Origin of the sequence: Kitasatospora sp. NPDC096128, from assembly GCF_040303105.1 — a bacterium.
Taxonomy (GTDB): domain Bacteria; phylum Actinomycetota; class Actinomycetes; order Streptomycetales; family Streptomycetaceae; genus Kitasatospora.
The window spans coordinates 1-114,723 of record NZ_JBEOSP010000004.1 but is presented as its reverse complement, the minus strand read 5'-3'; the positions used below and the strand labels follow the sequence as shown (position 1 = coordinate 114,723).

The window sequence follows — 114,723 nt, the reverse complement described above, 5'->3', positions numbered from 1 at the left end:
GTGTTTGGTTTTGTTTTCCCGGAGCTCAGGGCGGGGTGGTTGCGGTGGCACGGCAGGAACGGGCGCTCCGGACGCGTCGGCTGATCCTCGAGGCCGCGGCGTCGGTCTTCGACGAGTTCGGCTACGAGGGCGCGACCATCGGGGAGGTGGTCTCCCGGGCCGGTGTGACGCGAGGTGCGGTTTATTTCCATTTCGCCTCGAAGCGGGATCTCGCGCAAGGCGTCGTGGAGGAGCAGTTCGTTCAGGACGGAGTGCCGGAACGGAGCTGCAAACTCCAGGAGTTCGTGGACACCGGGATGGTGGTCGCGCATCTGATGCCGCGTGACCCGCTGCTCAGCGCGGGTGCCCGGCTCTCGCTCGGCCAGGACGTGTTCGACGATCTCGGTGGTGGTGCGATCCCCGGCTGGATCAGCCGGATGGAGGCGCTGCTGGTCGCCGCCGGCGAGCGCGGCGAACTGCTGCCGCACGTCGTCCCGGCCGACACCGCGTGGCTGATCACCGCTGCCTGGACGGGAGTTCAGATCCAGTCGCAGAAGCTCTCCGGCCGGAGTGACCTGGAACTGCGGGTGTCCGGGCTCTATCAGCACCTGATGCCGAGTATCGCGGTGCCCGGGGTGCTCGGTTCGCTGCAGATGGGGCCGGACCGCGGTGGCCAGGTGGTCGCGGAAGTCACGGCGGCCCGGGCGGCGGAGGGCGGCGGGGTCGAGTCCGAGGCCGGGGCGGTTGCGGACGGGGTCGGCGTGGGCTGACCGGCCCGGCCTCGCGGCTCGGGGCCGGCCGGAAACGGCCCTGGCCGGGTCGAGTCGGCCGAGTCGGGTCGGCTGCTCGCCGGGCCGGAGCAGGTGCGGAACCGAAGCCGGAGCAGGTGCGGTCGCGGGCGAATTGATGGCGGCGCGGGATCCACGGGGTCCGACGCCGCCTTCGCTTTGCGCAGGGGCGGACACGAAGGGTGCTGTGGCATCGACGCATGGTGATGGCGGCAGGTCGCGGGGTGCACGCGGATGCCCGGGTTCCAGAAACAAACAGCGCGTTCGGTTTTGTATTGACAAACCGCACGTCCTGTTTTTCACTGGAGACAGTTGACCCTGGGGTGTCGACCCGGGTGCCGGCCGCGGCGGAAGTGCCGTGGCGTTCCGTGTGATTGGGGTGGTCATCGTGGAAATTCGGGTGCTCGGGGCGTTGGACGTCCGGGTGTGCGGGGTGTCGGTAGTGCCGACGGCGCCCAAGCCCCGCCAGGTGCTCGGGCTGTTGGCGCTGCGCGCGGACCAGGTGGTCCCGGCGGGTGTCCTCGCCGAGGAGCTGTGGTCCGGCCGCCCGCCGCGCAGCGCGCGCACCACGGTGCAGACGTACGTGCTGCAGCTGCGCGACCTGATCGACCGGGCGCTGGCCCGGGCCGGGGCGACGGCCGGGGTCTCCTGCGCCAAGGACGTCCTGGTGACCTCGCCCGGCGGCTACATGCTGAACAGCGGCAACGGGATGACGGACGTGCGGGAGTTCGAGCGGCTGGCCGGGACGGGCTACCGGGCGATGGACGCGGACGACCACCCGTTGGCCGCCCGGATGCTCGGTGAGGCGCTGGCGCTGTGGCGCGGTCCGGCCTTCGCGGACGTCCCGGTGGGCGGTCAACTCGCCGTGGAGGCGAAGCGGTTGGAGGAGACCCGGCTCTGTGCGCTGGACCAGCGGATCGAGGCGGACCTGCGGCTGGGCCGGCACCGGGTGCTGCTGGCCGAACTGACGGTGCTGGTCGACCGCTACCGCACCCATGAGAGCCTGCACGGCCAGTACATGGTCGCCCTGCACCGCTCCGGCCGCCGGGGCGAGGCCCTGGAGGCCTACCAGCGCCTGCGCAACACCCTGGTACGGGAGTTGGGCATGGAGCCGTCCGCCGGACTGCGCCGCCTCCAGCGCTCCATCCTGCTGGCCGGCCCGGAGCGGGCGGAGCGCGAGCCCGCCGCGGCGGCGCCGCAGCCGGGTACCGCACCGGTCGCGGCACCGGCTACGGCACCGGCCGGGGCGGGCCGGTTCACCAGGGTCGGCTGAGCCGGGTCGGCGGAGGAGGAACGGCTGCGGCGCAGGGGGCGGCGTCCTTCGGGGGCGCTGCCGGGAATCGGTCGGAACGGGCTGGTCGCTGTGAGGGGTTGTGGGACGGGTGGTCCAGGAAAGGTCGGAACGGACACGCGGACGGCTGGTGGAGGCGGGGGCGGCACTGTTCGACCGCTGCGGGTACGCCGGAGCCACGCTCGGGGAGATCGCCCGGGCCGCCGGGGTGACGAAGGGGGCGCTCTACTTCCACTTCGCCTCCAAGGAGGAGCTGGCCAGAGCGGTGTTCGCGCAGGCCGAGGGATCGCTGCGGGCCGCCTGCGGGGCGCTGTGCTCCGCCTCCTCGCCGCTCCAGGCCCTGATCGACGCCGGGTACTGGCTGGTGGACGCGCTGGGCTCGGACGCGGTCATCCGGGCGGCCTTCCGCCTCGGGCGCGACGGCGATGGCGGTGACGGCGGTGACGGCGGCGAATCGCCGGGGGAGCTCCGCTCCGCACCGCCGTCCGGCGGCTTCCCGGGCCTGCGGGGCTTCCACGGCGTCTGGGCCGGTGAGGTCCGGGACCTGCTGTCCGGTGCCCGCCGGGCGGGCGAACTGCGCGACCGCTCGGGCGGGCTCGGACCGGAGACCCTGGTGGTGACGGCGGCCTGCGGGCTGGAGGTGGTCTTCGCCGACGGCTGCCCGGGGGAGGAGCGGGCCCGCCGGGTGGGCGCCCTGTGGGACTGGCTGCTGCCCTGCCTCGTCCCGCCGGGCAGCTCGGACGGGTACCGCACCAGGCCGATGGCGCCGCAACCGGCCTGACGCCGGTCGGGCGTCCCGCCCGGCGTTTTCGCGTGACCGCAGCGGACAGCCGCTCCTGCGGGTGGCCACCGCGGGTCCGGCCTCGGGTAGCCGATGGGCTCCGGGAGGTCCGGACGGGCCTCCCCACCCCTCGGAGCGACCACCACGGGGCCCGCGCGGTCGGGCGCCCGGTCACGGTCCGGAGGACTCCGGCGCGGTCGGCGCCTGCCTCCGTCGGCCGTCGGTGGGCTGCCGGCCGGCGGCGGGTCGGTGCACCAGGGTGGCGAGGAGTTCGGCGACGGTGGGGCCGGCGTCGGCGGGGTGCCGCAGCTGTTTGGCGGCGGTGACGCTGTAGTGGTTGGTGCGGCCTCGGCGTTCGTGGCTGAGGTACCCGGTCCGTTCGAGGTCGGTGATGATGCGCTGGACGGCGCGTTCGGTGAGCAGGCAGCAGGTGGCGATGTCGCGCACCCGGATGCCGGGGTCGCGGGCGATCTGGACGAGGACGCGGGCGTGGTTGGTCAGGAAGGTCCACTGCCGCTCGGTCGCTCTCCCACTGGCCATACGTCCACACCTCCACCATAGGACCCCTATTTCACCAATGCCGAAGCATGACAAGGAGGTCGTGCATCGGTGGACGTGTCCGGCCAGGGGGCGAGCGCGTCGGTGTGGCGGCCGGTCGGGGGCCGGTCGCCACGGTGGGTGACGTTGGCCGTCCCGGTGGTCGTTCCGGAGCCGGGACGTACCGGGCGGTTGCCCGGTGCCGACCGCGGCAAACCGCGCGGGTCCGTGCGGATTCCACCCGCGGTGGCCCGCAGACGGCCCGCGTTCGGTCCCGCCCTGCCGGGGGACACGCCCGGTTCGGGGGGAGCCGAGGACGAGGAGCCCTGAGGTGCGGGCCACGCCGGGCCGCAAGGACTGCGGGAGCTGGGGGAGCGGATGCCGGCCGTGCGCGAGACCGCGCCGCGCCGGCCGACCGGCGGCGGAGTGCTGCACCGCATCGCCGACGCCCTGGAGGGCTGAACCGTGCGCCCCGACGAAGACCTGCTGGAGCAGCTCACCGCCGACCACCGGGTTCACCCGCCTGCTCACCGACCGCCTCACCGCACCCTGGAGGACCGTTCGCTGAGCCGCTGGGGTCGGACCGTCGTTCGGGTGGAGCGGCGGACGGGCGGTCCGGCCCCAGCGGTCGTAGCGTCGCCGGTATGGCAAGCGACGACACGACGGTGGTGGGAGTGCGCTCGGCGGAGGAGGTGTTCGCCGCGCTGGAGGACGTGGGCGGGCGTCGCAGGCCGTGGAGCGGGTACGAGCACGGACTGCTGGGCGCCTACCGGTGGGCCGTCGGAGCCCAGGTCGGAGCCCCCGTGACCGGCGCGGCGGCGGTGGGAGCGCTGGGCCCGTGCCGGGCCCAGCTGCTGGCGGAGTGCCAGGCCGCCGCCGTCCGCCTCCGCGAGGACGCCGCCCGCGGGAGTGACGCGGAGCGCTCCCTGGGCGCCTACTCCGCCCTCGCCTGGCTCTGCGGCCACCACGACGACCGGCCCGACCGCCCGGAGGCCGGCCCCGGCCGGCCGTGACCCCGGCGCCCGCTCGAAGGAACCGCTCCGCGACGGTCCCCCGGAGGGCGGAGGCGGGCCGCGGTCGCGCGCCGTCTCGTGAGCGGGGGCGCAGCACCGGAGCAGCGCCAGGACAGCACCTGTCGCCGACTGGCTGAGGCCTCAGCGGTCGACGCCGCCCATCACCGGGTCGATGCTCGCCACCGCGACGATGACGTCCGCGATCTGGCCGCCTTCGCACATCGCGGCCACCGCCTGGAGGTTGGTGAACGACGGGTCCCGGAAGTGCACCCGGTACGGGCGCGTCCCGCCGTCGGAGACGACGTGGGCGCCCAGCTCGCCCCGGGCGGACTCGATTGCCGCGTAGGCCTGGCCGACCGGGACCGGGAAGCCCTCGGTGACCAGCTTGAAGTGGTGGATCAGGGCTTCCATGGACTCGCCCATGATCTTGCGGACGTGGTCGAGCGAGTTGCCCAACCCGTCGGGACCGAGCGAGAGTTGGGCGGGCCAGGCGATCTTCTTGTCGGCCACCATGACCGGGCCCGGGCGCAGCCGGTCCAGGCACTGCTCGACGATCCGCAGCGACTGCTTCATCTCCTCCAGCCGGATCAGGAAGCGGCCGTAGGAGTCGGCGGTGTCCGCGGTCGCGACCTCGAAGTCGTAGTCCTGGTAGCCGCAGTACGGGTCGGTCTTGCGCAGGTCGTGCGGCAGGCCGGCGGCGCGCAGGATCGGACCGGTGGCGCCGAGGGCCAGGCAGCCGGCCAGGTCGAGGCGGCCGACGTCGACCAGGCGGGCCTTGAAGGCCGGGTTGCGGGTCGCCAGCTTGTCGTACTCCGGCAGCCGCTCGCGCAGCAGCCGGACGCTCTCGCGGACCTGGTCGACCGCGCCCGGGGGCAGGTCCTGGGCCAGGCCGCCCGGGCGCACGTACGCGTGGTTCATCCGCAGGCCCGTCACCAGCTCGAGGACGTCGAGGACGACTTCGCGGTCCCGGAAGCCGTAGACCATCAGGGTGGTGGAGCCGATCTCCATGCCGCCGGCGGCCAGCGCCACCAGGTGTGAGGCGATCCGGTTGAGTTCCATCATCATCACCCGGATGACGCCGGCCCGGTCCGGGACGTCGTCGGTGATGCCGAGCAGCTTCTCGACCGCCAGGCAGTAGGCGGTCTCGTTGAACAGCGGGGCCAGGTAGTCCATGCGGGTCACGAAGGTGGTGCCCTGGACCCAGTTGCGGAACTCCATGTTCTTCTCGATGCCGGTGTGGAGGTAGCCGATGCCGCAGCGGGCCTCCTTGACCGTCTCGCCGTCGGTCTCCAGGATCAGCCGCAGCACGCCGTGGGTGGACGGGTGCTGGGGGCCCATGTTGACGATGATCCGCTCGTCGTCCGCCCGTTTCCGTCCCTGAGCGGCATCGGCGACCTCGTCCCAGTCACCGCCGGTGACGGTGTAGACCCGACCCTCGGTGGTGTCCCGTGCTCCTGCCGACTCGCGCTCGGTGTCGCTCATCAGTCGTCTGACCTCCGCCCGGGCCGCCGGTCGTGCCCGTCCTTCGATCCTGCCCCCGCGGCAGCGGAGGGGGCGACCGCGGGCTCGGGGAACGGCGCCCGGTTCAGGCGGTGCGCCGGGCCTCCGTCACCCCCCCTGGCCAGGCGCACCCGCACCAGCGCGGCCGCCGGCCGGGGCAGGTCCGCCGCCGGCCTGGGCCTCGCGGCAGAAGACGTCGGCGGCCACCGGTCCGATCCGGGGGAAGGCACAGCAGGCGGTCAGGCGGGGCGCAGTTCGAGCGTGCAGCACTTCGGTCCGCCGCCGCCCTTGAGGAGTTCGGGCATCCGGACCGGTACGGGGACGTACCCTTCGGCGTGGAGGCGGGCGGCCAGTCCGCGGGCGGCGGCGGGCAGGACGACGTGGCGGCCGTCGCTGACGGCGTTGAGCCCGAACGCCACCGCGTCCGCCTCGGAGGCGAGGACCGCCCGCGGGTAGAGCGCGTGCAGCAGGCGCCTGCTGATGGGGGCGAACGCGGGCGGGTAGTACATGATCCGGTCGTCGTCGAGGACGGCGAGCGCGGTGTCGAGGTGGTAGAACCGCGGGTCGACCAGGGTCAGGGTGACCACCGGGCGGCCCAGGAGGCGGCGGGCCTCGCGGTGCGCCGCCCGGCTCGTGCGGAAGCCCGTGGCGGCCAGGATCCGCGGCCCCGCGAGCAGGAAGTCGCCCTCGCCCTCGTTGACCGGCCCCGCCGTGTGCACCGGCCGGTAGCCCGAAGCCGTGAACCAACGCCGGTGAGCCTCCGCCTCCGCCGCGCGCTGGTGGTGTCGGAAGCGGGCGACCAGGACCCGGCCGTCGACCACGGTGGCGCCGTTCGCGGTGAACACCATGTCCGGCAACCCCGGTACGGGGGAGAGGAGTTCGACGCGGTGCCCGAGGTCGAGCAGCACGGCGCGCAGCCCGTTCCACTGTCGGAGCGCCGTGCCCGGGTCGACCGGCCGGGCCGGGTCCATCCACGGGTTGATGGCGTACTCCACGGCGAAGTGGCGGGGCGGGCAGAGCAGGTAGCGGCGGCGCCTGGCCGCCCGAGCGGATCCGGATGTCTCCATGGGCCGCGCGTGCCCGGAGCGGTGGGCGGGAAACGGTCGGGAGCCGTCGGGATCCGTGCGGCGTGGGCGAGGGCCGGCCGGGTCGACGGCGTCGGCCTCCACGTGCTCCCGGGCGAACAGCTGGTCCGGCACGGGGGCGTGGAGCAACTGATCGCCGGCGAGCCGGAATCGGCGCCGGACATCGCCTTCGGGCCGGCGGCCGCGCAGGTCGTCGAGGGCCGGTTCGCCGACCGGCTGCGGGCGGGCCGATTCGGGTCCGGATATTCCGGGCACCCGCCCAACCGTCCGAACCACGACGACCTCACCGCGACGACTTCGGAAGAGGAGCGAACCATGACCACGCGTGACGACCACGGGACCCAGCCGGACGAATCGGCCCAGGAACGTTCTGCCGAGGAGCGTTCGATCACCGCCCCCACCCCGGCCGACGTCCGGGAGAAGGCGGCGGGGCCGGTCGGGGGCCGGCAGCGGTCCGCCGAGGAGCGTTCGATCACCGCCCCCACCCCGGCCGACGTCCGGCGCAAGGGCGAGGGACCGCAACCTGGCATGGATAATCGGACAAATCGGAAAAAACAGTCCGAATCGTGAATTCGATGTCGTGTGTCGGGGTACAAGCCCCGTGGCGGCGGCCGCAGCCGATTCCGGTGGCCGCGCCGGCACCCACCGGGTGCCACCGGGACCTTCGCTTGAAGAAGCCGGGCACAGGTCCTGGGGGCAGAAGTCCACAGCGCGCGAGCGGCCCGCGTTCGCGGAGCTGGGCGTTCACCCCGATGCCCAGGAGAAGCAAGTGTCCACCCTTCCGGAGACCGTTCACCACGCCGTGCGGGCGACCGCCGGCCTCCCGTCCGATCCGACCCCGTCCGAGCTGCCGCCCCGGTTCACCGAGGCCGAGCTGCGCGCCATGGGCAAGACCGAAGCGCGCGAACTGAGCGACGCGCTGTTCGAGCGGCTGATCGGCCTGGCCCGCGAGAGCTACGCGTACAGCTACGTCCGTGGCACGATCATCGAGCTGAACATGCCGCTGGTGCGCTTCATCGCGGCCCGCTTCCGCCACCGCGCGGAGGACATGGAGGACATCCTCCAGGTCGGCACGATCGGCCTGATCAAGGCCGTCGACGGCTACGACCCGCATCGCGGCGTCGTGTTCGTCACCTACGCCATCCCCACCATCGCCGGCGAGATCAAGCGATTCTTCCGCGACACCTCCTGGCCCGTACGGGTACCGCGCAGCATGCAGGAGCTCTACCTGGGAGTCGCCCGCGGCTCCGACCGGCTGGAACAGGAACTCGGCCGCCTGCCCAGCCCCGCGGAGATCGCCGAGTACCTCGACCTCACCCCGGAACAGGCCACCGAAGGACTCGTGGCCGGCCGGGTCTACCGCTCCGACTCCCTGGACGCACTGCGCGAACAGGACACCGACGAAGGCGGCAGCGCGATCCTGGACCGTCTCGGCGACTGCGACCCCGGCATCGAACTCGCCGACTTCCGCACCGCCGTACGACCCCTGCTGGCCCACCTCCCCGAACGCGAACAGACCGTACTCAAACTGCGCTTCTGGGACGGCCTGACCCAGTCCGAGATCGCCGCCCGGATCGGCGTCTCCCAGATGCACGTCTCCCGACTGCTCAGCACCACCCTGCACAGGCTGCGCGAGCGCCTGGAGGACCACGACGCACCCGGCTGGTCGGACACGCCGCCGGACGGTCCGGGCCACCCGGAGCCGCCGGACGGCGCCCAACACGGGTCCGCCGTCCGAGCGGCGGACCCGGCGTGACCGAGCTCCGGAGCGGGGTGCGGACCGGGCGCAGGTGGGTAGGCGCGACGGCGACGGGAGGTACCACGTGCCGACGTGCGACGAGAAGACGCTGGGCCGGGTCCTGGCGCGGGCGCTGGTCCGCTCCCGGGCGGACGGACCGGGCGACCTGCCCGGCTTGGTGGAGGAGGCGGTCCGCGGCCTGGGCGGCACCGGAGCACGCCTGTTCCTGGCCGACGTCCAGCAGCGGCACCTCGTTCCGCTGCCAGAACCGTCGGGCGCGGATCCGGGCGAGCCCCTCGACATCGAGTCCACCCTCGCGGGGCGCGCCTACCGACTCCGGCGCACCCAGTTCTCCGCCGGTCCCTCGTCCGTCGCCTGGTTCCCCCTGGTCGACGGGATCGAGCGGATCGGCGTCCTGCGGGTGTCGCTCCCGCGGCCGGTACCGGACGCGGTCATCCGCTGGGAGGCCCTGGCGACGGTCGTGGCCCTGCTGGTGGTCTCCAAGGGCGCGTTCAGCGACGTGATCGTCCGTACGACGCGAGACCGCCCGATGAGCCTCCAGGCCGAACTCCTCTGGGCCTTCCTGCCGCCGCGTACCATCGGCACCCGCGACGTCACCTCCAGCGCGGTCGTCGAACCCGCCTACGAGGTCGGCGGGGACGCCTTCGACCACTCGGTCGCGGGTGGGCGGCTCCACCTGTCCGTGTTCGACGCGATGGGGCACGACCTCGCCTCCGGCGGCGCCAGCTCGGTGGCCCTGGCCGCGTGCCGCAGCACCCGCCGGGCCGGCGGCGACCTCGCGGCGATCGCGCAGACCATCGACCGCACCCTCTGCCGCTGGATTCCCGACCGGCTGCTGACCGCCGTCGTCGCCGACCTGGACGCGGCCACCGGCGAACTCGCCTGGATCAACTGCGGCCACCCGACACCGCTGCTCATCCGCGGTCGGCACGTGGTCGCCGAAGCCCTGCAGCGGCGCGCCGAACTCCCGCTCGGACTCGGCTTCCACGAGCACGGACAGCAACCCGTCCACCACCTCAGGCTCCAGCCCGGCGACCGGCTGCTGGTCTACACCGACGGCGTGACCGACGCCCGCTCGGCCACCGGCGAGACCTTCGGCGAGGAGCGTCTGACCGACACCCTCGTCCGGCACATGGCGGGCGGCGAACCCGCCCCCGAGGCCCTCCGCCAGCTGATCCACGCGCTGCTCGCCCACCAGGACCACCGCCTGCGCGACGACGCCACGATCGCTCTCGTCGAGTGGCACCCCGACGGCCGGGGCGAGTGAGGCCCTTCCGGCTCACCCGGAGGGCTCGCCGCGCTGCGGGCCGGGACTAGAGGATGTCACCGGACGGCACCGCACCGAGCAGGTCCTGGTCGGAGTGCGCACCAGGCTCGCCGAGCAGCAACGCCGGGCCGCCGCCGTCGGCATGTCCGAGCTGCGGTACGCGCTGCGCGGACTCTGCTGCACGGGCGACGGCCCCGCTGCGGCGCTCGCCCGCCTCGACGCGCTGATCTGCGAGCGGGGCGGCCGCCGGATCGCCAGGGTGCTGTGCGCCCTGCTCGACCCGGCCGCCCGCAGTCTCACCTGGAGCGCAGCCGGGCACGCGCCCCCCCCGCCCTGCTCCGGGGCAGGGCCGCCGAACCGGCCGACGGGCCCACCGGCACCGTCCTCGGCACGCTGCCCGAGAGCCGCTACCGCGACACCGTCCAGCCACGGGACCCCGGCGACACCGTCCTGCTCTGGACGGACGGCCTGCTGAACCGCCGCGACGCCGACACCGGCCGCCCCGATCGCCTGCTGCGCGCCGCCGAGGAGTACGCCGCCCCCGATTCCGTCGGCCCCGACCTCGGCGCCCCCGGCTCTGGCGCCTTCGACCTCGCCGGGCTGCCCGACCACCTCGCCGACCGGCTCGGCGGTCCCAACCCCGGGGACGACAGCTGTCTCCTCGCCGTCCGTCTGCGGCCCGGGCCGGAGTTCGTGCGTTAGTCCGCGCCCGGACGGGGAACCCGGACGGGCGGACCGGGGGACGGGCGCGCGAGGAGGCAGGACACCATGGACGGACGGCAACGGCGGACGGCGGCAGCGGACGGGCGGGCGCGGCGGCGCGGTCCGCTGGCGCGCAGGGTCGCGTTCGGGCTGCGCAGCCGGGCCCTGGAGGCCACCCGGGGCGCCCGGACCAGGACGGTCGTGGCGCTCGGGCTGCTGTCCGTGGGCCTGCTCGCGGCCGGCCTGCGGACCACGACCGCGCCGCTCGCCCTGGCGGTCACCGGCTGCTGGGCCCTCGTGCTCGCCCTCGCCGCCGCGGTGCTCCGCGCATGCGCGGGGGAAGCGGTCGCCGAACGGCCCGGCCCCGGCCGTCAGCGCCGGGCCGGCAGCGCCCGGTAGCTGCTCCGGTGGCACATCGCCGGCCACTGGCGCTCGGCCGCTCGGCGGCACGCGGTGCCCGGGCTTCGGCGTGGCGCTTCGGCGCGGCGAGGTCGGCCCGGGAGGCCGGTCGGGCGAGCGGTGCGGCCGGTCGGCCGGTGTGCCCGGCAAGGCCCCGTCAGCGGGTCAGCCGGCCCCCGGCAGCCGCACCTCCAGATGCCCGGACAGCACCCGGGTCTCGAACACCGGCTGCGGCGCGGTGGCCGGGCCGGCCGCGACCTGGCCGTCCCGGAGACGGAACTCGCTGCCGTGCCACGGACAGCGCAGGCAGCCGTCGGTCATCGTGCCCTCCGCGAGCGGGCCGGAGAGGTGGGAGCAGCGCTCCGCGAGCACGTGGCAGCGCTCGCCCTCCCGGACCACGACCACTGGCACCCCGCCCGCCGTCCTGCGCACGGGTTCGTCCGGGGGGAAGTCGTCGACCGGCCCGAGACCTACCCAGTCCGCGGGCGCGAGCCGGGGTACGGCGGCGGTCCGGTCGGGACCGGCGGCCTGGGCGTAGGCCAGGTGACCGCCGAGCGTGCCGCCGACCGTGACGACGCAGAGGCCCGCCAGCCCGAGCAGCCGGCCCCGGGCGCGGTGGCCCCGGCAGCGGGCCAGCAGCGAGCCCCCGTACAGCAGCACACCGACGGTGTTGGCGAGACCGTGCACCAGGCCGGTACGACGGCGCGGCGGGTCGAGCCGGGCCCAGTCCACCCAGCCGGCCAGCGCGGCCGGGGCGGCGCCGAGCAGCCCGACGGTCACCATGGCGTCGGCCGGGCGCCGGGCACCCGGGAGGAGGTCCAGCAGCGCGGCGGACGTCCAGCAGCCGATCGGCACCTGGACCAGCACCGGGTGCAGCGGGTGCCCGAGCCACACGCCGTGCAGGACGTCGCGGTACGGGCCGAGCGGGAGGGCTTCCACGGCGTCGGCGAGCGGGCCGGCCGGGCGGTCGAGGACCTCCCAGTGCGACGGCGCGTCGAGCGCCCGCCGGAGCCGGCGGGACCACCGGTCCGCGCGCAGGGAGGACGGGTTCAGCAGGGCCGAGCGATTCACGGCGGTCAAGGGGTTCAGGGGACTCAGGGGAGCGTTCATACCGGGCGGCTTGCCGGGGCGGGACGGGCGAAACCCGCGGCCGGGCACAACGCCAGGGCGCGCGAACGGCGGGCGCGGTACGGCGACCCGGGTGAGGAGTGACGGCGCGGCGGGGAGCGGGAGCGACGTGGTGGAGCCCCGGGCGGTGGACCCGGGGCTCCGGTCGTGGGCGGGTCGCTCGCACGGCGTGACGGCGTCGGCGGCGGGCGGCTCCCGTTCCGGGTCCTGTCCTGCCCGGACGGCGGGTTCCGGCGGTCCGCCGCCGGTGCCTCGGCTCCCGCAGCGGTCCGCCGGGGGTACGGACGGACGACATCGGGCGGGAACGGCCGCGCTCGGTCGGGCTCCGTCCGTTCGTGCCCGTGCCGGCCGTGCATCGCCACGGCCCACGACCTTCGTCTCACGCTCACCAGTGCCTCCCGGTCTGCGGGGCGGACGCCGACGTCCACCGCTTTCGCGCGGCTACCCGCAGCCGGTCGGCTGAATCCCGGATGGGGGCCCGGATACCGGGTACCCGCAGCGGTCCGGGGGCCCGGGCGAGGACGGCCCGGGCCCGGGAAGACCCCCAGGAGGCAGCCGTGAACCACCACACCAAGGTCCTTGCGATCGTGACCAACCACGGCGTCGAACAGGACGAACTCCTCGTCCCGGTACGGCATCTGCGCGACGACGGCGTCCACGTCGACATCGCCGCCCCGAGCCGGGACGACATCCGCACTCTCGTCGGGGACGAGCAGCCCGGCGAGACGGTGGAACCGACCCACACCCTCGACGAGGTGGACGCGGCCGACTACGACCTGCTCCTCGTCCCGGGCGGCACCCTCAACGCCGACGCCCTCCGGACGCACCGGAAGGCCGTCGACCTCGTCCTCGCCTTCACCACCTCCGGCCGCCCCGTCGCCGCGATCTGCCACGGTCCGTGGCTGCTGGTCGAATCCGGAGTGGTGTACGGCAAGGAACTCACCTCCTACCCGTCGCTGCGCACCGACCTCGCCAACGCCGGCGCGAACTGGACGGACGCCGCGCTCGTCACGGACGACGAGAACGGCTGGCGCCTCATCACCTCCCGGACGCCGGCCGACCTCGACCAGTTCCTGCGGGGGATCGACGCGGCGCTCAAGGTGCGGGCCGCGACCGCAGACCGGGGCTGAGGCTCCCGGCCGGCGCGGGGCGGGTCTGCGGGCCCTGGAGAGGGTCAGGATGCAGGGCCTACCGGCCACGGCGATCCGCGCCGTGGCGTGGCCGAATGCCACGCCCGAATCCTGTGACTTTCCGTGACCGTTTGTGAGCGTCGCGAGGCCCGGTGCACCCGCCCTCCGGGAACTGGCTGACCCCGAGGACTCCCCGATGATCCGGCTTGTACGCTCGTAAGGAACAGCTCGGATTCTTTGAAGGGGGAGCCCGGTGCGCGCCCGTCGCTGGACAACTGTGGCCGCTGGAGTCGTCACGCTGAGCAGCCCGGCGGTGGCGTACGCCCGCGGCGGAGGCGGTAGCCACGGGTTCGGTGGCGGTGGCGGCGGGGGCAGCCACGGTGGCGGCGGTGGCAGCCATGGCAGCGGCTTCCACGGGACCGGCGGAGGCTTCGGCTTCGGCTTCGGGGCCGGTGGCGGTGGCTTCGTCTCCCTCCTGGTGATCGTGGCCGTCCTGCTGTTGATCATGTGGATCGTGTACCGGCGCCGGAAGTCGGCGCAGGCGGTCGGTCTGAACACGGTGTCGGACCGTACGGCGCACCGCTCGGACGCCCAGGCGCGCGAGCGCGCCGCCCAGGTGGGGGCCCGCGTCGACGCCATCGCCGACACGGACGCGACGTTCGACCGCACCGCGCTCGAGCGCCGGGCCGTCTGGCTGTACGTGACGGCCCAGAACGCCTGGACCCGGCACGACCACACCACGCTGCGGCAGGTCCTGACCCCGGTGCTCTACGGCAAGTGGGCCGACCAGCTGCGTGACTACGCCTCGCGCGGTGAGGTGAACGTCGTGGAGATCGTCTCCGGCCCGACGGTCGAGCTGGTCGACGTTGCGAACCGCGCGGGCGAGGAGAACGACACCGTCACCTTCCGGATCACCGCGACGCTCAGGGACTACGTACGCCGCGGCGACGGCCCGGACGCCGTGCGCAAGGACGACTCGACGCGCCCGGTCGAGTACTGGACGCTGCGCAAGAGCCCGGCCGGCGAGTGGATCGTGTCCTCGGTGGAGCAGGCGGCCGAGGGCGCGCACCACCTGACCAACGCCATCGAGACGGACGGGTGGGACCAGAAGGACGTTGCCCGCGAGGCGGTGCTCGAGGTGGCCGGCAGGACCGCGGTCAAGGGTGCGGGCGACATCCTGTCGCTCACCAACATCTCCTGGAGCACGGACGCCGACACCGCCGCCGGCGACCTGAGCGTGCTCGACGGGCGGTTCGACCGGGCGGTGCTCGAGGTGGCCGTGGAGCGGTTCCTCGAGGAGTGGGTCATGAACGACGGCAGCCTGGACTTCACGCCCGTCCGCACGGCGGACCGGACCGTCATGCGCGATGCCGTCGTCAGGTCGGTCACCGTCCGCTCGCTGGTGTCCCGCGAGCCGATCGTCTTCCGCGTCGCGGTCGACGCGGAGGGCGTCTACTACGAGGTCGACCGCCGCACCGAGCAGGTGCTCCGCGGCGACGCCCGCGCGCGCCGGCCGATCACCCTCGCCGTCGACCTCCGGCTGGACGACACCTCGACCAAGGCGTGGACCGTGATCGCCGCCGAGGTGCGGTAGGCGCAGCCGGCGGCTGTTCTTATCTTTCGCTTAGAACGTTCTCCCATCGTGTCGTTCATGATGATGCAACGTGCCGCAGTCGGATCCGTCGTCCTCGTCGCCGTCGCCCTGACGGCCACCGTCGGGGCGGCCGAGGCCCCCGGCCGGGCCGCCGCCCCGGTGTCGCCCGGCGGGGTGACGCCCGGCGGGGTGACGCCCGGCGGGGCGTCGCACGACGGGGCGTCGCACGACGGGGTGACGGACAACCTGTACATGTCGCTCGGCGCGTTCGAGGACGCCACGTCCGGCGCGGATCCGAAGGTCAAGGCCATGATCGACCGTGCGGACATCGGCGGCGTACAGCTGGTCGTGCCCTGGAAGGCCGTAGAAGGGAGCAAGGGGGAGTACCGGTGGTCGCGCCTGGACGACGCCCTGAGGTACCTCCAGGAACGGCACAAGCAGCTGTTCGTCCAGGTCCAGGACCGGTTCTTCGACGTGGCCTTGACGGACGCCAACGTCCCCCAGTACGTGAAGGACGAGGGCGGGGTCGCCCCGACGGTCGACGAGAACCCGGACAACCCCACCACCCACGGGGCCATGGTCGCGCAGTGGGACGACAGGGTGCGTGCGGACTTCCAGGCCATGCTGAGGGCGATGGCGGAGCGGTTCGACGGCAGGCTCGCCGCGGTGAACCTGCCGGAGACCGCGGTCGAGGTGGACACCGGGAACGACCGGACCGGGTACACCTCGAAGTCCTACGTCGACGCCGAGCTCGACAACATGCGCTTCGGCCGGAAGGTCTTCACCAGGACCCAGTTCGTCCAGTACATCAACTTCCTGCCGGACGACGACGACCACCGGCGCATGAAGGAGATGTTCGACCTCGCCAGGGACGAGCGGATCGGCGTCGGAGGACCGGACACCCTGCCGGACCGGAAGTACCAGATGGCGAACTCCTACAAGTTCCTCCACGACTACAAGGGCGCCCTGCCCCTCGTCGCGATGGCCGTCCAGGAACCCGACGTCAACGCGCTGGACCCCAGGACCGGCAAGCCGTACACCCGCGAGCGGTTCACCGGCTTCGCCCGCGACTACCTCGGTGCGCGCCAGCTGTTCTGGACCACCGAGGCGGGCTGGCTCCGGACGCCCCCGGCCTGACGGCCGACGGAACCGACGGAGCCGACGGAGCCGACGGCCGGTTTGACGGGCGCGGGCCCGATCGTGGTCGGAGCGGGTGCGGTAGGGTGACGGACGCTGAATACGACGCATACGACTGCGAGCCAGGGAGGTGAGACCCATTACCGGAATGTCCGAGCGGGTGCTCCCGGAGCGCGGCCGTGCGGGCGCACCGCGCGCGTAGCGCGGGCGCACCGACGCGGGGTCGGCCCCAGCGGGAGCCCTGACGGAGTCCTCCGTTCTCCTCCCGTCCTGCCCAAGGGGTTTCCTTTGTCGGTCTTCGCCTCCACCGCCCTCCGTTCCTCGGTCGTCTCCCGACTGCGCGCCGCCGGTTGCGTGTTCGCCGAGGACGAGGCCCGGATCCTGCTCGGCTCCGCCGTCACCGCCGCCGGACTGGCCGCCATGGTCCGGGCCCGCGCCCAGGGCCGACCGCTCGAACACGTCGTCGGCTGGGCCGAGTTCGCCGGTCTGCGGATCGCCGTCGACCCCGGCGTGTTCGTCCCGCGCCGACGCAGCGAGTTCCTGGTCGCCGAGGCCGCCCGACTCGCCGGCCCCGGCGCCGTGGTGGTCGACCTGTGCTGCGGCAGCGGTGCCCTCGGCGCCGCCGTCGCGGCCGGCGTCGGCCACCCGGTCGAGCTGTACGCCGCCGACCTCGACCCGGCCGCCGTCCGCTGTGCCCGCCGCAACCTGGCCGGGACGGGCGCGCGGGTCTTCGAGGGCGATCTGTTCGCCCCCCTGCCCGACGCGCTGCGCGGGCGGGTGGAGGTGCTGATCGCCAACGTCCCGTACGTACCGACCGCGGACATCGGGCTGCTGCCGCCCGAGGCCCGGCTGCACGAGGCCCGGCCCGCGCTGGACGGCGGGGCGGACGGGCTGGACGTGCTGCGCCGAGTGGCCGCGGCGGCGCCGGAGTGGCTGGCGGCGGGCGGGGCACTGCTGTTCGAGACCAGCGAGCGGCAGGCGGTCGGCGCGCTGGCGGTCGCCCGGGCGGCGGGCCTGGCGGCGGTGGTGAGCCGGGCGGAGGAACTGGACGCCACGGTGGTCACGGCGACCCGCCGCTGAGTCCGGAACCGGCCGTCCGGCCACCGTACCCCCGTGACGGTGGCCGGACGGCCGGTCAGATCCTGGCGCCGTACACGTGGTCGACCGGGATGGTGAGCAGCACCCGGCGGTCGGCGACCATGGCCGCGCGGTACTCCGCCCAGTCGGGGTGCTCGCCGGCGGCCCGTCGGTAGTAGTCGACCAGGGCGTCGACCTCGGGCCCGTTCGGGTCGGTGCCCGGGCCGGTGAGGGTGGCGGTGCCCTCGGCGGTGGCCCAGGAGCGTCCCTCCGGCCCGGTCACCTCCAGGCTGACCCGCGGGTCCCGGCGCAGGTTCGCGGTCTTGGCCAGCCCCTCCCGGGTGGAGATCAGGATGACGTTCGCCTCGCGGTCGTAGAAGGGCAGCACGGGGGAGAGCTGGGGCCGCCCGTCGGCCTTGATGGTGGCGAGGATGCCGAGGCGGCTCTCGGCGAGGAGCGCGTACGGGTCGTGTGCGGTGGCGGTCATGGGAGCAATCATCGGGCCTCACACCGGTGTGAAGGTCAAGGCCCGCCAGGCGTGTTGCGCCATTGACGCCCGGGGAGACCCAACGGCTGCGCCAGGACGTGATGGTGTGGTGGGAGCGGCTGTGCGGGACGGCCGACGGCTTCCGCGACCACCCCGACCACGACCCCCGGTGGCGGGCGCCGGAGTTCCTGAACCTCGCCCACGCGGAGCTGATGGCGAGCCCGACGGACCTCTCGCGGGGCGGCTACGGGGACGGGGCGCATCCGTGAGCGGGCGGCGGCCGGGGTGGAGAATGTTCAGGCGCCGACCGACGTACGGACGGCGGCGGCGGCGAGCGCGGCGGCCGTCCGCCGGACATCCGCCTCCGTGGTGCGCCAGTTGCTGAACGCCGCGCGCAGGGCGGGCAGTCCGGCGTAGCGGGTCGGGGTGAGGAAGGCCTCCTGGGAGAGCTCGGCGGCGAGGGCGGCGAGGCGCTCCGGGGTGGGGTCGTCGGCGAGGGTGAAGCAGACCACGTTGAGGCGGACCGGGGCGAGCAGCCGCAGGCCGTCGATCGCCCCGATCGCCTCGCCGAGCGCCTGGGCACCGGCGATGCAGCGCTCCACGATCTCGCGGTGGCCGGCCCGGCCGTAGGCGCGCAGGGTGAACCAGGCGGCCAGCGCGCGCAGGCGGTGCGAGTTCTCCGGGGTCAGGTGCACCAGGTCGGGGTGCTCGCCGATCGGCCCGAGGTAGGCGGCGGCGTTCTGGAAGACCCGGGCCTGGAGGTCGCGGCGGCGGGTGAACTGCACGGCGCTGTCGTAGGGCACGTTGAGCCACTTGTGCAGGTCCACGCAGACCGAGTCGGCGAGGTCCAGCCCGGCCGCCAGTTCCGCGTGGCGCGGGGAGAGCGCGGCGAAGGCGCCGAAGGCGGCGTCCACGTGCAGCCAGAACCCGTAGCGGTCGCGGAGCGCGGCGATCGCCCGCAGGTCGTCGAAGTCGACGGTGTTCACGGTGCCCGCGTTGGCGACCACGATGCACGGGCCGTCGGCCTCGGCGAGCGCCCGCTCCAGCGCGGCCACGTCCACGGCCTCCCGGTCGGGCAGGGTGGGGACGGCGGTCAGCGCCGTACGGCCGAGACCCAGGACCGACAGCGCCTTGGCCACGCTGGAGTGCGCGCTGCCCGACAGCACCCGCACCCGGCCCAGCGCGGCGACCCCGTCCTCGGCCACGTCCACCCCGAGGCGCTCGCCCAGCCACTCCCGGGCGATCGCCAGGCCCACGGTGTTGGACTGGGTGGCGCCGCTGACGAAGGTGCCGCTGTGCGCGGGGGAGAGCCCGAACAGCTCGCGCAGCCAGCCGACCGTCTCCCGCTCCAGGTGCTGGCCGGCCGGGTCGAGCGAGGAGTTGGAGTTCTGGTCGGCGACGGCGGTCAGCCAGTCGCCCACCAGCGCGGCCGGGGTCGCCCCGCCCGTCACGAACCCGAAGTAGCGCGGCCCGGCACTGGCCGACAACCTCGGCTCCCAGCGCTCGCCGAACTCCGCCAGGGCCGCCCGCAGCCCGCCGCCGTCCTCGCACAGTGGCTCCGACGGCGTCGGCCGGTCGGCCTGCCGGGGGATCACCGGCCGGTCGTCGAGCCCGGCGAGGAAGCCGGCCGCCCGTTGCCGGGCCTCCTCCAACAGGGCGGGCAACTGGTCCAGGTCGGCGGCGAGTTCGCGGTGCATGGGGGTTCTCCGTTGATCGATGGTCAGGCCGACGCTAGTGGGGGACGGAGAGGGTGTCGCGGGCCAATCCGGGGCCGGTGGCCTGGGCGCTCGGTCCGAGCGCCCGCGAAATCGGGGGCTCGGGTGGTGGTCGGCGGGCTAGTGTGCCGGTATGAATCTCAGCGGCTTCCCCTTCACCGCCACCGACTGGAGCCAGGTCCGCGAGGAGCGCAAGCCGGGCGAGAGCGGTGAAGTGACCAGTCGGGTCCAGCAGTTCGGCGCCGTGCGGGTCCGTCGGGTGGACTACAGCCCCGGGTACGTCGCGGACCACTGGTGCCGCAAGGGGCACGTGCTGTACGTCCTGGAGGGCGAGCTCGTCACCACGCTCGACGACGGCCGCGTCGTGGTCACCGGAGCGGGCGGCAGCTACCAGGTGGCCGACGACGCCGAGGCGCACCGCTCCAGCGCACCGAACGGCGCCCGTCTGCTGATCATTGACTGACTGACTGACTGACTGACTGACTGACTGACGCGAAAGCGATCGCGGACACGGACACGGCGCCCCGAGTTCCACATGCTCAAGTGAGCTTCGGCGGTGGCGAGTTGCCGGTCAGGGGCGGGGCGCGGTGGCGATCAGGTCGGCGACGGCGGCCCGGAGGGCGTCGTCCTCGGTGAAGGCGCGCCAGCCGGCGGAGGCGGTGATGCGTTCGTCCCGGAAGGGCACCTGGGCGAGGACGGTGGCGGCGGGGTGGACGGCCGGTCCGCCGATCCGGGTCAGGTGACGGACGGCGGCCGGCATCGCCGGGTGGTAGCGGCCCTGGAGGAGGGGATGGCAGAGGGCGAGCAGCGCCGGGACGGCGGTGGCGGTGTCGCCGGTCGCGGCCCACAGCGCGTGGGCGGCCTCGACGGCTGTCCACGGGTCCCGGTCGGCCGTCAGCTCGCGGAGGCGGTCCGCGTACGGGGCGGCGTGCGGGCCGAGGTCGGCGAGACGGCGCAGCGCCGGGTGCCGGAACCGGCCCTCGGTGGCGGCCGGGCCGATCACGGCGAGGGCGGGGCCCGGCTCGCCGCCGACCCGGTAGGCCGCCCAGGCGGCCAGGTCGGCGAGCCGGCCGCCGGTGGCTTCGGCAGTGGCGGCTGCGGCGACCTCGGTCACGGCGCGGGAGCGCAAGGCGTCATGGGCCGCCCCGCCCGCCGGGCCGATGCTGCCCAGGGCCGTCGCGGCGTGCATCCAGGTGGACTCGCCGTCGAGCAGGGCCAGCAGCTCCGGCAGCGCGGCGCCGGCGAGCGGCCCCCAGGCGGAGAGCACCTCGCAGAGGGAGGGGACCAGCTGTGGGTGGTCGGCGTCGCGCAGTCGGACGCGGATCGCGGGAACGAGTCGCTCCGCGTGGTCCTGGAGCGGGATCAGCACCTCGTGGAGCGCGGGCAGTTCGGGCCAGTGCGTGCTGCCCAGCCGGGAGCGGTACCCGGACGAGCAGGAGAAGCCGAGCGGGGGGCCGGTGAACCGACCGGTCAGCCGGTCGACGAGGGCGGCGACGCAGCGCTGGTCGCCCATCCGGGCCAGTGCCCAGACGGCCGCGTTGGCGACGGTCCCGCCGTTGCCGAACGCGCCGCCGTCATCGAGGAGTCCGGCCGCCGCGTCGCCGTGGGCGGCCGCATCCGGACCGAGACAGGCCAGCAACTCGGTGGCGCGGAAGCGGACTTCGGGGTCCGGGTCGGTCAGACGGGTGGCGATCCCCGGCAGTAGGTGGGGGGTGTGCGAGCGCCGATGGGAGAGCAGCCAGCCGGCCAGGGAGAGCGCGCCCGCGCGCTGCTCCGCGTCGGGGTGGTCGGCGAGCAGGCCGACCACGTACGGGGTGGCGGAGTCCCGGTAGAGGTCCGCCGTCCAGCTCTGCATCCCGAGGGCCCCGCAGCCCGCCGTGCCGGTCTCCCGCCAGAGCTCGACCCCCGGGTCGCGCAGTGCCGCCAGGACGGCGTCGAGGTGGCGGGGTGCGAGCGCGGGGTCGGTGGGGGCCAGGGCGTGGACGGCGGCCAGGCGGAGCTGGGGTTCGCGGTCCGCCAGCAGGCGGTGCAGCAGAGCGAGGGCCTCGGTGCCCCGGTCGCCGGTGGGCGGGCGGCGGGCGGCGTACCCGAGGGCGAGGGTGAGGTCCAGGCGGGTGGCCGGGTCCTGTTCGGCGTCCCACTGCGCCAGCAGGGCGGGCAGGGTGAGCTCGCCCGGGCTCGCGCACTTGCCGACGGCGTCGATCGTTGCGCGCCGGATCCGGGGCTCCGGGTCGGAGAGCAGCCGCAGGAGGTCGGGCAGCGTGCGCTCCCAGGACGGTCCCCAGGCCGGGTCGACCCGCTCCGGTGCGACGAGAGCGGCGGTGTCGGCCAGATAGGCCAGCAGCTCCAGGAGTTCGAGGCGGACCGGGTTCTCCGGCCGGGCGGCCAGGTCCACCAGGAACGGGAGCGTGGCGGGGGCGGCGGAGCAGATCCAGCCGCCCTGGTGGAAGACGGCGGCGTCGAGCTTCCCCGCGGCCTCGACGGCGTCCTTCCGGTCCGGCCCGGCGCAGCGGCGCAGCAGGCCGGGCACGTCCTGCGCGGAGCCGTAGTTGTGGCGGAGCCCCGCCCAGTCGATCGTGTCCAGTCCCTCCCACATGCGGCAGGACTCTACCGTCGGGGCAGTTCGGCCCGCCGGACCGCCCGGGAGGTCAGGGCGTAGAGCCCGCCGAGGCAGGAGAACGCGCCGCAGCCGAGGAACACCGGGGCCGCGCCCCAGACGCCGATGGCGGCACCGACCAGGGGGTAGCTGAGCGGGGCGAGGCCGACCATGGTGAGCATCACGACGGAGGTGACCCGGCCCAGGTAGGCGGGGTCGGCGGTGGTCTGGACGAGGGCGCCGTCCAGGGTGCCGAAGACGCCCGCGGCCAGGCCGACCAGCGCGGCGAGCACCGCGGCCGAGGAGAGGGCGGGGACCAGGCCCAGGGTGGCCGCTCCGACGCTGCCCAGCAGCAGGGTGACCGACATGGTCAGACCGGCCCGGGGCAGCCGGCCGACGACGGCGAGCAGGGCGGCCCCGGCGGTGGCGCCCGCGCCGAAGCAGGCGACGATCAGGCCGTAGCCGGACGGGCCCCAGCCGCGCTCGGCGTTGAGCAGCACCATGCCGACGTTGAGGGTGCCGGTCAGGCCGAGCTCGCAGACGGCGCCGGCCAGGACGAGCGGGCCGAGCAGCCGGTGGCGGCGGATGTAGCGCAGGCCGTCGACCAAGTCCGCGCGGGCGGTGGTGCGTTCGGCGGGGGTGGTGCGGGTGGTGTGCTCCGGGGGTGGAGCGAGGGGGCGGATCCGGACCGACAGCAGCAGCGGCAGCGAGACGGCGAACAGCACGCCCGCGACGGTGAAGGCCGCGGCCGGGCCGCCGAGACCCATGGCCACGCCGCCGAGCGGCGGCCCGGCGATCTGGCCCAGGCGCATCGCGAGGGAGCGCAGGCCGGTGACGCGGGCCAGCTGGTCGGGGCCGGTGATCCGGGGCGGAAGGGCGCCGACGGCGGGGACGAACAGGGCGTCCACGGCGCCGAAGACGAGGGCCACCGCGACCAGCAGCCAGAGGGCGGGCGTGGTCAGGGCGATGGCGGCGGCGACGGAGAGGATCAGCAGACAGCGCACTGCGTCGCTGGCGAGGATCGTCCGGCGGGGATCGAGCCGGTCCGCGACCACCCCGCCGCCGAGCATCAGCACCGCCCGGGGCAGCGCCCCGGCGGCCATCACCAGGCCGACCTCGGCCGGGCCGGCGGCTCGCTGGGCGGACCAGCCGAGGGCGAGGAAGTAGACGCTGTCGCCGACCAGCGACGCGGTGTAGGCGGTGAGCCAGCGCAGCACGTTGGGGTCGCGGTGGGCGGCGGTCCCGGTGGCAGTGGCAGTGGCGGCGGCGGCGGTGGTGGCGGGGGCGGGGGCGGACGGGGGCGTGTCCAGCGTGGCCATGGCGGGGCTCCGAGGGGTCGGGTGGGGGTGGGGTGGAGCCGGTGGGCGTGTCACGGACGGAACGGGAAGCCGTACACGTGAACGGCCACGTGCTCGCGCCCCTCGGCCGCGCCGGCCGCGCGGGCCGCCTTGCCACGCTCCCGCCAGCGGCGGCCGAGTTCCTGCAACTCATCGCTCAGCTCGGCGAGTTCGGCGGGCGTGAGGTCGAGCAGCCACTCGGTGCTGAACGCGGCGTCCGTCCACTCCGAGCCCCAGGCGGAGGTCTGGTCCAGGTAGGTGCGGTACTGCGCGACCCGGGTGTCGACCAGGCTGCGGGTGACGGTGCCGACGACGGCCGCGCCCTCCGGCGTGCCGGCGAGGTCCGACTCGCGGAACCCCCAGCCCTCCTCCGAGGAGACCTGCCACCAGCGTTCCCGCCCGTCGGTGCTCTGCGTGGCCGCCTCGGTGACGAAGCCGTGCTCGGCAAGCTTGCGCAGGTGGTAACTGACCAGCGACGGCGCCTGGTCGACCTGCTCCGCGAGCTGCGAGGCGGTGGCGGTGCCGGCGGCGTAGAGAAGGCGGTAGAGCTGCATGCGCAGCGGGTTGGTGAACGCTTTGAGACGGGAGAGGTCAGTGATCCGCTCCGGCTGGGGCTGGGGCTGGGGCTGGGGCTGGGGCGGTTCGGGAGCCTGGGGCATGACTCCACCGTAAGTCCGAAAGAAAAGTTGCGCAATGAAAACTGCGAAAGGAAAGTTTCCGGCCTTCGTCCGCCGCGATTGCGCCGGACCTGGGAGCCGGGATCGGAGAAGACGCTGTGTGAGTGCGCGCGGATGAACTCCCCCCGGGGCATCGGCCGCGTGGTCGATGGCGGGCCGGTGCCGTCAACCGTGGCAATATTCGCGGCCGAAGTTCCAGGGTCCCGTCCGGGGAGGGGACGGACCCGGTGTCAGCGGGGGAGGGTGGGGACGGCGCCGCACTCGGCGAGGTCGACGTGGACGCCGGGCAGGCCGCGGGACCAGGCGGTGGCGATGGGGGTGAGCCGGGCGCGGGGGAGCGGGTCGGGGCCGAGGCCGATGGGGAAGTGAGTGCGGCCGTCGCGGCTCCGGTAGGGCTGGGGCCAGGCGTGGAGGCGGGTGGCGCCGGCTTCCCCGAGGGCCGTGAGGAGGCTGCGCAGGCGCCCGCGGGCGGGGCCGACGGACTCCCGGTCGGCGGTGACCACGGCCCAGGCGGCGTGGCGGCGGTGCAGCGGGGGAGGGGTGAGCAGGGCGGGCCAGGGGTCTGTGCCGGCGGTGGTGAGCTCCCAGGCGCGGTAGAGCTCCTCGGTGAGCAGGTCGCGGGTGTCCGGGCCGACCTGGGCGGTGCAGCTGCGGACCGGGGCGGAGGGGGTGAGGACGGTCAGCGGGGCGGCCGTTTCGGTGCTGAACTCCCCGGTGAGGGAGACGGGTTGACGCCAGTCCCAGGAGGCCCAGGTCTCGGTGAAGCGCTGGAACAGGTCGTCCCCGTCGGGGGTGTCCTGCAGTGGTTCCGGCGCGTCGAGGACGGTTCGGGCGGCGAGCACCGACCAGGCCAGCGACGGCAGTTGGCCGAAGGGCGCGCCGTCCAGGCCGCGGGCCCGGGCCCAGGACTTGACCTGCCGGGCCAGCCGGACGAAGCGCGGGTGCCGTTCGCCGAGCGCGGAGAGGATCGCCTCGGCGTCGGTGACGGCGCTCAGCGCGACGGCCGCCGCCTCGCCCGACTCGGCTCGGCGGGCGACCGCTTGGGCGGGGTCGAGCGCGCCGGTGAACACCACGACGAGGTCGACGGTCAACCCGTCCGCCTCCAGCCGCAGTCCCGGCACCCGGGCGCCGCGCACCTCACGAACCTGGCGGGCTTGCGGCAGGGCGGCCGCGACCCGGGCCAGCACCCCGGGCAGGTCGGCCGGACCGGGCAGCGCCGCCATCAAGTCCAGGTCGCCGCCGTCCAGCTGGCAGCCCAGCCGTCGGGAGCCGACCAGGTGGACGACTCCCTCGGGCAGCGCCGCGGCCAGCCGGCGGGCCAACGCGTCCGCTCGGGAGGTGCGTTCAGGTGACTCGGGCTGGAGCCGGACCGTCGGCTCCTCCGGCAGCACCCGTACCTCGCCCGTTCCCAAGGTGACCACCGCGCGCGGGCGCATCGGCTCCTCGCCCCGCCGGGAGAGCACCACCAGCTCGCCCACCCGGGCGTCCGTCCCGCGCAGCCGGGCGGCGCAGTCGGCGGCCACCCGCTGGGGGTCGTCGCTGCGCCCCAGGCTCAGGTGCGGGGTGTAGCCCTCGGCGCGGCCCCGGCAACGGGGGAACCGGCGTTCCAGGGCGTGCCGCAGCGCCGCCCAGGGTTCGGCCGTGGCGGCAGCCGGGTCCAGCCAGACCGTGGCGTCCTCGCGCCGGCCGAAGGTGTGCACGCCCTCCAGCCGGGCGCTGAACGGGGCGACCCCGGCGGCGGCCGTGCCGAGCAGCGGCAGGGCGCGGTCGAACTCGGACTCCGGTACGAAGCCGAACAGTAGGTTGACGTGCGGGGGCCAGCGGTGCAGCTGCGGGTCGTGGGCGGCGCGCAGCTGCTGGATCGGCGGCCACAGCTCCTCGGGCGGCAGCCAGGCGACGGCGGTCCGGGCGGTGGGTGCGGCGTCGAGGGCCTCGGGTGCGGGGGAGCTGCCGAGGGCGAGGTCGACGGCCACGCCGTAGTGGTCGGAGGGGTGGAGGCCGTCGGCGCTCGGGCGGTCGCCGAGCAGGGTGGCGGCGGTGGCGCGGGCCCGGTCGGAGCGGTACAGGACGCGGTCGATCCGGCCCGGGCGGCCGGTGAGCGAGGAGACGGCGGCGAGCGGGTTGGCGGTCGGGTCGAAGGTGGGGGTGTCGTCGGCCGGGCCGTGCACCTCGGTCCAGGCGTCCCGCAGGCCGAGTGCGGCGGCGGGCCCGGCCGGGCCGGTGCGGGCGTCGTTGAAGTCGCCGAGCAGCAGCAGTTCGCCCTCGAGGCCGGCCAGGCCCTCGGCGAGCCGGGCGAGTTCGGCCTGGCGGCGGGCGGGGCCGTCGGTCGAGTGGTCGCTGCTGAGGTGGACGTCGGCGACGGTCAGCGGGGCGTCGGTGGTCCGCACGGTGACGGCGGTGACGGCCTTGTGCGGGCCCAGGGTGTGCCGCCCCGCCTCCAGCACCGGGAGGCGGCTGAGCAGCAGCAGTCCGTACTCGGGCACGTCGCGGCCGGACGGGTCGGTGCCGAGGACGTAGCGTTCGCGGACCCAGGGCTCGGCCAGCAGCTGGACGACCAAGGCGGGCTCGACCTCCTGGAGCGCGATGACGTCGGCGTCGGCGGCCGCCAGCTCGGCGAGCAGCAGCGGCCGACGGCGGGCGGTGGCGATCCGGTCGGCGTCGTAGCGGTCCCACAGGGTGTTCCAGGTGACCACGCGCAGGGTGTCCGCGGTGGTTGTGGCGGCTCGGGTGGCCGTGGTGGCCGTGGTGGCCGTGGTGGCCGTGGTGTCGGGCCCGGCGCCGGCCCGGTGGTGGGGCTGCCAGCCGCCGTCCGGCCGCCAGGCGTACGGGGTGGCGGCGGTGAAGAAGGGCGCGGGCAGGTGGCGCGGTTCGGCGCGGTGCCCGGCCTCGGTGGTGTCCAGGACGTCCACGCCGGTGCCGCGGTCCCACACCACGACGCCGTCGGCCTCGACCCAGTACACCCGGTGCCAGGGGATCTCGCCGGAGGCGGTGAAGGCCTCCAGCGGGATGCGCTCGGTGCGGTCGTCGCGCTGGCGCACGCCCAGGACGAACCGGGCCGGGTCGAAGCGGGCGTCCCAGCGGATGCGCTGGCAGACCTGTTCGATGGGGCGCATCAGTCCTCCTCGGAGTCGAGCGAGCCCGCCGTGTCCTCCACGGTGCCACCCGGGCCGACGTACCAGGTGCGGTGTGCCTGTCCGGGGTAGGGCGGGCTGTAGCGGTGCAGTTGGGCGGTGAGCACCTCGGGCGGTACCGGGTGCGGGCGGACGGCGTTGCGGCGCAGCAGCTCCTGTTCGCCGACCAGCAGCACCACCTGGGTGAGCAGGGCGTCGCGGCGCCGGGCGGTGCCGTGGACGTGGGAGCGCTGCTCGCGGTTGAGCGAGGTGGCGTCCCAGACGACGGTGGCGGACGGCTCGGCCAGGGCGCCGTCCAATCGGGCCAGGGCGGTGCGCAGCACATCGGGGTTGTTGCGCTGGTCGGCGCGCGAGCCGCGGGCGGCGCGCAGGTCGTCCAGGCTGATCCGGGCGGAGACGCCGGGCAGGGCGGCGGCGAAGGTGCTCTTGCCGCTGCCGGACGGGCCGCTCAGGTGGACCAGGCGGGGGAAGCGGCCGTCGCGCCAGCGCCAGGTGGCGGCGACCGCCTCCTCGACGGTGCTGATCCGGCCGAGCGCGTACGCTTCGCGGGCCTGGGCCCAGCAGCGGTCGGCTGCGTCGGGGCCGTCGGGGCCGTCGGCGGCGAGGTCGGCCAGGGCCTCGCGCAGGCCGGTGCGCAGCCAGGCCAGCGGGTCGGCGCCGAGCAGTCCGGCCTCCTCGGCGTGCAGGGCGGACCAGGCGACCTGCTCGCGCTCGGCCGGGCCGGCCGCGGCGGCCGCGGCCACCGCGTGCAGCACGCCTAGATCGGCGGCGCTCGCGAGCCGGACCAGTCCGGTGCGGCGCTCGGCGTCCGGGTACGGCTGCTGCAGGCCGGCGTGGAGGCCGACCAGGTCGGCGACCCGGCGGGCCAGGGGCAGGCCGAGGCGGTCGGCGAGCCGGGGGGCGAGCGACTCGCGGCGGGCGGTGCGCAGTGCGGTGGCGAGCACGCCGGCCAGGCGGGCGTCGCCGGTGCGGCCGAGTTCGTCGAGCCGGGCGGAGACGTCGGCCAACTCCTCGGCCCGGCGGTCGGGTTCGGGGTGGCGGTCGGGGCCGGGGTGGCCGCCGAGTTCGGGCAGGCCGCCGAGTTCGGGCAGGCCGCCGAGTTCGGGCAGGCCCAAGGAAGCGGCCAGCAGCGGGAGTTCCGGCACGCGGCCGGAACGCACGTCCCAGAGCGCGGCGGCTGGCCCGAGGCCGTTCTCCACCACCGCGGCGTGCATCCAGTGGGTGTCGGTCCGTACGTGCTGCGGGCGGACCCACTTGGCGACCCGCTCGCCGAACTCGCCCCGGGGGAAGCCCCGGACGGTCCGGACGACGTAGCCCTCCTGCCGCTCGAGGTCCAGGCGTAGGGCGCGCAGAGTCCGTTCGTCGTAGCGGCCGCGCCAGAGCACCCGGGGGGTCGGCACGCCGAGGCGGCGCAGGAAGCGCACGGTGGCGTCCCAGTCCAGGCAGTGGTCCAGGTGGGTCCAGACCGAGAAGCCGTAGAACCAGCTGTCCAGCTCGGTGTACGGGATGGAGTGCCGGGCGAACAGGTTCTCGCCGCAGATCCGCCAGCCGTCCGGGATGCGGGCGCCGACCCGGTTCTGCAGGCCCTTGACCCAGGCCCGGGAGGGGTGGTGGGCGGAGTCCAACGAGCGGGCGTGCAGGCCGTCGGGGTAGAGCGTGGTGTTCTCGCCGTCCATCTTCTCGGTGACGACGACCTCCGTGCCGGCGAGGCAGGAGACGTCCCCGGCCCGTACGTCGTCCGCCGCGGCCCCCGGTGACCAGGGGAGATGCGGCGTCCGAGGGTAGTGCACTCGCATGTCCGGCTCCCTGAACGACCTTGATCCGGCGCACACTGTAGGAGCCGGTGAGAGGCGGGGGCCACCGATTAACGAGGCTGGTGGGAGTTCACGTGGGGCTCAGTCGATGCGGTGCTCGCGCCAGAAGGGCGCGAGGTCGACGGTGGTCGCGGCCTGGGCGGCGGCCTTGAACTCGGCGGTGGTGGAGACGCCGAACCAGTGGGCGCGGGCATAGTCGTGCAGGAGGGCGGCCATCGTGTCCGCGCCGATCAGGCGGCGCAGTTCGTGCAGGGCGCAGGAGCCGTGGCCGTAGATGACCGGCTCGTAGCGGTCGGGGTGGGCGTCCCAGTAGCTCATCGAATTGGTGAGGCGCTCGCCTGGGGCGAGGAAGGGTGTGGCGGCGGTGCAGTCCTCCTTGGTCCGGCCCATTTCGACGTCCATGGCGTACTCGGCGAAGGACTCGTCCAGCCAGGGCGCGCGGTACTGGTCGTCGCCGACGATGCCGTACCACCACTGGTGCGCCAGCTCGTGGATGACGGCGGAGGGGCGGATCCGGTCGAGGACGAAGGCCGGGTACTCCATGCCGCCGAAGTCGAAGGCGTCGTCGAGGACGGTGGCGACGTCCCCGTACGGGTAGGGGCCGTAGCGGGCGGAGTGGTCGTCGATGGTGCGCACGGAGAGGTCCAGCATCGCCTGGGCGTCCTCGGCGGTGACGCCGGTGACCGAGTAGACGGCGATCCGGACGCCGCCGGCCGACCGCCCGTCGATGCGGTGGAACGGCCCGGCGGCCCAGGCGAATTCGCGGACGTGCCGGGCGCCGACCCGGGTGATCGTGCGGCCCGGCCCGCCGGGGGTGTCGACGGCGGTGCCGGTGGCGGGCACCAGCACCTCGGTGGGGTGGTCGAGGGTGACGGCGAAGTCGGAGGCGAGGCCGAAGAAGGACTCGCCGAGCTCGCTGTACGGGTCCAGGTGCCAGCCCGTCCCGTCGCGGACGGCTAGGACGGGCAGGGCGTTGCCGATGAAGCTGAACGCGCCGTCGCGGCCGAAGCGGTCGATGCCGTCCGGGACGTCCACGGCGAGGTCGAACTCGACCGTGTCGGAGGCGCCTTGGGCGAGCGGGCGGGCCAGCGGGACGCGCAGGGCGGTGCAGTCGACCTCGGCGGTCCCGTTCAGGCCGGTCACCCGGACGGACGGGGTCGCGCAACCGCCGCGGAAGTTGTCCCAGAGTCGCAGGTACACCTCGTGCAGCGGCTCGGGCGAGGCGTTGCTGAAGGTGATCCGCTCGTGGCCGCGCCAGTGCGCACCGGTGGCGTCGCTGCTCAGCTCGACGGCGTAGACCGGGGTGCCGGGGGTGCGCGTCGGGTCGGCGGGGGCGCGGCCGGGTGGGGCGGCGGCCACCGACAGGAGCACGGCGAGGACGGCGAACAGGGGGAGGAGACGTCGCACGCCGTGGATCCTGTCGGTGGAGGGGGTCGGAGAGGCGGGGTGCAGGGGCGGGGTGCCGTGAGAACGGCCCCGACCACCCCGGGGACACGAGCAGCTCCGCCGTCGGGGTGACCGCGCAGACCTCCCACCGGTGGCACGGGGAGCGAGGGCTCGGGAGCGGCGCGGGGACACGTCAGCGGAGGGGCCGGGCGGCTCCCGGGGTTTCGACCAGGAGCTGGAGCAGGGCGTCGGCGACCTGGGCGGCACCCGCCGTGCCGACCGCGTTCGTCAACGCCGTCCAGTCGGGGACGTGACGGTCGGGGACACGACGGTCGGGGGCGTGACGGTCGGGGACATGACCGCCGGGGGTGTGGCCGTCGGGGGCGGGCAGGCCGGCCCCGGGCCCGCCGGCCAGCCCGTCGGCCAGCTGTTTGAGCTTCTCGACCAGGCTCTCCCGTACGGCCGTCGCCGTCCGGTGGCGGCCGAGGTCGGCGGCGCGGGAAATGCCGCCGTAGATCAGGTCGAGCGCCTTGCCCTCACTGTGGACGCGCAGTGCCAGCGCCTCCTCCTCGTCGAACACCTCGCGGGGCCAGCGGAGACGGACGTCGGCGCCGAGCGCCTGGCTGTGGAAACGGCCGCTGAAGATCTGGCCGAGGTTCTGCGGCGGCAGGCAGAGCGTGGGGGTGCCGAGTCGCCCGGCCTCCAGGAGGGTGGTCAGCCCGGGAGAGGTGAGTAGCACGTCGCATTCGGCGAGGCGACGCAGGAACTCCTTGTGGGGGAGGGCGCCGACGGCGGTGACGGGCGGGTGGGTGCAGGAGTCCATCAGGTGGGCGGCCAGCCAGGCGGGCAGGTTGCCCGCGATGTGCACCTCGGTGACCCCGCTCGCGGTGAGCGCCTCCAGCGCGGCGGGCAGGACGAGTTGCGGATAGCTCGCCCAGTCCGTGAGGTGGGGCGCGCGCAGTCCGCCGAGGTTGAGCAGCGCGCGCCGGGGGTGGGGTGTGGGCGTGCGGCTGCGGACGACGCCGCCGTCGTCGATCACGGCGTCCACCCAGCGGAGCCGGCGCGCGCCGGCCAGCACCCGGGCGCCCTCCGACGGCAGCTCCACGCACCGCTGGGCGCAGTACACCTCGGCGTCCAGCGGGAGGTCGGGCCGGTCGCCGTCCGTCCGGAGGAACGGCAGGCTGTCCACGAACACCACCGGCACCCCGCAGGCCCGCAGCGCGTTCGCCAGCGCGCCGTTCAGCACCACCAGAGCCGCCCGCACGCGCTGTGCGTGGACGATCCGGCTCAGCTCCCGGTTCGACTGCTCCTCCGGGAGGTCGAACCAGCGCTCCACCGGCTGCTCGGCGAGCACCGGTCTACCCAGCCCGGAGGCCAGTCCGATGAATCTCAGCCGTTCGCCGCCGCGGGCCCGGAGCGCGGACAGGACCGCGCTCAACTTCCCCGAGCTGCCCCAGCCGAACTCCACCCCGGCCACGGCCACCGTGCTGCTCTCCGCGTTCGCCTTCATCGCTGCCAACTCCCCCGCCCGTACCGGATTTTCCTGTCGCTCCGCATTCGTACCAGCCGGGCGAGACCGAGTCGGTTCGACTACCTACGGAAAAGCGAAACCTAACCACCCCGCCAGGTGAAGTTCCCGTTCGGTGCATTGACGAAGGAGGGCCGAGCGGTGCAGTCGGCAACCCGCCGCTCCCCCCGGGGGGGGGGAGGGAGTCGGCTACCGCCTGGGGGCCGCGTCCTCGATGGCTGCGAGCAGGCGGGTGTGGACGGCGGTGGCGGCTGCGCGGGTGGCCGGGTCAGGGTCCTTCAGCTGCGGGGTGATCAGCTCGGCGGCCGCGGCGAGGACCGGCACGGGCACGGTCGCCTCGCGCAGGTGGAGGAGTTGGGAAGCGGCCCGCTCGCCGGGCGTGGCCTGGGTGCGGGCGTCGGGGATGAGGGCGGTGAGGCCCCGGGGAATCGGCTGAGTGCTGGTCACCGTCCCATTCTTCCGCGCCCCGCCCGGCCGTGGTGACCGGGAGCGCGCGGGCCCGTCGCCGCGGGCCCCGGGCGTGGGGACCGGGAGAAGGTTTGGCGGGGTGCCCGGGAAATCTTGTATGGTTCTTCGCGAATCATCCAGAGGGGTGGAGGGACCGGCCCTACGAAGCCCCGGCAACTCCCCGTTCGACCCGGCGTCCGAAGTACGCGCCGTGCCGTCCGGGGTCAGTGCCAACTCCGGCCTGTCGCCAACGTGGCGCGGGGAAGATGAGGAGACACGGTGCTCTCTGTGCTGTCCTTCGCCCGGGCGCTTCCCGCCCCGGCCCTTTCGCGTACCCGTCTCGTGCTCGGCGCAGGCAATCTGCTGTTCCCGCAGGCCTGTCCCCGCTGACCACCCCGCTCCCATCCCCACCGGAGCGCCCGTGAGCCGAACCCACCCGTCGCTCACGGGATCTGAGACTGGAGTACCCGTCCATGGAGAACACGAGCGGCGTCGGCGTGCTCGACAAGATCACCTCGATCCTCGGCACCCTGGAGGCCGGTCCGGCCACCTTGGCCGGGCTGGTCGACGCCACCGGCCTGGCCCGGCCGACCGCCCACCGGATCGCCGTCGCACTGGAGCACCACCGGCTGCTCGGTCGGGACTTGCAGGGCCGGTTCGTCCTCGGCCCGCGGCTCGCCGAGCTCTCCTCCGCCGCCGGTGAGGACCGCCTGCTGGCCGCCGCCGGTACGGTCCTGACCCACCTGCGCGACGTCACCGGCGAGACCGCCCAGCTGTACCGGCGGCAGGGCGAGGTCCGGATCTGCGTCGCGGCCGCCGAGCGCCTGTTCGGCCTGCGGGACACCGTTCCGGTCGGCCTGGCCCTGCCGATGAAGGTCGGCTCGGCCGCCCAGGTCCTGCTGGCCTGGGAGGAGCCCGAGCGGCTTCACCGCGGCCTCCAGGGCGCCCGGTTCACCGCCACCGCGCTCAGCGCTGTGCGGCGCCGGGGCTGGGCCCAGTCGATCGGCGAACGCGAGCCCGGCGTCGCCTCCGTCTCCGCGCCCGTCCGCGGCCCGTCCGGGCGGGTGGTGGCGGCGGTCGCGGTCTCGGGGCCGATCGAACGGCTCACCCGGCACCCCGGTGCCCGCCTCTCGCAGGCCGTCATCGAGGCGGCCGGCCACCTCACCGACGCGCTGCGCAGGCCTTGACCGACGAACTGCGCACTCAAGAACGCCGCGCGGGCCCTGATCGAGCCGCTGACCAGGGCCCGGGCGGCCACCGGCAGCACCGTGCCGGTGGCCGGACCGGCTCAGCGCCGCAGGTGCTGGACGGCGCGCGGGCCGACCGCGGGCGCCCCGGTGCGCGCCGCCTGGTCGGTCGGTCCGTCCGCGGCCGGGCTGCGCAGGGTGTCGGGCCGGAAGCGGCCGCTGTAGACGTCGGTGGAGTTCAGCGGGTCGGCGCCGGCGGTCACCAGCACCGGGCGGATCCGGTGGCCGTCGGTGATCAGGGCCTCGTAGTCACCGAGGAAGTGTCCTCCGGCGAAGGGCGCCTTGAGCCAGTCGAAGACCGGCGAGATCTGCCGCTCGACCGGGCTGCTCTCGCCGCCGCGCGGGAAGCTGAGCAGCCAGGCGGCGGTGGGCAGCGTGGTGGTGTCGCCCGGGGTGAGGTAGCGCAGGTCGTAGTAGCTGACGGCGACGGTGCCGTCGGCCGTCACGGTGATGGACGGGGTGAAGGCCGGCGCGCCCGGGGCCTGGTTGATCCGGGTGGGGCCGCTCCAGGTCCGGCCGCCGTCCTCGGAGTGCACCAGCTGGATCGCGTCGTACCGGCCGCCGGTGGACTCCGAGCCCTCGTAGGCGAGGTAGAGCTCGCCGGTCTGCGGGTCGACGGCCACGCTGGGCAGGCCGGCGCCGGCCCGGAGGGACTTGGTGGCGTCGGCGGGCGCGTTCGGGTGGACCTCGGGCACCGAGGTGTCGGCGGCGACCCGGACCGGCTGGCTCCAGGTGCGGCCCTGGTCGGTGGAACTGACCATGCCGAAGTGCACATCGCTGACCGTGGTGGCGGTCGCGTCGGTGAAGGTGATCCAGTCGAAGAAGTCGTACAGCGTGTCGGTGCGGGGGTCGACCACGATCTGGTTGCCGATGGTCTGGGTGTTCGGCGTCGTGCCGGTGATCACGAAGGGCTTCGCCGGGGACCAGGTGCGACCGTGGTCGCGGGTGACGGAGAGGTAGCCAGGCCCGTCGAAGGCCGGCGCCGGGCCGGCGGCCTGGTCCACCCGGTCCCAGACCTGGTAGGCCGTGCCCGGGTGCACCGGGTCGGCGGTGACGGCGTTCTTGTCGTCGGTGATCGCCGGATCGTTGTCACCGATCAGCTCGGTGACGTGCTGCCAGCTGCGCCCGCCGTCGGTCGAGGTGGCGGCGGCCACCGCGCTGCGGGGCGTGGTGGCGTCGAAGACCAGGGCACTGGCGTATGCGGTGCCGTCGGGGCCGAAGCTCACCCAGCCGTCGGAGGCCCGCTGGTAGGCCAGTCCGCCCGGGGCGCAGTGGGTGAACGGCAGGGTGCTCTGGGTGAAGTGCACGCCGTCCGTGGTGTAGCTGGCGCTCAGGCCGCGGGCGCCGCCGTTGGACCAGCGGTCCTGCTGGTAGATGGTGATGGTGTTCGCCGGATCGAGCGGGTTGGCGGCGGCGTACGGTTCGTCCTCCGCGGACGGGTAGTTGGTGCCGTCACCGTCCGCGGAGAGGTCGCAGGCGGCGTACGGGTCGCCGGGCGAGATCACGGCGAGCGGGGCAGCGGGCGTGGCCGCGCCGGTCGGGTTCGCGCCGGTCGGGTTCGCGGCGCTGGTGGTACCGGGCGTGGCCGCGCCGGCCGGGGTGCCGCCCGCGGCGGCGAGGAGGAGCGCCGCGGTCGCGGTGGCGAGCGACGCTCTGGTGCGGAACTGCATGGAGACCCCCATGGTCGTCAGCGGGAGGTGACTGGTGTCCTGGGTGGTGCTGCGCTGTCCCGGTGCCGAACGGGAGTTGACGTTCGGTCGGCCGCGCGAGTCTAGCCAGCCCCAGGGGGCGCGCCAACCATCCGCGCGCGCTCCTTACCCAGTCCGTACCATCTGTCGCCCTACTGGCGCTGACCTGCGGTTCTACTCCCATGTCCCGGTCGTCCTCCGGGCGATCGACCGTCCGGGCGCCCATCGCCCGGATATTCGGTTTGCCCTGTCGTACCCCCGTTCTAGGGTGCTCCCGACACGACCTGAGAGAGAGTCCGTTGAGCCAAACCTTTCGCGTCGACCTGCGCGGGATCGTCGACCTCCTGAGCCACCACCTCTACACCAGCCCGCAGGTGTACGTCCGCGAGCTGCTGCAGAACGCCGTGGACGCGATCACGGCCCGGCACCCGGGCGACGCCGCCGAGGCGTCGCGGGAGGCCCGGATCGCGATCGCCTCCAGCGACACCACCGGCGACGGCTCACTGACCATCAGCGACAACGGCATCGGCCTCGCCGAGGCGCAGGTGCACGAGTTGCTGGCGACGATCGGGCGCAGCTCGAAGCGCGACGAGCTGGGCTTTGCCCGGCACGAGTTCATGGGCCAGTTCGGCATCGGCCTGCTGTCCTGCTTCATGGTCTCCGACGCCATCGAGGTCACCACCCGCCGGGCCGGCGAGCCCACGGTGCGGTGGCACGGATTCTCGGACGGCGCCTACTCCGTCGAACTCGCGCCCGCCGACGGGCAGCGCGAGGAGACCGGCACCACGGTCACCCTGCGCCCCCGCCCCGGCTGCGAGCAGCTGCTCACCCGCCGGGCCGTGACCGAACTGGTCACCCACTACGGCGCCCGGCTGCCACACCCGGTCACGGTCGACGGCACCCCGGTCACCGGCGGCCCCGCACCCTGGGACCGCCCCGAGGGTGAGGGCGAACCGGCCCGCCGCGCCCGCCTGCAGGCGTACTGCGAGGAGGTCTTCGGCTTCACGCCCTTCGACGTGATCGACGTGGCCACCGCCGAGGCGGGCCTGCGCGGCGTGGCCTTCGTCCTGCCGATGCCGGCCAACCCTGCCGTCCCGGCCGCGCACCGGGTGTACCTCAAGCAGATGCTGCTCGCCGAGGGCGCCGAACGCCTGCTGCCGGAGTGGGCCTTCTTCGTGCGCTGCGTCGTCGACACCTCGGAGCTGCGGCCCACCGCCAGCCGCGAGGCGCTCTACGAGGACTCCCTGCTGGACGCGACCCGGGATGCCCTCGGCGACCGACTGCGCGGCTGGCTGGTGAGGTTGAGCCGTCGGGAGCCCGCCCGGCTGCGCTCCTTCCTGCGCGTCCACCACCTGGGCGTCAAGGCGCTCGCCCTGCACGATGACGACATGCTGCGCCTGGTCGCCGAGTTCTGGCCGATGGAGACCAACGTCGGCCCGCTGACCCTCGCCGAGTTCACCGACCGCTACGGCCTGCTGCGCTTCACCCCGCTGCTGGACGAGTTCCGGCAGCTGGCGCCGGTGGCCGCCGCGCAGGGCCTGGCGGTCGTCAACGCCGGCTACGTGTACGACGCCGAACTGGTCGACCGGCTCGCGACGGTGGACCGGGCCCTGGAGGTCGAGCAACTGCGCGCCGCCGACCTCACCACCCACCTCCAGCGCCTGGACACGGCCGAGGAACAGGCGATCGCCCCGTTCCTGGCCGTGGCCGACCGGGTGCTCGACCGGCTCGGCTGCGACCTGCTGGTCCGCTCCTTCGAGCCGTCCGGACTGCCCTCGCTCTACCTCCTGGACGAGGACACCGCCTTCCAACTGGACGTCCAGGGCGCCCGGGAGCAGGTGGACGAGACCTGGGCGGCGATCCTCGGCAGCTTCCAGGCCGACACCCCGCCCCGGCCCCGGCTGGTGCTCAACCACCGCAACCCGCTTGCCCGCCAGGTCCTTGCGCTGGCCGATCCGGAGCTCCAGACCATGTGCCTGGAGGGCCTGTACGCCCAGGCGCTGCTGCTCGGCCACCACCCGCTGCGCCCGGCCGACACCGCCGCCCTCAACCAGTCCTTCCTCGGCCTGATCGGCCGGGCCGTCGCCGGAGGTGTGCGATGAGCCGGACCGAGCAGGAGCTCCGGCAGCTCTACGCCAGCACGCGCGGGATGCCCACGGGCGCGGCGAAGTTCGCCGTCCTGGAGGAGGTGATCCGCCACGCCGACGCGCTCGGGCTGGTCGAGTTCGCCTTCGACGTGCGGATGTCGGCGACCTCGGTGTTCCAGCACAGCTGGGCACCGGAGAAGGCGTTCCTCACCTTCTCCTGGTGCCTGGCGGCCTACGACCGGGAGCCGCACCGCTTCGGATCCGGACACGAGCACACCCTGCTGTGGCAGTTCAAGTGGATGGCCTACAGCGTCTACCAGTACCCGGAGATCCCGCTGCAGCGGGGGACGGACCTGCTGGAGGATATGGAGCGGCGCTACCGCCGGGGCGGTCACAGCATGCACGCGGTCCTCCAGAACCGCGGCGAGGCGGCGCAGTTCACCGGCGAGGTCGAGCGGGCCCAGGCCTACTACGAGGAGATGGCGCTCACCCGCAGGGACGCCCTCTCCGACTGCGCGGGCTGCGTGCCCAGCAGCCAGGTGCAGACCCTGGTGGCGCTCGGCCGGGACGAGGAGGCGATCCGGATCGGAGAGTCGGCGGTCCGCTCCGGCTGCACCGAACAGCCGCAGCTGATCTACTCCGAGCTGCTGCTGCCGTTCGTCCGCTCCGGCCTGGGAGAGCGGGCCGTCGAGGCGCACCGCGCCGCCTACCGGAGGATCCGCGACAACCCGCACCACCTGGGGGAGTTGGCGCTGAACCTGCTGTTCTGCGTGCACAGCGGAAACCTGGTGCGCGGACTCGACCTGATCGAGCGCCACCTCTCCTGGCTCGACCGGCCGCGCACGCCGCTGACGGAGATGGAGTTCGCGGCGGCGGCCGTGGCCGTCCTGTCCCGGAGCCAGGAGCAGAACGGCGGCGACGGCGGGGCGGTGCTTCGCTTCCCCACCGTCGAGGGCAAGCGACGACCGGACACCCCCGCCGCCGAGCTCGCGGTGGAACTGCGCGAGCGCGCCCTGGGCATCGCGGAACGCTTCGACGCCCGCAACGGCAATACCTACCAGAGCACCCGAATACGCGACTGGATGGACACCGGCGCGATCGGCGAGCCCCTGCCGCTGTCGGTCTTCGAGCGTGCCGCGAACTCCCGCGGCGGGGAGCGACTCCAGCGGCTGCTCGACCAGGTCGCGGACCGGACCGCGGCCGGTGACCTGGTCGCGGCGGCTCGCACCAGGGCGGCCGCCGCCGAGCTGATGCTCGCCGACGAGCAGTACGCCGAGGCCGCGGAGGCCGCCGAGGAGGCCATCCGCGAGCTCGACCGGCTCGGGCTGACGGCGGACGCGGCGGCCTGCCGCTGGGTGCTGGCGCGCGCCTACCGGATGGACGGGCCGGGCGGCTCCGGCGTCCGGGCGCTGCGCGAACTCCTGGACTCGGATCCGTGGGGGCGGGAGCCGCAGGACGGTGGCCCGGGGGTGTCGCCGGAAGCGCCGCAACGGCTGCAACCGCTGCCGCTGCTGCCGGCACGTCCGGAGCTCGAAGCCGCCCTCGGCCAGTGGCTGGGCTACGGCCCCGAGGCGGCCGGCTGGAGCCTCGCCGCCGCGCGCGGCTTCGCGGCCGCGGGGCGGGAGGAGGAGGCGCTCGCGGCGCTCGGGGAGGCGCTGGCCAGGCACCCGGACGCCGATGCCGAGCCCACGGACGGTGTGCTCGCCGACCTGCTGGGGGAGACCGGTGCGGTGCTCGGCCGCCTCTTCGGCGAGGCCGGTGCGCCCGGTCGGGTCGGCGAGCGCGGCCCGACCGGCCCGACCGGTCTGACAGGCCTGGCCGGCCCGGCCGATCGCGCCGTCTCGCCCACCGTCGTCGTCCTGATCGCCTACGCGGAGCACCTGCAGGCGATCGGCCGGCTGGAGGAGGCCGCCGAGCGGCTGCGGACGGCCTGCGCCCTGCTCGACGCGCACCCGGACACCGAAGCGGCCGGGCGCCGCAGCACGGTGCTCACCGACCTCGGCGAGGTGCTGCTGCGACTCGGTGACGTGGCGGCAGCCGAGGAGTTCGCCCGTGCCGCCCTCGCGCTGCTGGAGCCGGACGACGCCTGGGAGGAGATCGTGCTCCTCGGCAAGGTCCTGCGGGCCCGGGGCGCCGACGAGGAGCTGGCGAAGTTGCTCACCGAACACGGCCTGGAACTGGAGGACCTCGACGACTGAGCCGACCTGCCGCTACCCGGCCCTGAGGGTCTACCGGCCGCCCTCCCACAGGGCGCGCTCGACGGTCCGCAGGGCGGTGGCCGACTGCTCCCAGCCGTGCCACCAGAAGAGCCCGCCGTCCTGGCCGGCCGCGGCGATCGCGCGGGTCAGTTCGGCCCACCGGTCCTCGTGCTCGCGCCGGGAGGGGAAGCGGTCGAAGGGGCGGGCGTAACGGTGGGCGGGGGCGGGCCGTGGTCCATGCGCGCGGCGTGGTCCTCAGACCGTGCCGGCGGCGGCGTTGCCGGTCGCCTCACCGGTCCCGGCCCCAGCGATCCGGGGCGCCATCGCGTCCACGAGGAGCGGAGGGTCGAGCTGGACGTACGTCTGGACGACCTGCGGCGCGGTCTCCGCCGGGGCCGTGACGTACTCGAACTCGAAGTCCATCTGGGTGGACTGTGGCGGCAGCGGATCCATCTGGGTCACCTGCGGCATGGGTTCCGCCGGGATCGAGAGCGCACCAGGGTCCGCGGGGTCCACGGCGGTGTCGCCCGCCAGAGCGAGGTCGAAGTCCACGTCGATGTCCACGCCGTGGACGGGCAGGCTGCTTGCGGTGAGCGTGATCACGGCGGTCACTCGTCCCCTCGGAGCCACGGTGGCAGGCGAGTTCATGCTACTGATCGGCCGTCCGGTCGAACAGAGCCCGGGCGCCCGGACGCACGAGCAGAATCATTCAGCCGATCGGCCCAGTACCCCACGGTCAGGCAACCGGCCCAGCCCCGCGCGCTCGCCGACCCGGACTGGTGAGCTGCGCGGGGAGCCCGCCGCCGCCCGGCCTCCCCGACCACCCGAAGGAGACCCCGGTGCCGGACCCGACGACCTCGTACGCCGACCTGCGCGCCCTGGTGATCAACTGCACCCTCAAGCGCTTGGCCGGCCCGATCTGGCTGGGTGACAACTTCTCCGTGATGAAGAAGGTCATCGGGCGGCTCTACTCCTGCTCCTCGATCCTCAACTCCGAAGGCTAGTAAGCCCACTACGGCCGGGTCGGCGGTTGTCTGATCACCGGCAACGAGGATGGCGCCAAGCACTGCGCGATGAACGTCCTCTGCAGCCTCCAGCACCTCGGCTACACCGTCCCCCCGCAGGCGGACGCGGGTTGGGTCGGCGAGGCCGGCCCGGGCCCCTCCTGCCTGGACCCGGGCTCGGGCGGCCCGCAGAACGACTTCACCAACCGCAACACCACCTTCATGACCTGGAACCAGCTCCACCTGGCCCGCATGCTCAAGGACGCCGGCGGCATCCCGGCCCTCGGCAACCAGCGCTCCGAGTGGGACGCGGGCTGCCGCTTCGACTTCGAGAACCCCGAACACCGCTGAATTGCGGGGCTCCGGGGCTGGTGGTCGGTTGACGCGTCGTCGTCCTTCAGGACCCGTTCGGCCTGCGGACAGGTGATCGAGCCCGGGAAGGGCCGCTCCAGGCCCCGGGAACTCGCGAAGACGGTAGCCGACAGCAGTGCGCTCTGCGGTGGCATGTCGGCGCTCGCCTGACCGGGTGCGTCGGCCGTGCTGTCGAGGGCCCAGAGCTGGACGGTGGTCGCGGCACCCCGGGGGCCGGGCGTGGTCCGGATGGTCGCGCGGGACCAGCCGTCCGGTGCGTAGACCAGCGCCGACACCGAGCCGGCGAGCGCGAGGGGCGGCACCTCTGCGACCACCGGACCGGACGGGGCGTTCCACTTCTCATCTATGAGCCGGTCCCGTCCGGGGGGAATTTCCTCGCTCACTGGTCGGCGTCCTCATCCGGTGTCGTGTTGTTGTACTGATTCCCGCTGCCGGTGTGCGTCGGACCGGACGAGCCATACGGGGCCCCTCGCCGTCGTGGCAACTACAGCGCCGCTCCTCCGGGGGGCCTATTCTTCCGTGAATTCTCACCAGGCTTTTCGGTAGCAGAAGTTGATGGCGGGTTCACGGCGGGTGAGCTCGACAAATGCCGAAGGCTTTCCGGCCGTCCACGTCGACAGGGCCGCGTTGGTCAGGCTGCCGAGCCCGCTGCGCCGAGGACGTCCTCGCCCTGTGCCGCCGGCCTCGATGGCCCCCCGGTCTCCGGCCCGCCCGTCGGATGGTCCGTCAGGGCGGCTTCCCGCGCGCATCAGGGTGAACGTCGTCCGGGGCCGGACGCGCCGGAGCTACTTATCGGATTATCGGCAGCCATACTGCGCCCGTGCGATCACTGTGAGTAGCACTTCATCTGCAGAGTGTCATCGGCTCACGGCTCCCCGCACACCTCACCGCCGCCGCCGGCGCGCCGCGTGATATCGGACCGCTCGACCGAAGGGAATCGTCATGAGGCGCTGTTCACCCACCAGCGGGCGCGAACGAAGACGCCGCGGACTCGCCGCAGTCCGCGGCCGCCTCACCGGCGCGGCGCTCACCCTTCTCCTCGCGTTCGCCACGGCCTCCGGATCCTTCTCCGCACCCGCCCTGGCAGACGCCCCCAACCGGGCCGGACACCCGTCCGTCACCCCGGCCGTCGACAGCCACGGCGGCCGCACGGGCCGTCAGCAGCCCGTGACCCTGGAGAAGACCGGCACCGACCTCACCACCGGCAGCACGACCCACGCCGCCCAGGGCGACACCATCCGCTGGGTGGTCTCCGCGACCAACCCGGACGGCGCACCGGTCAGCACCACCGTCACCGACGCGATCCAGGGCGGCCCCGGCAGCACTCCGCAGACGCAGTCCTACGTGCCCGGCTCGCTCCAGGCACCCCCCGGCTTCACCAAGGAGTGGTCCACCGACGGCGGCGCGACCTTCTCCGGCACCGACGGGGGTACCGCCACCAACGTCGTCCAGGCCACCAACCCGAAGTTCGCCTCACCGGCGACCGGCCAGGTGGTCCAGATCCCGCCCCCGTTCACCCCGATCAACACGGCCACCGGTGGCGACGGCTTCACCCCCATCCAGTACACCGCCACCATCAACGGCGTCTCCACGCCCGAGATCTGGAACATCTACCACCACGGCTTCTCCAACACGGCCAGCGTGGTCTGCACCGACCTGCTCACCAACGGCCCCTGCCCGACCCCGAGCGGCGCACCCGCCACCTGGCCCCAGGCGCTGAACTCCTCGGCGGCCGACACCACCACCGGCGACGTCGGCAGCACCCGCACCCCGACCTACGTACAGTCCGGCTCCCGGCTGTACTACGCCGCGATCAGCCGGGTCACCCAGGCACTGATCGGCGTCGGCTGCATCGACCTCCAGAACCAGTCCAGCTGCGGAGTCACCCCCCTCCAGAGCGGCAGCGGCCTGGTCATCGGCGGCCTGGTCGAGGCACCGAACCACCTGGTCTACGCGGTCTCCGGCACCGGTGAGATCCTCTGCTACGACCCCTCGAACAACTCCTCCTGCGGCACCTTCAACATCGGCCTGCCCGCCAACGAGGGCCAGATCGCCTTCAGCGGCGACTACGCCGGCATCATGCGGGTCATCAACGGCAAGGTCTACGTCACCGACAACCAACTCGCCCCGCTGCCCACGGTGATGTCCTGCTTCGACCCGTCGACCAACGCCGCGTGCGCCGGCTGGACCACCCCCAAGACCCTCGTCACCCCGGTCGGCACCTCCCCCGCCCGCGGCGACAACGTCTTCGAGATGTACGACACGGCAGGCACCGTCACCGGCGTCTGCACGGTGGTCGGCGGCGTCGACCAGTCGGTCAACCCGCCCGTCGGCACCGTCGTCTGCTTCTCCCCGGCGGGCAGCCCCATCGCCGCACCCCCCGGCCTCCAGACCCTGCTCAGCACCAACGTGGCCCCCGGCGAGGCCAACTTCCAGGTGCCGCTGACCATCACCGCCCCCAACGGGCACCTGGAGACCGAGTTCCCGTTCTGGATCTACCAGAGCAACAGCCCGACCTCCAACAGCTCCGAGTTCTGCTACGACTGGACGACCCAGGGCCCCTGCGGCCAGTACGGCACCAACGGCGTCGTCAACGGCCCCTCCAACGTCAACAACGGAGACACCAGGCCGTACGGCTTCGCCTACGACGGCCAGTGCAAGTACAGCCTCGGCGACACCGGTTACCTGTTCTCGATCGACCCGATCACCGGCGCCTCACCCTGCCTCAAGACCAAAGCCCAGGGCACCATCAACCCCGCCGCGTACTACTGCGACGGGGCCACCGGGCACGTGAAGTCCTACGGCACGGTCAGCCTGCTCGGCCTCGACCCGTCGACCGTCAACTTCGCCCAGTCCTCGGTCACCGTGCTGGCCTCCGACGGCACCACCATCGGCACCTTCCCGTTCAACGCCGGCACCGGAACGGCGGACATCTCATCCGTCCCGACCGGTGACTCGCCGATCCAGGTCGTCGCCAACCTCACCCTGATCGACGGATCGTCCTTCACCCCCGGCAACCACCCGCAGATGCAGGTGAGCTTCGTCGGCGACGCACCGCAGATCTGCTTCGAGACCAAGGTGTCGACCGACTGCTCCGTCACCTCCGTCACCAACCGGGCAACCGCCGTCACCAACGGCCAAGCGCCCGTGGCATCCAACCCCGTCACCTTCCAGGTGACGCCGGGCGCGGACTGCACGCCGATGCTGGAGATCCTCAAGGAGGTCTGCACCTCGGCCAACCCTGGTGACTGCGGGGCCGGCGGTGCCGGTCCGTGGGCGAAGACCACCACGGTGGCACCGGGCGGTACCGCCTACTGGCGTATTACCGTCACGAACAGCGGGCTCGTCCCGATCGCTGGGATTACGTTGGCGGATTCGGTGACTCCGTCGTGTGTGACGGCTGCGGGGACGTTCGATCTGGCTGTTGGTGCGTCGAGGCAGGTGTTCTGCAACCTGCCGGGTGTGGCGCAGTCGACGACGAATACGGTCACGGCTTCGTTCCCGGGTCCTGATGGGAAGCCGATCACGACGCCTCCGTCTGAGGCGAGTGTGGATGTTCCGTCGCTCGCGGTGCTGAAGGAGGTTTGCACGTCCGCGACTGCGGCGGACTGTGGTGAGGGCGGCGTTGGTCCGTGGGCGAAGAGCACCACGGTTGCTCCGGGTGGGACGGCGTACTGGCGGATCACTGTCACGAACAACGGGCCCGTCCCGATCGCCGGGATTACGTTGGCGGATTCGGTGACTCCGTCGTGTGTGACGGCTGCGGGGACGTTCGATCTGGCTGTTGGTGCGTCGAGGCAGGTGTTCTGCAACCTGCCCGGGGTGACGCAGTCGACGACGAATACGGTCACGGCTTCGTTCCCGGGTCCTGATGGGAAGCCGATCACGACGCCTCCGTCTGAGGCGAGTGTTGATGTTCCGTCGCTCGCGGTGCTGAAGGAGGTTTGCACGTCCGCGACTGCGGCGGACTGTGGTGAGGGCGGCGTTGGTCCGTGGGTGAAGAGCACCACGGTTGCTCCGGGTGGGACGGCGTACTGGCGGATCACTGTCACGAACAATGGGCCGGTGAATGTCACCGGCGTGACGTTGGCGGATTCGGTGACTCCGTCGTGCGTCACCGCTGCGGGGACGTTCGATCTGGCTGCTGGCGCGTCGAGGCAGGTGTTCTGCAACCTGCCGGGTGTGGCGCAGTCGACGACGAATACGGTCACGGCTTCGTTCCCGGGTCCTGATGGGAAGCCGATCACGACGCCTCCGTCTGAGGCGAGTGTGGATGTTCCGTCGCTCGCGGTGCTGAAGGAGGTTTGTACGTCCGCGACTGCGGCGGACTGTGGTGAGGGCGGTGCTGGTCCGTGGGCGAAGAGCACCACGGTTGCTCCGGGTGGGACGGCGTACTGGCGGATCACCGTGACCAACAATGGGCCGGTGAATGTCACCGGCGTGACGTTGGCGGATTCGGTGACTCCGTCGTGTGTGACGGCTGCGGGGACGTTCGATCTGGCTGCTGGCGCGTCGAGGCAGGTGTTCTGCAACCTGCCCGGGGTGACGCAGTCGACGACGAATACCGTCACGGCCTCCTTCCCCGGCCCTGACGGGAAGGCGATCACCACTCCTCCGTCCGACGCGCGCGTGGAGGTGAGCGGTACCAACGTCCCGTCGCTGAACGTCGACAAGGAGGTCTGCCAGTCCGAGAAGGCTGGTGACTGCGGCCAGGGCGGGTCCGGGCCGTGGGGCAAGGAGGTGACGCTGCACAAGGGTGGTGCGGCCGAGGAGCCGTGTGCTCCGGACAAGTGCCAGGCGTTCTGGCAGATCACGGTGACGAACACCGGAACGGTGGACCTGACCGGGATCACGTTGACCGACCGTCAGGAGGTGGCCTGCGAGGTGGCGGCCGGGACGTTCGATCTGGCGGCGGGGCAGTCGAGGAAGTTCTACTGCTCCAGCCTGATCAGCGAGGACACGGTCAATACGGTCACCGCCTCCTTCGTGCCGCCGAACTCCCCGGCCGGGACCGAGCCGGTGACCACGGCGCCGTCGTCCGCGCTCGCCCGGTGCACGCCGCCGTGTGAGAAGGACAAGTGCCACGAGCACGGGCACGAGCACGGGCACGGGCATGGTGACGGCCACGGCCACGGCCACGGCCAAGGAGGTGCTGGGCCGCTGCCGGAGACCGGTGCAGCGGTGCTGCCCTACGCCGCCACCGGTGCGGCGCTGGCCGGCCTCGGTGTGCTGCTCACCGTCCTGGTCAGGGCGCGTCGGCGCCGGGCGGGTGGTGTGAGCGAGTGACCGTGATCCGGTCGGACCGGCCCTGACGGGCCGAGGGCGGTGGCCCGGGAGGAACCTCTTCCCGGGCCACTGCCCTTTGCCGGGCGCCGGATCGGTTCGCCGAGGGGAGAAGTGGGTTCAGCGGTGGGACGGTTGGGCCTTCCCTCGGTGGGCGTAGTCGTGGGAGACGTGCTCGATCGTTCCCCGGTGAAGAGCCCCGTCCCGATGGAGGATCCATGTCGAAGCTGCGCACCACGCTCGTGGCCGCTGTCCTCGGTGCCGCCGTCCTGGCGCCCGCCGTACCGGCGCAGGCGGCCGGCGGCACCCCCGAGGCGCAGGTGAACACCTTCTTCCGGGAGTACCGTCGGGCCGTCCTCGACACCAAGGACAAGTCGCCCGCCGAGGTCCGCGCCGAGTACCTCACGGCGGGGCTGAACCGGCAGCTGGACGAGTGGGCCCGGGTGCACGACGCGGACCCGGTGTTCCGGGCGCAGAACGTACCGCTGGACTGGTCCACCCGGTACGAGGGCAGCGGCGGCGGCCACGCGACGATCGTCCTGACCGAGCGCTGGGGCGCCGGCGTGGCGCAGGACGTCTGGTACTCCGTCCGCCTCGGCACCCTGGTCATCAGCGACCTGGCGGACCCGCCCGGCAGGTGACGGCCCGTCCCGGTGCCTATCCTCGGGGACATGGCCGTTCAGCGCATGGACAACGTCGGCATCGTCGTCGAGGACCTCGATGCCGCCATCGCCTTCTTCACCGAGCTCGGCATGGAGCTGGAAGGCCGGATGCCGATCGAGGAGCGCTGGGCGGGGACGGCTGTCGGGCTCGACGACATGCGGAGCGAGATCGCGATGATGCGGGTCCCGGACGGCCCGGGCCGGATCGAACTGGCGAAGTACCACGCCCCGAGGGCGGTCACCCCCGAGTCGGCGGTCGCCCCGGCGAACACCGTGGGCCTGCACCGCGTCATGTTCGCCGTCGACGACATCGAGGACACCCTCGCCCGCCTCCGCCCGTACGGCGCCGAACTCGTCGGCGAGGTGGCGCGCTACGAGGACAGCTACCTGCTCTGCTATCTCCGGGGGCCGAGCGGGATCATCGTCGGGCTGGCCGAGCAGCTGGGCTGAGGAGACGGGAGTCCGCTCACCTCAGGGCCCGGGCGGCGTGTTCGACGTACTCGTGCAGTCCGTAGGCCAGGGCCACGCCGAGCAGGGCAGCGGTCGCGACGGCGGTGAGCAGGGCGAGGGCGGCGCCCGCCCGGCGGCCGGTCGGGCGGGCCGGTTCGGGGCCGAGCAGGGCCCGGACGCGCTGGGGTACGGGACCGGAGTTCACGGACAGCAGCGGGCCCGGGGCGGGGCGGGCGGACGACGATCCGGCCAGGGCCGCCCGGGCGATGGCGGTGGCGGCGGTGCGCCGGTCGGCGACCGCGTGGGCGGCCCGCTCGTCGGCCCAGCGCTCCAGGTGGTAGTCGAGGTCGGCGCGCAGCCGGCCCAGCGCCGGGTGCACGGCGGCGGCGAGGTCGGCGGTGGTCGCGAGCAGGTGGTGGCGCCCGCGCAGGTGGGCGCGCTCGTGGGCGAGGAGCACCGCGCGCTCCGTCGGCTCCAGCGCGCCGAGCATGGCGGCCGAGACGACGACCCGGCCGGGGCGCCCCCGGTGGGCGGGAAGCGCGAAGGCCTCCGGCTCCCGGACCGCGACCACGAGCAGGTCGCCCTCGCCCGTCGCGTCGCCGACGAGGTCCCAGGTGCGGGCGAGGAGCGCGCGGTGCTTCCGCCGACGCAGCGTCAGCCGTACGGCTTGGACGAGCAGCAGCGTCCCGGCGGCGCAGGACACCGGCGCGACGGCGGGCCACCGGGCGAGGACGCGCGACAGCGGCACCTGCTCCAGGCCCGCCAGGAACGGGACGTGGAAGAGACCGGCGAGGGCCGCGACGGTGCTGCCCGCCAGCAGGACGGCCGCGCCGGCGAGGGTGAACGAGGCCTCGCGCGGCGGGAGCAGCGCGGCCAGCCGGTGGGCTGCGGGCGCCGCGGCCCAGGGGAGCAGCAGGGCGAGGGCGACGAGTACCAGGGCCAGGCTCATGCGTCGCCCCCGCTCCCGGTCCCGGTCCTGCCGGAGGGAGCCGCCGTCACGGCCCCGGTCCGGGGGCCGAGGAGGAGGTGGCGCAGGACGTCTTCGTCGGCCTCGGAGAGGGAGGAGACGAACCGTTTGAGCACCAGGTCGCGCTCGGGTTCTTTCTCCAGCTCCCGGCGCATCCGCCCGGCGGCCAGTCCGGCGGCGTCCTCCACGGGGGCGTAGGCGAAGCTGCGCCCGGGGCGGGTGCGCACCAGGGTGCCCTTCTCGTGCAGGCGGGTGAGGATCGTCGCCACGGTGGTGCGGGCCAGCCCCTGGTCCAGGGTCTGCTTGACCTGCTGGGCGGTCAGCGGCTCGCCGGCCGCCCACAGCACCGCCAGCACGTCCGCGACCAGCTCCCCGTGCGGGCGTCTGGTATTGCGGCCGCCACCCAGCATCTCCACTCCCGTCCTCGCAGGCTCCCGGCGGGCACACCGGAACGGGCCGCGCGCGGCTGAGGTTAGGCGTGCCTCAGCTAACCTTACGGGCCGGTGGTCCGGCGCCGTCGGGCGGGATCGGAGGACGGGACCGGAGGGAGCGGTACCCGGGTACCGCGCCCTCGGCGCAGGTTCCGTCCCGGGTGCCACGACCAGCCGCTGCGCCGCCGCTAGCGTGGAGATCAGGACGGCTGGTCGGCTTCCGGGCCGACGCTCCCGCCGAGGCCCGGAGCGGAACCACCGGCGCCCCGTGGCCGTCCGTGCTCGGGACCGGAACCATCGTCGACGGCATTCGGAGGGCGACATGAACACCGCGACCTGCCCGACCACGCCCCGCCACGGGCCCGCCCGACTGCTCGGCCCCGCTGCCCCGCCCGCCGAGTGGGCGACGCGTGGCACGTGGCCGAGCCCGACGCCGCCGCCGACGGTCCGACCCGCCTCTGGCTCGGCGACGCCGGCCACCTGGATCCTGGGGACGCGTGCGCACTCCTGCCCGTGGGCGGCGGGAGCGCCGGTGCCGTGGTCGCCGCCTCCCCGCCTCCCGCGCCGGTGAACTCCGGCTGCCCGCCTCAGGGAGTGCCGGGGCGGGTCTCGGTCCGGTCGGCCGTCAGGCGCCGTCCGGGGAGGAACCACTCGCCGTCGACCCTGGCGAAGCGGTCCAGGCAGCGGGTGGACGCGATCATGATCGTGCGCTCGGTGGCCGCGCCGTAGGAGAGGTGGTGGGCCGGGCAGCAGCTCTCGCCGCCCGGGAGGTGTTCAGGTTGTCGAAGAGCGGGGCGAGGGCTTCGCGGCCGTGCAGCTCCTGGGTGGGCTCGGGCGCGGTGGCGTCCATGAACACCGGGAAGCGGCTGTCCTCGGTGGACAGTGCCGGCCGGCTCTCACCTGACAGCACCGGTGGCAGGGCCGCTCAACCGCTGCCGGCCCTCCCACCGGATCAGGGCGAGCAGCACCAGGGCTGCCACCCCGAGCGCGGTGGCGCCACTGCTCAGGGCCGCCGCGGGGGTGACCAGTGCGGCTGCGGCGAGCGCGGCCGTGAGTCGGGCCGGGGGCCAGCTGCCCGCGAGGGTGCGGTGGAACCAGGCGAGGCCGAACAGGTAGAGGGAGATGCCGAGCGGCAGTAGCAGGGCGGTGAGGTGGTGGGAGGGGTGGTGGAACGCGTCGATGGCCTTCTCCATCCCGACCGCCGCGACCACGATCCCGAGGATGACCACGTAGTAGGCGTAGCCGAAGGAGTAGACGGCGACGCGCGGTCGGCGTCGGGCCGGGACCCGGTCCAACCGGGCCTCGCTCTCGCGCTCCTCGCGGCCGAAGTAGAGCCACCACATCTCGGCGCTCAGCACCAGCGCCAGCAGGGCACCCACGACGGAGGTGGTCACGCTGTCGCCGCGCGAGGTGGCGGCGCCGACCTCGGTGATCGACTCGCCGAGCACGATGAGGACGGCGAGGCCGTGCCGCTCCACGAAGTGCCCGGCCCCGACCGCGAACTCGCCGCCTCCGCTGACCAGGGGCGTCAACGCCTCCATCGCGGCGGCCAGTGCCCAGAGCCACGGCCGCGGGTGTGGCGGCACCGCCCCCGCGGCCAGCACCACCAGGGCGCTGGCCAGGTTCAGCGGTCCGATGCGCAGGATGCCGCGGTGCCCTGACGTACCGATGAATCCGAGCAGGTGGACCATCACGACCAGGAGGTACCCGGCGCCGAGGACCAGGGCCCAGGGGCCCGTCCCGGTCGCCTTCGGGACGCTCATCGACATCAGGAAGAACCCCGCCGCGCCGGTCAGCACGAGCAGCCGGGGGCCGGTGCGGTCGAGGTCGAGCGCGTTGGTCAGCCAGGCGTAGCCGGAGTACATCCACCAGATGATCACCAGCAGCACGGCCACCCGCCCCAGGTTCGGCAGCGTCGGTGCGGCGGTGAGGATCGAGGCGACCTGGGTGATCGTGAAGACGAAGACCAGGTCGAAGAAGAGTTCCAGCGGGCGGACGGACTCCGCGGCGCCCGCGCCCGGCGCGGCTGTCTCGTCGGCTACGGTCACGGACGCGATTGTCGCAGCACGCCGCCGACGCGAGCGCGGCCGACGCCGTGCCGTGTGTCGACGTCGCTGCCGCACGTCGAGGTGGTCGGCGGTGCGCGGAGCAGTGCGGTGGTGACCCGGTCGGCGGGGAGGGCGCTACCGGCCGGGGGCGGTTCGCGGCGGGGTGTCCAGCACCCGGAAGGAGATGCCCGCCGTGACCAGTCGGTCGATCAGCGGTCGGCCCATCGCCACGGCCGTGGTCAACTGGCCCGCCAGCGGCGGCAGGTCGTCGTAGGCCAGGCAGAGCGCCGACTCGGCGAGCATCTTCGCGGTCTCCTGGTAGCCGGGATCGCCGCCGGACACCTCGGTGAGGAGGGCCCGGCCGTCCTGGGCCCGGGCGGCGAAGCGGACGGCGAACCAGGAGCGGGCCCGCTGCTCCGGGCCCGGGCCGTCGCCGGGTTTGCGCAGTCTCCCCAAGGCGCGGCGCAGCAGTGGCAGTTGGGCGGCGAGGGCGAGCGCGGCCACGGTGGCGACTCCGCCGAGGGCGACCGGCAGCCGGCGCACCGCCGCGTAGTGGGCGTAGCCGAAGTCCGGGCCGTACGCGTCCAGGGCGGCCGCCGAACGGGAGACCACCTGCGGGTCGATCGTGGGCATCGGCACGGCCCAGGCGCGGGCCGCCCGGGAGTGGTGCGGGCGGCCGAGGGGGGTGCGGACCAGCCGTCCCTTCGGCCGGGGCTCGACCGCGCGGCGCGCCCGGGCGGCCCGGGCCATGGCCCGCGGCCGGGAGAAGGCCGTCAGGGCCGAGGCGAAGGTGCCGCCGGAGACGGTGCCGCCGGCGCGGACGAAGCCTTCGACCGAGACCCGGGCCACCGGGCCGCCGCGGCGCACCAGCTCCTCGACGGTGAACAGCACACCGAGGTCGTGCGGCACCGAGTCGAAGCCGCAGGCGTGCACCAGTCGCGCGCCGGTGGCCGACGCCCGCTCGTGGTACCGGAGGTACATCCGGTCGACGAACTCCGGCTCGCCGGTGAGGTCCACGTAGTCGGTGCCGGTGTCCGCGCAGGCCGACACCAGCGGCTCGCCGTGCCGCAGGTACGGGCCGACGGTGGACACCACCACCCGGGCCGAGGCGGCCACCTCGCGCAGCGCCCGGTGGTCTGCGGCGTCGGCCACCAGCAGCGGGAGGTCGGCGCAGCGCGGGTCGATCCGCGCCAGTCCGGCCCGGACGGCGGCGAGCCGGTGCTCGTCCCGCCCGGCGAGTGCCCAGCGGCAGCCCTCGGGCGCGGCCCGGGCCAGGTACTCGGCGGTGAGCCCGCCGGTGAACCCGGTGGCACCGAACAGGACGAGGTCGTACGGGCGGGGCTCGGCCATCAACAGTCCCTACTCGCGGGTAATCGGCGACTGCGCCACGCTAGGAGTCCGACGTGGCAGTGTCAACGGCGCCGGGCAGGACGCTCCGGGTCAGAGCACGTCCGCCAGGAACTGCCGCAGCCGCGGGCTCCCGGGTGCGGCGAAGACCGCCCCGGGCGGGCCGGACTCGACGACCACCCCGCCGTCCATGAAGGCGACGGTGTCGGAGACCGAGCGGGCGAAGCCCATCTCGTGGGTGACGACCACCATGGTCATGCCCTCGCGGCCGAGGTCGGCCATCAACGACAGCACGCCCTTGACGAGCTCGGGGTCCAGTGCGGAGGTCGCCTCGTCGAAGAGCATCACCCGGGGCTCCATGGCCAGGGCGCGGGCGATCGCCACGCGCTGCTGCTGTCCGCCGGACAGCCGCGCGGGGCGTACGTCGGCCTTGTGCCGCAGCCCGACGAGGTCGAGCTGCCGGAGGGCGGTCTCGGCCGCGTCCTCCTGGGAGAGGCCGCGGAGCTTGCGGAGGGGGAGGGTGAGGTTGCGCAGGACGCTCAGGTGCGGGAAGAGGTTGAACTGCTGGAACACCATGCCGACCTGACGGCGCAGCAGGTCCGGATCGCGGCGCAGGACGCTCTCGCCGTCCAGCAGGATGTCGCCGCGGTCGGGCTCCAGCAGCCGGTTGATGGTGCGCAGCAGCGTGGACTTGCCGGATCCGGAGGGCCCGATCACGGAGAGGGTGTGTCCCTCGGGGACGTCGAGGTCCACGCCGCGCAGGATCGGGGTGCCGCCCAGGGAGAGGTGGAGGTCACGGGTCGCCAGGCTGACCGGGGAGAACGGCGTGCCGACGCGAAGGGCGGTCGCGGGGGTGGCGGTGGTGGGGCGGTGGTCAGGCACGTGCCGCTCCTTCGGGTACGGGGGTGGGTCCGGGGACGGGCGGCGCCTCGGGGGTGGAGGTGTCGGGGGTGTCGGCGGTCGGTTCGCCGCCCTCGCCCCCGTTCCGGGTGGCGCGCCCGTGACGGAGCCGCCGGTCGATCACGTTGACCAGATGCGTCAACGGCACGGTGAGGAGGAGGTAGAAGAGACCGGCGAGCACCAGCGCGGACTCGTTGCCGGTGGTGGCGGCGGAGTCCTGGCCGATCCGGAACAGGTCGCGCTGTTCGGCCGTCAGTCCGAGGAAGTAGATCAGGCTGGAGTCCTTGATCAGCGCGATGAGTTGGTTCACCCAGGCCGGCAGCACCCGCCGGACACCGAGCGGAACGATGATCAGCCGCATCGCCGCCGCGTACGAGAAGCCGAGTGCCCGCGCCGCCTCGAACTGGCCCGCCTCCACGCTCTGGATCCCGGAGCGGAAGATCTCGCCGAAGTAGGCGGCGGCGATCAGGGACAGCGCGAGGACCCCCAGCGGGTAGGGGTCGGGCCCCCAGATCTCCATCCCCTGCGGGGCCAGCCCCACCCCGATCAGCAGGATGGTGACCGCGGCCGGGAGGCCGCGGAACACATCGGTGTAGACGCGGGCCGGCCAGCGCAGCCAGCGTGTCCGGGCGATGCCGGCCACGGCCAGGAGCAGTCCCAGCACGGTGCCGATGACCGCCGAAGTGACCGCGAGGATCAGCGTGTTGGGCACGCCGGTGGTGAGCAGGTCGGAGATCGCGGAGCGCATCGATCCCCAGTCGAAGAACGTCTCCGCCAGCGTGCCCAGCTGGTCCACGTCGGCCTCCTTGTCGTCCGGTTCGGTGGTGGGGTGGTGGGGTGGTCGGTCAGGGAGTCGCGGACGTGCCGGCCGGTGCCGTCGGGGTCGCGGCCGCCGTGGTCGGGGCGGCGGCCAGGGCGGTGGTGGTCGGGGCCGCCGCCTGCACGGGCGGGTAGGAGACCGACCCGCTGCCGGGCTTGAAGCCGTCCGGCACCGGGCGGCCCAGGTAGTACTGCTCCTGGAGGCGGGTCCAGGTGCCGTCCGCGATGACCTCGTCAAGTGCCTTGTCCAGCGCGGCCCGCAGCTCGGGGCGGTCCTTGGCGACGGCGAAGGCGGTCGGCGAGGAGCTGAGCTGCTTCTGGGCGAGGACGACCTTGCCGCCGCTGTCCTGGGCGCTCTTCTCGCCGATCTCCGCGGGCGAGATCCAGGCCTCCGCCGTCCCGGCCTTGAGCTGGTTCAGCGCGCCGTTGTAGTCGGGCACGCGCACCGGGTTGAGGTTGTTCTTGGTGGCGTAGTCGTCCTGGACGGTCCCCTGGACGACCACGACGCGCTTGCCGGCGAGCTGGTCGAAGCCGGTGACCGACGAACCGGCGGGGACGTCCAAGCCGAAGTAGCCGAAGTCGTAGCCGTTGGTGAAGGCCACCGTCTTCTTGCGGGCCTCGGTCACGGTGATGGACGAACTGCCCACGTCGAACTTGCGGTTGGCGACCTGCGACAGCAGGGAGGAGAAGTCCGTCGCGGCGAACTCGACCTTGAGGCCGGCCTTGGCGGCGACGGCGGTGAACAGGTCGTTGTCGAAGCCGGTGAACTTGCCGTCCTTGAGGTACACGTTCGGCGGCGCGTCCGAGAGGGTGCCGACGCGTATCGTCCCCGGAACGGACAACTGGTACGGATTGTCGGCGGACTTCGTCGCCGAGGAGGTGCCGCCGCAGGCACTGAGCGAGGCCAGGGAGGCGAGAACGGCGAGGGTGGTGGCGAGAACCCGGCGCGGGCCCATGGAGGCTCCAGACATGGTGATGGTGAAGGGACGCGCGGCCGGCCGGCCGGTCCGGGACACACGGGGACCGGGATCGGGGCACGGCGGCGCACGGCCGTAGGGAACGGTACGGCCGCGGAAGAGGGCAAGCGGAAAGGGCGGAAAGAAAGAGGCAGCGCCCGGCGTCAGAGCCGGAAAAGGGCGTGCGTCAGCAGCTGGGGCGACAGCTCATCGCCGTCACACGGCGCAGGTCGATGTGCCTGCGCGAAACGAGGTATCCAGCCATGCGGGCACTATGCGTGGTGATCGTCGGCGGAGTCAAATCGTCCGCATGACCCCGGCGGCCGGGGCGCGGGCGGCGGCCTCACAGCTCGCGGATCACGCGCCTGGTCAGTGCGTACCCGAACGCACCCGTCAGGCAGAGCCCGGTCGTCGCGAACACCGCCCGACTCCCGAAGGCGTCCACCGCCGCTCCGGCCGCGATCACCGAGACCGGGAAGACCCCCAGCGCGCAGAAGGTGATGGCCGCCATGACCCGGGCCAGCAGCGCGGGCGGGGTGCTCCTCTGCACACCGGTGACGACCAGGACGTTGGTCACCGTGCTGGCACCGCCGGCCAGGCAGAGCAGCAGCACGGCGCCGACGAGGCCGGTGAACGGCACCAGACCGATCGCCGCGCCCATCACCAGGCCGGAGAGCATCGCCGTGCGCCCGCGCGAGCGCAGGTCGGTGAGGCCGGCCGCGAACAGGCCGCCGACCAGCGCACCGCCGGTGAAGGCGGCCAGCAGCACGCCCAGGCCGACGGCGCCGGCGGCGAAGCCGTGGGTGGCCAGGGTCGGCAGGGCGACCCGGGTGGCGCCGCCCACCGTCAGGTTCGCGATCACCGTCACCGTCAGCACCGCGCGCAGCAGCGGCGAATCCCGCAGCAGGGCACGGAAGTTCCGCGGCACGGAGGCGCGTTCGGAGATCGGGCCGGGTGGGGCGACCGGGCTGCCGCGACCGATCAGCAGCAGCGTCATCGCCGACACGGCGAAGGTCGCCGCATCCAGGCCCAGTGCGACGGCCGGGTTCAGCCAGGCGACCAGCGGGCCGGCCAGTGCCGGACCGAGCAGACCGGCGCCGAAGGTGACCGTGCTGTTCAGCGCGTTGCCCGCGTGCAGGTCCTCGGCGGGCAGCAGGGTCGGGGTGATCGCCCAGGCGGCGGGGAGGAACACCCCGGCTCCGAGGCCGACCAGCAGCGCGAGGGCGCCGATCAGTCGGAAGTCCGCCGTCCCGCTCGCGGCGACCGCGCACAGCCCGGCGGTGGCGAGCAGCCGGCCGAGGTCGGCGGACAGCATCACCCGCCGGGCGCCGAACCGGTCGGCGAGCATGCCGCCGAGCGGGGTGGCGGCCAGGCGTCCCGCGCCGTAGGCGGCGACCACCAGGCTCAACTGGCGGGCGCCTCCGGCGAGGGAGTAGACCAGCAGGGGCAGGGCGACCACCTGGAACGCGTTGCCGAACTCCGAGGTGGCCTGCCCGATCACCAGCAGCCGGAAGCCGCGGGCGCGCAGGGGCGCGACGCCGAATCGGGGGCGGAATCGCAACAGCCTTGCTGTGCGGGCTGTTGCAGCGCTGTCCGTTCCCGCGCTGCCCGTTCCCGCTCCGTCTGTCCCCGTCCCGTCTGTTCCCGCGCTGTCTGTCCCCGTTCCGTCTGTTCCCGCGCGGCTAGCCATCGAGCGAGACCGGCAGCGACTCCAGGCCGCGCAGCATGATCGTGTTGCGCCAGGGCAGGGTCTCCTCGGCGGCGGCCAGCTCGATCCGGGGGAAGCGCTCCAGCAGGCCGGTCAGCGCGACCTCGCTCTCCAGCTTGCCGAGGAAGGAGCCGAGGCACCGGTGCAGGCCCTGTCCGAAGGCCAGGTGGCCCGGATCGCCGCGGTCCAGGATCAGCCGGTCGGGGTCGGTGAAGCGGGCCGGGTCGCGGTTGGCCGCGCCGAGCGAGAGCAGCACCAGCTCGTCCGCCGGGATCTCCACGTCGTCGACCATCACGTCGGCGTTGGTGAAGCGCAGCGTGGCCATGCTCACCGGGGACTCGTAGCGCAGGAACTCGTCGATCGCGACCGGCATCGCCGCCGGGTTGGCACGCAACCAGGCGAACTGGTCGGGGTGGTGGAGCAGCGCCAGGACGGCGGTGCCGAGCAGGTTGACGGTGGTCTCGTGACCGCCGATCAGCAGCAGGAAGACCATCGAGAACACCTCCTGCTCGGTGAGTTCGCCGGCGTCACGGGCCTGAACCAGGTCGGTCAGGATGTCCGTGCTCGGTGCCGCCCGCCGGGCCGCCATCAACTCCCGCAGGTAGTCGTTCAGTTCGGCGGTAGCCTGATGGAACGTCAGATCACCGCCCTGGGTGAGGATCGCCGTCGACCAGGCGCGGAAGGACTGCATGTCCTCCGGAGGGAAGCCCAACAGCTCGCAGATGATCATGATCGGCAGCGGGAAGGCGAAGTCCGTGACCAGGTCGGCGGACCCCCGCCCGCGCAGCCCGTCCAGCAGGCCGCCGGCGATGCGCTCGACCAGCGGTCGCATCAGCTCGACCCGACGGCGGGTGAAAACGCCCTGGATCAGACGGCGCAACCGGGTGTGGTCCGGCGGGTCGCTGTTGAGCATGTGGACGACCTCCGAGCCCAGCGTCAGGCCGGCGCCCCGCCCGCTTGCGATGGCCTGGCTTCGGCGGACGTCCTGCCCGAAGCGCGGGTCCATCAGCGCGGCCCGGACGTCCTGGTAGCGCGTCACCAGATAGACCGGCAGGCCCTCGCCGAATTCCACGGCGGAGACCGCGCCGGCCTCCCGGATCCGGGCCAGCGTGGGGTAGGGGTCGCGGATGAAGGCGGACATCCGCGCGGCGGAGTCGTCGACCGCGGTGCTCATGGAACTCTCCTCGGGCTCGAAACTCTCGCGGCTGCACAGCTGCACAGCTGCACAGCTGCACAGCTGTACGGCTAGACCGTCAGCGACGGGAAGGGCCAGCGGCGCACCCGCATGGGCAGGAACCAGACTCGGCCGGCCTGCTCGGCGATCAGTCCGGCCTCGGCGAAGTCCCGGTGGACGGCGTCCGGCAACAGGCCGACCTCGACGCCCTCGGCCAGTGCCTCCACCTGGGCCAGGTGGTCCGGCTCGTCGATGGTGAACAGCTCCAGGCTCCCGAACCGGCGGTCGCGCACCTCGACGAAGCCGGGGCCGCGTCGGAAGACGCACTTGCTCGGGAAGTACGCGGCACGCCAGTCGTCGGCGACGTCCTGCGGGGCGCCGGTCAACTGCTCGGGCGGGTAGAGGTGGTGGAACCGGCGCCGCGCCGCGCAGCCGTCCGTGCAGACCGCCTCCCAGAGCACGGCCAGGCCCTGTCCGGTGGCCTCGCGCAGCAGCATCAGCGCCCGCGCGGAGGCGGCCGGCGCGTCCGCGCAGAGCCGCACCGGCCGGGTCAGCCGCAGGCAGCGCACCCCGGCCCCGTGCAGCTCGGTGACCTCCGCCCGTGCCGGGCCGGACAGGGTGCGGCGGCCGAGCGCGAAGCCCGGCAAGTCCCGTACCGCGGGGTCGTAGTCGAGCCAGAGCTCGGCCTCCGGGGCGGCCGCGCGCCAGGCGGCGGCACCGCCGTGGCCGTCGGTCCGTTCGGCCGGTCGGGACGGCATCGGGTCAGCCGGTCGTGACCGCATCGAGCACCTCCTCGGCGCGCGGGCTGACGGCGGTGGGGCCGTGCCGGTGCCGCATCCGCATCAGCACCTGGTTGTCGGACTCGACGGCGACCTGGAGGAAGCTGTCCCCGTCGTGGAACAGCAGGCCCAGCGCGGTGAAGCGCTCCAGCACCGGCTCGACCGCCGCCGCGCCGCCGGGGGTCTTGGCGGCCAGCGCGGCGGCCGAGCGGGGCTGGGCCAGCAGCCGGAAGACGGCGAGCTCCACCGGATCGGCCAGCTCGACCGCCCGCCAGTCGTACCCGGGGCGGGTGTTGACCAGCGTGATCCGTCCGCCGGCGTCCCGGTAGCTGAGCCGGCTGTCGGGGAACCGCTCGAGCCAGGTGTCCACCGCCGCGCTCAGCCGCTCCGCGAGGCCGCCGTCGATCCCGCGCGGCGGCGCGGTGAACACGTAGGCCAGCTCGGCGAGTTCGCTCTCCGGCAGGCGGTAGGTCGCGCGGTACTGGAAGGCCGGCCGGGTGATCGCGAAGCCCAGCTCGGGGCGGTCGAAGTACGGGCTGAACCGCTCGATCGCGATCCGTCCCGCTCCGGTCGGCGGGTCCAGGTGGTGCAGCACGGGCAGTTGGCGGATCACCGACTCGTAGTCGGCCGGCTGCTCGCCGGGGAAGCCGTAGAGGTAGTTCCAGGTCACCGAGACCCCGGCGCTCTGCGCGTCCCGGAGCGCACGGACGTTCTGGCAGCCCGTCACTCCCTTGTCCATGATCCGCAGGACCCGGCTGCTCAGGCTCTCGATGCCCGGCTGCACCTGGGCCGCGCCCGAGTCGCCGAGCAGCTGGAACTGGTGGCGGCGCAGGTTGGCCTTGATCTCGAAGTGCAGCCGCAGGTCGACCGGGAGTTCGGCGAGCGACTTCAGGACGGTGTCGAAGTAGCCCATGTCCAGGATGTTGTCGACCACGTAGACGTCGAGCAACTGGTGGCGCTCGACGAGCGCGAGCAGCTCGGCGAGGAAGTCCGCCGGCGGCTTGGAGCGGAACTCCATCGAGGACCCGTTGAGCCCGCAGAAGGTGCAGTGGTGCTTTTCGCCCCACCAGCAGCCCCGGGAGCCTTCCAGGACCAGCTTGGGATCGACCCAGCCGGCCGCGACGGAGGCGTCGAGCCGCTCGAAGAAGCCGTCGTAGCGGGGCCTCAGGATCGCGGCGGGCGGCAGCGGACGCCTCGCCATCGCGTTGGCCGTCGAGGTGCCGGAGTCGTCACGCCAGCACAGTCCGGGGATCGCCGAGAGGTCGCCGCCCGCCAGGAGCGCCGGGAAGGCGGCCTCGGCCTCCCCGCGCACCACGTAGTCCAGGAAGGAGAAGTTGCGGTGCAGTGCGGCGCCTTGCGGGCCGTCGCAGTTCGCGCCGCCGAACACCGTGCGGACCTGCGGGCACCGCTGCTTGAGCAGTCTGGCGGCGGCGAGGCTGGCGGTGTTCTGCTGGAAGGTGGTGGTGAAGCCGACCAAGTCCGGTGGATCGGCGGCGAGTTCCTCGACCAGCCGGGCGATGAAGGCGGGGGCGATGGTGCGGACGGCCCGGGTCAGCGCGATCTCCCGCTCGCTCGCGCCGTTCGCGGTGAGGTACTCGAAGTAGCCTGCGAAGTCGGCGTCGTCGGCACTGCCGTGATCGCCGTCGCCGTCGTCGCCGTCGCCGTCGTCGCCGTACAGGGCTCCGGCGAACGCCCAGTCGCCCGCGCCCTGGAAGTAGGACTTCTCGGCGAAGTACTGGTAGTCGTCCGCGCCGAAGTCCGCGTTCCCGGCCGCCCAGTCCACGAAGTCCAGGTTGGCGTACCGCACTTCGACCCGGTGGCCGGCCCGTGCGGCGGCCGTGTGCAGGATCCCGAGCGCCAGCGACGGTACGTCGATCGCGCCCCACGGCATGTGGAGGAGGACGATACGCATGGTGGCCACTTCTGTCGGTCGTTGATGGTCACTGGCGGTCGGTGGGGTGTCGCCCCGGGGCACCGCGGGCGCCCCGGGGCGACGGTGGGTCACTTGCCCTTGGGCTCCGGCTTCGGCTTCGCCTGCCCCTTCAGGGCGGGCGCGACCGCTGCGGCCTTGGTGATGTCGAGTGTGAAGTTCTGGACCACCACGGCGCCCCGGTCACGCTCCGGGGTGCTGATCGGGTCGTTCTGAATGCTGCGTCGCTTCATGGCTGTTCACCTCCTTCCATCGGATCGGCGGGAACCCCGGGGCGATCGCCCCGGGGCGACCGGGGGAGCGGTGCCGGCCAGGCGTGCCCGGCGAAGCGGACCATCGCGGCCAGCACCGATCGGTGGTCGGCGGTCCGGCGGCTGTAGTGTCCGCCGTCCACCCAGAGCAGCTCGTGCGGCAGCGCCAGCCGGCGCAGGTCCGCGGCGTACCGGGCGACCTGGTCGGGTGGGCAGCGCTCGTCGGTCCGCGAGGCGACCAGCAGGACGGGCGAGCGGACCTGGTGCACGTACGATCGCGGGTCGGCCGCGCGGTAGCGCTCGGGGACCTCGTCCGGGGTTCCGCCGAAGAGCTGCCGGTCGACCTCGCGCAGTGCGGGGGTGGTGGTGCGGTAGGCGGCGGGGTAGTCCGCGATCGGCTGGGCGGCCATGCCGAGCGACCACAGCTCCGGCTGCGCGCCCATCGCCAGCAGGGTCAGGTAGCCGCCCCACGAGAATCCGCAGAGCCCGGTGCGCTCCGCGAGCGCCGTACCGTCGGCGACCAGCTCCGCGCGGACGGCGGCCAGGTCCTCGATCTGGGCCAGCCCGACCCGGTGGCCGTACTCGTGCTGCCAGCCGGCGCCGTAGCCGGTGGAGCCGCGGTAGTTGGTGCGCACCACCGCGTAGCCGTGGCGCACCAGGGCGTTCACCCGCGGGTCGAAGGAGTCCCGGTCGTGGGTGGCGGGGCCGCCGTGGACCAGGAAGAGGGTCGGCCACGGGCCGTCGCCGGCCGGGGTGCTGACGAAGCTGTGGATCCGCCCGTACGGCCGGGCGGTCCAGCGCCGACTGCGGGAGGTGTCGCCCCGGTCCGGTTCGGGGTCGTCCGCCTCGGCCGTGCCGGGGCGCAGGAGCAGTGGGCGGGGCGGTGTCGACTCCCGGCTCCAGACGCAGTGCAGGGTGCCGTCCGGGGCGCAGGACAGGTCGTGGATCGTGCCGCCGGGCGTAGGGATTTCCCGGGTGGGCGGGGCTTGTTCCGCCGATCCCTGTTCCGGCGTCCCCTGTTCCGGCGTCCCCTGTTCCCGCGGACCCTGTTCCGTCGGGGGGTCGAGGTCGGCGAGGAGGAGCCGGCTCCGCCCGGCCCGCTCGTGCTGGATCAGCACCTCGCGCGGCCCCCGGTACCAGCCGGTCGAGATCTCCGAGCCGAACGACAGCCGGGGGTGTCTTCGCAGGCCCGTGTCCGGCCGCCAGGTCGCGACCGTGTACCGCTCGTCCTCCTCGACCACCAGGAGCAGTTCCGGTTCGAGCAGCGCGAGCGGATTGAACTCGATCGGCCAGAGCCGGAGCCGCCGGCCGCCGGCGAGCTGAACCGCACCGTCCGCCCGGGCGTCCGTCGGCCACAGGACCACCGCGTCGTCCCCGTCGGGGCGCCCGCCGAGGGCGAGCAGCCGACCGTCCGGCGACAGGTCGGCCAGGCTCAGGTAGCCCGGCGCCGAACCGACCAGCCGCGCCCCGCCCGCGGGCGGGCCGACGTAGCAGTGCGAGGCGTCGTCGACGCCGACGGCCACCGCGGCGAGCGCGCCGGTCCGGTCGAAGGCGACGCCGTAGGCCCGCCCGCGCGGCACGCCGCGCAGCGCCGTGCCGCCCGTGCCGCCCTCGAAGGGCTCCCGCCACCACCGGCCCTGCCCGGCGCCGTCGGCGTCGAACCACCAGATGGCGTCGCCGTCCGGCTCGATCTCGCTCAGGTGAACGCCCTCCGGCAGGTCGGTGACCACCCGGCGCCGACCCGTCCCGAGGTCCCAGGCCACCGCCTGCCAGCGCTCCTCGACGAGTCGCGTCTCGACCGCGCGGTCGCCCGCCAGCGCGGCGAAGCCGGGGGACTGGAACGACTGCGTCATGGGCCCGGCCCTTTCGGCTCGATGGTGGGAACAGACCGTGCTGAGCATCCCGGGCCGGTCGGTCGGAGTGAAGGTCCGGTGAATCCACGTGAAGAAAAGGTCACTTGTGGAGGATCGCGGCCACTCTAGGAGGGCGTCGCGGCCGCGAACAGACCTTTCGCACAGATGGCCGAAAGACAGCTGAGATGAATGCCGACGGCCGTCCGCGCGCGGCGGCGAGCGGCTGCGGGTGGCGGCGAGCGGCTGCGGTTGGCGGCGAGCGGCTGCGGTTGGCGGTGCGCTCGCCCAGGGCCTGTCCGGGGCCGACGCCGGTGGACGCCGGGTGGACGTGGGCCGACGGCACTGCTGGACGCGCGTTGATCGCTCGTCTACCGGGGGGTCCTACGGTCGGGGCGTTCGGCAAGTTCCGTACCGCTCAGAAGGATTCCCATGATCGACCCGGCCGCACCGTCGCGCGGTGACACCCCCTGGATCGGCGACGATCCGCGCTTCACCGAGTTGCGCGCCAGCTACCGCAGGTTCGTGTTCCCGGTGACGGCGGCGTTCCTGCTCTGGTTCCTGACGTACGTCCTCTGCTCGGCCTACGCCCGCGGCTTCATGGCGACCAAGGTCGTCGGGAACATCAACGTGGCGCTGGTCTTCGGACTGCTGCAGTTCGTCTCGACCTTCGGCATCGCCCTGGCCTACGGCCGGTTCGCCGCCCGACGGCTGGACCCGCTGGCCGGGGCACTGCGCGAAGAGGCGGCCGCCCGGTCGGGCGGCGAGCAGGAGCTGACGGGGAGCCAGGCATGAGACAGCACCTTTCGGCCGCCGCGGCGGCGAAGTCGGCCTCGCACCAGGGCCTGACCATCGGCCTGTTCGTCGCTCTGGTGGCGGTGACCCTGGTCATCACCCTCTGGGCGCGCCGCAGCACCCGGGGCACCGGCGGCTTCTACACCGGCGGCGGCCAGTTCTCCGCGCTGCAGAACGGGATCGCGATCTCGGGCGACTACCTGTCCGCGGCGTCCTTCCTGGGCATCGCGGGGATCATCGCGCTCTCCGGCTACGACGGCTTCCTGTACTCCATCGGCTTCCTGGTCGCCTGGCTGGTCGCGCTGCTGATGGTGGCCGAACTGCTGCGCAACACCGGGCGGTTCACCATGGCCGACGTGCTGGCGGCGCGGCTGCGCAGCGGGCCGATGCGGACCGCCGCCGGGGTGTCGACCATCGTGGTGTCGATCTTCTACCTGATCGCGCAGATGGTCGGCGCGGCGACGATCGTCGGGCAGCTGCTCGACGTCAAGGGCGCCGCCGCGCAGATCTGGACCATCCTCGGGGTCGGCGCCCTGATGATCGTCTACGTCGTGGTCGGCGGGATGAAGGGCACCACCTGGGTGCAGATCGTCAAGGCGGTGCTGCTGATCGCCGGCGCGGCCGTGATGACCGTGTGGGTGCTGGCGAAGTACGGCTTCGACCTCAGCCACCTGCTCGGGGACGCCGCCTCGGCGTCGAAGAAGGGTGACGCCTTCCTCCAGCCCGGCCTCAAGTACGGGGCGACGGACGGCTGGTCGAAGCTCGACCTGGTCAGTCTGGGCGTCGCCCTGGTGCTGGGCACCGCGGCGCTGCCGCACGTGCTGGTGCGCTTCTACACCGTCCCCACCGGCCGGGACGCGCGGAAGTCGGTGAACTGGGCGATCGGCATCATCGGGGTCTTCTACCTGATGACCCTGGTGCTCGGCTTCGGCGCGGCCGCGCTGGTCGGCACGGCGACGATCAAGGCGAAGGACCCGTCCGGCAACACCGCCGCCACCCTGCTGGCCGAGCACCTGGGCGGGGGTGCGGGCACTACCGGGGGCTCCCTGATGCTCGCCTTCATCGCGGCGGTGGCGTTCGCCACCATCCTGGCGGTCGTCGCCGGGCTCACCCTGACCTCCTCGTCCTCGTTCGCCCATGACCTGTACGCCAGCGTCATCCGCAAGGGCCGGGCCACCGAGCGGCAGGAGCTGGTCACGGCGAAGATCGCGGCGGTGGTCATCGGCGCGGTCGCGGTCGCCCTGTCGATCTTCGCCCGGGACCTCAACGTGGCGTTCCTGGTGGCCCTGGCCTTCGCCATCGCGGCCTCGGCCAACCTGCCGGCGATCCTGCTGACCCTGTTCTGGAAGCGCTTCACCACCTTCGGCGCCAAGTGCGGCATCTACGCGGGCCTGGTCGCCTCGATCGGCCTGGTGCTGCTCTCGCCGATCTGCTGGGGCGGCGCGAGCAGCACCGTCCCCGCCGTGAAGCTGACGGCCGCCCAGGCGAAGGACTGCGGGGTGGACGCGGCCAGCAAGCAGGTCGGCAACGCCACGGCGCTGATCTCCTGCACCGCCACCGCGCCCGTCCCGCTGCAGAACCCGGGCGTGCTCTCGATCCCGATCGGGTTCGCGGCCGCCGTCCTCGGCTCGCTGGCCGGCGGCCGCCGGCGTCGCGACGAGGAGGCGGAGCGGCGCGGCTTCGAGGAGCTGGAAGTCCGCGCGCTCACCGGGGTGGGGAGGTAGACATGGCGACCGGCTCCAACCTCGACGAGTTCCTCGCCGACCTTGCGCGCTACGCCGCCGCCGACGTCCTGACCGCCCAACTCACCGCGGACACCCTGCGCAAGTACCTGCGCGCCGGGCTGATCGTCCCCGGCGACCTGTGCGCCGGTGACACCGAGGGCTACGCGCAGCGGCTGCTGTACGCCGGGCGCACCCACTCCGTGGTGGCCCTGACCTGGCTGCCCGGGCAGTTCACCCCGATCCACGACCACATCGCCTGGTGCGTGTCGGGGGTGGTGGAGGGCGTCGAGGTGGACGAGTCGTACCGGCTGTGGCGGCTCCCCAAGTCCGGCCGCAAGGTGCTGGCACCGGTCGCCCGGACGACCTGTTCGGCCGGCCGGGTGCAGCTCCTGGTCCCGCCCGACGAGGACATCCACCGGGTGTCGAACGGCGGCACCGGACGCGCGGTCTCCCTGCACGTCTACGGCGCGGACATCTCGCTGAACGCGGGCACCTCGATCAACCGGATCTTCGGACAGGAGGTCGTGGACCGCCCGCCGGACGGCGCCCGCCCGGTGAGCCGGCGGAGCCCGGAGGCCCTGGCCCCCTGACCGACACCCGACCCCTTGCCTCCGACGCCTGACCTGCGACGCGCGCCGACGATCCGTCGGCGCGCGTCGCAGTCCGTCCGTCCGTCCGTTCGTCCGTCCGTCCGTCCGTGGTGCATCATGTCCTCGATCACAGGGGGTGTGATGGCGCTGTTCCCGCCGAAGTGTCCGGTCGGGCCGCAGGAACGGGTCTGGATCGAGGAGTCGATGGCCTGGCTGGCGGCCGAGTTCGGCCTCGGTGTGCTGGAGCGCGCCCCGGTCCTGCCGACCGCCGAGTTCTTCCCGGAGCCCTACCGGGGCGACGAGGAGTCCATCCGGGCCGTGATCGCCCGGCTCTGCGGCTACCTGGAGGTGGCGCCCGACCGCCTGACCGTCGAGATCGAGCCGGACGACGGCGAACAGGCCATGGTCGACGGCCTCCGCCTCAACCACAGCTCCCGCTCCGCCGCCGGGCACTACCGGCGGGAGAACGGGCGCCCGGTGATCGCCGTCACCCGGCGCCAGGCCGCCCGCCCGGTCGCCCTGGTCGCCACCGCCGCCCATGAACTCGGCCACGTCCGGCTCCTCGACGAGCAGCGGATCCCCCGGGACCGGCGCGACCACGAACCGCTCACCGACCTGCTGACGGTGCATTTCGGCCTCGGCGTCTTCACCGCCAACTCCGCCTTCAACTTCAGCCGGAACGACCGGGGTTGGTCGTACTCCCGGCTCGGCTACCTGACCGAGCGGATGCTCGGCTACGCGCTGGCCTGCTACGCCCACCGGCGCGGCGAGGCCAAGCCCGGGTGGGCCCGTCACCTCACCACCAACCCGCGGGCCCATCTCAAGCAGGGTCTGCGCTACCTGGGGCAGCACCCGCCGATCGCATGACCGGGGGAGGGGCGGGATCCAGCCGGATCCTGGCGCCTGTCCGGGAGTTGGGCCGACAGGGCGTGCCGGAACACGTCGCGCGGGCCCCAGCGGGCCGGATCGGCGGCCGTGGTGAGCAGGGTGCGGCGGTTCGGCCGCGTGGCCGGTCGCTCGGCGTGACTTATCGTCAGCCCCCTTGCTGTGACAGCTGGTTGGCCCCCCTCAGCATGCCCGAACCCGGAGGGCCGCGCCCGGGGTTTCGGTCGGAAGTCCGGAAGTGTCGGTGGCCGAGACCTACGGCTTCCTCGCAGCCGCTCGGCCGGGGATACTGGGCGGAGGCGGTCCCTCCGGGGGCCCGGAGGACGGGCGTTCCCGCAGCTCAGGCCACGGGTCCCGGCCCCTGGGCGGCCCCCGGGAGGGCACCGTCCGGTGGGCCCGGTTTCAAATCTCGAGCACGTGTTTCACACATCCCCCTCATCGGGCCCCTCCGATGCTCTACATTGATTTTCGCGCCGCACCGTCGGCGCGAGGGGCGACACATGACGATCTACCGATCCATCCTTGCGCACTGCCGGTAATCGCGATTTCCGGCGGTAGGAGTGGGGTGTCCGAAATCTCGGCACCCGTGCTGAAGTTCTGGGTGTGGAGAGCAACCGTCGACGTTTTTCCGCGCACTTCGGGAATCCGGCCGGACGTCAGGGTCCGTCGGTGCCCGGTGGGATGTTCACGCAGTACGGGAATGGCCGGTTCGCCATTTCCTGGGGGTGCTGCCGTGTGCGGGTAGGAACAGTGCGGCGCGGGAGGCATGACCTCCCGAGGGGAGGAATCAGGTGCGGGAGGCAGCCGCCTTCCGGGGGGAGGAACCGTGTGGAGCGAGCACGTCGAACCCACTGACGACCTGGCAGGGGCGGGGGCTGTTGAGCAGAAGAAGGAGGAGGGAGAATTAGTCGGCCCGTTTCCGTCGGCGCGGGTGCGCCGCCCGATGGGCGGGAAATTCAGCCGGTCCGAGATCGACTGGGAGCAGCAGTACCGCCGTACGGTGATGGTCAGCGATACCGTGGCCACCGCCTTCGTGGTGGCGGCCATCGGGGGATTCTTCGGGGTCCGGGACGCGGCCAACTGGCACGAGAAATGGGGAATTCTCGCCTTCGGCACCGAACTGCTGGTGCTCGGCGCGCTGGCGACGACCCGGGCCTGGGCACCGGCGGTTCTCGGCCAGGGGGCGGAGGAATTCCGCCGACTCGGCCGTTCGCTGTTCACGGCGGCCGTGGTCCTGGCGCTCGGCGGGATCGCCCTCTCCTCGCACAACATCAGGCTCTGGATCTTCGTCGCGATTCCGGCGATCACGATGGTCACCATGACCGAGCGCTACCTGCTGCGGCTGTGGCTGCACAAGCAGCGCAACCAGGGGCGGTGCCTGCGCCCGGTGCTCGCCGCCGGGAGCCCGGCCACCGTGCGCGACCTGATCGCCCGGACCCGCAAGTTCCCGCACCTGGGCTGGCGGGTGGAGGCGGTGTGCACGCCGTACGCGCTGGGGCCGAACGGTGACCGGCTGGACGGCGTGCCGGTGGTCGGTCGGCTGACGGACGTCGCCAACCACGTGCGCCGGGACGGCTACCGCGTGGTCGCGATCACGCCGGACCCGCACTGGTCGCCGGACCGCCTGCAACGGCTGGCCTGGAACCTCGAGGGCGGCGACGCCGAGATGGTCGTGGCGCCGGTGCTGATGGAGGTGGCCGGACCGCGGCTGCACGTCGACGCGGTGCTCGGGATCCCGATGCTGCGGGTCAGCATGCCGGCTTTCACCGGCGCTCCCCGGGCGGTCAAGGCGGTCGTCGACCGGCTGGGCGCGGCGCTGTTGCTGGTGCTGTTCTCGCCGCTGATGCTGTGCGTCGGGCTGCTCGTCGCGCTGGACAGCCGCGGCGGGGTGTTCTACCGGCAGCACAGGGTCGGCAAGGACGGCCGCGGGTTCACCCTGGTCAAGTTCCGCACCATGGTGGCCGGGGCGGACCGGGCCAAGGCCGGGCTGGCCGACCGCAACGAGGGCGCCGGCCTGCTGTTCAAGCTCCGCCGGGACCCCCGGGTGACCAGGGTCGGCGGAGTGCTGCGGCGGTACTCGCTGGACGAGCTGCCGCAACTGCTCAACGTGCTGGCCGGCTCGATGTCGCTGGTCGGTCCGCGGCCGCCGCTGCCGGAGGAGTCCGCCGCCTATGGCCCGGACATCCGCCGGCGACTGCTCGTCAAGCCCGGGCTCACCGGCCTGTGGCAGATCAGCGGGCGCAGCGACCTGCCGTGGGAGGAGGCGGTCCGGCTGGACCTCCGGTACGTGGAGGACTGGTCGCTCGCGCTGGACGCGGTGATCCTCTGGAAGACGCTGCGTGCGGTGCTCCAGGGGCAGGGGGCGTACTGATGGCCATTGCTGGGGGGCGTCGTCCCATCGACGCGCGGACGGGCGGCCGCAAGGGCCGGCCCGAGGGGAGGAACGGGTCATGAGGGTCAGCGTCCTGGGGCTCGGCTACGTGGGCTGCGTGTCGGCCGCGTGCCTGGCCAGCCTCGGTCACGAGGTCATCGGCGTGGACGTCAACCAGGTGAAGGTCGACCTGGTCAACGAGGGCAAGGCCCCGGTGGTCGAGGAGCGGATCGGCGAGCTGATCGCCGAGGTGGTGTCGTCCGGAGCGCTGCGCGCCACGGCTGACGTCCGCGCGGCGGTCCTGGGCAGCGACGTGTCGCTGGTCTGCGTGGGCACGCCCTCGGAGCCCAACGGCAGCCTGTGCACCACCTATCTGGAGCGGGTCACCGAGCAGATCGGTGCGGCGGCGGCCGAGAAGGGCGGGCGGCACACCGTCGTGTTCCGCAGCACCATGCTCCCGGGCACCTGCCTCGACCTGCTGGTGCCGATCCTGGAGAAGCACCTCGGCGGCACCGCCGGGGTGGACGTCGGGGTCGCGGTCAACCCGGAGTTCCTGCGCGAGGGCACCAGCGTGCGGGACTTCTTCGACCCGCCCAAGACGGTGATCGGCGAGCTCGACGCGGCGAGCGGCGACGTGGTCGCGGCGCTGTACGGGGGCCTGCCGGGCGAGGTGTTCCGGGTGCCCGTCCCGGTGGCCGAGGCGATCAAGTACGCGGACAACGCCTTCCACGGCCTCAAGATCGGCTTCGCGAATGAGCTGGGCGCGGTCTGCCAGGCCCTCGGCGTGGACTCGCACCAGGTGATCGACGTGTTCCTGGCCGACCGCAAGCTCAACATCAGCCCCGCCTACCTGCGGCCCGGCTTCGCCTTCGGCGGCTCCTGCCTGCCCAAGGACCTGCGCAGCCTGGTCCACGCGGCCCGCCGGGCCGACGTCTCGGTGCCGATCCTCTCCCACGTGCTGCCGTCCAACGCCGACCACCTCCAGCGCGCGGTCGAGCTGGTCGAGCGCACCGGCAAGCGCCGGGTGGGCCTGTTCGGCCTGTCCTTCAAGCCCGGCACCGACGACCTCCGGGAGAGCCCGCTCGTCGAGCTCGCCGAGCGGCTCTTCGGCAAGGGCTACGACCTGCGGATCTACGACCCCAACGTGCACCTGTCCCGGTTGCTCGGCGCGAACCGGGAGTACATCGAGACCAGGCTGCCGCACCTCGCGCAGCTGCTGGTGCCGTCCGTCGACGAGGTCCTGGAGCACGCCGAGGTGTGCGTGGTCGGGACGAAGGACGAGGCCGTGCTCTCGGCCCTGCCGCACGGCGACGGAGCGGTGATCGTCGACCTCGTCCGCCTTCCCGACGCCGAGGCGCGCCGGACCGAGCGGGGGTACGCGGGCCTTGCCTGGTGACGCATCGTTCGAGGACGCGGTCAGCGCGGACGGCCGGGGCCGTCGCGCGCTGATCCTGGTGGAGAACCTGTCGGTGCCGTTCGACCGGCGGGTCTGGCAGGAGTGCACCACGCTGCGGGACGCGGGCTGGACGGTGGACGTCATCTGCCCGCAGGGGACCAAGCGGGACACCGAGCCCGAGGCGGTGATCGACGGGGTGCGGATCCACCGCTACCCCCTGCGGGCGGCCACCGGCGGGCCGGCCGGCTACCTCCAGGAGTACGGGACCGCGCTCTGGCACACCGCCCGGCTGGCCCGCAAGGTCGGCCCGGTCGACGTCGTGCACGCCTGCAACCCGCCCGACCTGCTGTTCCTGCCCGCCCTGTGGCTGAAACGGCGCGGCGCGCGGTTCGTCTTCGACCAGCACGACCTGGTGCCCGAGCTGTACCTGTCCCGCTTCGACCGCGGCGAGGACCTGCTCTACCGCGGCGTCTGCGCGCTGGAACGGATGACCTACCGGGCCGCGGACGTGGTGCTGTCCACCAACGAGAGCTACCGGGACGTCGCGCTGCGCCGCGGCGGCAAGCGGCCGGAGTCGGTCTTCGTGGTGCGCAGCGCGCCCGACACCGACCGGTTCCAACCGGTGCCGCCCGAGCCGGAGTTGAAGCGCGGCAAGCCCCATCTGCTCTGCTACCTCGGGGTGATGGGCCCGCAGGACGGCGTCGACTACGCCCTGCGGGCGCTGGCGAAGCTGCGCGACGAGCAGGGGCGGGACGACTGGCACGCCGTGTTCGTCGGCGGCGGCGACACCTTCGACGCGATGGTGGAGCTGTCCCGGCAGCTCGGCCTCTCCGAGCAGGTGGAGTTCACCGGGCGGGTGCCGGACGCCGACCTGGTGCGCTACCTGTCCAGCGCGGACGTCTGCCTCTCCCCGGACCCGCGCAACCCGCTCAACGACGTGTCGACCATGAACAAGGTCCTCGAGTACATGGTGATGGGCAAGCCGATCGTCTCCTTCGACCTGCGGGAGGCACGGGTCTCCGCCGGTGACGCGGCGCTCTACGCGCCCGCCGACGACGAGTCCGAGTTCGCCCGGCTGGTCGCGCTGCTGATGGACGACCCGGAGAAGCGGGCCCTGATGGGCAAGCTCGGCCAGGAGCGGATCAACGGGCCGCTCGCCTGGCGCAACTCCCAGCGCTCGCTGCTCGCCGCCTACGCGGCGGCCTGCGGGGACGGCGCTCGCGCGTCCGGGGGTGCCCGGCGCAGGGCGGGGAGAAGGCAGCGCCGTTGAACGAGGACACGATTCGCCTGGTCACGATCGGCCGGATCCTCCGCCGGCGGTGGCGGCTGCTCGCCGTCCTCGCCGCGGTGGGTGCGCTCGTCGGCTACGGCAGCTCCCTGCTGTTCCCGCCGAGTTACACCACCTCGGCATCGGTGCTGCTGCCGGGGGTGTGGCAGGAGCGCGAACTGATGACCCAGGCGGAGATCGCGACCAGTTCGGTGGTGGTCGACCGCACGGCCGCCGCGCTCAACTGGAGCGGGGTGAACGGCGTCAAGCTGCAGGACCGGGTCGGCGCGAGCGCCGCGGACGGGAACATCATCAAGCTCTCGGGCACCGCCGAGACCCCGGAGCGCGCCCAGCAGCTCGCCGACCAGCTGGCCAAGCAGTTCGTCGCCTTCGCCGGGCGGATGGCGGGCGACGGCTCCGACCCCGGGTCGGCGCAGCCCGACCAGCTGCGCCAACTGGTGATCCAGACCAGCCAGCGGATCACCGACCTGGCCAACGCGGTCGGGCCGGGGCAGACGGTGGAGAACGTGCAGCTCCGCACCGAGCTGGAGAAGCTGCGCACCGCGCTGCAGGAAGCCGTCAAGAAGCTGGACCAGGTCGACCCGGCCGCCAACAAGGCCAACATGGTCGTCATGGGCGCGGCGGCCCGTCCGACCGGCCAGGCGCCGCCGACCAGGACCCAGCTCGTCGCCGCCGGGGCGCTGGTGTTCCTCCTGCTCGGCGTCATCGGCCACCTCACGGCGGCGCGGATGAGCCGTCGGCTGCGCACCGAACCGGAGATCGCCGCGGCGCTGGGCTCGGAGCTGCTCGGCACCGTCGACGTCCCCGGCGGGCGGTCCCGGAGCCGCCCGACGGCCCGTGGCCCGCGGGGCTGGATCCGCCGACTGCTGGGCACCGACGTCCGGTGGGACCTGCCGACCCCGCACGCCTCCGGCGACGAGGCCGGCCGGCAGCTCCGCTACCGCCGGGTGTGCTCCCGGATCCGGGAGCAACTGCCGGCCCCCCGCGGGCTGTTGGTGGTCGTCCCGGAGGGCGACGAAGCGGCCCGCCGGGCCGCGGACCAGCTCGCCGTCGAGGCGGGCAGTGATCCGCGGCTGCGGGTGGTGGGGGTGCCGGTGTCCCGGCCGCTGCTGCCGGACCGGGACGCGGAGTCCGGCGCGCTGGTCGTGCTCAGCGCGGGCAGCTGGACGGCGGGGGAGCTGGCCGACCTGGCGGGGGCGTGCGCGGACGCCGAGCACGAGCTCCTGGGCGTCGTGGTGGCGGGCCTGGTCCAGGACCGTCCGAAGCGCTCCGGCGGGCGCCGTCCGGGCGCCGCCGAGCCGGCGCTCGCGGGCGCCGTCGCCTCCGGGGCCGCAACCGGTGAGGGTGACGAGGCGAGGAGAGATCCGGGGTGACGACGAGTACCACGGGGGAGTCGTCGACGGCCGCTCCACTGCTGGACCTCCACGCGCTGGTGGTCGCGGTGCGCAGGCGCCGCCGCCTCTGGTGCACCCTGGCGCTGCTCGGCCTGCTGGCCGGCGCGGCGCTGGCGGTCCTGCGGCCGGCACCGCCCAGCGCGACGGCCAAGGTGCTGGTCGCCCACGCGGCGGACCAGCCCAACGACCCCGGCACGCTGATCCGCACCGACGCCGCCCTGCTCCAGACCACCGGGATCGCCGCCAAGGCCCTGCAGGCCCTCGGGTCCGCGGAGAAACCGGAGGACTTCATGAAGGAGTACGCCGGGGCCGGCCTGACCAACAACCTCCTGGAGATCACCGTGACCGGCCACAGCGACGCCGAGGCCCAGGCCCGCGCCAAGGCGCTGGCCGAGGCCTTCGTCGCGGACCACGTGAAGCGGCTCCAGGACGCCGCCGACGCCGAGTCCAAGGCCCTGCTCGACCAGCGCGACCGGATGCGGCAGGAGCTCGACCAGGTCAACCAGCAGATCGGCAACGCCACGCCGCAGAGCGTGGCGAAGGGCGCGGCGAACCTGGTGTCGCTCTACGCCACCCGGGACGAACTCACCGCGCGCATCAACGACTTCAGCCAGCGTGCCGCCGAGGCCAAGGTCGGCGCGCCCCGGCTGGTGACCGGCACCCAGATCGTCGACGCCCCGCACGCGGTGAAGCAGTCCCTGGCCAAGACCGCCGCCACCGACGCCGGGATCGGGCTCGTCCTCGGGCTGTTCCTCGGGATCGCCGTGGCCGCGGTCGGCGCGGTGGTGGCGGACCGCCCGGTGCTGCGCCGGGAGATCGCGGCCGGCCTCGGCGCCTCCGTCATCGCGGAGCTGAACCGGGTGCCCCGGCGCTCGCTCGGCCGTTGGCAGCTCCGCCGGACCAAAGCGGCCCGGGCGAGGGTCACCGCGACCCTGGCCCGTACCGTGCGCGGCTCCGCGGAAGCGGTGTCGCTGCTCGAACTGGGCTGCGCGCACAGCACCGGCGCGATCGCCCTGGACCTCGCCCGGGTCCTGGCCGAGGAGGGCGGGCCGGCGGTCGTGGTCGACGGGCTGCCCGGACCGCAGCTCGCCGAGCGCGGCGCCGAGCCGGGGAAGCCGACCGTGGTCCGCGGCGAGCACGCCGAGGCCGTGACCCCGCCGCAGGAGCGCCGGATCGGCGTCGGCTCGGTGGCACCCGGCACGGCCTGGACCGACCTGCGCCACCTCGGCACCCGGACGGTGCTGGTCGTCCGGGCCGGGGCCGGCAGCGCCGCCTGGCTGCACACCGTGGCCCGGCAACTCGCCGAGCAGCGCATCCCGGTGCTCGGCGTGGTGCTGATCGACCCCGATCCGCGCGACCGGACCGACGGCACCCGCTGGGACGGGCCGCCCGCCGCGCCCCCCGACCGCGATGAACGACCCGCCCGGCTGATCCGGCTGGGCCGACGACGGACCGAACGACTTCCGATCTGGACCGCACCGGTCCCGGACATCGACCAGGAGGCGAGGTAGGACATGTGCGGCATCGCGGGAACGTACCGGTGGCCGGAGGGGAAGGCCGTCACCGACCTGCTCACCGACACCCTCGCCCACCGGGGCCCGGACGGGGCCGGCCGGTACAGCCACCCCCTCGGCGACGGCGAGGTGCACCTGGGGCACCGCCGGCTGGCCATCGTCGACCTGTCGGAGACCGGCGCCCAGCCGATGGCCAAGGACGGCCTGGTCCTGACCTACAACGGGGAGCTGTACAACGCCCCCGAGCTGCGCGCCGAACTGGCCGCCGCCGGGGTGCGCTTCCGCGGCACCTCCGACAGCGAGGTGCTGCTGGAGGCCTGGCGGCGCTGGGGCACCGACTGCCTGCCCCGGCTGCGCGGCATGTTCGCGTTCGGGGTCTTCGACGAGCGGACCGGCGAGCTGGTGCTCGCCCGCGACCAGCTCGGCATCAAGCCGCTGTTCCTGATCCGGCGCGGCGAGGGCCTGGTGTTCGCCTCCGAGCTCAAGGCGCTGGCCGCCGCCACCGGCGGGTCGCTGGAGGTGGACCACGCGGCGATGGTCGCCTCGCTGCTGTACTACTGGGTGCCGGACTCCCGGTGCGCGTACCGCGAGGCCGAGAAGCTGCCGCCGGGCAGCTGGCTGCGCTGCCGGCCCGACGGCCGGGTGGAGCGCGGCCGGTACTGGCACCTGCGGGAGGTCGCCGCCGAGGGCCGGGAGCGGGCCCGGGCCGGCGAGCTGCCGGACCTCGCCGCCATCGTCGAGGAGTCGACGCGGCGTCACCTGCTCTCCGACGTCCCGGTGGCGACCTTCCTCTCCGGCGGCCTGGACTCCAGCTACCTGACCGCGCTGGCGGCCCGCGACCACCCCGGGATCTCCGCCTACACCATCGGCTTCCGCGCCGAGGACGCCAAGTTCGAGGCGATGCCGGACGACCTGCGCTACGCCCGGCAGGTCGCCGAGCGGTTCGGCGTCGACCTGCACGAGATCGAGATCGCCCCGGACGTGCTGGACCTGCTGCCGCGGATGACGTACCACCTGGACGAGCCGATCGGCGACCCGGCCGCGATCAACACCTTCCTGATCTGCTCGGCCGCCCGGGAGGCCGGGGTCAAGGTGATGCTCTCCGGGATGGGCGCCGACGAGCTGTTCGCCGGCTACCGCAAGCACCTGGCCAACCAGCTGGCACTGCGCTACCAGCGCGTCCCGCGGCCGCTGCGCCGCGGCCTGTCCGCCGCGGTGGACCGGCTGCCGGTGGCCACCGCCAACCGGGGGCTGCGCTCGGTCCGGTTCGCCAAGCGCTTCCTCTCCTTCGCCGACCTGCCGGAGGAGACGGCGTTCCGGCGCAGCTACACGATGTACGACCGGGCGGAACTGCTCGACCTGGTCGACCCGGACCTCGCCGGGACGGTCCAGGACGTACTGGACGAGCACGCGGACGTCTACCAGGACAACGACCTCGACGACTTCGTCAACCGGATGTGCCTGGGCGACGCCCGGATGTTCCTGCCGGGCCTCAACCTCGCCTACACGGACCGCTCCAGCATGGCCGCGTCGACTGAGGTGCGGGTGCCCTACGTGGACGTCGAGGTGGTCAAGGCCGCGTTCACGGTGCCCGGCGACCGCAAGATCGTCGGACGCCAGGGCAAGGCCGTGCTCAAGGAGGCGGCCACCTCGGTCCTGCCCCGGGAGATCGTGTACCGGCCCAAGGGCCTGTTCAGCGCGCCGCTGCGGGCCTGGATGAGCCGGGACCTGGCCCCGCTGGTGCGCGAGGTGATCAATGACGGCGAGCTGGTGCGCTCCGGGTTCCTGCGCCGCGACGCGCTGGCCCGGCTGGCCGCCGAGGACGCCGCCGGACAGCAGGACTTCTCCAAGCACCTGTGGCACGTGCTGACCCTGGAGTACTGGTACCGCGGCGCGATCTCCGGCACCGCCGCCCACTGAACTGCTCGGCGCTCACTGAACGGCTAAGAAGCTCAGAAGCAAGGGGACTTCCGGTGAAACAGGTTGTGCAGAACTACAAGAGCGGCGAACTGTCGGTGCTCGACGTGCCGGTGCCGGGGTGCAAGCCGGGCGGGGTGCTGGTGCGCAGCGCCTTCTCGCTGATCTCCACCGGGACCGAGATGATGAAGGTGTCCGAGGCCGGGATGTCGATGGTGGGCAAGGCCCGCTCGCGTCCGGACCAGGTGGCCAAGGTGATGCAGAGCGTGGCCACCAACGGGCTGCCCGCCACCTACCGCAAGGTGATGGGCAAGCTGGACTCGTACACTCCGCTGGGCTACTCGCTGTGCGGGGTGGTCGAGCAGGTCGGTGCCGGGGTCGACGACGTCAAGGTCGGCGACCTGGTGGCCTGCGCCGGCAACGAGCACGCCCTGCACGCCGAGTTGAACTGGGTGCCGAAGAACCTCTACACCCCGGTGCCGGAGGGCCTCGCGCCGCAGCACGCGGCCTTCGGCACCGTCGGGTCGATCGCCCTCCAGGGCGTGCGCCAGGGCGAGCCGCAGCTCGGCGAGGTGGCGCTGGTGATCGGGCTCGGGCTGATCGGCCAGCTGGTGGTGCAGCTGCTGACCGCCGCGGGCGTCCGGGTGGTCGGGGCCGACCCCGACCCGGTGCGCTGCGAACTGGCCGAACAGCTGGGCGCGGTGGCCTGCGGCGACCCCGGGTCCGCGGTGGTGGAGACCGCCGTCGCCGAGCTGACCGACGGCCACGGCGTGGACCAGGTGTACCTGGCGGCCGGCGGCGGCAGCAACCAACCCGTCGAGCTGGCCGCGCAGTTGAGCCGGGACCGCGGCCGGGTGGTGGACATCGGCAAGTGCCGTCTGGACCTGCCCTGGAACGCCTACTACGAGAAGGAGCTGGACGTCCGGTTCTCCCGCTCGTACGGCCCCGGGCGCTACGACCCGGAGTACGAGCTGGCGGGCCGGGACTACCCCATCGGCTACGTGCGCTGGACCGAGCGCCGCAACCTGGCCTGCTTCCTCGACCTCGCCGCCCGCGGCCGGGTCGACGTGGCGCCGCTGATCTCCCACATCGCCGACTTCGACGACGCCGTGGAGACCTACCGGCGCCTGAAGGAGGGCGAGTTGAAGGCCGTGGCGGTGCTGTTCCGGTACGCCGGGGCCGAGCCGGAGCGGACGGCGCAGGCCCCGACGCTGACGGTGCCCGCCGTGCCGTCCGGTGCCAAGGCCGCCTCCCGGGCCACCGGCCCGGTCCGGCCCGCCGGGACGCCGGTGCGGCTGGCGTTCGTCGGCGCCGGGAACTACGCCTCGTCGATGCTGCTGCCGCACCTGGCCCAGCGCGAGGGCGTCGCCCTGTCCACGGTCGTCACCACCACGGCGCTGTCCGCGGCCAACGCCCAGCGCAAGTTCGGCTTCGAACGGGCGACCACCGACCTGGACGCCGTGCTCGGCGACGACTCCGTCGACGCGGTGTTCGTGGTCACCCGGCACAGCTCGCACGCCGAACTCACCAAGCGGGCCCTGCTGGCCGGCAAGGCGGTGTTCGTGGAGAAGCCGCTGGCCCTCACCGAGGACGAACTGGCGGGCGTGCTCGCGGCGGTGGAGGAGTCCGGCAACGACCGCCTCCAGGTGGGCTTCAACCGCCGGTTCGCGCCGCTGCTGCGGGAGGCCAAGGGCCGCTTCGGCACCCGGAGCGGCCCGGCCAGCCTGCGCTACCTGGTCAACGCGGGCCGGCTGCAGCACGGCAGCTGGTACCTCCAACAGGGCACCGAGGGCTCGCGGTTCGCCGGTGAGGGCGGGCACTTCATCGACACCGCGAGCTGGCTGCTGGGCGCCGACCCGGTCTCGGTGTACGCCGTCGCCCCGGCCGGCAACGAGGACCTGCAGATCGTGCTGCGCTACCCGGACGGCTCCACCGCCACCCTCAGCTACGTCACCACGGGTGCGTCGAGCTTCCCCAAGGAGACGCTGGACCTGGTCGCGGACGGCAAGGTGCTCAAGCTCGACGACTTCGTCCGCGCCTCGGTGTACGGGGGCAAGCGGTGGGTCAGCTCCCGGCTGCCCAAGGCCCGGGACAAGGGCCAGTCCGTCGAACTGGCCTCCTTCATCAAGGCGGTGCGGACCGGCGGTCCGATGCCGGTGCCGCTGGAGTCGCTGGTCGCCACCACGGCGGCCACCCTCGCCGTGCAGGCCGCCCTGGTCGGCGGCGCGCCGGTCACCCTGGCGAGGTCGCTGTGACCATGAGTCCGGGCTGGTACCTGCGACGGCTGTCCCGGATGGGACCGCAGGAGGTCGGCGGACGGGCGGCCGACGCGCTGCGCCGTCGGCGGTGGCGCTCGGCGCCGCCGCCCGGCCCGGTGGTGACCGGCGCCCGGTTCACCGCCGTGCTGCCCGCCGGGGCGCTCGCCGCCGTCCCGGCGGACGCCGCGAAGCGCCTGGTCGCCGAGGCCGACCGGCTGATGGACGGCCACGCCGAGTTCTTCGGGGTGGAGCGCCACGACCTGGCCGCCCCGGACTGGTGGCTCGACCCGAAGACCGGCCGCCGGGCCCCGGACGGCTACGCCTTCGACGTGCCGTACCGGAACGAGGACGCGGTCGGGGACATCAAGCAGATCTGGGAGCCCTCCCGGCACCAGTACCTGACCGTGCTCGCCGCCGCGTACGCGCTCACCGGCGACGAGCGGTACGCCGAGCGGGTGGCCGAGCACCTGCGGTCCTGGTGGGAGGCCAACCCCCCGCTGCGCGGCGTGCACTGGATCAGCGGCATCGAGCTGGGCATCCGGCTGCTGTCCTGGGTGTGGATCCGCCGGCTGCTCGACGGCTGGCCGGGCGCGGCCGGGCTGTTCGAGGGCAACCCGGTGGCGCTGGAGCAGATCCGGCACCACCAGCGCTGGCTGGCCGCCTTCCCCAGCCGGGGCTCCTCGGCGAACAACCACGTGATCGCCGAGACCGCCGGGCAGTTCGCCGCGGCCTGCGCGTTCGACTGGTTCCCCGCCTCGGAGCGCTGGCGCGCCGACGCGCTGCGCTCGCTGGAGCGGCAGCTGCGCGCCAACACCTTCCTGTCCGGCCTCAACCGCGAGCTGGCCACCGAGTACCACGGGTTGGTCCTGGAACTCGGCCTGGCCGCGCTGGCCGAGGCGGACGCCGCGGCCGTGCCCGTCCCCGGGACCGTCCGGCTGGTCCTGCTGCGGATGACCGACGCGCTCGCGGCCGTGGTGGACGAGCGGCTGCGCCCGCCCCGCCAGGGCGACGCGGACGACGGTCACGGCCTGGTCCTGGACGGCGCGGGCACCGACCGCTGGGGCTCGCTGCTGGCCACCGGGGACGCCGTGTTCGGCCGGCTCGCCTGGTGGCCGGCGGTGGCCGGCACCGATGTGCGCACCCCGCTGCTGGCCGCGCTGCTCCGCCCGTACGCCAAGGACGGCACGGTGACCCGCCCGGCGGCCCGGCCGGTGCACTTCCCGGACGCGGGCATGACCGTGCTGCGCGGACCGGGGCAGGACGGACGGGGGGAGATCTGGTGCCGCTGCGACGGCGGCCCGCACGGGTTCCTGTCCATCGCCGCGCACGGCCACGCCGACGCGCTGTCCGTGGAGGTCCGGTACGAGGGGGTCGACGTGCTCGCCGACCCGGGGACGTACTGCTACCACGGGCAGCCCGAGTGGCGGCGGTACTTCCGCTCGACCCTGGGCCACAACACCCTGGAGCTGGACGGCGGCGACCAGTCCCTCTCCGGCGGCCCGTTCCTGTGGACCAGGCACGCCCGCACCCGCGTCCTGGTCGCGGACACCTCCGACCCGGCGGTGGCCCGCTGGTGCGCCGAACACGACGGCTACCAGGATGCGGTGCACCGCCGCCGGGTGGAACTGGCCTCCGCGAGCCGGGAGTTGCGGATCGTCGACCAGGTGCGCGGCCCGCACCGGGCCGTCCGGCTGGCCTTCCACCTCGGCCCGGCGGTCACCGCCGAGCTGACCGGCCACCGGGCCGTGCTGACCTGGACCAGGGACGGCGAGGACCGCTCCGCGGTGCTCGACCTGCCCGGGGAGCTGAACTGGCGGGCGCACCGCGGCGAGACCGGGCCGCCGCTGGGCTGGTACTCGGCCGGCTTCGGCCGCAAGGAACCCGCCACCACGCTGATCGGCAGCGGCTCCGCCGACGGCGGGCGGGAGTTCACCACCGTCCTCGGGTTCCGGGGCTAGTCCGTGCTCGACAGGTTCAGGGGAGGAGGAGAGGGGCCGGTGGGGATCACGAGGTGGCGCCGGGCGGCGTCGGCGGCATCGGCGGCATCGGCACTGGTGCTGGCCCTGCTGGCGGCGGCCGGCTGCACGAGCACGTCGGACGCCCCGCCGCAGCCGACCGCCGGGCCCTCCGGGGCCGTGACGGCGGCCCAGGTGTGCGCCAACCCCGAGGCCGGGCCGGCCACCGCGCCGGCCGGCGCGGTGACGGTCGACCCCGCGGTGGTCGGCGACCTGACGGCGAAGACCAGGAGCAGCCCCCCGAACACCACGTTCTGGCTCGCGCCGGGGACGCACAGCCTCGAGGCGGACCGCTTCGCCCAGGTCGTCCCCAAGGAGGGCGACAGCTACCTCGGCGCGCCGGGCGCGGTGCTCGACGGCCACCGGACCAACCAGTACGCGTTCGGCGGCGGCGCCGGCGACGTCACCATCCGCTACCTGACCGTGCAGGGCTTCGTCGCGCCGCAGAACGAGGGCGTGGTCAACCACGACTCGGCCGACGGCTGGGTGATCGAGCACGCGACGATCCAGCACAACTCCGGCGCGGGGCTGATGGCCGGCGCCCACCAGAAGGTCCGCGGCAGCTGCCTGCGCGCCAACGGGCAGTACGGCATGAACGCCTACAAGTCCGGCGCCCCGCTCGGCGACCTGCTGGTCGAGGGCAACGAGATCACCGGCAACGACACCGACCAGTGGGAGAAGCAGCAGCCGGGCTGCGGCTGCACCGGGGGCGTCAAGTTCTGGGCCGTCAACGGCGCCGACGTGCGCGGCAACTGGGTGCACGACAACCGCGGCACCGGGCTCTGGGCCGACACCAACAACAACGACTTCCGCATCGAGGACAACCTGCTGGAGGCCAACGACGGTGCCGCGCTGATCTACGAGACCAGCTACAACGCGGTCATCCGGAACAACACGATCCGGCGCAACGACTGGGTCGAGGGCCGCCGTTCCGCCGACCGCGGCGACAGCTTCCCGTTCGCCACCGTCTACCTGTCCGAGTCCGGCGGCGAGCCCCGGATTAAGGCCCGCACCGACAAGATCGAGATCGACCGGAACGTCCTGGAGGACAACTGGTCCGGCATCACCCTGTGGGAGAACGCCGACCGGTTCTGCAACAGCCCGGCCAACACCTCCTCCGGCGACTGCACCCTGCTGGTGAAGGACGCCGGGCGCTGCGCCCAGCCGACCATCGCCAGCGCACCGCTCTACGCCGACTGCCGGTGGAAGACCCAGCGGGTGGACATCCACGACAACCGCTTCACCCTGGACCCCTCCGTGGTCGGCTGCACCGACAAGTGCGGCCGGATGGCCGTGCTGGCCAACTACGGCACCTACCCGGACTGGTCGCCGTACAAGGGCGAGCCGGTGGCCGACGCGGTCACCGGCAAGCAGCAGAACCGCTGGCACGACAACACCTACGTGGGGCCGTGGAGCTTCGTCGCCCACGACCCGAGCCGCAGCCTCGACTTCGAGCAGTGGCAGGGCACGCCGTACCAGCAGGACCAGGGCAGCACCCTCAAGCCCCGGAACGGGGGGTGAGATGGGACGGGAACCCGCTCAGGAGGCGCGGCCGGCCGGCCCGCCGAAGACCGTCGAGCTGATCTGGGGGCTGCTGATCCTCAACACGCTCGGCTCCGCCGGCGCGCAGACGATCATCCCGCTGCCGCGCTCGCTGATCCAGATGGCCACCATGGGCGCGCTGGTCTCCGCGTTCGCGCTGGCGCTGCTGCTCAATCTGCGGCTGCGGCTGCGGGCCAGCGCCTTCCTGTTCCTGCTCACCGTGCTGCTGGTGCTGAGCGTGATCTCCAGCGCCAACCTGCAGTCCGGCTACGGCGCGCTGTTCCGCTGCTTCCGGCTGACGCTGTTCGTCGGCACCCTGTGGCTGCTCAGCCGCTGGTGGGACGGCAGCGGGACGTTCGTCCGGTTCCACATCCGGATGTACTTCGTCGTGCTGGTCTCGGTGGCCGCCGGGCTGGTCGCCTCACCGGGCGCGGCTTTCCCCGACGTCTACGGCGGGCGGCTGGTCGGCGCGCTGTGGCCGCTCACCCCGCCGCAGATCGGGCAGTACGCGGCGGTGATCATCGGGCTCACCGTGCTGCTCCTGCTGGACCGCCGGACCACCCGGGCGAGCGCGGCGGCGATCATCGTGCCCTCGCTGGTGCTGCTCGCGCTGACCCACACCCGGACGGCCACCCTCGGCCTGATCATCGGACTGGTGCTGGCGATCGGCTCGCTCGTCATGACCAGCGCCGCCGCCCGCCGGTTCTTCAGCTGGGCGGTGCTGTTCGCCGCCGTGGTCGGGGTGGGCCTGAGCTCGCTGCTCCAGGCCTGGTTCCTGCGCGGGCAGAGCCAGGAGAACTTCTCCAACCTGACCGGCCGGGCCAAGGTCTGGGACGCCCTGCTGGCCGCACCCCGGACGACCATCGAACAGGTCTTCGGGATGGGCCTGGGCGACAAGTCCTTCGGCGGGCTGCCGATCGACAACAGCTGGCTGGCCGTCTACAACGAACAGGGCCTGGCCGGGGTCGCCGTGGTGGCGCTGGTCTTCGTCGCGCTGGGCGGCGTGGCACTGCTGCGGCCGCCCTCGCCCGCCCGGGCCGCCGCGATCTTCCTGATCAGCTACTGCGCGATCGCCTCGTACACCGAGGCCGGGCTCGGCGACGCCTCGCCGTACCTGCTGCACCTGACCGTGGCCGCCTCACTGCTGGCGGCGCCGGCCCGGCCCGCCGCGCTCGCGGCGCCCGTGGTCCTCCCGACACCCGCGGTCCTCCCGACACCCGCTGCCCGCCCGACACCTGCCGCGCTGCGGCGGCGCACCGCGCCCCGCGCCCGGCGAACGGAGCTCACCTGACATGCACGTCCTCGTGGTGCACAACCGCTACGCCTCGGCGCAGCCGAGCGGGGAGAACAAGGTCGTCGACCAGGAGGCGGGCCTGCTGCGGGAGGCCGGCCACCGGGTCGAGCTGTTCGAGCGTCGCAGCGACGACATCGCCCGCCGCTCGCTGCCGGGCAAGGTCGCGGTGCCGCTGCTGGTGCCGTGGAACCCGGCGGTGCGCAGCGAGTTGGCCGCCCGGCTGCGGGCCGAGCGGCCGGACGTGGTGCACGTCCACAACGTCTTCCCGCTGCTGTCGCCCGCGGTGCTGGCCGCCTGCGCCGACGCCGGGGTGCCCGCCGTCGCCACGCTGCACAACTACACCCAGATCTGCCCGCCGGGCACCCTGCAGCGGGACGGCCGGCCGTGCACCGAGTGCGTCGGCGGCTCACCGCTGCCGGCCGTCCGGCACGGCTGCTACCGCGGCTCCCGGCTGGCGACGGTACCGCTGGCGGTCAGTCTGGCGGTCAACCGGCGGCGCTGGTGGTCCGGGGTGGAACGGTTCTTCTGCATCTCGGCGGCGCAGCGCGACGTCCTGGTGCGGGCCGGCCTGCCGGCCGAACGGCTCGCGGTGAAGCACAACTTCGTGCCCGAGCCGGGGGCCGTCCGGACGGGCGAGGGGGAGCACCTGCTCTTCCTCGGCCGGCTCGCGGAGGCGAAGGGCGTGCGGCTGCTGATGGCCGCCTGGGACCGGCTCGCCGCCGAGGGCGGGGTCGGCGTGCCGCTGGTGATCGCGGGCGCCGGGCCGCTGGAGGCGGAGGTGCGGGCCTGGGCGGCGGGCCGTACGGACGTGCGCCCCGTCGGCCTGTACGACCAGGAGCAGTGCCGGGAGGCCATCGCCCGGGCGGTCGCCGTGGTGGCCCCCTCGACCTGGTTGGAGGCCTTCGGCCTGGTGGTCGTGGAGGCGATGGCGGCCGGGGTGCCGGCCGTCGCGGCCGGGCACGGCGCCTTCGTCGAACTCGTCGAGGACGGGGTGACCGGGCTGCTGCACCGGCCGGGCGAGGCGGACTCGCTGGCCGACCGCCTGCGCCGGATCACCGCCGACCCGGCGGTCAACCGGGAGCTGGGCCTGGCCGCCCGGCGCCGGTACGAGCAGGGGTTCAGCCCGGCCGTCGGGCTGGACCGCCTGGTGGAGGGGTACCGGGCCGCGATCGCGGCCCGGTCCGGCGGCGCGGTCGGCGCGCCGCCGATGGGGAACGGAAACGCTGGCCCGCGACGGGACACCCGCGCGGGCAGGAATGGGAGCAGTCAATGACACGATGCCGACTGTGCGGCTCGACGGCGATGGGGAGCGTCGTCGACCTGGGGGCCACCCCGCCGTGCGAGAGCTTCCTCGCCGCCGACCAGTTGGACCGGCCGGAGCCGGCGTACCCGCTGCACCTGCGGGTCTGCACCGACTGCTGGCTGGCGCAGATCCCGCCGCTGATCACGCCCGAGGAGACCTTCACCCAGTACGCGTACTTCTCCTCCTACTCGACCTCCTGGGTGGAGCACGCCCGGGGCTTCGTCGACGGCGCCCTCCAGCGGCTGGAGTTGGGCGCCGACGCCTTCGTGGTCGAGGTCGCGAGCAACGACGGCTACCTGCTGCGGCACGTGGTGGACCGGGGGATCCGCTGCCTGGGCGTCGAACCGTCGGTGAACGTCGGCGCCGCGGCGCGCGAGGCCGGGGTGCCCACGCTCACCGCGTTCCTGGACCCGGAGACCGGCGCCGCCGTCCGCGCCGAGCACGGCCCGGCGGACCTGGTGGTGGCCAACAACGTGTACGCCCACATCCCCGACGTGGTCGGCTTCACCCGGGGACTGCGCGCCCTGGTCGCCGACGACGGCTGGGTCTCCATCGAGGTGCAGCACCTGCTGACCCTGATCGAGGAGAACCAGTACGACACCATCTACCACGAGCACTTCCAGTACTACACGGTCGCCTCCGCGATCCGGGCCCTGGCCAGCGGCGGACTCACCCTGGTCGACGTTGAGCTGCTGCCCACCCACGGCGGCTCCATCCGGCTGTGGGCCCGCCCGGACGCGGCGGCCGGCGAGCCGACCGAGCGGGTGACCGAGGTGCTGGCCCGGGAGAAGGCCGCCGGACTCCAGGAGCTGTCCGGCTACACCGAGTTCTCCGCCCGGGTCGCCAAGGTCCGCCGGGACCTGCTGAAGTTCCTGATCGAGGCGGCCGAACGCGGTGAGACCGTGGTCGGCTACGGCGCCCCCGGCAAGGGCAACACCCTGCTCAACCACTGCGGCATCCGGCCCGACCTGCTCCCGTACACCGTCGACCGCAACCCGTACAAGCACGGCCGGTTCACCCCGGGCACCCGCATCCCGATCCTGGCGCCCGAGCAGATCGCCGCCGACCGGCCGGACTACGTCCTGGTCCTCCCCTGGAACCTGCGGACCGAACTGGTCGAGCAGCTGTCCTTCGTGCACGAGTGGGGCGGCCGCCTGGTCTTCCCCATCCCGGAACTCAGCATCGTCGAGGTGAAGGCATGAAGGTCGTCCTGTTCTGCGGCGGTTACGGGCTGCGGATGCGCAGCGGAGCGTCCGACGACGTGCCCAAGCCGATGGCGATGGTCGGGCCCCGGCCGCTGATCTGGCACGTCATGCGCTACTACGCGTACTTCGGGCACACCGAGTTCATCCTGTGCCTCGGGTACGGGGCGCACCACATCAAGGACTTCTTCCTCAACTACCAGGAGACGACGTCCAACGACTTCGTGCTGCGGGGCGGCAGGACCGAGTTGTTGTCCACCGACATCGCCTCCTGGACGATCACCTTCGCGCAGACCGGCATCGAGTCGCCGATCGGCGAGCGGCTGCGCCGGGTGCGCCACCACCTGGACGGCGACGAGATGTTCCTCGCCAACTACGCCGACGTGCTCACCGACGCCCCGCTGCCGGAGATGATCGACCGCTTCGCCGCGCGGGACGCCGGCGCGTCGATGATGGTGGTGCCGCCGCAGTCCTCCTTCCACTGCGTGGACCTGGCCGAGGACGGACTGGTCGGGGGGATCACCGCGGTGAGCGACATGCCGCTGTGGGAGAACGGCGGCTACTTCGTGCTCCGCCAGGAGATCTTCGACCACATCCCGGAGAACGGCGACCTGGTCGCCGACGGCTGCACCGAACTCGCCAAGCGCGGCCGCCTGGTGGCCCACCAGCACCGCGGCTTCTGGAAGCCGACCGACACCGTGAAGGAGCGGGCCGCGCTGGACGCCGCCTACGCCCACGGCGACCGCCCCTGGGCCGTCTGGGAGCGGGACGCCGCGAGGGTGGGGACCGCGTGATCCGCCTCGGGGCCGGTCCGCTGGACCGGATCGCCGCCGTCGGCGCGCACTGCGACGACATCGCGATCGGCGCCGGCGGCACCCTGCTGACGCTGTGCCGGGCGCGTCCCGGGCTGCGGGTGGACGCGCTGGTGCTCTCCGGCGGCGGCAGCGAGCGGGAGCAGGAGGAGCGCGCCGCGCTGGCCGCCTTCTGTCCCGGCGCCGACCTGCGGCTGACCGTGCTCAAGCTGCCGGACGGGCGGCTGCCCGCGCACTGGGAGGAGGCCAAGGCCGCCGTCGAGGAACTGCGCGGGCGCACCGAGCCGGACCTGCTGCTCGCCCCGCGCACCGCGGACGCCCACCAGGACCACCGCGGCCTGGCCCGGCTGGTCACCACCGCGTTCCGCGACCACCTGGTGCTCGGCTACGAGATCGTCAAGTGGGACGCCGACCTCGGCCGCCCGACGGCCTACCAGCCGCTGACCGCGGAGACCGCCGAACAGAAGGTGCGGCTGCTGCAGGAGCACTACCCCTCGCAGCGGCACCGCCCCTGGTACGACCGGGAGGCCTTCCTCGGGCTCGCGCGGATCCGCGGCATCGAATGCCACGCCCGCTACGCCGAGGCCTTCGACACCGCCAAGGTCACCCTCGACCTCGGCACGCCCGACCTTGCCACGCCCGATCCCGGCACGCCCGATCGCGGCGCGCTCGACCTGGAGGGATGAACCTTGCGCGTACTGCTGACCGGACACCAGGGCTACCTGGGCACCGTGATGGCCCCCGTCCTCGCCGCCGCCGGACACGAGGTGGTCGGCCTGGACGCCGGCCTGTTCGCGGAGTGCGTCCTCGGCCCCAAGCCCGCCGACCCGCCCGGGCAGCGGGTGGACCTGCGGGACGTCACCGCCGAGCACGTGGCCGGGGTGGACGCCGTGATCCACCTGGCCGCGCTCTCCAACGACCCGCTGGGCTCGCTCGCCCCGGACCTCACCTACGACATCAACCACCACGCCTCGGTCCGGCTGGCCGAGCTGGCCCGCGAGGCCGGGGTGCGGCGCTTCCTGTACGCCTCGACCTGCTCCGTCTACGGCGCCGCCGGCGGCGACGAGCTGGTGACCGAGGACGCCCCGCTGCGCCCGGTGACCCCGTACGCGGAGTCCAAGGTGCGGGTGGAGGACGACCTGCACGCCCTGGCCGACGGCGACTTCAGCCCGGTGTACATGCGCAACGCCACCGCCTTCGGCTACTCGCCCCGGCTGCGCGCCGACATCGTGCTGAACAACCTGGTGGGCCACGCGCTGCTCTCCGGCGAGGTGCTGGTGCTCTCCGACGGCACCCCCTGGCGTCCGCTGGTGCACGCCGCCGACATCGCCCGGGCCTTCACGGCCGCGCTGGAGGCGCCGCGCGAGGCGGTGCACGACCGGGCCTTCAACATCGGCAGCGAGGCCAACAACGTCACCGTCGCCGAGATCGCCGAGCAGGTCGCCGAGGCGGTGGCCGGCGCCCAGGTGGTGATCACCGGGGAGAACGGCGCCGACCCGCGCTCCTACCGGGTCGACTTCTCCCGGTTCCGGGCCGCCCTGCCCGGCTTCGACTGCGAGTGGAGCGTGAAGCAGGGGGCCGTCGAACTCGCGGAGGCCTACCGGAAGTTCGGGCTGACCCGGGAGGACTTCGAGCGGCGCTTCACCCGCCTCGCGGTGCTGCGCGAGGCCGCCGGCGCCGGCGCCGTCGACGACACCCTGCGGTGGCGCCGGTGACCGGGGTCGGCGAGCAGATGCACGCCCTGGTGGAGCGGCTGTACCCGCTCTGCCGGAGCATCACCGGCGACGGGGTGCGCGCCACCCTGGAGATCGTCGGCGAGTACCTCCCGCTCCAGGTGCACGAGGTGCCGACCGGGACGCGGGTGCTGGACTGGACGGTGCCGCAGGAGTGGAACATCCGGGACGCGTACGTGGCCGACAGCGCGGGCAACCGGGTCGTCGACTTCGCCGCGTCCAGCCTGCACGTGCTCGGCTACAGCGTGCCGGTGGCGGCGACCATGCCGCTGAGCGAGCTGCGCCCGCACCTGCACACCCTGCCGGAGCACCCCGCCTGGGTGCCGTACCGCACCAGCTACTACACCCCGGAGTGGGGGTTCTGCCTGGCCCAGGAGACCCTGGACGGGCTGCCCGAGGGCGACTACGAGGTGCGGATCGACTCCACCCTCGCGGACGGCCACCTCACCTACGCCGAGCACGTCGTGCCCGGGCAGGTCGCCGACGAGGTGATCGTCTCCTGCCACGTCTGCCACCCGTCGCTGGCCAACGACAACCTGGCCGGCATCGCGGTTGCGACCTTCCTGGCGCGGGAGTTGGCGGAGCGGGCGCCGTACTACACCTACCGGTTCATCTTCGCCCCCGGCACGATCGGGGCGATCACCTGGCTGGCCCGCAACGCGGAGCGGGTGGAACGGGTCAAGCACGGCCTGGTGCTGGCCTGCGCCGGGGATCCGGGCCGATTGACGTACAAGCAGAGCCGGCGCGGCGACGCGGAGATCGACCGGGTGCTCCGGCACGTCCTGCGCGCCTCCGAACGCCCGCACCGGGTCACCGAGTTCACCCCGTACGGCTACGACGAGCGGCAGTACTGCTCGCCCGGCTTCGACCTCGGCGTCGGCTCGCTCAGCCGGACCCCGTACGCCGGGTACCCCGAGTACCACACCTCGGCGGACGACCTGGACTTCGTGCGGCCGGAGGCGATGGCGGACACCCTCGCGGTCTGCCGGGAGGCCTTCGCGGTGCTCGACCGCAACCGGCGCTACCTCAACCTGAGCCCTTACGGCGAACCGCAGTTGGGCCGGCGCGGGCTGTACGAATCGCTCGGCGGGCGCAGTGACGCCAAGCAGGCGCAGCTGGCCATGCTGTGGGTGCTCAGCTTCTCCGACGGCGAGCACAGCCTGCTGGACGTGGCCGAGCGCTCCGGGCTGCCGTTCGACACCGTCGCCGCCGCGGCCGACGCCCTCCAGGGCGCCGAACTGATCAAGGCGTGACGCCGATGACCACCGAGGGGGTGAAGACGACGACCCCGGCCGGCCCGGCCGGGGAGCCGGCGCCGACCCGGCCCGCCAGGCGGGGCGTGCTCGGCCGGGTGTCCTGGGGGCTGGCCGACCAGGCGGTCACCAGCATGATCAACTTCGCGGTGGGCATCTACGTCGCCCGCGAGCTGGGGGTGCACGCGTTCGGCGTGTTCAGCCTGGCCTGGCTGACCTACGGCGTGGTGCTCAACGTCTCCCGCGGGCTGGCCACCGACCCGCTGATGGTGCGGTTCAGCGGCGTGCCGGAGGCGACCTGGCGCGCTGCGGCGGCCCGCTCCTCCGGCACCGCGCTCGCCGTCGGCGCCGCCCTCGGCGCCCTCTGCCTGCTGGTCGGCCTCGGCCTCGGCGGCGACGTGGGGCCCGCGTTCGCGAGCCTCGGCGTCGCCCTGCCGGCGCTCCTGCTCCAGGACTCCCGCCGGTTCGCGTTCTTCGCGGCCGGCACCGGGCAGAAGGCCTTCGCCAACGACCTGGTGCAGGGCGTCGCGCTCGTCCCGGCCATGGTCGTGGCGGCCCGGGTGGGCACCGTACCCGCCTTCCTGCTGGCCTGGGGCGCCGCCGCGGCGGCCGCCGCCGGTTACGGCTTCCTCCAGTCCGGCGTCCGGCCCCGGGTGACCGAGGCCCGCGGCTGGCTGCGCGAGCAGCGCGACCTCGGCAGCCGCTACCTGGTCGAGAACGTCAGCCTCAGCGGCGCCGGCCAACTGCGGGCGTACGGGCTCGGCGCGATCGTCGGGGTCGGCGCGGTCGGTGCCGTCCGGGGCGCCGAACTCCTCCAAGGGCCCTTCCTCGCCCTGCTGATGGGGCTCTCCCTGGTCACCGTGGCGGAGGCGGCGAGGGTCCTGCGGCGGACGCCCGAGCGGCTCGGCCGGTTCTGCTTCCTGCTGGGCGGCGGACAGGCCGGCGCCGCCCTGCTGTGGGGCTCGGCCCTGCTGCTGATGCCCGACCGGGCCGGGCAGCTCGTCCTCGGCGACGTCTGGCACTCCGCCTCCCAGCTCATCCTGCCGGCCACCCTCGGCGTCGCGGGCGCCGGCCTCGGCAGCGGCGCAGCCGCCGGGCTGCGCGCCCTCGCCGCGGCCCGGCGCAGCCTGCGCTGCCAGCTGTTCGCCTCCGCCTGCTACCTCGGCGGCGGGCTCGGCGGCGCCGCGGCGGCCGGCACCGTCGGCTCCGCCTGGGGCGTCGCCGCCGCGACCGGCTGCGGCGCCGCCGTCTGGTGGCTCCAACTGCGCGCCGCCCTGCGCGAGCACCACCGCACACCCATCCCCGAAGTGAGGACCCCTTGACCGCCGTTCCCCGATTGAGCATCGGCCTGCCCGTCTACAACGGCCAGGAGTACCTCGCCGAGTCGCTCGACGCCCTGCTCGGCCAGACCTACGAGGACTTCGAGCTGGTCATCTCCGACAACGCCTCGACCGACGCCACCGAGTCCATCTGCCGGGAGTACGCCGCGCGGGACCGGCGGATCCGCTACCTCCGGCTGCCCCGCAACGTCGGCGCCGCGCCCAACCACAACTACGTCTTCACCCAGTGCCGCGGCGAGCTGTTCAAGTGGGCCTCGCACGACGACCTCTACGCCCGGGACCTCCTGCAGCGCTGCGTCGAGGCGCTGGACGAGCGGCCGGAGGTCATCCTCGCCCACTCCGGCCAGGCGGTCATCGACGAGCACGGCCAGGTGAAGGTCCCCTACGAGTACGGGCTCGCCACCGACTCGCCGCGCGCGCCCGAGCGCTTCCGCAGCCTGCTGTTCGAGCCCGGCGGCGACGACTTCTACGGGGTGATGCGGGCCGACGTGCTGCGCCGGGTCAAGCCGCACGACAGCTACCACCACGCGGACCGCACCTTCGTCGCCGAGATCACCCTGCACGGCCCGTTCCACCAGGTGCCGGAACTGCTCTACTTCCGCCGCGACCACCCCACCCGCGCCGAGCGGGCCAACCCCTCCAAGCGCTCCCGCTGCGTCAACCTGGACCCGCGCCGGGCCGGCCCGCTGCACCCGACGCCCCGGCTGCTCGCCGAGTACGTCTGGGGCTTCGCCTCGGCCGTCCGCCGGGCGCCGCTGTCCACCGCCGACCGGCGGGCCTGCTACGGCCACCTGGCCGCCTGGATGACCAGCCGGGTGCGGCCGGGCGCCGGCGAGCGGGTCGAGGACCGCGCCCCGGTCGAGCCGGAGCTGCGCACCGTCTCCGTCGACGACCTGGTGGCCGGACGCGACGGGAGGCGGCGATGACCGCTGCCGGAACCCCGGTGCGCGTCGGGGTGTTCGGCCTGCTCGGCTCCGGCAACCTCGGCAACGACGGCTCGCTGGAGGCCGTGCTCGGCTACCTGCGCGCCGAGCACCCGGACGCCGTGGTGGACGCGCTGTGCGGCGGACCGGAGGTCGTCACCGCCCGCTACCGCATCCCCGCGACCCGGCTGCACTGGTACCGCGGCGAATACCGGACCGCCTCCCGGGCCGGCGCGGTCGTCGGCAAGGGCCTGGGCAAGCTCGTCGACGCCGTGCGCACCGCCGCCTGGGTGCGCCGGCACCAGGTGGTCATCGTGCCGGGCATGGGCGTCCTGGAGGCCACCCTGCCGCTGCGCCCCTGGGGCTTCCCGTACGCGCTGTTCCTGCTCTGCGCCTCCGGCCGGCTGTTCGGCACCAAGGTGGCGCTGGTCGGCGTCGGCGCCGGCCCGATCGGCAACCCGGCCACCCGGGCGCTGGTGCGCTGGTCGGCCCGGCTGGCCGCCCACCGCTCGTACCGGGACGAGCTGTCCCGGGACGCGATGCGGGCGATGGGCGTGGACACCGCGCGGGACGAGGTCCACCCGGACATCGCCTTCGCCCTGCCCGCGCCGCCCGCCCCGGACACCCCGGACGGGCGGGTCTGCGTCGGCGTCATGGACTTCCACGGCGGCGACGACGACCGCGCCCGGGCCGAGGAGATCCACCGGCGCTACCTCGACGGGACGACCCGCTTCGTCCGCGCGCTGGTCGAGGAGGGCCGGCCGGTCCGGCTGCTCACCGGCGACGACGTCGACGCCCGGGTGGTCGCCGCGATCGTCGAGGCGGTCGGCTCCCCGCTGGTCACCGCCTCCACGGCGGCCTCGCTGGCCGAGCTGATGGCGGAGACGGCCGCCGCCGACACCGTGGTGGCGACCAGGTACCACAACCTGGTCTGCGCGCTGAAGACCGGCACGCCCACGCTCGCCCTCAGCTACGCGGCCAAGAGCGACGCGCTGATGGCCCGGATGGGGCTGGGCGCCTACTGCCACCCGGCCCGCGAGGTCGACGCCGACCGGCTGATCGAGCAGTTCCGGGAGCTGGAGAAGCGCTCGACGGAACTGCGGCAGACCCTCGCCGAGCGGAACCTGACGGCCGGCCGGAGCCTCGACCACCAGTTCACCGCCCTGACCGCGGCCGTCTTCCCGACCGCCGACCACGTGACGGCCGACCGACACCGTACGGAGACCCCATGAAGGTGACCGAAGTCCCGGCGATCGCCGGTGCCTACCTGTTCCAGCCGACGCCGTACGCCGACGAACGCGGCTTCTTCTGCCGCACCTTCGACGCCGAGGTGCTCCGCTCGGTCGGCATCGACCCCGAGGCCTTCGTCCAGCACAGCGTCTCCCGCTCGCTCCGGGGCGTGCTGCGCGGAATGCACCTGCGCTCCGGCGCCGGCGAGGCCAAGCTGGTGCGCTGCTCGCACGGGGAGGTCTTCGACGTCGTCGTCGACCTGCGCCCCGGCTCGCCGACCTACCGCAACACGGCCTTCTTCGAACTCTCCGGCGAGACCCAGGCCAGCGTGTACGTCCCGGCGGGCTGCGCCCACGGGTTCCAGGCGCTGACCGACGCCGACGTCTCGTACCGGATCGACCGCCCGCACGACCCGGCCGAGGACGTCACGATCGCCTTCGACGACCCGGAGCTCGCCATCCCCTGGCCGCTGCCGGCCACGTCGATGTCCAAGCGGGACCGGGAGGCGCCCAGCCTCGCCGAGGCCCTGCGACCCGAGGAGAAGTGAGCCCCATGGCCGTTGACGACTTCCAGCTGCCCAAGTCCCGGGCGGCCAACGAGCGGTTGCACGCCCTGATCCCCGGCGGCGCCCACACCTACGCCAAGGGCGACGACCAGTACCCCGAGAACCTCGCCCCGGTGATCGACCACGGCCGTGGCGCCCACGTGTGGGACGTCGACGGCAACCGCTACGTCGAGTACGGCTCCGGCCTGCGCGCCGTCAGTCTCGGTCACGCCCACCCGCGCGTGACCGAGGCCGCCCGGCGGGAGCTCGACCGGGGCAGCAACTTCGCCCGCCCGTCCATCCTCGAACTCGAGGCCGCGGAACGCTTCCTGGACACCGTGCCCACCGCCGAGATGGTGAAGTTCGCCAAGAACGGCTCCGACGTCACCACCGCCGCCGTGCGCCTCGCCCGCGCGGCCACCGGGCGCACCCTGGTGGCCGTCTGCGCCGACCACCCGTTCTTCTCCGTCGACGACTGGTTCATCGGCACCACCCCGATGAACGCCGGCATCCCGGCCGCCATCACCGACCTCACCGTGGCCTTCCCCTACGGGGACCTGGCCGCCACCGAGGAACTGCTCACCCGCCACCGGGGCGAGATCGCCTGCCTGATCCTCGAACCCGCCGGCCACGCCGAGCCCGCCCCCGGCTACCTCGCGGGCCTGCGCGAACTCGCCGACCGGCACGGCTGCGTGCTGATCTTCGACGAGATGATCACGGGTCTGCGCTGGTCCGAGGCAGGCGCCCAGGGCCTGTACGGCGTCGCCCCCGACCTCTCCACCTTCGGAAAGGCACTGGGCAACGGCTTCGCCGTCTCCGCCCTCGCCGGGCGCCGCGACCTGATGGAGCTCGGCGGGCTGCGCCACCCCGGCGACCGGGTGTTCCTGCTCTCCACCACCCACGGCGCGGAGACCCACGCACTGGCCGCCGCGATGGCCGTGCAGACCACCTATGTCGAGGAGGGCATCACCGCCCGACTGCACGCACTCGGCGAGCAACTGGCCGCCGGCGTCCGCGAGGCTTCGGCCGGGATGGGCACCGGCGAGCACGTCGTCGTCCGGGGCCGGGCCAGCAACCTGGTCTTCGCCACCCTCGACGCCGACGGCCGGCCCTCCCAGGAGTACCGCACCCTCTTCCTGCGCCAACTGCTGGCGGGCGGGGTGCTGGCCCCCTCGTTCGTGGTGAGCAGTGCCCTCACCGAGGCCGACATCGCCCACACGGTCGACGCCGTCTCCGCCGCCTGCGCCGTCTACCGCAAGGCCCTGGACGCCGGCGACCCCACCCCCTGGCTGGGCGGCCGCCCGGTGAAGCCGGTGTTCCGGCGGCGGGCCTGAATCACCGTTTCTCCACTACCCGATCGACGCGACAAGCGGCCGCCGGTGCACCAGCTGCCCAGCACGTCGGTCGGGTAGTGCGCGCCGGACGTGACCGAACTTCGGTGCAACCAGCCAGGAGCGGCCGTACGCTGTGCGGATGGAGCGAGCTGCAGTGACTTCGTTTCGTGCGGTGGTCTTCGACTTCTTCGGCGTCCTGACGTCGAACATGGTCGAGGTCATCACGTGGTTCGAGAACCGGGAGCGGATCGCCCCGGGGACGTTCCTGCGTGCCTGGTCGGACCCGCGTGGGCAGGACCTGTTCCGGAGTCTTGAACTCGGCCGGATCAGCCAGGAAGACTGGAACACCGGGTTCGCAGCCTTGATGGGCGTGAAGCCGGACAACCTGCTGGCGAGGTACCTCCACGACGCCTTTCCGGCGTACCAGGTTCTCCAGGTCGCGCGGCAGGCTCGTGCGGCAGGGGTGCGGACGGCGGTCCTGTCCAACAGCCTCGGTCGGCAGCCCTACGACCCGTACGCCGGGTTCGACCTGCACGGCACCTTCGATGCGGTGGTGCTGTCGGCGGATCATGGTGTCCGCAAGCCCGAACCCGAGGCGTTTCAGGTCGTGCTGGAGTGCCTCGGTGTCAGCGCCGAGGAGTGCCTGTTCGTGGACGACAGCGAGGAGAACCTCGTCGCCGCCCAGCGGCTCGGCTTCACTCCTGTGCTGGGGCTGGACGAGGATGTGGTCGTCCAGCGGTTACGCGAGCTCCTGCGCCTGCCCGGCTTCTAGGAAGTCACGGACCCCTGCGTGGGCGGTGTGAGGAGCCAGTTTCTCGCGCAGACCCCGCAGTTGGGATTCTGAGCGCGCGGAGTCGACCGCTCCGAGGCAGGCAGCGGCGTGCCGGCCCGTTGCCACGGCCGCGTCCAGGTCGTGCAGTGCGAGGTGTGCCTCTGCGGCGCGGGCAAGGTAGATGGCGTGGCTGCGGGGGTACTGCTCGTCGCCAGGGTACGCCTGAATGCCGGCCTCGAACCGCCGCAAGGCCTCGGCAGGGTCTCCCAGCTCCAGAGCGGAGGAGCCGGCGATCATCTCGATCTCGCCGTAGTCCACCCAGTAGAGGAAACTGGGGTCGTCCTGGTGTCGTCCCTTGTCCAGCGCTGCGTGTGCCAGGTGAAGTTGGTGCTTGGTCTCCTTCCTCGCTCCGTCCTTCGACCACGCGCGGGCGGCGCGGGCGGCGAGCATCGCCTCCATCCGCGGGGTGCTACGGCCGCGGACCTGGGTCCGGGCTGTGTCCGTGAACGACACCGCCCGGCCGGCCAGGCCGGGGGAGGAGTAGCACTGAATGGCGGCGAAGGACAGCGTGTAGGCACCGGCGATCACATCGCCGCACTCGGCGGAGGCCCGCAAGGAGGCATCGAAGTAGGACTGGGCGAGGCCGACGCGGCCCTGATCGAAGGCCGCCCAGCCGACCTGGCGGGCGGCTTCGGTGGTGATCGCGTACAAGCGCGACAGGTGATTGCCCTTGTAGCGCCCAGATTTGATCGCTGCCACTGCCAGGGCAAGGTCGCTGCGCGCGGCCGTGAAGACCTCGCCACTGCCGAGCTCGTCATCCACGCGGCGCAAGAGATCGAGCCGGCCTTCCAAACCTGCCATCAGGGACGAGCCGTCCACATGCCTGGCCCGTGGTTCCAGGAGAGTGCGCCCGATGGCCGTGACCCAGTTGTTCGTTGACGCTGTCAGGGCAATGCCGGCAGCGAGGAACCCTCGGCGATCCACTCGTCTTCCTTCCATCAGGCTTGTGAGAACCGCCAGAGTCGCCCCGGCCCGGTTCCACGAGATGTCCACGACTGCGGCATCCGCAAGGGCGGCGGCGAAGCCTCCGCCTGTGTCGAGGGCGCTGTCGTAGGCGGCTGCCACCGACTCGGTCACCCGGCGGTTGCCGTTTTCCACATTGCGCAGATAGGCCACACCGAACCCGCTCGCACGGGCGAACTCGGCCCAGTTCATGCCGGAAGCGCGCCGGGCTTGCCTCATATCGTGGCGCAGTTGATCGGGCATCAAGGCGCTCCTTGGAGATGGGATCGCTTTTGGATCGTGCCACAGCATTGTCTCCATGGCGCTGGCGGTGTGTGATCGGTTCCGTACAGATCGCAGTCGATGCCGTCTGGTCGCCCGGAGTCGGAGCGTTGATCCCGGCGTGCACCGGTTCGACCGCGCCTGCGTGAGTTCACGTCAGTGTGGGCCAGCAGAAGCCATGCCCATGCCTCCCACCGGGATACCGTTCTGAGGTACTTCGCCATGCTCAAAACCTGCTCTGCGGCCCGCCACCCCCGCTCGTTCGCCGCGCGTCTCGGCTCCTGCCCGGAATCGACGCCCCTCGCGCGGCACCTCCTCCGGGCGTACCTCTCTGCACTTCCCGCCGGTGACCGCTACCGAGATGTCGCCGAACTGCTCCTGAGTGAGCTCTTTGCCAACGCCGTCCAGCACGGCGACGCGCCCGACGACCGCCTCATCGAGGTCCGATTCGCCGTCATCGGGGACCGTCTTCGCCTTGAAGTGCACGATGCGGGCACCGGGCGCCCCACCGTTCGACCTGCGAAGTTCGACGACGAGCACGGACGTGGCCTGTTTCTCGTCAACGAGCTCGCCGAGCGCTGGGGTTGCTGCCCGCGCGCGGGTGGCATCGGCAAGTTCGTCTGGGCACTCATCGCCCCCGCCCCTGCGCTCGCGGCCTGAGCGGAGTACCTACCATGCGACTCGCCTCCACCGCCCGGCACCTGCTCGACGCCGGCGCGACCCGCGCCGAGGCCTACGCCACCCTCGCCCGCCGCACCCACGAACCCCTCCGTTCGGCCCGCGCAGTCCGTGAGGCCCTCGATATCCCCGCTGCCGAGGCCACCATCCGCCTCAACGACTGCTACGGCGCCCTGCTCGCCAACCTGCGCCCCGGTGCCGAGGCCGATACCGGGGAACTCCTGGAAGCCCTTGGCGTGTTCGACGTCCCCAAGCAGCTCGACGCCCGCGAGCTCGCGGTCATCGATCTCTTCCTCACCGCCATCGACGCCATGGGCGGCATCCGCGCGGGCCACCAGCACGGGCTGGGACGCTGGTTCGTCACGGGCAACCTCACCACCGCCTACCTATCCTTCGTGGCCGCCCAACCCGTTCCCTGCACGGGCGACCCCGTCCAGTACTGGACCACCCTCGTCCAGGCCGGCGAACTCCTCCTCGCCACCCCCAGGCCTGACACCCGCATCAAGTACGCCCTCACCCAGTGCCGCACCAACGCCACCCGCGCGACCTCCGCCACGCCGGCAAGTTGATTACGCCGACGGTTCAGACGCACAGCGCCCCGGAAGGACCGCACAGCCGTGACCAGTTCACTTCCCGCCCCCTCCGACCCTCTCGAAGTCCTCGAAGTCGCCACGCTGCGCCTGGTGGAGACGAATCAGCCGACGCTCTCACCGGAGCACCGCGCCGCGATGGACGTGGTGTGGGCGAAGGCCGTTCAGGCGAACCCGGACCTGTTCGACGGCCCGGCGGTGGTGTGCAACGCCGCTGGGTACGACGGCGACACCCTCATCCTGTCCTGGGCTCCCGTGACCTACCGGCACTTCGCGCTGCGCCGCGTGCCGGGGGCACCTCGGGTGTCGTCGGTGTTCGTGACCATCGCGCAGCCGACCGACGCGGGCGGTCTGGTCGTGGGCCGCATGTCCGCCTCGACCGCGGCGCCCGGCCGCTGGCAGTTGCCCGGCGGCAACGTGGAACCGCCCACCGGTACCGGAGCCCTGGACGAGACCGAGTTGCGCAGCCAGGCGTGCCGGGAGCTGGCGGAGGAGGTCGGTGTGCACGCGACGCCCAAGGACCTGACGTTGTGGGCCGTCACCCGAGGGGAGAACGGCAACATCGGCGTGCACTACGAGGCGCCCCGGCTGCCGCAGCAGACCGTGCGCGAGCGGTACGAGGCACTGGTGCGGGTGGAGACCGCCGCCGGCCACACCCCGGAGCTGGACCGGATCACCGTCGTTGACGGTGCAGCCACTGGGTCGGAGGACCCGCAGGCGGACTACCTCGAAGCCCTGCTCCACCGTTACAAAGCGAGTCGTCGAAGCTCGTGATTCCACGCCCCTTGATGACGTAGTCGATCTCCTCACGCCAGTAGTGGGACGTCGCGTCGAGAGAGGCCAGTACGGTGGCACGCCCCGACCGGAGCCCAGGCGAGGCTGTACGCGGATCGAGCGCGGTTCCCGTGCAGGCGGGCTGCCGCACCCTGTTCCTGCGCCGGCTCCTCGCGGGCGGAGTGCTGGCCCCCTCCTTCGTCGTCAGCAACGCGCTCGACGAGGCCGACATCGCCCACACCGTCCACGCGGTGGCCGAAGCCTGCACTGTGTACCGCAAGGCGCTGGACGCCGGGGATCCGTCCCCCTGGATGGGCGGGTGGCCGGTGTTCCGGCGCCTCATCTGATGCTATGTCAACTATGGGGTGCCGAACGGCCCGCCAGCCGGTCGGCCGCCCGGTCGACCAGCCGGCCGGCGGCCGGCACCAGCGCCAGCGCGGTGCACCCGCCGGCCAGGGTGTCGGTCGCGTAGTGGGCACCCAGGGCGACCTGCGCCCAGGCCATGGCCGCCCCGACGGCCGCCGCCGCGGCGAGCACCGGCAGCGGGCGGGCCCTCCCGCGGGCCGCCAACAGCCCCAGTACGAGGGCGACGGCGGTCAGGAAGGCCGTGTGCCCGCTCGGGTAGGACAGGTTGTCGCCGTGGATGGTGCGGCCCACCAGGTGCTTGAGCAGCGTCGCCGCCACCACCGGCAGGCCGACGCCGGCCACCGCGAACACCGCCGCGCGCGGCCGCCGGAGCAGCAGGCAGCCCGCGACCACGGCCCCGACCAGCAGTACGGCCCCCAGCGGTTCCCCCAGGGAGTCCAGGCCCCGGGCGGCGTACCGCCACGGCGGTTCCACCCCGTACACCGCGTCCTGGATCCGGCCGTCCACCCGGCCGGGCCGGCTCTCCCCGGCGAGCCGGAGCCCGAGTACCAGCACGAGCAGCGCCGCCAGCCCCGAGACCAGGCCGAGCCACCCGCGGAGCACCACGAGCGCGGGCTCGCCGCGCCCGGTCGGCCCCGGGGCCTGCCCGAGGGGGCGACTCCGCGGGGCATCCTCCCGTGTCGCGCCGGTCCTGCTTCCCGATCCGCTGCGGTCGGCCGATCCCACGCGCGCCCCCGTCGTGTCCGGATGTCCGTTCGCGGAAACGCCGCTGACGGATCGTCATCTGTCTGAGCCACGGCCCCCCGAAGCCGGAGCCAGGATACGGGCGGGCGGGCGCGGCCCGCAGGCCGGAGCTCGAAGACGGGCCCTCGTCCCACACGGACAACTCGCCGAAGCGTGCGGGCCGGGCCGGGGCCCCGGCCCGGCCCGACGGCCGCCGCGGCGACGCCGGACACCGCCACCGGGGGCGCGGGGAGCCGATCGACTCTCCGCACCCCCGGCAGGCGTCGCCGCAGAGGAGGTCAGACGGACCAGAAGGGGTCCTCGTAGCGGGGGATGACGTCGAGGTTGCCGTTGGCCATGACGGGCTCGGGGGTGGGGATGCCGAAGGGGTCGCGGTCGCGGATCACCGGGATGGGGCCGACCGAGGCGGTGAAGGTGATGTTGCCGGCGGCGCCGAAGGTGATGGCGATCTCGGAGCCGTCCGGGGTGGAGGCGAAGATGGCGGGCTGCCGGGGGTTGACCGCGGTGATGGTGTAGCCCTTGGCCTGCCAGCTGCGTTCGACCACGCCCAGCAGGGCGCCGTACTTGGCCAGGGCCACCTTGGTCATGATGTAGCGGTCACGGGCGGCGGTGGCGTAGCCGAGGGACTGCTCGTGGTAGCCCTCCGCGGACTGTTCGGTGGAGCGGGGCCAGCCGTCCCAGTACAGCAGCGGCGGGCGGATGCCGGACATGGAGTCGTCGAGCAGGGCGTTGAGCTGCTGGACGGCCTGTTCAGGGGTCATGGGGGCCTTCAGTTCGACCAGAAGGGGTCGTCGTACTTGGGGACGTCGTCCGGGTTGCCGTTGGACATGGTCGGAACGGGGGTGGGGGTTCCGAAGGGCCCGTGGACCACCGGGACGGGGGAGACGTGCGCCGTGATCTCGATGAGCCCGGAGGGGTGGAAGGCGATCCCGACGCCCGCGCCGTCCGGGGCACTGGCGGTGCTGCCGGGCGGGTTGGCGGCGCTCCGGGTGACGGTGTAGCCCTTGGCCTTCCAGCCGCGTTCGACCATGTCCAGCAGGGTGTCGTACTTGGCCGGCGCGATCCTGGTCATGATGTGGCGTCGGCGGTCGGCGTCCGCGTAGCCGAGGGAGTGCTCGTCGAGGCCCTTGGAGTACTGCTCGACCGCGTCGGGGTTGTCGTCCCAGTAGCGCAGCGCCGGCTGGACGTCGGCCAGCGACTCGTCGAGCAGGGCGTCCATCCGCCGGAGGGCCTGGTCGGCCGGTACCAGCTGCTTGGGCGCCCCGCCGCCGGACGCCCCGGTGCCGGCCGAGCACGCGGTCAGGGCGAGCGCCAGGGCGGCGACCGCGATGCCCGGGCGGGTGCCCCGCCGCGACCCGCTCATCGGCCGTCCTGCTTCGTCACGTTGTCGTACTTGCCCGCCACGATCTGGCCGATGTTGTTGATCGACTCCAGCTCCGCCTTCTTGGCCGGGTCCTTCGAGACGTCCATCTTCGGATCCTCCATGTAGTTCGAGTGGGAGTCGAAGGAGAGCGGCGCCCCGTCCGCGACGGCGAACCGGTTGGCGCCGAAGTCCTTGGCGGCCGGGTCCTTCCCGAACCACAGGTCGTTGGTGTCGCCGAAGTCGTCGTAGAGCTCGTTGGCGATCTCGCCGCCGGTCCAGGCCCCCAGCGGCCCGGCGAGCTTCCCCCCGATGACCGCCCCCGTGCCGTCGGCCGCGACCCGCTCCTTCGCCGGCAGGTGGCTCACCGGGTCGTTCTGGGCGTCGCCGACCCAGACGTGCTTCGGGTCGATGTGGAGCTGCGAGGCCCGGTCCGCGCCGGTGCCGGGGCTGCCGACCAGGATGATGTCGTCGGCGCCGGTGCCGCCGCCCTGCTGCGCCGCCATGCCCACCGTGGTCGAGCCGTAGCTGTGGCCGAGGGCGACGAGGTGCGGCGGAGCCCCTTCGTGGCTGGCGCGCAGGCCGCTCATGAACTTGTCGTAGGCATCGCCGCCCTTCTGGGCGCGGTCGGGGAGCATCACCTCGGCGACCTTGGGGTCGCCGTCCAGCGGGCCCGGCGGAGGGTCGTACCCCAGCCAGACCATGGAGGCGGTGTCCGCGGTCGGGTCGGCGTTGTGCGCGGCCTGCCACACGTTGCGGGCGCGGTCGGCGTCCTTGCCCCCGACGTCGGAGAGCTTGGTGCCGAGCCCGGGCACGTACGCGCTGACGTTCTTGGCGGTGTCCGGGTTGCCCCAGGAGAGGCAGCCGCGCCCCTGGCCCTCGTCGCTGACGGCCATCAGGAAGGCGGGCGGCGGCTCGTTGGACTTCGCCTGGTCGAGCTTGGTCCTGATGGCCCGGAAGCCTGCCAGCTTCTGCTTGTCGTCGTCCGAGGGGTTGGGCTTGTTCTCGTACTCCTTGGTCAGCCGGTCCAGGTTGAGCAGGTTGGCCTGGTTGCGGGCGACCGCGGGGATGCCGTCGCGGTTGCCGAGCAGGTCCGGATGGGCCTGGATGAGGCGCTGCTGCTCGTCCGGCGTGAGGCCCTTCCACCAGGAGTTGACCTCGGTGGGCTGGGCGTCCTTGGGCGGGAAGCCGGCGTCGAGCAGGTCCTTGCCCAGTTGGCCGACGGCCTTCTGGTCGGCGGCGGCGTTGTCGAGATTGAGGCCGGCGCCGGTCTTGGCGCGCGTGGTCAGGTCGTCGAGCGCCTTGGAGATCTTCTGGTCGGCGGTGTCCGCCTCGCTGATCGCGTGGGCTATCCGGTCCGAGATGGCCTTCGCCTTCTGCGGCGTGTCGTAGTCCGGGTCGTGGCGTTCGGCCGCGGTCGGGGCCGGCCAGGTGACCTTCCCGTCCTCGGCCACCGTGAGGCCCGCGGTCTTCGCGTCCGCGAGCGCCTCCTGCAGCTTGGACTGCGCCAGCCAGAAGCTCTCCGATGCCTCGCGCAGCAGACCCGACATGCAGGACAACTCGGTGTGGGCCGCGTCGAGGCGGGTACTGGTCGTCTCCATGGCCTGGTTGGCCGCGCCGGCGGCGTTGCCCACCCACCGGCCGTCGAAGAGGTGCTTGAGGACCTGGGTGTTCAGGTCGTCGGCGTGCTTCTTGAAGTTGTTGGAGAGCGTGTCGTAGGCGGTCGCCGCGGTGTCCAGGGGATCCAGGTGGGCGTCGCGCAGCTGGGCGAGGTCGACCATCAGCTCACCTTGGGGAAGTTCGGGCCCGTACCGACGCCGTTCAGACCGTTCGCCCCGCTGTGGTCGGCGTTGCGGTAGTTGGTCGCGGTCGACGAGAACTTCGTGCTGATGCCGTCGACCTCGGTGCCCAGCTTGCGCAGGCACTCCTCCCAGGCTGCCGAGCAGGCCTTCAGGGAGGCCGCGGTCCGCCAGCCGGCGAGCCCGGCCACCGCGTCGTCGGAGGGCTGGTAGATGTGCTGCAGTTCCCCCGGCATGGCCTGGCCGACGTTCTGGGCGAGGGTCGCCGCCGCGTCCAGGTCGGCCAGGTTGACTCCGAAGGACGGACCCGGCACGGCCGGCGGGCTGTACGGACCCTGCGGTCCGTAGCTGCCGCCGGGGCTGTATATGCCCGGGCCGTCGGCGCTCGCGTACGCGTTGATGGCTTCCCCCTGTGGTCGATCAAGAGATCGGTGCCAGGGCCAGGACACGTACAACAGCAGGTCACACGCCTCGCACACCGGCACCGAGGTCGAAAAAGTAGCAGATCGCGATTCCGCTTCCGATCACCGGTGCCGGGTGCGGCGGCCTGACCGCGTGAGGGTCGCCGACGCGCGGTCGGAGGCCGACGCGGAAGATCCGCGTCGGCCTCCGCGCCGTCCAGGCGCAGGCCTTACGGCCTGAACGCCTCCTGCATCGGGGAGCCCGAACCGCCGGGCCCTGCCGCTCAGGCCGTCGGCAGCGGCTGCGGGGCCGTGGGGCCGGTGTAGCGGGCGGCCGGGCGGATGATCTTGGGATCGGCCGCCTGCTCCAGGATGTTGGCGCTCCAGCCGATCGCCCGGGCCGCGGCGAACGTGGGGGTGAACATCTCCCTCGGCAGGCCGCAGAGGTGCATCACCACGCCGGCGTAGAACTCGACGTTGGTGTGCAGCTCGCGGCCCGGCTTCAGCTCGGCCAGGATCGCCTCGACCCGGGCCTCCACCTGGACGGCGAGGTCGACCAGCTCGCCGCCGAAGGACTCCGCGACGCCGCGCAGCATGCGGGAGCGGGGGTCCTCGGTGCGGTAGACGGCGTGGCCGAAGCCCATGATCCGGTCGCCGGCGAGTACGTGCTCGCGGATCCAGCCGTCGATCCGCTCCGGGGTGCCGATCGCGTCCAGGGTGTCGAGCGCCCGGCTGGGCGCGCCGCCGTGCAGCGGCCCGGAGAGCGCGCCGAGACCGCCGACCAGGCAGGCGACCAGGTCGGCCCCGGTGGAGGCGATCACCCGGGCGGTGAAGGTGGAGGCGTTGAAGCCGTGGTCCACCGTGGAGATCAGGTACTGCTCGACCGCCCGGGCCTTGGCCGGCTCGGGCTCCTGGCCGGTCAGCATGTAGAGGTAGTTGGCCGCGTAGCCGAGGTCGTCGCGCGGTTCTATCGGCTGCTCGCCCTGCTGCAGCCGGTGGAGCGCGGTCAGGACGGTGGGCACCAGCGCCGTGGCGAACAGCGCGTCCTCGATCCGCTGCTCGGGTGCGGTGTCGTAGAGCGGACGGACGCCGCGCTCGGCGCCGGCGATCGAGAGTGCGGCGCCCAGGGCGGCGAGCGGGCCGCCGTTCACGGTGCTCGCGGCGAGCGCGGGCAGGAGCGGGCGCAGTGCGTCGGGCAGGCGGCGCAGCGGGGTGGTGCGGGCGAGGAAGTCGGCGCGGCCGGGTGCGTCCGGCAGCTCGCCGAGGAGCATCAGGTGCCAGACGTCCTCCAGGGTGCGCTGTTCGGCGAGGTCGATCGCCGAGTACTGGCGGTAGCGGTAGAAGCCCTCCAGTCCGCGGACGTCGCCGAGTTCGGTCTCGGTGACCACGACGCCCTTGAGGCCGCGGGGGACCTCGATCTCGGTGGTGCTCGGCATGGCAGTGGCCTTTCTCGTGGATCTCTCCGGCTGCGGCTCCGGTTGCGTGCTTCCGGCTTCCGGCGACGTTCCTCACTCTCCGACTGTTGATCCATGTTGTCAATGTTGATTGGAATCAATGTGTAATACTGAGGTCCATCAAGACACGGAGGCGTCACAGGAGGATGAGGGCGGACGATGGCCGAACGCTTGACCACCCAGCAGGTCGCCGAGCAGCTCGGCGTGAAGGTGGAGACGGTGTACGCCTACGCCAGCCGCGGGCAGCTCAGCAGTGAGCGCGCCCCGGGGGGCAAGGGCAGCACCTTCGACCCCCAGGAGGTCGCCGAGCTGGCCGCCCGGGGCCGTCGCACCCCCGTACGAACGGCGGCGGGCGAGCCGTCGGGCGGCGGGGCGGGGTGGGCGGGCGAACCGGTCAGGGTCAGGACCGGACTGACCCTGATCGAGGACGGCCGGCTCTACTACCGCGGCCGCGACGGCGTCGAACTGGCCGCCCGGTACGGCTTCGAAGCCGCGATCGGCTGGCTCTGGGGGCTGGGCACCCAGGCCCCGGTGGAGCTGCGGGTACCGCCGGCCACCGCCGAGGCGCTGGCCCGCACCGCCTCCACGCTGCCCGAAGGGACCAGGCTGCCCGACCGGCTCCGGATCTCGGCCACCGTCGCCGCCGCGCTCGACCCGCTGCGCTTCGACCTGCGCGAGCAGACCGTCCGGGCCGCCGGGGCGGCCCTGATCGCCGGGATGGTGGAGGCGCTGCCGCGCACCGCGCCCGACCCCGGGTCCGACGCCCCGCTGGCCGCGCGGTTGTGGAGCCGGCTGGCCGCCGTCGCCCCCACGCCCGAGGCGCTGACCTGCCTGGACCGGGCCCTGGTGCTTCTGATCGACCACGAGCTGGCGGTCTCCACCGTGGCGGCGCGATTGGCGGCCTCGGCGCGGGCGGATCCGTACGCGGTGGTCTCCGCCGGACTCGGCGCCACCGACGGTCCGCTGCACGGGGCGGCCAGTCCGCTGGCGCAGCGGATGCTCGCCGAGGTGCTGGCCGACGGCGCGGTGCCGGTGGTCTCCGACTACCTGCGCACCGGCCGACCGATCCCGGGGCTCGGCCACCGGCTCTATCCGGACGGCGACCCCCGAGCGGTCGCACTGCTCGATGCGGTCCGTCAACTCGACGGCGGCGCAGTCGTGGTGGCGGCGGTCGCCGACGTGGAGGCGGCCGCCGGCCCGGCCGGGCGGCCGGCCCGGCGGGCCAACATCGACCTGGCGCTGGCCGCCATGGCACTGGCCGCCGGGATGCCGGCGGAGGCCGGCGAGGTGGTCTTCGCCGTGGCCCGAACCCCGGGCTGGCTGGCCCACGCGATGGAGGAGTACCGCGAGGAGCCGCTGCGGATGCGGGCCCGGGCCACCTACACCGGGCCGCGGCCGCGGGGCGACGCGGCGGATCCGTCCGCCGAGGCGGGTGGAGGGCCGTCCGCACCGAACTGAGCCGGGTCGAGCCGGGTCGAGTCGGACGAGCGGGACGGGCGGGACGGGCGGGACGGGCGGGACGAGCAAGGCAAGGCCGAGCCGTCCATGCGTCGACGTCTGCCACTCGACAGGGTGAAGGCGTGGCCCGCCGCCCCGGCCGGGGCGTCCGGTGAGTGCCCCCGGGGCGCCTCAGGCCAGGAAGCCCCTGAGCAGGGAGGCCGTGGCGGCGAGGTGTTCCTCGGTGGCGCGGCGGGCGGCGTCGCCGTCGCCGTCGAGGATGGCCCGGACCATGGCCCGGTGCTGCTCGGCGGCGTGCTCGATGTTGCGGTCCAGCATGGGGATCGCGTTCAGCAGGTCGTTGAGGCGCATCCTGGCCTCGGCGATGGCCGCGGCGAGGGCGGGGGAGCCGGTGAGTTCGCCGATGGCGAGGTGGAAGCGCGAGTCCAGCTGGCGGTACTGGTCCGCCGGGGCGGCGTCCAGCTCGGTCAGCCGGTCCTCCAGGTGGGTGCGCTGTTCGGGGGAGAGGGTGCGCCGGGCGGCGGCCTCGGCGGCGCCGACCTCCAGGACCTGCCGGTAGGTCAGCGCGTCCTCCAGGGCGCCGCCGAGGTCGCGGGCGGCGCGGCGCAGGTCGGCGACGTCCGGTTCGGGCATCCGGTAGGTGACGAAGGTGCCGCCGTAGCGGCCGCGGCGGGGTTCGACGCAGTCGGCCTGCTGGAGCGTGCGGAGTGCCTCGCGCAGGGTCTCGCGGCTGACGCCGAGCCGGGCGGCGAGGTCGCGTTCGGCGGGCAGCCGGTCGCCGGGGCCGAAGACGCCGAGCTTGATCGCCTGGAGCAGCCGCTCGACGGTCTCCTCGAAGGCGTTGCCGGTCCGGATCGGGCGGAAGATCGCCCCGGCCTCCCAGTCGAGCCGCGCCTGCTCACGTGTTACGTCCACGTCCACGTCCACGCCGGAATCGTACCTGCGATCGGATCTCCCGCACTCGTTCCCGTCCCGCCCTTGACGTGGCCACCGTCCAGCCGGAACGATGCTGCTCACCCACCCAATGGTCTGACTTTAGACCATTGAAGAGCCGTTCGACCGTCGAACCCGCCGGGGGAGTGCGTCACGCCGCCGTGGCCGCGCGCACCCCGGCACACCCTCAACCCCCAGGGGTGCCCATGACCGACGCACGCTCACCCGACCACCCTGGCCCCGCCGTGTTTCCGGTGGACTCCTCCCCCGTTTCCGCCGACGAACAACGCCTCCGCGAGCTGGGCTACACCCAGGAGCTGGCCCGCTCGATGTCGGGCTTCTCCAACTTCGCCGTCTCCTTCTCCATCGTCTCGATCCTGTCCGGCTGCCTGACCCTCTACGGGACGGGGATGAAGACCGGTGGCCCGGCCCTGATCATCTGGGGCTGGCCGGTGGTCGGTCTGCTGACGCTCTGCGTCGGCCTCGCGATGGCCGAGATCTGCTCCAGCTACCCGACGGCCGGCGGGCTCTACTACTGGTCCGCCAAACTGACCCGCAGCCGGAGCAGCGGCCGGAGCAGCGGCCCGGCCTGGAGCTGGTTCACCGGCTGGTTCAACTTCCTCGGCCAGGTCGCGGTGACCGCCAGCGTCGACTACGGCGCCGCCTTCTTCACCAACGCGTTCCTCGAACTCCGCTTCGGCGTCGCGGCCACCCCCGCGCACACCATGGAGATCTTCGCGGTCATCCTGCTGGCGCACGGCCTGCTCAACACCTTCGGGGTGCGCCTGGTCGCCGTCCTCAACAGCGTCTCCGTGTGGTGGCACCTGGTGGGCGTCGCGATCATCGTCGGCGCGCTCGCGCTGCTCCCCGAGCGGCACGCCTCCGTCTCCTTCGTCCTCACCGAGTTCGTCAACCGCACCGGCTTCCACAGCCAGTTCTACGTCGCGATGCTCGGCCTGCTGATGGCCCAGTACACCCTCACCGGCTACGACGCCTCCGCGCACATGACCGAGGAGACCCAGGACGCCGCCCGCTCCGGCCCGCGCGGCATCGTCAACGCCATCACCGTCTCCCTGGTGGCGGGCTGGATCCTGCTGCTCGGCATCACCTTCGCGATCCGCGACTACGACGGCGCGCTCGACAGCGACACCCAGGTCCCGCCCGCGCAGATCTTCATCGACGCGATCGGCTCCGGCGGCGCCCAGTTCCTGCTGCTCATCGTCATCGGCGCCCAGTTCTTCTGCGGCATGGCCTCCGTCACCGCCAACTCCCGCATGATCTACGCCTTCTCCCGCGACGGCGCGCTGCCCGGCTCCCGGCTGTGGCACCGCATCTCCCCGCGCACCCAGACCCCGACCAACGCGGTCTGGCTGGCCACCGGCGGCGCCCTGCTGCTCGGACTGCCCGCGCTCTGGAACAACACCGCCTACACGGCGGTGACCTCGATCTCCGTCATCGGCCTCTACATCTCCTACGTCATCCCGGTGTACCTGCGACTGCGCCAGGGCGAGGACTTCCCGCGCGGCCCCTGGCACCTGGGGCGCTGGAGCCGGCCGATCGGCGTGGTCGCCGTCGCCTGGACGGCGGTGATCACCGTCCTGTTCATGCTGCCCACCGCCAGCCCGATCACCGTCGACACCTTCAACTACACCCCGGTCGCCGTGGCCGTCGTGGTCGGCTTCGCCGGCGTGTGGTGGCTGGCCTCGGCCCGGCACTGGTTCACCGGGCCGCACGTCGGCGCCGCGCCGTCCGTCCTGTCCGCGCCGACCGCACCACCCACGCCCGACGCCCTGGACACCGAACAGGAGACCCGATGACCACCCCCCGGCTCACCCTCGACGAGCTGCGCACCCGCGTCGCCGACGGGTCCGTCGACACCGTCGTGCTCGCCATGACCGACATGCAGGGCCGCCTCCAGGGCAAACGCGTCGCCGCCGAGTACTTCCTCGACGACGTCGTCCCCGGCGCCGCGGAGGGCTGCGGCTACCTGCTGGCCGTCGACGTCGACATGAACACCGTCGACGGGTACGAGGTCTCCTCCTGGGAGAACGGCTACGGCGACCTGACACTGCGCCCCGACCTCGCCACCCTGCGCTCCGTCCCCTGGCACCCCGCCACCGTCATGGTCCAGTGCGACGTCGTCCAGCACGACGGCACCCCGGTCGCCGTCTCCCCGCGCCAGGTCCTCCAGCGCCAGCTCGACCGGCTGGCCGGCTACGGCTGGCAGGCCCAGGCCGCCACCGAGCTGGAGTTCATCGTCTTCCGGGACAGCTACGAACAGGCCTGGGACAAGGACTACACCCGGCTCACCCCGGCCAACCAGTACAACGTCGACTACTCCATCCTCGGCACCGGCCGGATCGAGCCCCTGCTGCGCCGCCTGCGCAACGGCATGGCCGGCGCCGGCCTCACCGTCGAGTCCGCCAAGGGCGAGTGCAACCTCGGCCAGCACGAGATCGCCTTCAAGTACGCCGACGCCCTCACCACCTGCGACAACCACGCCGTCTACAAGACCGGCGCCAAGGAGATCGCCGCCCAGGAGGGCTGCAGCCTCACGTTCATGGCGAAGTACGACGAACGCGAGGGCAACTCCTGCCACATCCACCTGAGCCTTCGCGACGAGCAGGGCGCCCCGGTGTTCGCCGGGGACCGCCGGTACGGCTTCTCCCGCACCATGGAGCACTTCCTCGCCGGCCAGCTCGCCTGCCTGGCCGACTTCGCCCTGCTGTTCGCCCCCACCGTCAACTCCTACAAGCGCTACGTCCCCGGCAGCTTCGCGCCCACCGCCATCGCCTGGGGCCGCGACAACCGCACCTGCGCCCTGCGCGTCGTCGGCCACGGTCAATCGCTGCGCTTCGAGAACCGCGTGCCCGGCGGCGACGTCAACCCCTATCTCGCGGTCGCCGCCCTGATCGCCGCCGGACTGTACGGCGTCGAGCAACAGCTCGAACTCCAGCCGGAGTTCACCGGCAACGCCTACGCCTCCGACGCACCCCGGGTGCCCGCCACCCTGCGCGACGCGGTCGACGCCTTCGAGCGCAGCGCCGTCGCCACCGAGGCCTTCGGCAAGGACGTCGTCCGGCACTACACCCACGCCGGGCGCACCGAACTCGCCTCCTACCAGCGGGCGGTGACCGACTGGGAGCGACGCCGCGGATTCGAGCGGCTGTGACTCACGACGACCGCCGGCGAGCGCTGATCGGCATCAGCAGCTACCAGGACGACGCCGTCTGGTCCGTCTGGAACCAGCGCGCCTCCCTGCTGCCCCAGACGTACGTCGACTCCGTCGTCCGCGCCGGCGGCACCCCGGTGCTGCTGCCGCCGCAGCCCGGCGGGGCCGATCACCTGCTCGACGCCCTGGACGGACTCGTCCTGGCCGGCGGACCGGACGTCGACCCGGCCCGCTACGCGGCGGCCCCCGACCCGCGCACCGGCCCGCCCCACCGCGCCCGGGACGACTGGGAGAGCCGGCTGCTCGGCGCCGCCCTCGCCCGGGACCTGCCGGTGCTCGGCGTCTGCCGCGGCATGCAACTGCTCAACGTCGAGCTCGGCGGCACCCTCGTCCAGCACCTGCCCGACGACAGCCACCAGATCGTCCCCGCCCGCTTCGTGCGCCACCGGGTCGACGTCGTCGACGGCAGCCGGCTCGCCGCCGTCCTCGGGCCCGCCACCGAGGTCTCCTGCTACCACCACCAGGCCGTCGACCGGCTCGGCACCGGCCTTCAGGCCACCGCGCACAGTGCCGATGGGACGGTCGAGGGACTCGAACTGACCGGCCACCGCTTCGCGCTGGGCGTCCAGTGGCACCCCGAGACCGACGCCGACGACCTGCGCCTCTTCCAGGCCCTGATCACCGCCACCCACAGGGAGACAGCCCCATGACCGAACCGGACCTCTTCGAGGTCGTCAACCCCGCCACCGAGGAGGTGATCACCACCGTCGAACTGGCGGGCGTCGCCGAGACGGACGCCGCCGTCGCCCGCGCCCGCGCCGCCTTCGACACCTGGCGCCGGGTGGCCCCCGCCGACCGCGCCCGGCTGCTGCGCGCCTTCGCCGCCGCCGTCGACGCCGACCGCGAGCACCTCGCCGCCCTGGAGGTCGCCAACGCCGGCCACACCATCGGCAACGCCCGCTGGGAGGCGGGCAACGCGCGGGACGTCATCGAGTACTACGCCGCCGCCCCCGAGCGGCTGTTCGGCCGCCAGATCCCCGTCGCCGGCGGCATCGACGTCACCTTCCAGGAACCGATCGGCGTCGTCGGGGTCATCGTGCCCTGGAACTTCCCGATGCCGATCGCCGCCTGGGCCCTCGCCCCGGCGCTCGCCGCCGGCAACACCGTCATCGTCAAACCGGCCGAGCTCACCCCGCTCACCGCCCTGCGCCTCGGTGAACTCGCCCGGCAGGCCGGGATCCCCGAGGGGGTGCTGCAGGTCCTGCCCGGCCGCGGCCCGGTCGTCGGACAGCGCTTCGTCACCCACCCCGACGTGCGCAAGGTCGTCTTCACCGGCTCGACGAGGGTCGGCAAGGAGATCATGGCGGGCTGCGCCGCCCAGGTGAAGCCCGTCACCCTCGAACTCGGCGGCAAGAGCGCCAATATCGTCTTCGCCGACGCCGACCTCGCCACGGCCGCCGCGACCGCGCCCTACGCCGTCTTCGACAACGCCGGCCAGGACTGCTGCGCGCGCTCCCGGATCCTCGTCGAGGCCTCCGTGTTCGACGACTTCATGGCGCTCCTGGAGCCGGCCGTGCGCGGCGTGCGGGTCGGCGACCCGACCGACGAGAAGACCGAGATGGGCCCGCTGATCTCGGCCGCCCACCGCGAGCGGGTCTCCTCGTACGTCCCGGACGCCTCGGCCGTCGCCTTCCGCGGCAGCGCCCCCGAGGGGCCCGGCTTCTGGTACCCGCCGACCGTCCTCGCGCCCGTGCGGCACGACGACCGCGCCTTCACCGAGGAGGTCTTCGGCCCGGTCGTCGCCGTCGTCCCGTTCCGCGACGAGGAGGACGCGCTGCGGATCGCCAACGCCACCGAGTACGGCCTGTCCGGCTCCATCTGGACCAGGGACCTCGGCCGCGCGCTGCGCGTCTCGCGCGGCGTCGAGGCCGGCAACCTCTCCGTCAACTCGCACTCCTCGGTGCGCTACACCACGCCGTTCGGCGGCTTCAAGCAGTCCGGCCTCGGCCGCGAGCTCGGCCCGGACGCCCTCGACGCCTTCACCCAGACCAAGAACGTCTTCATCTCCACGGAGGAATGATCAGCATGACCCAGCGACTCGACGGCCGCGTGGCCGTCATCACCGGCGCCGGCAGCGGCATCGGCCTGGCGACCGCCCGCCGCTTCGCCGCCGAGGGCGCGAAGGTGGTCTGCGTCGACCTCGACCCCGAGACCGGCGCCAAGGCCGCGAACGAGGTCGGCGGCCTGTTCATCCAGGCCGACGTCACCGACGAGGCCGCCGTGCGCGACCTCTTCCAGCGGGCCGTCGACGAGTACGGCCGTCTCGACATCGCCTTCAACAACGCGGGCATCTCGCCGCCGGACGACGACTCCATCCTCACCACCGGTCTGGAGGCCTGGAAGCGCGTCCAGGAGGTCAATCTCACCAGCGTCTACCTGTGCTGCAAGTACGCGATCCCGCACATGCAGCGCCAGGGCAAGGGCTCGATCATCAACACGGCGTCGTTCGTGGCCGTGATGGGCGCGGCCACCTCGCAGATCTCGTACAGCGCCTCCAAGGGCGGCGTGCTGGCGATGTCCCGCGAGCTGGGCGTGCAGTTCGCCCGCGAGGGCATCCGGGTCAACGCCCTCTGCCCCGGCCCGGTGAACACCCCGCTGCTGCAGGAACTCTTCGCCAAGGACCCGGAGCGGGCTGCCCGCCGCCTGGTCCACATCCCGCTGGGCCGCTTCGCCGAGCCCGAGGAGATCGCCGCCGCGGTGGCCTTCCTCGCCTCCGACGACTCCTCGTTCATGACCGCCAACACCTTCCTCGTCGACGGCGGCATCTCCGGCGCCTACGTGACCCCGCAGTAGCCGCGACCGCCGGACCCCGGACCCCGACTCCCGGACTCCGGCCTCCGGATTCCGCTGCGCCCGCACCGCGAATCGTGAGGACCGGGTGAGCCGATCGGGCCCGGAGACGCAGAACGGGCGGACGCCCCGCAGGGGGTGTCCGCCCGTTCGCCGGTCGTCAGGTGTCGGCCGGTCGGGTATCGGTGGGCCGGTTGTCGGTGGGCCTCACGGCATGACCGGGGGGAGTGTCGCGCCGGGGGAGGCCGGTGCCCAGGTGGGCGGGGCGGCGGCCTCCCGGGGGTCGGTCTCGCGCATCAGGACGCGCCAGCCGTCCTCGCCGCCGATGCCGTCGAGGCGCAGCCGGAGCTGCTTGACCTGCCGGGTGCGCTCGAAGTACAGCACCACCGACTGGCGGACCGAGCCCTCGCCGTGGAACTCCGCGGTGACCGGGCCCTGCGCACCCGCCCGGAACGCCTGCACCCAGTTGCCGGCCGTGCTGCGCGCCTCCGCGCCGGAGCCGTCGGAGGTGGCCATCGTCGCCAAGGAGTCCTCGGAGCCGTCGGCGAGGCGCCAGACGATCTGCTGGGTCAGTCGCAGGGTGCCCGCGGACGGGAAGCCGACCGTGCGCAGCGGCTCGTGGGCGGCGTAGTCGTCGGCGTACCGGAGGTCGTCGTCGGCCGACATCCACCAGGCGGTGGCGACGGACGAGGCGAGCGCCGAGACGACGGCGGCGGCGGTGACCGTCTTCCATCGGCTCCCGGGGGGCCTGACCGGCCTTGGGGCGTACATTGCTGCTCCTTTGCCCACTGTTGAACAATAGTGATGTGGGGGAGTTTAAGCAGGCCGGCGGGCTGACGGTGATCGCGGAAGCGGGCGCTCAGGTGGACTTGACGGTGGGGAACCTGTCGCCGCCGACGGCCCAGCGGCCGCGGCGCATCACGGCGACCAGGTCGTAGCTGTCGGAGTCGACCACGACCAGGTCGGCGAGCTTGCCGGCCTCCAGCGAGCCGATC

The 114,723-nt window shown here is 73.4% G+C and carries 94 protein-coding genes, 4 pseudogenes and 1 riboswitch; of the genes and pseudogenes, 59 read left to right on the top strand and 39 right to left on the bottom strand.

What is annotated here, in order from left to right:
• Window positions 1-44: 44 nt before the first annotated feature.
• The 3 genes from ABTY61_RS06615 to ABTY61_RS06605 all read left to right on the top strand — a co-directional run bounded on the left by ABTY61_RS06615 (window position 45) and on the right by ABTY61_RS06605 (window position 2,839).
• Window positions 45-749 (top strand): ScbR family autoregulator-binding transcription factor, encoded by a 705-nt coding sequence (locus ABTY61_RS06615; protein WP_350503814.1) that lies wholly within the window; start codon window positions 45-47, stop codon window positions 747-749.
• 406 nt (window positions 750-1,155) lie between these two features.
• Complete coding sequence (locus tag ABTY61_RS06610; RefSeq protein WP_350503813.1) at window positions 1,156-2,040, top strand: AfsR/SARP family transcriptional regulator; 885 nt, start codon at window positions 1,156-1,158, stop codon at window positions 2,038-2,040.
• A 100-nt stretch (window positions 2,041-2,140) separates the two neighbouring features.
• Window positions 2,141-2,839, top strand: coding sequence for a ScbR family autoregulator-binding transcription factor (locus ABTY61_RS06605; protein WP_350503812.1), 699 nt, complete (start codon window positions 2,141-2,143; stop codon window positions 2,837-2,839).
• 171 nt (window positions 2,840-3,010) lie between these two features.
• Here ABTY61_RS06605 and ABTY61_RS06600 read toward each other — a convergent pair whose 3' ends face one another.
• On the bottom strand, window positions 3,011-3,379 hold the full coding sequence (locus ABTY61_RS06600; protein ID WP_350503811.1) for a helix-turn-helix transcriptional regulator: 369 nt from the start codon (window positions 3,377-3,379) through the stop codon (window positions 3,011-3,013).
• A gap of 641 nt (window positions 3,380-4,020) precedes the next feature.
• Here ABTY61_RS06600 and ABTY61_RS06595 point away from each other — a divergent pair.
• Window positions 4,021-4,389, top strand: coding sequence for a hypothetical protein (locus ABTY61_RS06595; protein WP_350503810.1), 369 nt, complete (start codon window positions 4,021-4,023; stop codon window positions 4,387-4,389).
• Window positions 4,390-4,530: 141 nt separating this feature from the next.
• On the opposite strand, the gene ABTY61_RS06590 is transcribed toward ABTY61_RS06595, so the two are convergent.
• Both ABTY61_RS06590 and ddaH read right to left on the bottom strand, forming a co-directional pair.
• Complete coding sequence (locus ABTY61_RS06590; protein WP_350503809.1) at window positions 4,531-5,871, bottom strand: NADH-quinone oxidoreductase subunit D; 1,341 nt, start codon at window positions 5,869-5,871, stop codon at window positions 4,531-4,533.
• Between the two features lie 257 nt (window positions 5,872-6,128).
• A complete protein-coding gene (gene ddaH / locus ABTY61_RS06585) occupies window positions 6,129-6,956 on the bottom strand; it encodes a dimethylargininase (RefSeq protein WP_350503808.1) in 828 nt (275 codons plus the stop codon).
• Window positions 6,957-7,094: 138 nt separating this feature from the next.
• Here ddaH and ABTY61_RS06580 point away from each other — a divergent pair, with 138 nt between their 5' ends.
• The 6 genes and pseudogenes from ABTY61_RS06580 to ABTY61_RS06555 all read left to right on the top strand — a co-directional run bounded on the left by ABTY61_RS06580 (window position 7,095) and on the right by ABTY61_RS06555 (window position 11,101).
• Window positions 7,095-7,544, top strand: a complete 450-nt coding sequence (locus ABTY61_RS06580; protein WP_350503807.1) for a hypothetical protein — start codon at window positions 7,095-7,097, stop codon at window positions 7,542-7,544.
• 199 nt (window positions 7,545-7,743) lie between these two features.
• Window positions 7,744-8,730 (top strand): SigB/SigF/SigG family RNA polymerase sigma factor, encoded by a 987-nt coding sequence (locus tag ABTY61_RS06575; RefSeq protein WP_350503806.1) that lies wholly within the window; start codon window positions 7,744-7,746, stop codon window positions 8,728-8,730.
• A gap of 67 nt (window positions 8,731-8,797) precedes the next feature.
• On the top strand, window positions 8,798-10,000 hold the full coding sequence (locus tag ABTY61_RS06570; protein WP_350503805.1) for a PP2C family protein-serine/threonine phosphatase: 1,203 nt from the start codon (window positions 8,798-8,800) through the stop codon (window positions 9,998-10,000).
• A 142-nt stretch (window positions 10,001-10,142) separates the two neighbouring features.
• Window positions 10,143-10,268 (top strand): annotated as a pseudogene (locus tag ABTY61_RS06565) (hypothetical protein); the annotation flags it as partial.
• Entirely contained in the window at window positions 10,265-10,702 is a 438-nt protein-coding gene (locus tag ABTY61_RS06560) for a SpoIIE family protein phosphatase (RefSeq protein ID WP_350503804.1), read from the top strand. The pseudogene ABTY61_RS06565 and the gene ABTY61_RS06560, both read left to right, overlap by 4 nt.
• A 66-nt stretch (window positions 10,703-10,768) precedes the next feature.
• Window positions 10,769-11,101: a hypothetical protein gene (locus ABTY61_RS06555; RefSeq protein ID WP_350503803.1), complete on the top strand. Its 333-nt coding sequence runs from the start codon at window positions 10,769-10,771 to the stop codon at window positions 11,099-11,101.
• Between the two features lie 165 nt (window positions 11,102-11,266).
• Here ABTY61_RS06555 and ABTY61_RS06550 read toward each other — a convergent pair whose 3' ends face one another.
• Window positions 11,267-12,172: a Rieske (2Fe-2S) protein gene (locus ABTY61_RS06550; protein ID WP_350503987.1), complete on the bottom strand. Its 906-nt coding sequence runs from the start codon at window positions 12,170-12,172 to the stop codon at window positions 11,267-11,269.
• Between the two features lie 614 nt (window positions 12,173-12,786).
• Between ABTY61_RS06550 and ABTY61_RS06545 the strand changes: the two genes are divergently transcribed.
• From ABTY61_RS06545 to ABTY61_RS06530, 4 genes are all read left to right on the top strand, one after another.
• Complete coding sequence (locus ABTY61_RS06545; protein ID WP_350503802.1) at window positions 12,787-13,359, top strand: type 1 glutamine amidotransferase domain-containing protein; 573 nt, start codon at window positions 12,787-12,789, stop codon at window positions 13,357-13,359.
• A gap of 253 nt (window positions 13,360-13,612) precedes the next feature.
• A complete protein-coding gene (locus ABTY61_RS06540; RefSeq protein ID WP_350503801.1) occupies window positions 13,613-14,953 on the top strand; it encodes a TIM44-like domain-containing protein in 1,341 nt (446 codons plus the stop codon).
• A gap of 57 nt (window positions 14,954-15,010) precedes the next feature.
• Entirely contained in the window at window positions 15,011-16,090 is a 1,080-nt protein-coding gene (locus ABTY61_RS06535) for a hypothetical protein (RefSeq protein ID WP_350503800.1), read from the top strand.
• A 288-nt stretch (window positions 16,091-16,378) separates the two neighbouring features.
• Window positions 16,379-17,170, top strand: coding sequence for a putative protein N(5)-glutamine methyltransferase (locus ABTY61_RS06530; RefSeq protein WP_350503799.1), 792 nt, complete (start codon window positions 16,379-16,381; stop codon window positions 17,168-17,170).
• A 55-nt stretch (window positions 17,171-17,225) separates the two neighbouring features.
• Here the strand turns inward: ABTY61_RS06530 and ABTY61_RS06525 are convergent, their stop codons facing one another.
• Entirely contained in the window at window positions 17,226-17,654 is a 429-nt protein-coding gene (locus ABTY61_RS06525) for a PPOX class F420-dependent oxidoreductase (RefSeq protein WP_350503798.1), read from the bottom strand.
• A gap of 62 nt (window positions 17,655-17,716) precedes the next feature.
• Here ABTY61_RS06525 and ABTY61_RS06520 point away from each other — a divergent pair, with 62 nt between their 5' ends.
• The gene (locus ABTY61_RS06520) at window positions 17,717-17,923 is read left to right on the top strand and encodes a hypothetical protein (protein WP_350503797.1); all 207 of its coding nucleotides are present in this window, start codon (window positions 17,717-17,719) and stop codon (window positions 17,921-17,923) included.
• A 27-nt stretch (window positions 17,924-17,950) separates the two neighbouring features.
• On the opposite strand, the gene ABTY61_RS06515 is transcribed toward ABTY61_RS06520, so the two are convergent.
• Window positions 17,951-19,351: a pyridoxal phosphate-dependent decarboxylase family protein gene (locus ABTY61_RS06515; protein ID WP_350503796.1), complete on the bottom strand. Its 1,401-nt coding sequence runs from the start codon at window positions 19,349-19,351 to the stop codon at window positions 17,951-17,953.
• A gap of 151 nt (window positions 19,352-19,502) precedes the next feature.
• Between ABTY61_RS06515 and ABTY61_RS06510 the strand changes: the two genes are divergently transcribed.
• On the top strand, window positions 19,503-19,832 hold the full coding sequence (locus ABTY61_RS06510; RefSeq protein WP_350503795.1) for a DHCW motif cupin fold protein: 330 nt from the start codon (window positions 19,503-19,505) through the stop codon (window positions 19,830-19,832).
• 108 nt (window positions 19,833-19,940) lie between these two features.
• Here ABTY61_RS06510 and ABTY61_RS06505 read toward each other — a convergent pair whose 3' ends face one another.
• The 8 genes from ABTY61_RS06505 to ABTY61_RS06470 all read right to left on the bottom strand — a co-directional run bounded on the left by ABTY61_RS06505 (window position 19,941) and on the right by ABTY61_RS06470 (window position 32,285).
• On the bottom strand, window positions 19,941-21,965 hold the full coding sequence (locus tag ABTY61_RS06505; protein ID WP_350503794.1) for a HEAT repeat domain-containing protein: 2,025 nt from the start codon (window positions 21,963-21,965) through the stop codon (window positions 19,941-19,943).
• Window positions 21,966-21,976: 11 nt separating this feature from the next.
• Window positions 21,977-23,284, bottom strand: coding sequence for an MFS transporter (locus ABTY61_RS06500; protein ID WP_350503793.1), 1,308 nt, complete (start codon window positions 23,282-23,284; stop codon window positions 21,977-21,979).
• Window positions 23,285-23,334: 50 nt separating this feature from the next.
• Window positions 23,335-23,961, bottom strand: coding sequence for an ArsR/SmtB family transcription factor (locus ABTY61_RS06495; protein WP_350503792.1), 627 nt, complete (start codon window positions 23,959-23,961; stop codon window positions 23,335-23,337).
• Window positions 23,962-24,209: 248 nt separating this feature from the next.
• Complete coding sequence (locus ABTY61_RS06490) at window positions 24,210-27,092, bottom strand: RNA repair domain-containing protein (protein ID WP_350503791.1); 2,883 nt, start codon at window positions 27,090-27,092, stop codon at window positions 24,210-24,212.
• Entirely contained in the window at window positions 27,092-28,906 is a 1,815-nt protein-coding gene (locus tag ABTY61_RS06485; protein WP_350503790.1) for an RNA ligase family protein, read from the bottom strand. The genes ABTY61_RS06490 and ABTY61_RS06485 overlap by 1 nt, the downstream gene beginning before the upstream one ends.
• Window positions 28,907-29,005: 99 nt before the next feature.
• Window positions 29,006-30,331, bottom strand: a complete 1,326-nt coding sequence (locus tag ABTY61_RS06480; protein ID WP_350503789.1) for a M1 family metallopeptidase — start codon at window positions 30,329-30,331, stop codon at window positions 29,006-29,008.
• A gap of 172 nt (window positions 30,332-30,503) precedes the next feature.
• Window positions 30,504-31,820, bottom strand: a complete 1,317-nt coding sequence (locus ABTY61_RS06475; protein ID WP_350503788.1) for a hydroxymethylcytosylglucuronate/cytosylglucuronate synthase — start codon at window positions 31,818-31,820, stop codon at window positions 30,504-30,506.
• Between the two features lie 207 nt (window positions 31,821-32,027).
• Window positions 32,028-32,285, bottom strand: coding sequence for a hypothetical protein (locus tag ABTY61_RS06470; protein WP_350503787.1), 258 nt, complete (start codon window positions 32,283-32,285; stop codon window positions 32,028-32,030).
• A gap of 130 nt (window positions 32,286-32,415) precedes the next feature.
• Window positions 32,416-32,558: riboswitch (SAM riboswitch) on the top strand.
• Between the two features lie 200 nt (window positions 32,559-32,758).
• On the opposite strand from ABTY61_RS06470, the gene ABTY61_RS06465 reads away from it, so the two are divergent.
• Window positions 32,759-33,472, top strand: coding sequence for an IclR family transcriptional regulator (locus tag ABTY61_RS06465; RefSeq protein WP_350503786.1), 714 nt, complete (start codon window positions 32,759-32,761; stop codon window positions 33,470-33,472).
• Window positions 33,473-33,573: 101 nt separating this feature from the next.
• On the opposite strand, the gene ABTY61_RS06460 is transcribed toward ABTY61_RS06465, so the two are convergent.
• Window positions 33,574-35,202 carry a sialidase family protein gene (locus tag ABTY61_RS06460; RefSeq protein ID WP_350503785.1) on the bottom strand — a complete coding sequence of 543 codons (1,629 nt, stop codon included), beginning with the start codon at window positions 35,200-35,202 and terminating at the stop codon, window positions 33,574-33,576.
• 317 nt (window positions 35,203-35,519) lie between these two features.
• On the opposite strand from ABTY61_RS06460, the gene ABTY61_RS06455 reads away from it, so the two are divergent.
• The gene (locus ABTY61_RS06455) at window positions 35,520-37,322 is read left to right on the top strand and encodes an HSP90 family protein (protein ID WP_350503784.1); all 1,803 of its coding nucleotides are present in this window, start codon (window positions 35,520-35,522) and stop codon (window positions 37,320-37,322) included.
• Complete coding sequence (locus ABTY61_RS06450) at window positions 37,319-39,505, top strand: collagen-like protein (RefSeq protein WP_350503783.1); 2,187 nt, start codon at window positions 37,319-37,321, stop codon at window positions 39,503-39,505. Before ABTY61_RS06455 ends, ABTY61_RS06450 begins: the two co-directional genes overlap by 4 nt.
• Window positions 39,506-39,760: 255 nt before the next feature.
• On the opposite strand, the gene ABTY61_RS06445 is transcribed toward ABTY61_RS06450, so the two are convergent.
• Window positions 39,761-40,117, bottom strand: a complete 357-nt coding sequence (locus ABTY61_RS06445) for a hypothetical protein (RefSeq protein WP_350503782.1) — start codon at window positions 40,115-40,117, stop codon at window positions 39,761-39,763.
• 293 nt (window positions 40,118-40,410) lie between these two features.
• Here ABTY61_RS06445 and ABTY61_RS06440 point away from each other — a divergent pair.
• The 4 genes and pseudogenes from ABTY61_RS06440 to ABTY61_RS06425 all read left to right on the top strand — a co-directional run.
• Window positions 40,411-40,860, top strand: a pseudogene (locus ABTY61_RS06440) (flavodoxin family protein); the annotation flags it as partial.
• A 963-nt stretch (window positions 40,861-41,823) separates the two neighbouring features.
• The gene (locus ABTY61_RS06435) at window positions 41,824-46,167 is read left to right on the top strand and encodes a DUF7617 domain-containing protein (protein ID WP_350503781.1); all 4,344 of its coding nucleotides are present in this window, start codon (window positions 41,824-41,826) and stop codon (window positions 46,165-46,167) included.
• A gap of 215 nt (window positions 46,168-46,382) precedes the next feature.
• Window positions 46,383-46,805, top strand: coding sequence for a hypothetical protein (locus ABTY61_RS06430; protein ID WP_350503780.1), 423 nt, complete (start codon window positions 46,383-46,385; stop codon window positions 46,803-46,805).
• Between the two features lie 30 nt (window positions 46,806-46,835).
• On the top strand, window positions 46,836-47,276 hold the full coding sequence (locus tag ABTY61_RS06425) for a VOC family protein (protein ID WP_350503779.1): 441 nt from the start codon (window positions 46,836-46,838) through the stop codon (window positions 47,274-47,276).
• Between the two features lie 16 nt (window positions 47,277-47,292).
• On the opposite strand, the gene ABTY61_RS06420 is transcribed toward ABTY61_RS06425, so the two are convergent.
• The 14 genes from ABTY61_RS06420 to ABTY61_RS06355 all read right to left on the bottom strand — a co-directional run bounded on the left by ABTY61_RS06420 (window position 47,293) and on the right by ABTY61_RS06355 (window position 62,439).
• Window positions 47,293-48,225 (bottom strand): M48 family metalloprotease, encoded by a 933-nt coding sequence (locus ABTY61_RS06420; protein WP_350503778.1) that lies wholly within the window; start codon window positions 48,223-48,225, stop codon window positions 47,293-47,295.
• Window positions 48,222-48,653, bottom strand: coding sequence for a BlaI/MecI/CopY family transcriptional regulator (locus ABTY61_RS06415; RefSeq protein ID WP_350503986.1), 432 nt, complete (start codon window positions 48,651-48,653; stop codon window positions 48,222-48,224). Before ABTY61_RS06415 ends, ABTY61_RS06420 begins: the two co-directional genes overlap by 4 nt.
• 718 nt (window positions 48,654-49,371) lie before the next feature.
• Window positions 49,372-49,584, bottom strand: a complete 213-nt coding sequence (locus ABTY61_RS06410; protein ID WP_350503777.1) for a hypothetical protein — start codon at window positions 49,582-49,584, stop codon at window positions 49,372-49,374.
• Window positions 49,571-50,722, bottom strand: a complete 1,152-nt coding sequence (locus ABTY61_RS06405) for a low temperature requirement protein A (protein ID WP_350503776.1) — start codon at window positions 50,720-50,722, stop codon at window positions 49,571-49,573. The genes ABTY61_RS06410 and ABTY61_RS06405 overlap by 14 nt, the downstream gene beginning before the upstream one ends.
• A 135-nt stretch (window positions 50,723-50,857) precedes the next feature.
• Window positions 50,858-52,072 carry a saccharopine dehydrogenase family protein gene (locus ABTY61_RS06400; protein WP_350503775.1) on the bottom strand — a complete coding sequence of 405 codons (1,215 nt, stop codon included), beginning with the start codon at window positions 52,070-52,072 and terminating at the stop codon, window positions 50,858-50,860.
• A 90-nt stretch (window positions 52,073-52,162) separates the two neighbouring features.
• A complete protein-coding gene (locus ABTY61_RS06395; RefSeq protein ID WP_350503774.1) occupies window positions 52,163-52,951 on the bottom strand; it encodes an amino acid ABC transporter ATP-binding protein in 789 nt (262 codons plus the stop codon).
• On the bottom strand, window positions 52,944-53,765 hold the full coding sequence (locus ABTY61_RS06390) for an amino acid ABC transporter permease (RefSeq protein WP_350503773.1): 822 nt from the start codon (window positions 53,763-53,765) through the stop codon (window positions 52,944-52,946). Before ABTY61_RS06390 ends, ABTY61_RS06395 begins: the two co-directional genes overlap by 8 nt.
• A 49-nt stretch (window positions 53,766-53,814) precedes the next feature.
• Window positions 53,815-54,759, bottom strand: coding sequence for an ABC transporter substrate-binding protein (locus ABTY61_RS06385; RefSeq protein ID WP_350503772.1), 945 nt, complete (start codon window positions 54,757-54,759; stop codon window positions 53,815-53,817).
• Window positions 54,760-55,087: 328 nt separating this feature from the next.
• Window positions 55,088-56,305, bottom strand: a complete 1,218-nt coding sequence (locus tag ABTY61_RS06380; RefSeq protein WP_350503771.1) for an MFS transporter — start codon at window positions 56,303-56,305, stop codon at window positions 55,088-55,090.
• Window positions 56,306-56,426: 121 nt separating this feature from the next.
• Window positions 56,427-57,626, bottom strand: a complete 1,200-nt coding sequence (locus ABTY61_RS06375) for a cytochrome P450 family protein (RefSeq protein ID WP_350503770.1) — start codon at window positions 57,624-57,626, stop codon at window positions 56,427-56,429.
• A gap of 71 nt (window positions 57,627-57,697) precedes the next feature.
• Window positions 57,698-58,408 (bottom strand): DUF5825 family protein, encoded by a 711-nt coding sequence (locus tag ABTY61_RS06370; RefSeq protein ID WP_350503769.1) that lies wholly within the window; start codon window positions 58,406-58,408, stop codon window positions 57,698-57,700.
• Entirely contained in the window at window positions 58,389-60,317 is a 1,929-nt protein-coding gene (locus ABTY61_RS06365) for a RiPP maturation radical SAM C-methyltransferase (RefSeq protein ID WP_350503768.1), read from the bottom strand. The genes ABTY61_RS06370 and ABTY61_RS06365 overlap by 20 nt, the downstream gene beginning before the upstream one ends.
• An 89-nt stretch (window positions 60,318-60,406) precedes the next feature.
• Complete coding sequence (locus tag ABTY61_RS06360) at window positions 60,407-60,568, bottom strand: hypothetical protein (RefSeq protein WP_350503767.1); 162 nt, start codon at window positions 60,566-60,568, stop codon at window positions 60,407-60,409.
• Window positions 60,565-62,439, bottom strand: a complete 1,875-nt coding sequence (locus ABTY61_RS06355; protein ID WP_350503766.1) for an alpha/beta hydrolase family protein — start codon at window positions 62,437-62,439, stop codon at window positions 60,565-60,567. Before ABTY61_RS06355 ends, ABTY61_RS06360 begins: the two co-directional genes overlap by 4 nt.
• A gap of 429 nt (window positions 62,440-62,868) precedes the next feature.
• Here ABTY61_RS06355 and ABTY61_RS06350 point away from each other — a divergent pair, with 429 nt between their 5' ends.
• The 26 genes and pseudogenes from ABTY61_RS06350 (at window position 62,869) to ABTY61_RS06225 (ending at window position 95,865) form a co-directional block, all read left to right on the top strand.
• A complete protein-coding gene (locus tag ABTY61_RS06350; protein ID WP_350503765.1) occupies window positions 62,869-63,231 on the top strand; it encodes a DUF485 domain-containing protein in 363 nt (120 codons plus the stop codon).
• Window positions 63,228-64,955, top strand: coding sequence for a monocarboxylic acid transporter (locus ABTY61_RS06345; protein WP_350503764.1), 1,728 nt, complete (start codon window positions 63,228-63,230; stop codon window positions 64,953-64,955). The genes ABTY61_RS06350 and ABTY61_RS06345 overlap by 4 nt, the downstream gene beginning before the upstream one ends.
• Before the next feature lie 2 nt (window positions 64,956-64,957).
• Complete coding sequence (locus ABTY61_RS06340) at window positions 64,958-65,545, top strand: cysteine dioxygenase family protein (RefSeq protein ID WP_350503763.1); 588 nt, start codon at window positions 64,958-64,960, stop codon at window positions 65,543-65,545.
• A gap of 117 nt (window positions 65,546-65,662) precedes the next feature.
• Window positions 65,663-66,412: a hypothetical protein gene (locus ABTY61_RS06335; protein ID WP_350503762.1), complete on the top strand. Its 750-nt coding sequence runs from the start codon at window positions 65,663-65,665 to the stop codon at window positions 66,410-66,412.
• 961 nt (window positions 66,413-67,373) lie between these two features.
• The gene (locus ABTY61_RS06330) at window positions 67,374-68,801 is read left to right on the top strand and encodes a sugar transferase (RefSeq protein ID WP_350503761.1); all 1,428 of its coding nucleotides are present in this window, start codon (window positions 67,374-67,376) and stop codon (window positions 68,799-68,801) included.
• A gap of 79 nt (window positions 68,802-68,880) precedes the next feature.
• The gene (locus ABTY61_RS06325) at window positions 68,881-70,197 is read left to right on the top strand and encodes a nucleotide sugar dehydrogenase (protein ID WP_350503760.1); all 1,317 of its coding nucleotides are present in this window, start codon (window positions 68,881-68,883) and stop codon (window positions 70,195-70,197) included.
• Window positions 70,187-71,467: a glycosyltransferase family 4 protein gene (locus ABTY61_RS06320; protein ID WP_350503759.1), complete on the top strand. Its 1,281-nt coding sequence runs from the start codon at window positions 70,187-70,189 to the stop codon at window positions 71,465-71,467. Before ABTY61_RS06325 ends, ABTY61_RS06320 begins: the two co-directional genes overlap by 11 nt.
• Window positions 71,464-72,858 carry a Wzz/FepE/Etk N-terminal domain-containing protein gene (locus ABTY61_RS06315; RefSeq protein ID WP_350503758.1) on the top strand — a complete coding sequence of 465 codons (1,395 nt, stop codon included), beginning with the start codon at window positions 71,464-71,466 and terminating at the stop codon, window positions 72,856-72,858. The genes ABTY61_RS06320 and ABTY61_RS06315 overlap by 4 nt, the downstream gene beginning before the upstream one ends.
• A complete protein-coding gene (locus ABTY61_RS06310) occupies window positions 72,855-74,390 on the top strand; it encodes a Wzz/FepE/Etk N-terminal domain-containing protein (RefSeq protein WP_350503757.1) in 1,536 nt (511 codons plus the stop codon). The genes ABTY61_RS06315 and ABTY61_RS06310 overlap by 4 nt, the downstream gene beginning before the upstream one ends.
• 3 nt (window positions 74,391-74,393) lie before the next feature.
• Window positions 74,394-76,313, top strand: coding sequence for an asparagine synthase (glutamine-hydrolyzing) (gene asnB, locus ABTY61_RS06305; protein WP_350503756.1), 1,920 nt, complete (start codon window positions 74,394-74,396; stop codon window positions 76,311-76,313).
• Between the two features lie 53 nt (window positions 76,314-76,366).
• Window positions 76,367-78,565 (top strand): bi-domain-containing oxidoreductase, encoded by a 2,199-nt coding sequence (locus ABTY61_RS06300; RefSeq protein WP_350503755.1) that lies wholly within the window; start codon window positions 76,367-76,369, stop codon window positions 78,563-78,565.
• A 2-nt stretch (window positions 78,566-78,567) separates the two neighbouring features.
• Window positions 78,568-80,526, top strand: a complete 1,959-nt coding sequence (locus ABTY61_RS06295; RefSeq protein WP_350503754.1) for a heparinase II/III family protein — start codon at window positions 78,568-78,570, stop codon at window positions 80,524-80,526.
• A 39-nt stretch (window positions 80,527-80,565) separates the two neighbouring features.
• Window positions 80,566-82,104, top strand: a complete 1,539-nt coding sequence (locus tag ABTY61_RS06290) for a right-handed parallel beta-helix repeat-containing protein (protein WP_350503753.1) — start codon at window positions 80,566-80,568, stop codon at window positions 82,102-82,104.
• Window position 82,105: 1 nt separating this feature from the next.
• Window positions 82,106-83,416 carry an O-antigen ligase domain-containing protein gene (locus ABTY61_RS06285; RefSeq protein WP_350503752.1) on the top strand — a complete coding sequence of 437 codons (1,311 nt, stop codon included), beginning with the start codon at window positions 82,106-82,108 and terminating at the stop codon, window positions 83,414-83,416.
• 1 nt (window position 83,417) lies between these two features.
• Complete coding sequence (locus ABTY61_RS06280; protein WP_350503751.1) at window positions 83,418-84,692, top strand: glycosyltransferase; 1,275 nt, start codon at window positions 83,418-83,420, stop codon at window positions 84,690-84,692.
• A complete protein-coding gene (locus ABTY61_RS06275; protein WP_350503750.1) occupies window positions 84,689-85,924 on the top strand; it encodes a class I SAM-dependent methyltransferase in 1,236 nt (411 codons plus the stop codon). The genes ABTY61_RS06280 and ABTY61_RS06275 overlap by 4 nt, the downstream gene beginning before the upstream one ends.
• Window positions 85,921-86,718 (top strand): glycosyltransferase family protein, encoded by a 798-nt coding sequence (locus ABTY61_RS06270; protein ID WP_350503749.1) that lies wholly within the window; start codon window positions 85,921-85,923, stop codon window positions 86,716-86,718. The genes ABTY61_RS06275 and ABTY61_RS06270 overlap by 4 nt, the downstream gene beginning before the upstream one ends.
• Window positions 86,715-87,356 (top strand): annotated as a pseudogene (locus tag ABTY61_RS06265) (PIG-L deacetylase family protein); the annotation flags it as partial. The gene ABTY61_RS06270 and the pseudogene ABTY61_RS06265, both read left to right, overlap by 4 nt.
• Window positions 87,357-87,425: 69 nt before the next feature.
• Window positions 87,426-88,451: an NAD-dependent epimerase/dehydratase family protein gene (locus ABTY61_RS06260; protein ID WP_350503748.1), complete on the top strand. Its 1,026-nt coding sequence runs from the start codon at window positions 87,426-87,428 to the stop codon at window positions 88,449-88,451.
• Window positions 88,439-89,722, top strand: a complete 1,284-nt coding sequence (locus ABTY61_RS06255; RefSeq protein WP_350503747.1) for a DUF4910 domain-containing protein — start codon at window positions 88,439-88,441, stop codon at window positions 89,720-89,722. Before ABTY61_RS06260 ends, ABTY61_RS06255 begins: the two co-directional genes overlap by 13 nt.
• Window positions 89,723-89,727: 5 nt before the next feature.
• Complete coding sequence (locus ABTY61_RS06250; protein WP_350503746.1) at window positions 89,728-91,044, top strand: MATE family efflux transporter; 1,317 nt, start codon at window positions 89,728-89,730, stop codon at window positions 91,042-91,044.
• Window positions 91,041-91,988 (top strand): glycosyltransferase family 2 protein, encoded by a 948-nt coding sequence (locus ABTY61_RS06245; RefSeq protein ID WP_350503745.1) that lies wholly within the window; start codon window positions 91,041-91,043, stop codon window positions 91,986-91,988. The genes ABTY61_RS06250 and ABTY61_RS06245 overlap by 4 nt, the downstream gene beginning before the upstream one ends.
• Entirely contained in the window at window positions 91,985-93,217 is a 1,233-nt protein-coding gene (locus ABTY61_RS06240) for a polysaccharide pyruvyl transferase family protein (protein ID WP_350503744.1), read from the top strand. Before ABTY61_RS06245 ends, ABTY61_RS06240 begins: the two co-directional genes overlap by 4 nt.
• Entirely contained in the window at window positions 93,214-93,762 is a 549-nt protein-coding gene (locus tag ABTY61_RS06235; RefSeq protein ID WP_350503743.1) for a dTDP-4-dehydrorhamnose 3,5-epimerase family protein, read from the top strand. Before ABTY61_RS06240 ends, ABTY61_RS06235 begins: the two co-directional genes overlap by 4 nt.
• Window positions 93,763-93,767: 5 nt before the next feature.
• Complete coding sequence (locus ABTY61_RS06230) at window positions 93,768-95,093, top strand: glutamate-1-semialdehyde 2,1-aminomutase (RefSeq protein WP_350503742.1); 1,326 nt, start codon at window positions 93,768-93,770, stop codon at window positions 95,091-95,093.
• Between the two features lie 139 nt (window positions 95,094-95,232).
• Window positions 95,233-95,865: an HAD family hydrolase gene (locus ABTY61_RS06225; RefSeq protein WP_350503741.1), complete on the top strand. Its 633-nt coding sequence runs from the start codon at window positions 95,233-95,235 to the stop codon at window positions 95,863-95,865.
• On the opposite strand, the gene ABTY61_RS06220 is transcribed toward ABTY61_RS06225, so the two are convergent.
• Window positions 95,833-97,131: an NsdA family TPR-like regulatory protein gene (locus ABTY61_RS06220; RefSeq protein WP_350503740.1), complete on the bottom strand. Its 1,299-nt coding sequence runs from the start codon at window positions 97,129-97,131 to the stop codon at window positions 95,833-95,835. The genes ABTY61_RS06225 and ABTY61_RS06220 overlap by 33 nt on opposite strands.
• A 240-nt stretch (window positions 97,132-97,371) precedes the next feature.
• Between ABTY61_RS06220 and ABTY61_RS06215 the strand changes: the two genes are divergently transcribed.
• The 4 genes and pseudogenes from ABTY61_RS06215 to ABTY61_RS06200 form a co-directional block, all read left to right on the top strand.
• Window positions 97,372-97,809 carry an ATP-binding protein gene (locus tag ABTY61_RS06215; RefSeq protein ID WP_350503739.1) on the top strand — a complete coding sequence of 146 codons (438 nt, stop codon included), beginning with the start codon at window positions 97,372-97,374 and terminating at the stop codon, window positions 97,807-97,809.
• A gap of 14 nt (window positions 97,810-97,823) precedes the next feature.
• A complete protein-coding gene (locus ABTY61_RS06210; protein ID WP_350503738.1) occupies window positions 97,824-98,396 on the top strand; it encodes a hypothetical protein in 573 nt (190 codons plus the stop codon).
• Between the two features lie 48 nt (window positions 98,397-98,444).
• Window positions 98,445-99,191 carry an NUDIX hydrolase gene (locus ABTY61_RS06205; protein WP_350503737.1) on the top strand — a complete coding sequence of 249 codons (747 nt, stop codon included), beginning with the start codon at window positions 98,445-98,447 and terminating at the stop codon, window positions 99,189-99,191.
• Window positions 99,192-99,337: 146 nt separating this feature from the next.
• A pseudogene (locus ABTY61_RS06200) lies at window positions 99,338-99,538 on the top strand (glutamate-1-semialdehyde 2,1-aminomutase); the annotation flags it as partial.
• A 7-nt stretch (window positions 99,539-99,545) separates the two neighbouring features.
• Here ABTY61_RS06200 and ABTY61_RS06195 read toward each other — a convergent pair.
• From ABTY61_RS06195 to ABTY61_RS06170, 6 genes are all read right to left on the bottom strand, one after another.
• Window positions 99,546-100,163 (bottom strand): phosphatase PAP2 family protein, encoded by a 618-nt coding sequence (locus ABTY61_RS06195; RefSeq protein ID WP_350503736.1) that lies wholly within the window; start codon window positions 100,161-100,163, stop codon window positions 99,546-99,548.
• Window positions 100,164-100,579: 416 nt separating this feature from the next.
• On the bottom strand, window positions 100,580-101,062 hold the full coding sequence (locus tag ABTY61_RS06190; protein ID WP_350503735.1) for a hypothetical protein: 483 nt from the start codon (window positions 101,060-101,062) through the stop codon (window positions 100,580-100,582).
• A gap of 8 nt (window positions 101,063-101,070) precedes the next feature.
• Complete coding sequence (locus ABTY61_RS06185; RefSeq protein WP_350503734.1) at window positions 101,071-101,664, bottom strand: hypothetical protein; 594 nt, start codon at window positions 101,662-101,664, stop codon at window positions 101,071-101,073.
• Window positions 101,661-103,442: an alpha/beta hydrolase gene (locus tag ABTY61_RS06180; RefSeq protein ID WP_350503733.1), complete on the bottom strand. Its 1,782-nt coding sequence runs from the start codon at window positions 103,440-103,442 to the stop codon at window positions 101,661-101,663. Before ABTY61_RS06180 ends, ABTY61_RS06185 begins: the two co-directional genes overlap by 4 nt.
• Window positions 103,442-103,774, bottom strand: a complete 333-nt coding sequence (locus ABTY61_RS06175; RefSeq protein ID WP_350503732.1) for a type VII secretion target — start codon at window positions 103,772-103,774, stop codon at window positions 103,442-103,444. Before ABTY61_RS06175 ends, ABTY61_RS06180 begins: the two co-directional genes overlap by 1 nt.
• 371 nt (window positions 103,775-104,145) lie before the next feature.
• On the bottom strand, window positions 104,146-105,297 hold the full coding sequence (locus tag ABTY61_RS06170; protein WP_350503731.1) for a citrate synthase/methylcitrate synthase: 1,152 nt from the start codon (window positions 105,295-105,297) through the stop codon (window positions 104,146-104,148).
• A gap of 177 nt (window positions 105,298-105,474) precedes the next feature.
• On the opposite strand from ABTY61_RS06170, the gene ABTY61_RS06165 reads away from it, so the two are divergent.
• Window positions 105,475-106,773: a citrate synthase gene (locus ABTY61_RS06165; protein WP_350503730.1), complete on the top strand. Its 1,299-nt coding sequence runs from the start codon at window positions 105,475-105,477 to the stop codon at window positions 106,771-106,773.
• A 171-nt stretch (window positions 106,774-106,944) separates the two neighbouring features.
• Here ABTY61_RS06165 and ABTY61_RS06160 read toward each other — a convergent pair whose 3' ends face one another.
• On the bottom strand, window positions 106,945-107,700 hold the full coding sequence (locus tag ABTY61_RS06160) for a FadR/GntR family transcriptional regulator (protein ID WP_350503729.1): 756 nt from the start codon (window positions 107,698-107,700) through the stop codon (window positions 106,945-106,947).
• 212 nt (window positions 107,701-107,912) lie between these two features.
• Between ABTY61_RS06160 and ABTY61_RS06155 the strand changes: the two genes are divergently transcribed.
• Genes ABTY61_RS06155 through ABTY61_RS06135 form a run of 5 tightly spaced genes read left to right on the top strand, consistent with a single transcriptional unit; the run spans window position 107,913 to window position 113,731 of the window.
• Entirely contained in the window at window positions 107,913-109,523 is a 1,611-nt protein-coding gene (locus ABTY61_RS06155; protein ID WP_502895232.1) for an amino acid permease, read from the top strand.
• Window positions 109,520-110,878: a glutamine synthetase family protein gene (locus ABTY61_RS06150; RefSeq protein WP_350503728.1), complete on the top strand. Its 1,359-nt coding sequence runs from the start codon at window positions 109,520-109,522 to the stop codon at window positions 110,876-110,878. Before ABTY61_RS06155 ends, ABTY61_RS06150 begins: the two co-directional genes overlap by 4 nt.
• Complete coding sequence (locus tag ABTY61_RS06145) at window positions 110,875-111,588, top strand: gamma-glutamyl-gamma-aminobutyrate hydrolase family protein (RefSeq protein ID WP_350503727.1); 714 nt, start codon at window positions 110,875-110,877, stop codon at window positions 111,586-111,588. The genes ABTY61_RS06150 and ABTY61_RS06145 overlap by 4 nt, the downstream gene beginning before the upstream one ends.
• Entirely contained in the window at window positions 111,585-112,958 is a 1,374-nt protein-coding gene (locus tag ABTY61_RS06140) for an aldehyde dehydrogenase family protein (protein ID WP_350503726.1), read from the top strand. Before ABTY61_RS06145 ends, ABTY61_RS06140 begins: the two co-directional genes overlap by 4 nt.
• A complete protein-coding gene (locus tag ABTY61_RS06135; protein WP_497964401.1) occupies window positions 112,955-113,731 on the top strand; it encodes a 3-oxoacyl-ACP reductase in 777 nt (258 codons plus the stop codon). The genes ABTY61_RS06140 and ABTY61_RS06135 overlap by 4 nt, the downstream gene beginning before the upstream one ends.
• Window positions 113,732-113,935: 204 nt before the next feature.
• Here ABTY61_RS06135 and ABTY61_RS06130 read toward each other — a convergent pair whose 3' ends face one another.
• Window positions 113,936-114,499: a hypothetical protein gene (locus tag ABTY61_RS06130; RefSeq protein ID WP_350503724.1), complete on the bottom strand. Its 564-nt coding sequence runs from the start codon at window positions 114,497-114,499 to the stop codon at window positions 113,936-113,938.
• Between the last annotated feature and the right edge of the window lie 224 nt (window positions 114,500-114,723).

What these genes read in the sequence shown, in the direction of transcription:
- ABTY61_RS06600 (WP_350503811.1), bottom strand. Translation starts at nt 3,379, where the DNA reads ATGGCCAGTGGGAGAGCGACCGAGCGGCAGTGGACCTTCCTGACCAAC.
- ABTY61_RS06595 (WP_350503810.1), top strand. Translation starts at nt 4,021, where the DNA reads ATGGCAAGCGACGACACGACGGTGGTGGGAGTGCGCTCGGCGGAGGAG.
- ABTY61_RS06590 (WP_350503809.1), bottom strand. Translation starts at nt 5,871, where the DNA reads ATGAGCGACACCGAGCGCGAGTCGGCAGGAGCACGGGACACCACCGAG.
- ddaH (WP_350503808.1), bottom strand. Translation starts at nt 6,956, where the DNA reads ATGGAGACATCCGGATCCGCTCGGGCGGCCAGGCGCCGCCGCTACCTG.
- ABTY61_RS06555 (WP_350503803.1), top strand. Translation starts at nt 10,769, where the DNA reads ATGGACGGACGGCAACGGCGGACGGCGGCAGCGGACGGGCGGGCGCGG.
- ABTY61_RS06535 (WP_350503800.1), top strand. Translation starts at nt 15,011, where the DNA reads ATGATGATGCAACGTGCCGCAGTCGGATCCGTCGTCCTCGTCGCCGTC.
- ABTY61_RS06525 (WP_350503798.1), bottom strand. Translation starts at nt 17,654, where the DNA reads ATGACCGCCACCGCACACGACCCGTACGCGCTCCTCGCCGAGAGCCGC.
- ABTY61_RS06515 (WP_350503796.1), bottom strand. Translation starts at nt 19,351, where the DNA reads ATGCACCGCGAACTCGCCGCCGACCTGGACCAGTTGCCCGCCCTGTTG.
- ABTY61_RS06510 (WP_350503795.1), top strand. Translation starts at nt 19,503, where the DNA reads ATGAATCTCAGCGGCTTCCCCTTCACCGCCACCGACTGGAGCCAGGTC.
- ABTY61_RS06505 (WP_350503794.1), bottom strand. Translation starts at nt 21,965, where the DNA reads ATGTGGGAGGGACTGGACACGATCGACTGGGCGGGGCTCCGCCACAAC.
- ABTY61_RS06500 (WP_350503793.1), bottom strand. Translation starts at nt 23,284, where the DNA reads ATGGCCACGCTGGACACGCCCCCGTCCGCCCCCGCCCCCGCCACCACC.
- ABTY61_RS06495 (WP_350503792.1), bottom strand. Translation starts at nt 23,961, where the DNA reads ATGCCCCAGGCTCCCGAACCGCCCCAGCCCCAGCCCCAGCCCCAGCCC.
- ABTY61_RS06490 (WP_350503791.1), bottom strand. Translation starts at nt 27,092, where the DNA reads ATGCGCCCCATCGAACAGGTCTGCCAGCGCATCCGCTGGGACGCCCGC.
- ABTY61_RS06485 (WP_350503790.1), bottom strand. Translation starts at nt 28,906, where the DNA reads ATGCGAGTGCACTACCCTCGGACGCCGCATCTCCCCTGGTCACCGGGG.
- ABTY61_RS06475 (WP_350503788.1), bottom strand. Translation starts at nt 31,820, where the DNA reads ATGAAGGCGAACGCGGAGAGCAGCACGGTGGCCGTGGCCGGGGTGGAG.
- ABTY61_RS06465 (WP_350503786.1), top strand. Translation starts at nt 32,759, where the DNA reads ATGGAGAACACGAGCGGCGTCGGCGTGCTCGACAAGATCACCTCGATC.
- ABTY61_RS06460 (WP_350503785.1), bottom strand. Translation starts at nt 35,202, where the DNA reads ATGCAGTTCCGCACCAGAGCGTCGCTCGCCACCGCGACCGCGGCGCTC.
- ABTY61_RS06450 (WP_350503783.1), top strand. Translation starts at nt 37,319, where the DNA reads ATGAGCCGGACCGAGCAGGAGCTCCGGCAGCTCTACGCCAGCACGCGC.
- ABTY61_RS06435 (WP_350503781.1), top strand. Translation starts at nt 41,824, where the DNA reads ATGAGGCGCTGTTCACCCACCAGCGGGCGCGAACGAAGACGCCGCGGA.
- ABTY61_RS06430 (WP_350503780.1), top strand. Translation starts at nt 46,383, where the DNA reads ATGTCGAAGCTGCGCACCACGCTCGTGGCCGCTGTCCTCGGTGCCGCC.
- ABTY61_RS06425 (WP_350503779.1), top strand. Translation starts at nt 46,836, where the DNA reads ATGGCCGTTCAGCGCATGGACAACGTCGGCATCGTCGTCGAGGACCTC.
- ABTY61_RS06420 (WP_350503778.1), bottom strand. Translation starts at nt 48,225, where the DNA reads ATGAGCCTGGCCCTGGTACTCGTCGCCCTCGCCCTGCTGCTCCCCTGG.
- ABTY61_RS06415 (WP_350503986.1), bottom strand. Translation starts at nt 48,653, where the DNA reads ATGCTGGGTGGCGGCCGCAATACCAGACGCCCGCACGGGGAGCTGGTC.
- ABTY61_RS06400 (WP_350503775.1), bottom strand. Translation starts at nt 52,072, where the DNA reads ATGGCCGAGCCCCGCCCGTACGACCTCGTCCTGTTCGGTGCCACCGGG.
- ABTY61_RS06385 (WP_350503772.1), bottom strand. Translation starts at nt 54,759, where the DNA reads ATGTCTGGAGCCTCCATGGGCCCGCGCCGGGTTCTCGCCACCACCCTC.
- ABTY61_RS06375 (WP_350503770.1), bottom strand. Translation starts at nt 57,626, where the DNA reads ATGAGCACCGCGGTCGACGACTCCGCCGCGCGGATGTCCGCCTTCATC.
- ABTY61_RS06370 (WP_350503769.1), bottom strand. Translation starts at nt 58,408, where the DNA reads ATGCGGTCACGACCGGCTGACCCGATGCCGTCCCGACCGGCCGAACGG.
- ABTY61_RS06365 (WP_350503768.1), bottom strand. Translation starts at nt 60,317, where the DNA reads ATGCGTATCGTCCTCCTCCACATGCCGTGGGGCGCGATCGACGTACCG.
- ABTY61_RS06360 (WP_350503767.1), bottom strand. Translation starts at nt 60,568, where the DNA reads ATGAAGCGACGCAGCATTCAGAACGACCCGATCAGCACCCCGGAGCGT.
- ABTY61_RS06355 (WP_350503766.1), bottom strand. Translation starts at nt 62,439, where the DNA reads ATGACGCAGTCGTTCCAGTCCCCCGGCTTCGCCGCGCTGGCGGGCGAC.
- ABTY61_RS06350 (WP_350503765.1), top strand. Translation starts at nt 62,869, where the DNA reads ATGATCGACCCGGCCGCACCGTCGCGCGGTGACACCCCCTGGATCGGC.
- ABTY61_RS06345 (WP_350503764.1), top strand. Translation starts at nt 63,228, where the DNA reads ATGAGACAGCACCTTTCGGCCGCCGCGGCGGCGAAGTCGGCCTCGCAC.
- ABTY61_RS06340 (WP_350503763.1), top strand. Translation starts at nt 64,958, where the DNA reads ATGGCGACCGGCTCCAACCTCGACGAGTTCCTCGCCGACCTTGCGCGC.
- ABTY61_RS06335 (WP_350503762.1), top strand. Translation starts at nt 65,663, where the DNA reads ATGTCCTCGATCACAGGGGGTGTGATGGCGCTGTTCCCGCCGAAGTGT.
- ABTY61_RS06330 (WP_350503761.1), top strand. Translation starts at nt 67,374, where the DNA reads ATGGGCGGGAAATTCAGCCGGTCCGAGATCGACTGGGAGCAGCAGTAC.
- ABTY61_RS06325 (WP_350503760.1), top strand. Translation starts at nt 68,881, where the DNA reads ATGAGGGTCAGCGTCCTGGGGCTCGGCTACGTGGGCTGCGTGTCGGCC.
- asnB (WP_350503756.1), top strand. Translation starts at nt 74,394, where the DNA reads ATGTGCGGCATCGCGGGAACGTACCGGTGGCCGGAGGGGAAGGCCGTC.
- ABTY61_RS06295 (WP_350503754.1), top strand. Translation starts at nt 78,568, where the DNA reads ATGAGTCCGGGCTGGTACCTGCGACGGCTGTCCCGGATGGGACCGCAG.
- ABTY61_RS06285 (WP_350503752.1), top strand. Translation starts at nt 82,106, where the DNA reads ATGGGACGGGAACCCGCTCAGGAGGCGCGGCCGGCCGGCCCGCCGAAG.
- ABTY61_RS06280 (WP_350503751.1), top strand. Translation starts at nt 83,418, where the DNA reads ATGCACGTCCTCGTGGTGCACAACCGCTACGCCTCGGCGCAGCCGAGC.
- ABTY61_RS06275 (WP_350503750.1), top strand. Translation starts at nt 84,689, where the DNA reads ATGACACGATGCCGACTGTGCGGCTCGACGGCGATGGGGAGCGTCGTC.
- ABTY61_RS06270 (WP_350503749.1), top strand. Translation starts at nt 85,921, where the DNA reads ATGAAGGTCGTCCTGTTCTGCGGCGGTTACGGGCTGCGGATGCGCAGC.
- ABTY61_RS06250 (WP_350503746.1), top strand. Translation starts at nt 89,728, where the DNA reads ATGACCACCGAGGGGGTGAAGACGACGACCCCGGCCGGCCCGGCCGGG.
- ABTY61_RS06240 (WP_350503744.1), top strand. Translation starts at nt 91,985, where the DNA reads ATGACCGCTGCCGGAACCCCGGTGCGCGTCGGGGTGTTCGGCCTGCTC.
- ABTY61_RS06235 (WP_350503743.1), top strand. Translation starts at nt 93,214, where the DNA reads ATGAAGGTGACCGAAGTCCCGGCGATCGCCGGTGCCTACCTGTTCCAG.
- ABTY61_RS06230 (WP_350503742.1), top strand. Translation starts at nt 93,768, where the DNA reads ATGGCCGTTGACGACTTCCAGCTGCCCAAGTCCCGGGCGGCCAACGAG.
- ABTY61_RS06225 (WP_350503741.1), top strand. Translation starts at nt 95,233, where the DNA reads ATGGAGCGAGCTGCAGTGACTTCGTTTCGTGCGGTGGTCTTCGACTTC.
- ABTY61_RS06220 (WP_350503740.1), bottom strand. Translation starts at nt 97,131, where the DNA reads ATGCCCGATCAACTGCGCCACGATATGAGGCAAGCCCGGCGCGCTTCC.
- ABTY61_RS06215 (WP_350503739.1), top strand. Translation starts at nt 97,372, where the DNA reads ATGCTCAAAACCTGCTCTGCGGCCCGCCACCCCCGCTCGTTCGCCGCG.
- ABTY61_RS06210 (WP_350503738.1), top strand. Translation starts at nt 97,824, where the DNA reads ATGCGACTCGCCTCCACCGCCCGGCACCTGCTCGACGCCGGCGCGACC.
- ABTY61_RS06190 (WP_350503735.1), bottom strand. Translation starts at nt 101,062, where the DNA reads ATGACCCCTGAACAGGCCGTCCAGCAGCTCAACGCCCTGCTCGACGAC.
- ABTY61_RS06185 (WP_350503734.1), bottom strand. Translation starts at nt 101,664, where the DNA reads ATGAGCGGGTCGCGGCGGGGCACCCGCCCGGGCATCGCGGTCGCCGCC.
- ABTY61_RS06180 (WP_350503733.1), bottom strand. Translation starts at nt 103,442, where the DNA reads ATGGTCGACCTCGCCCAGCTGCGCGACGCCCACCTGGATCCCCTGGAC.
- ABTY61_RS06170 (WP_350503731.1), bottom strand. Translation starts at nt 105,297, where the DNA reads ATGCCGAGCACCACCGAGATCGAGGTCCCCCGCGGCCTCAAGGGCGTC.
- ABTY61_RS06165 (WP_350503730.1), top strand. Translation starts at nt 105,475, where the DNA reads ATGGCCGAACGCTTGACCACCCAGCAGGTCGCCGAGCAGCTCGGCGTG.
- ABTY61_RS06155 (WP_502895232.1), top strand. Translation starts at nt 107,913, where the DNA reads ATGACCGACGCACGCTCACCCGACCACCCTGGCCCCGCCGTGTTTCCG.
- ABTY61_RS06150 (WP_350503728.1), top strand. Translation starts at nt 109,520, where the DNA reads ATGACCACCCCCCGGCTCACCCTCGACGAGCTGCGCACCCGCGTCGCC.
- ABTY61_RS06140 (WP_350503726.1), top strand. Translation starts at nt 111,585, where the DNA reads ATGACCGAACCGGACCTCTTCGAGGTCGTCAACCCCGCCACCGAGGAG.
- ABTY61_RS06135 (WP_497964401.1), top strand. Translation starts at nt 112,955, where the DNA reads ATGATCAGCATGACCCAGCGACTCGACGGCCGCGTGGCCGTCATCACC.
- ABTY61_RS06130 (WP_350503724.1), bottom strand. Translation starts at nt 114,499, where the DNA reads ATGTACGCCCCAAGGCCGGTCAGGCCCCCCGGGAGCCGATGGAAGACG.